The sequence below is a fragment of the Gammaproteobacteria bacterium genome, from assembly GCA_035546635.1.
Lineage (GTDB): Bacteria > Pseudomonadota > Gammaproteobacteria > JAURND01 > JAURND01 > DASZWJ01.
This window is the reverse complement of sequence record DASZWJ010000031.1, coordinates 1-115,343: the sequence shown is the minus strand read 5'-3', so window position 1 is coordinate 115,343 and position 115,343 is coordinate 1. Positions and strand designations below refer to the sequence as shown.

Annotated in this window: 83 protein-coding genes, 1 tRNA gene and 2 pseudogenes (1 of these 86 running past the window's edge); 38 read left to right on the top strand and 48 right to left on the bottom strand. The window is 41.4% G+C overall.

Going from position 1 to position 115,343, the window contains the following annotated elements:
* A protein-coding gene (locus VHE99_08905) for a hypothetical protein (protein HVV69130.1) crosses the window boundary here: on the top strand, positions 1–1,491 show its end. It extends 1,983 nt beyond the left edge of the window; the window shows 1,491 of its 3,474 coding nt (coding positions 1,984–3,474); the start codon falls outside the window, past its left edge; it ends in the stop codon at positions 1,489–1,491.
* Between the two features lie 57 nt (positions 1,492–1,548).
* On the opposite strand, the gene VHE99_08900 is transcribed toward VHE99_08905, so the two are convergent.
* On the bottom strand, positions 1,549–3,702 hold the full coding sequence (locus VHE99_08900; protein ID HVV69129.1) for a U-box domain-containing protein: 2,154 nt from the start codon (positions 3,700–3,702) through the stop codon (positions 1,549–1,551).
* 239 nt (positions 3,703–3,941) lie between these two features.
* Here VHE99_08900 and VHE99_08895 point away from each other — a divergent pair, with 239 nt between their 5' ends.
* The 5 genes from VHE99_08895 to VHE99_08875 all read left to right on the top strand — a co-directional run bounded on the left by VHE99_08895 (position 3,942) and on the right by VHE99_08875 (position 16,534).
* Complete coding sequence (locus VHE99_08895; protein ID HVV69128.1) at positions 3,942–7,601, top strand: beta-ketoacyl synthase N-terminal-like domain-containing protein; 3,660 nt, start codon at positions 3,942–3,944, stop codon at positions 7,599–7,601.
* 80 nt (positions 7,602–7,681) lie between these two features.
* Complete coding sequence (locus tag VHE99_08890) at positions 7,682–9,937, top strand: SDR family NAD(P)-dependent oxidoreductase (GenBank protein ID HVV69127.1); 2,256 nt, start codon at positions 7,682–7,684, stop codon at positions 9,935–9,937.
* 7 nt (positions 9,938–9,944) lie between these two features.
* Positions 9,945–13,661: a beta-ketoacyl synthase N-terminal-like domain-containing protein gene (locus VHE99_08885; protein ID HVV69126.1), complete on the top strand. Its 3,717-nt coding sequence runs from the start codon at positions 9,945–9,947 to the stop codon at positions 13,659–13,661.
* A complete protein-coding gene (locus tag VHE99_08880) occupies positions 13,658–14,965 on the top strand; it encodes a hypothetical protein (protein ID HVV69125.1) in 1,308 nt (435 codons plus the stop codon). The genes VHE99_08885 and VHE99_08880 overlap by 4 nt, the downstream gene beginning before the upstream one ends.
* A gap of 3 nt (positions 14,966–14,968) precedes the next feature.
* Positions 14,969–16,534 (top strand): PfaD family polyunsaturated fatty acid/polyketide biosynthesis protein, encoded by a 1,566-nt coding sequence (locus VHE99_08875; protein HVV69124.1) that lies wholly within the window; start codon positions 14,969–14,971, stop codon positions 16,532–16,534.
* Positions 16,535–16,783: 249 nt separating this feature from the next.
* Here VHE99_08875 and VHE99_08870 read toward each other — a convergent pair whose 3' ends face one another.
* A complete protein-coding gene (locus VHE99_08870) occupies positions 16,784–18,826 on the bottom strand; it encodes a hypothetical protein (GenBank protein ID HVV69123.1) in 2,043 nt (680 codons plus the stop codon).
* 262 nt (positions 18,827–19,088) lie between these two features.
* Here VHE99_08870 and VHE99_08865 point away from each other — a divergent pair, with 262 nt between their 5' ends.
* Both VHE99_08865 and VHE99_08860 read left to right on the top strand, forming a co-directional pair.
* Complete coding sequence (locus tag VHE99_08865) at positions 19,089–19,247, top strand: hypothetical protein (GenBank protein HVV69122.1); 159 nt, start codon at positions 19,089–19,091, stop codon at positions 19,245–19,247.
* 189 nt (positions 19,248–19,436) lie between these two features.
* Complete coding sequence (locus tag VHE99_08860; GenBank protein ID HVV69121.1) at positions 19,437–22,592, top strand: DUF3971 domain-containing protein; 3,156 nt, start codon at positions 19,437–19,439, stop codon at positions 22,590–22,592.
* A 193-nt stretch (positions 22,593–22,785) separates the two neighbouring features.
* Here VHE99_08860 and recQ read toward each other — a convergent pair whose 3' ends face one another.
* Entirely contained in the window at positions 22,786–24,600 is a 1,815-nt protein-coding gene (gene recQ / locus VHE99_08855) for a DNA helicase RecQ (GenBank protein HVV69120.1), read from the bottom strand.
* Between the two features lie 278 nt (positions 24,601–24,878).
* Here recQ and VHE99_08850 point away from each other — a divergent pair, with 278 nt between their 5' ends.
* Positions 24,879–25,634, top strand: coding sequence for a DUF72 domain-containing protein (locus VHE99_08850; protein HVV69119.1), 756 nt, complete (start codon positions 24,879–24,881; stop codon positions 25,632–25,634).
* Positions 25,635–25,721: 87 nt separating this feature from the next.
* On the opposite strand, the gene VHE99_08845 is transcribed toward VHE99_08850, so the two are convergent.
* A complete protein-coding gene (locus VHE99_08845) occupies positions 25,722–25,943 on the bottom strand; it encodes a hypothetical protein (GenBank protein HVV69118.1) in 222 nt (73 codons plus the stop codon).
* Positions 25,944–26,179: 236 nt separating this feature from the next.
* On the opposite strand from VHE99_08845, the gene VHE99_08840 reads away from it, so the two are divergent.
* Positions 26,180–26,434 carry a hypothetical protein gene (locus VHE99_08840; GenBank protein ID HVV69117.1) on the top strand — a complete coding sequence of 85 codons (255 nt, stop codon included), beginning with the start codon at positions 26,180–26,182 and terminating at the stop codon, positions 26,432–26,434.
* Positions 26,435–26,520: 86 nt separating this feature from the next.
* On the opposite strand, the gene VHE99_08835 is transcribed toward VHE99_08840, so the two are convergent.
* Positions 26,521–28,965, bottom strand: coding sequence for a hypothetical protein (locus VHE99_08835; GenBank protein ID HVV69116.1), 2,445 nt, complete (start codon positions 28,963–28,965; stop codon positions 26,521–26,523).
* Positions 28,966–29,065: 100 nt separating this feature from the next.
* Positions 29,066–30,211: a cupin domain-containing protein gene (locus tag VHE99_08830; protein ID HVV69115.1), complete on the bottom strand. Its 1,146-nt coding sequence runs from the start codon at positions 30,209–30,211 to the stop codon at positions 29,066–29,068.
* A 352-nt stretch (positions 30,212–30,563) separates the two neighbouring features.
* Here VHE99_08830 and VHE99_08825 point away from each other — a divergent pair, with 352 nt between their 5' ends.
* From VHE99_08825 to VHE99_08815, 3 genes are all read left to right on the top strand, one after another.
* Entirely contained in the window at positions 30,564–31,124 is a 561-nt protein-coding gene (locus tag VHE99_08825; GenBank protein HVV69114.1) for a DUF2975 domain-containing protein, read from the top strand.
* Between the two features lie 11 nt (positions 31,125–31,135).
* Positions 31,136–31,348, top strand: coding sequence for a helix-turn-helix transcriptional regulator (locus tag VHE99_08820; protein ID HVV69113.1), 213 nt, complete (start codon positions 31,136–31,138; stop codon positions 31,346–31,348).
* Positions 31,349–31,428: 80 nt separating this feature from the next.
* Positions 31,429–31,710 (top strand): hypothetical protein, encoded by a 282-nt coding sequence (locus tag VHE99_08815; protein ID HVV69112.1) that lies wholly within the window; start codon positions 31,429–31,431, stop codon positions 31,708–31,710.
* 14 nt (positions 31,711–31,724) lie between these two features.
* On the opposite strand, the pseudogene VHE99_08810 reads toward VHE99_08815, so the two are convergent.
* Both VHE99_08810 and VHE99_08805 read right to left on the bottom strand, forming a co-directional pair.
* Positions 31,725–32,159: pseudogene (locus VHE99_08810) on the bottom strand (PIN domain-containing protein).
* Positions 32,159–32,434: a type II toxin-antitoxin system Phd/YefM family antitoxin gene (locus tag VHE99_08805; protein HVV69111.1), complete on the bottom strand. Its 276-nt coding sequence runs from the start codon at positions 32,432–32,434 to the stop codon at positions 32,159–32,161. Before VHE99_08805 ends, VHE99_08810 begins: the two are co-directional and overlap by 1 nt.
* A 230-nt stretch (positions 32,435–32,664) precedes the next feature.
* On the opposite strand from VHE99_08805, the gene VHE99_08800 reads away from it, so the two are divergent.
* The 3 genes from VHE99_08800 (at position 32,665) to VHE99_08790 (ending at position 35,844) form a co-directional block, all read left to right on the top strand.
* Entirely contained in the window at positions 32,665–35,010 is a 2,346-nt protein-coding gene (locus VHE99_08800) for an inverse autotransporter beta domain-containing protein (protein HVV69110.1), read from the top strand.
* 93 nt (positions 35,011–35,103) lie between these two features.
* Positions 35,104–35,394 (top strand): type II toxin-antitoxin system HicB family antitoxin, encoded by a 291-nt coding sequence (locus VHE99_08795; GenBank protein ID HVV69109.1) that lies wholly within the window; start codon positions 35,104–35,106, stop codon positions 35,392–35,394.
* 78 nt (positions 35,395–35,472) lie between these two features.
* Positions 35,473–35,844, top strand: a complete 372-nt coding sequence (locus VHE99_08790) for an endonuclease domain-containing protein (GenBank protein HVV69108.1) — start codon at positions 35,473–35,475, stop codon at positions 35,842–35,844.
* Between the two features lie 76 nt (positions 35,845–35,920).
* On the opposite strand, the gene VHE99_08785 is transcribed toward VHE99_08790, so the two are convergent.
* The 10 genes and pseudogenes from VHE99_08785 to VHE99_08740 form a co-directional block, all read right to left on the bottom strand.
* Positions 35,921–36,814: a DMT family transporter gene (locus VHE99_08785; GenBank protein HVV69107.1), complete on the bottom strand. Its 894-nt coding sequence runs from the start codon at positions 36,812–36,814 to the stop codon at positions 35,921–35,923.
* A 216-nt stretch (positions 36,815–37,030) separates the two neighbouring features.
* Positions 37,031–38,980, bottom strand: a complete 1,950-nt coding sequence (locus VHE99_08780) for a glycoside hydrolase family 15 protein (protein ID HVV69106.1) — start codon at positions 38,978–38,980, stop codon at positions 37,031–37,033.
* Between the two features lie 25 nt (positions 38,981–39,005).
* On the bottom strand, positions 39,006–41,312 hold the full coding sequence (gene treY, locus VHE99_08775) for a malto-oligosyltrehalose synthase (GenBank protein HVV69105.1): 2,307 nt from the start codon (positions 41,310–41,312) through the stop codon (positions 39,006–39,008).
* Between the two features lie 17 nt (positions 41,313–41,329).
* Positions 41,330–43,729, bottom strand: coding sequence for a DUF3536 domain-containing protein (locus VHE99_08770; GenBank protein HVV69104.1), 2,400 nt, complete (start codon positions 43,727–43,729; stop codon positions 41,330–41,332).
* A gap of 74 nt (positions 43,730–43,803) precedes the next feature.
* The gene (treZ, locus tag VHE99_08765; protein HVV69103.1) at positions 43,804–45,654 is read right to left on the bottom strand and encodes a malto-oligosyltrehalose trehalohydrolase; all 1,851 of its coding nucleotides are present in this window, start codon (positions 45,652–45,654) and stop codon (positions 43,804–43,806) included.
* A 107-nt stretch (positions 45,655–45,761) separates the two neighbouring features.
* On the bottom strand, positions 45,762–47,945 hold the full coding sequence (locus tag VHE99_08760) for a bifunctional alpha,alpha-trehalose-phosphate synthase (UDP-forming)/trehalose-phosphatase (protein HVV69102.1): 2,184 nt from the start codon (positions 47,943–47,945) through the stop codon (positions 45,762–45,764).
* A gap of 195 nt (positions 47,946–48,140) precedes the next feature.
* Positions 48,141–50,018 carry a 1,4-alpha-glucan branching protein GlgB gene (glgB, locus tag VHE99_08755; protein ID HVV69101.1) on the bottom strand — a complete coding sequence of 626 codons (1,878 nt, stop codon included), beginning with the start codon at positions 50,016–50,018 and terminating at the stop codon, positions 48,141–48,143.
* Between the two features lie 108 nt (positions 50,019–50,126).
* Positions 50,127–52,166, bottom strand: a pseudogene (malQ, locus tag VHE99_08750) (4-alpha-glucanotransferase).
* Between the two features lie 13 nt (positions 52,167–52,179).
* Positions 52,180–55,491, bottom strand: a complete 3,312-nt coding sequence (gene treS, locus VHE99_08745) for a maltose alpha-D-glucosyltransferase (protein ID HVV69100.1) — start codon at positions 55,489–55,491, stop codon at positions 52,180–52,182.
* 197 nt (positions 55,492–55,688) lie between these two features.
* A complete protein-coding gene (locus tag VHE99_08740; protein HVV69099.1) occupies positions 55,689–57,680 on the bottom strand; it encodes an alpha-1,4-glucan--maltose-1-phosphate maltosyltransferase in 1,992 nt (663 codons plus the stop codon).
* A 146-nt stretch (positions 57,681–57,826) separates the two neighbouring features.
* On the opposite strand from VHE99_08740, the gene VHE99_08735 reads away from it, so the two are divergent.
* The 3 genes from VHE99_08735 to VHE99_08725 all read left to right on the top strand — a co-directional run bounded on the left by VHE99_08735 (position 57,827) and on the right by VHE99_08725 (position 60,451).
* Entirely contained in the window at positions 57,827–59,023 is a 1,197-nt protein-coding gene (locus VHE99_08735; GenBank protein ID HVV69098.1) for a glycoside hydrolase 100 family protein, read from the top strand.
* Between the two features lie 74 nt (positions 59,024–59,097).
* Complete coding sequence (locus VHE99_08730) at positions 59,098–59,244, top strand: hypothetical protein (GenBank protein ID HVV69097.1); 147 nt, start codon at positions 59,098–59,100, stop codon at positions 59,242–59,244.
* Positions 59,245–59,278: 34 nt separating this feature from the next.
* Positions 59,279–60,451, top strand: a complete 1,173-nt coding sequence (locus tag VHE99_08725; protein HVV69096.1) for an amidohydrolase — start codon at positions 59,279–59,281, stop codon at positions 60,449–60,451.
* 26 nt (positions 60,452–60,477) lie between these two features.
* On the opposite strand, the gene VHE99_08720 is transcribed toward VHE99_08725, so the two are convergent.
* From VHE99_08720 to VHE99_08670, 11 genes are all read right to left on the bottom strand, one after another.
* Complete coding sequence (locus tag VHE99_08720) at positions 60,478–60,948, bottom strand: mannan-binding lectin (GenBank protein ID HVV69095.1); 471 nt, start codon at positions 60,946–60,948, stop codon at positions 60,478–60,480.
* Between the two features lie 123 nt (positions 60,949–61,071).
* On the bottom strand, positions 61,072–61,338 hold the full coding sequence (locus VHE99_08715) for a hypothetical protein (GenBank protein ID HVV69094.1): 267 nt from the start codon (positions 61,336–61,338) through the stop codon (positions 61,072–61,074).
* A 406-nt stretch (positions 61,339–61,744) separates the two neighbouring features.
* Positions 61,745–62,413 (bottom strand): LuxR C-terminal-related transcriptional regulator, encoded by a 669-nt coding sequence (locus VHE99_08710; protein ID HVV69093.1) that lies wholly within the window; start codon positions 62,411–62,413, stop codon positions 61,745–61,747.
* Positions 62,414–62,928: 515 nt separating this feature from the next.
* Positions 62,929–63,933: a hypothetical protein gene (locus VHE99_08705; protein ID HVV69092.1), complete on the bottom strand. Its 1,005-nt coding sequence runs from the start codon at positions 63,931–63,933 to the stop codon at positions 62,929–62,931.
* Positions 63,930–65,114: a PAS domain-containing sensor histidine kinase gene (locus VHE99_08700; GenBank protein HVV69091.1), complete on the bottom strand. Its 1,185-nt coding sequence runs from the start codon at positions 65,112–65,114 to the stop codon at positions 63,930–63,932. The genes VHE99_08705 and VHE99_08700 overlap by 4 nt, the downstream gene beginning before the upstream one ends.
* Before the next feature lie 38 nt (positions 65,115–65,152).
* The gene (locus tag VHE99_08695) at positions 65,153–66,436 is read right to left on the bottom strand and encodes a hypothetical protein (protein ID HVV69090.1); all 1,284 of its coding nucleotides are present in this window, start codon (positions 66,434–66,436) and stop codon (positions 65,153–65,155) included.
* A gap of 651 nt (positions 66,437–67,087) precedes the next feature.
* Entirely contained in the window at positions 67,088–68,092 is a 1,005-nt protein-coding gene (locus VHE99_08690) for a hypothetical protein (GenBank protein HVV69089.1), read from the bottom strand.
* On the bottom strand, positions 68,089–69,678 hold the full coding sequence (locus VHE99_08685) for a PAS domain-containing sensor histidine kinase (protein ID HVV69088.1): 1,590 nt from the start codon (positions 69,676–69,678) through the stop codon (positions 68,089–68,091). Before VHE99_08685 ends, VHE99_08690 begins: the two co-directional genes overlap by 4 nt.
* A gap of 51 nt (positions 69,679–69,729) precedes the next feature.
* Positions 69,730–70,149, bottom strand: a complete 420-nt coding sequence (locus VHE99_08680; GenBank protein ID HVV69087.1) for a PQ-loop domain-containing transporter — start codon at positions 70,147–70,149, stop codon at positions 69,730–69,732.
* 251 nt (positions 70,150–70,400) lie between these two features.
* Positions 70,401–70,610, bottom strand: a complete 210-nt coding sequence (locus VHE99_08675; protein HVV69086.1) for a DUF4351 domain-containing protein — start codon at positions 70,608–70,610, stop codon at positions 70,401–70,403.
* A 142-nt stretch (positions 70,611–70,752) separates the two neighbouring features.
* On the bottom strand, positions 70,753–70,935 hold the full coding sequence (locus VHE99_08670) for a hypothetical protein (GenBank protein HVV69085.1): 183 nt from the start codon (positions 70,933–70,935) through the stop codon (positions 70,753–70,755).
* Positions 70,936–71,325: 390 nt separating this feature from the next.
* On the opposite strand from VHE99_08670, the gene VHE99_08665 reads away from it, so the two are divergent.
* Both VHE99_08665 and VHE99_08660 read left to right on the top strand, forming a co-directional pair.
* Positions 71,326–72,258 (top strand): site-specific DNA-methyltransferase, encoded by a 933-nt coding sequence (locus VHE99_08665; protein HVV69084.1) that lies wholly within the window; start codon positions 71,326–71,328, stop codon positions 72,256–72,258.
* A gap of 5 nt (positions 72,259–72,263) precedes the next feature.
* Positions 72,264–73,331, top strand: a complete 1,068-nt coding sequence (locus tag VHE99_08660; protein ID HVV69083.1) for a hypothetical protein — start codon at positions 72,264–72,266, stop codon at positions 73,329–73,331.
* A gap of 84 nt (positions 73,332–73,415) precedes the next feature.
* Here the strand turns inward: VHE99_08660 and VHE99_08655 are convergent, their stop codons facing one another.
* Both VHE99_08655 and VHE99_08650 read right to left on the bottom strand, forming a co-directional pair.
* Positions 73,416–73,847, bottom strand: a complete 432-nt coding sequence (locus tag VHE99_08655) for a DUF4351 domain-containing protein (protein HVV69082.1) — start codon at positions 73,845–73,847, stop codon at positions 73,416–73,418.
* A 41-nt stretch (positions 73,848–73,888) separates the two neighbouring features.
* Positions 73,889–74,074 (bottom strand): hypothetical protein, encoded by a 186-nt coding sequence (locus VHE99_08650; protein ID HVV69081.1) that lies wholly within the window; start codon positions 74,072–74,074, stop codon positions 73,889–73,891.
* A gap of 130 nt (positions 74,075–74,204) precedes the next feature.
* On the opposite strand from VHE99_08650, the gene VHE99_08645 reads away from it, so the two are divergent.
* The 3 genes from VHE99_08645 to VHE99_08635 are packed head-to-tail and all read left to right on the top strand — an operon-like array spanning position 74,205 to position 76,564.
* Positions 74,205–74,675, top strand: a complete 471-nt coding sequence (locus VHE99_08645; protein HVV69080.1) for an OsmC family protein — start codon at positions 74,205–74,207, stop codon at positions 74,673–74,675.
* 15 nt (positions 74,676–74,690) lie between these two features.
* Positions 74,691–75,176, top strand: a complete 486-nt coding sequence (locus tag VHE99_08640; GenBank protein HVV69079.1) for a GNAT family N-acetyltransferase — start codon at positions 74,691–74,693, stop codon at positions 75,174–75,176.
* A gap of 23 nt (positions 75,177–75,199) precedes the next feature.
* On the top strand, positions 75,200–76,564 hold the full coding sequence (locus VHE99_08635) for a DHA2 family efflux MFS transporter permease subunit (GenBank protein ID HVV69078.1): 1,365 nt from the start codon (positions 75,200–75,202) through the stop codon (positions 76,562–76,564).
* Positions 76,565–76,762: 198 nt separating this feature from the next.
* Here VHE99_08635 and VHE99_08630 read toward each other — a convergent pair whose 3' ends face one another.
* Positions 76,763–77,797, bottom strand: a complete 1,035-nt coding sequence (locus VHE99_08630) for an aldo/keto reductase (GenBank protein HVV69077.1) — start codon at positions 77,795–77,797, stop codon at positions 76,763–76,765.
* Between the two features lie 343 nt (positions 77,798–78,140).
* On the opposite strand from VHE99_08630, the gene VHE99_08625 reads away from it, so the two are divergent.
* Positions 78,141–79,337 (top strand): MFS transporter, encoded by a 1,197-nt coding sequence (locus VHE99_08625; GenBank protein HVV69076.1) that lies wholly within the window; start codon positions 78,141–78,143, stop codon positions 79,335–79,337.
* On the top strand, positions 79,334–80,680 hold the full coding sequence (gene guaD / locus VHE99_08620) for a guanine deaminase (GenBank protein HVV69075.1): 1,347 nt from the start codon (positions 79,334–79,336) through the stop codon (positions 80,678–80,680). The genes VHE99_08625 and guaD overlap by 4 nt, the downstream gene beginning before the upstream one ends.
* Here the strand turns inward: guaD and VHE99_08615 are convergent.
* Positions 80,664–81,683, bottom strand: a complete 1,020-nt coding sequence (locus VHE99_08615) for a hypothetical protein (protein HVV69074.1) — start codon at positions 81,681–81,683, stop codon at positions 80,664–80,666. The genes guaD and VHE99_08615 overlap by 17 nt on opposite strands.
* Before the next feature lie 20 nt (positions 81,684–81,703).
* Here VHE99_08615 and VHE99_08610 point away from each other — a divergent pair, with 20 nt between their 5' ends.
* Complete coding sequence (locus VHE99_08610) at positions 81,704–82,306, top strand: hypothetical protein (protein ID HVV69073.1); 603 nt, start codon at positions 81,704–81,706, stop codon at positions 82,304–82,306.
* 24 nt (positions 82,307–82,330) lie between these two features.
* Here the strand turns inward: VHE99_08610 and VHE99_08605 are convergent, their stop codons facing one another.
* Both VHE99_08605 and VHE99_08600 read right to left on the bottom strand, forming a co-directional pair.
* A complete protein-coding gene (locus tag VHE99_08605) occupies positions 82,331–83,164 on the bottom strand; it encodes an NAD(P)-dependent oxidoreductase (GenBank protein ID HVV69072.1) in 834 nt (277 codons plus the stop codon).
* Between the two features lie 18 nt (positions 83,165–83,182).
* The gene (locus VHE99_08600) at positions 83,183–83,689 is read right to left on the bottom strand and encodes a DUF1543 domain-containing protein (protein HVV69071.1); all 507 of its coding nucleotides are present in this window, start codon (positions 83,687–83,689) and stop codon (positions 83,183–83,185) included.
* Between the two features lie 497 nt (positions 83,690–84,186).
* On the opposite strand from VHE99_08600, the gene VHE99_08595 reads away from it, so the two are divergent.
* Positions 84,187–87,789, top strand: a complete 3,603-nt coding sequence (locus VHE99_08595) for a hypothetical protein (GenBank protein ID HVV69070.1) — start codon at positions 84,187–84,189, stop codon at positions 87,787–87,789.
* 52 nt (positions 87,790–87,841) lie between these two features.
* Here the strand turns inward: VHE99_08595 and VHE99_08590 are convergent, their stop codons facing one another.
* From VHE99_08590 to VHE99_08580, 3 genes are all read right to left on the bottom strand, one after another.
* On the bottom strand, positions 87,842–88,636 hold the full coding sequence (locus VHE99_08590; protein HVV69069.1) for an enoyl-CoA hydratase/isomerase family protein: 795 nt from the start codon (positions 88,634–88,636) through the stop codon (positions 87,842–87,844).
* A complete protein-coding gene (locus VHE99_08585; GenBank protein ID HVV69068.1) occupies positions 88,633–89,547 on the bottom strand; it encodes a hydroxymethylglutaryl-CoA lyase in 915 nt (304 codons plus the stop codon). Before VHE99_08585 ends, VHE99_08590 begins: the two co-directional genes overlap by 4 nt.
* Positions 89,548–89,797: 250 nt before the next feature.
* Positions 89,798–97,108: a hypothetical protein gene (locus tag VHE99_08580; GenBank protein ID HVV69067.1), complete on the bottom strand. Its 7,311-nt coding sequence runs from the start codon at positions 97,106–97,108 to the stop codon at positions 89,798–89,800.
* A gap of 560 nt (positions 97,109–97,668) precedes the next feature.
* Here VHE99_08580 and VHE99_08575 point away from each other — a divergent pair.
* Genes VHE99_08575 through VHE99_08565 form a run of 3 tightly spaced genes read left to right on the top strand, consistent with a single transcriptional unit; the run spans position 97,669 to position 99,582 of the window.
* Positions 97,669–97,977 (top strand): DUF2282 domain-containing protein, encoded by a 309-nt coding sequence (locus VHE99_08575; protein ID HVV69066.1) that lies wholly within the window; start codon positions 97,669–97,671, stop codon positions 97,975–97,977.
* Positions 97,977–98,810 carry a DUF692 domain-containing protein gene (locus VHE99_08570; protein ID HVV69065.1) on the top strand — a complete coding sequence of 278 codons (834 nt, stop codon included), beginning with the start codon at positions 97,977–97,979 and terminating at the stop codon, positions 98,808–98,810. Before VHE99_08575 ends, VHE99_08570 begins: the two co-directional genes overlap by 1 nt.
* Entirely contained in the window at positions 98,794–99,582 is a 789-nt protein-coding gene (locus tag VHE99_08565) for a DNA-binding domain-containing protein (protein HVV69064.1), read from the top strand. The genes VHE99_08570 and VHE99_08565 overlap by 17 nt, the downstream gene beginning before the upstream one ends.
* Positions 99,583–99,643: 61 nt before the next feature.
* On the opposite strand, the gene VHE99_08560 is transcribed toward VHE99_08565, so the two are convergent.
* Both VHE99_08560 and VHE99_08555 read right to left on the bottom strand, forming a co-directional pair.
* On the bottom strand, positions 99,644–99,883 hold the full coding sequence (locus tag VHE99_08560; GenBank protein ID HVV69063.1) for a hypothetical protein: 240 nt from the start codon (positions 99,881–99,883) through the stop codon (positions 99,644–99,646).
* 181 nt (positions 99,884–100,064) lie between these two features.
* A complete protein-coding gene (locus tag VHE99_08555) occupies positions 100,065–100,283 on the bottom strand; it encodes a hypothetical protein (protein HVV69062.1) in 219 nt (72 codons plus the stop codon).
* Positions 100,284–100,475: 192 nt separating this feature from the next.
* Between VHE99_08555 and VHE99_08550 the strand changes: the two genes are divergently transcribed.
* Both VHE99_08550 and VHE99_08545 read left to right on the top strand, forming a co-directional pair.
* Positions 100,476–101,534: a hypothetical protein gene (locus VHE99_08550; GenBank protein ID HVV69061.1), complete on the top strand. Its 1,059-nt coding sequence runs from the start codon at positions 100,476–100,478 to the stop codon at positions 101,532–101,534.
* A gap of 356 nt (positions 101,535–101,890) precedes the next feature.
* Positions 101,891–102,115 carry a hypothetical protein gene (locus VHE99_08545; GenBank protein HVV69060.1) on the top strand — a complete coding sequence of 75 codons (225 nt, stop codon included), beginning with the start codon at positions 101,891–101,893 and terminating at the stop codon, positions 102,113–102,115.
* Between the two features lie 15 nt (positions 102,116–102,130).
* On the opposite strand, the gene VHE99_08540 is transcribed toward VHE99_08545, so the two are convergent.
* Entirely contained in the window at positions 102,131–102,520 is a 390-nt protein-coding gene (locus VHE99_08540; protein HVV69059.1) for an SET domain-containing protein, read from the bottom strand.
* A 90-nt stretch (positions 102,521–102,610) separates the two neighbouring features.
* Here VHE99_08540 and VHE99_08535 point away from each other — a divergent pair, with 90 nt between their 5' ends.
* The gene (locus VHE99_08535) at positions 102,611–103,288 is read left to right on the top strand and encodes a DJ-1/PfpI family protein (GenBank protein HVV69058.1); all 678 of its coding nucleotides are present in this window, start codon (positions 102,611–102,613) and stop codon (positions 103,286–103,288) included.
* Positions 103,289–103,485: 197 nt separating this feature from the next.
* On the opposite strand, the gene VHE99_08530 is transcribed toward VHE99_08535, so the two are convergent.
* Positions 103,486–104,832 (bottom strand): hypothetical protein, encoded by a 1,347-nt coding sequence (locus VHE99_08530; protein ID HVV69057.1) that lies wholly within the window; start codon positions 104,830–104,832, stop codon positions 103,486–103,488.
* Positions 104,833–105,295: 463 nt separating this feature from the next.
* Here VHE99_08530 and VHE99_08525 point away from each other — a divergent pair, with 463 nt between their 5' ends.
* A complete protein-coding gene (locus VHE99_08525) occupies positions 105,296–106,297 on the top strand; it encodes a hypothetical protein (GenBank protein HVV69056.1) in 1,002 nt (333 codons plus the stop codon).
* A 239-nt stretch (positions 106,298–106,536) separates the two neighbouring features.
* A complete protein-coding gene (locus tag VHE99_08520) occupies positions 106,537–107,526 on the top strand; it encodes a hypothetical protein (GenBank protein ID HVV69055.1) in 990 nt (329 codons plus the stop codon).
* A 116-nt stretch (positions 107,527–107,642) separates the two neighbouring features.
* On the opposite strand, the gene VHE99_08515 is transcribed toward VHE99_08520, so the two are convergent.
* Positions 107,643–109,064 (bottom strand): amino acid permease, encoded by a 1,422-nt coding sequence (locus VHE99_08515; protein HVV69054.1) that lies wholly within the window; start codon positions 109,062–109,064, stop codon positions 107,643–107,645.
* A gap of 112 nt (positions 109,065–109,176) precedes the next feature.
* Positions 109,177–110,229: a lysine-2,3-aminomutase-like protein gene (locus VHE99_08510; GenBank protein ID HVV69053.1), complete on the bottom strand. Its 1,053-nt coding sequence runs from the start codon at positions 110,227–110,229 to the stop codon at positions 109,177–109,179.
* Between the two features lie 188 nt (positions 110,230–110,417).
* Here VHE99_08510 and VHE99_08505 point away from each other — a divergent pair, with 188 nt between their 5' ends.
* Positions 110,418–111,134 (top strand): queuosine precursor transporter, encoded by a 717-nt coding sequence (locus VHE99_08505; GenBank protein ID HVV69052.1) that lies wholly within the window; start codon positions 110,418–110,420, stop codon positions 111,132–111,134.
* A gap of 339 nt (positions 111,135–111,473) precedes the next feature.
* Here the strand turns inward: VHE99_08505 and VHE99_08500 are convergent, their stop codons facing one another.
* The 3 genes from VHE99_08500 to VHE99_08490 form a co-directional block, all read right to left on the bottom strand.
* Positions 111,474–111,830, bottom strand: a complete 357-nt coding sequence (locus VHE99_08500; GenBank protein HVV69051.1) for a hypothetical protein — start codon at positions 111,828–111,830, stop codon at positions 111,474–111,476.
* 345 nt (positions 111,831–112,175) lie between these two features.
* Positions 112,176–113,051 (bottom strand): 30S ribosomal protein S6--L-glutamate ligase, encoded by an 876-nt coding sequence (rimK, locus tag VHE99_08495; protein ID HVV69050.1) that lies wholly within the window; start codon positions 113,049–113,051, stop codon positions 112,176–112,178.
* A gap of 27 nt (positions 113,052–113,078) precedes the next feature.
* Positions 113,079–113,540, bottom strand: coding sequence for a RimK/LysX family protein (locus VHE99_08490; GenBank protein HVV69049.1), 462 nt, complete (start codon positions 113,538–113,540; stop codon positions 113,079–113,081).
* A 176-nt stretch (positions 113,541–113,716) separates the two neighbouring features.
* On the opposite strand from VHE99_08490, the gene VHE99_08485 reads away from it, so the two are divergent.
* Positions 113,717–113,792 (top strand) — tRNA-Asn (locus VHE99_08485).
* Positions 113,793–113,843: 51 nt separating this feature from the next.
* On the opposite strand, the gene VHE99_08480 is transcribed toward VHE99_08485, so the two are convergent.
* Positions 113,844–115,166, bottom strand: coding sequence for a reverse transcriptase domain-containing protein (locus VHE99_08480; protein HVV69048.1), 1,323 nt, complete (start codon positions 115,164–115,166; stop codon positions 113,844–113,846).
* Between the last annotated feature and the right edge of the window lie 177 nt (positions 115,167–115,343).

Here is a 115,343-nt window from a genome sequence, read left to right as displayed (position 1 = left end):
CTAACTGAGGAATTAAGCAGTTTAAAAGTTAAAAAATCAGAAATGGAGTTAGCGATAACTAAAGCAGGGGTAGATTCCAAAGAGAAGACGGGCGATTTAAAAGAAACGAAAGAAAAACCTAAAGTTCTTTCTGAAGACAAACATGAAGTACCAGTCTATAAAGAAGCTAAAGACGAAAAGGAGAAGGAGGTTAAAACTAAAAAAATTCAAACTACGCAAGATCTGGTTGAATCTATTTTAACTAATATACCTGGTACGAAGCGGGAGATTGTCGAAGGGTTGGTAGCACTTGATAAACGCATGGCTACTACAGCGCAGGATGTTCCACCAGGAGGTAAGGTATTTGTTTTAGCTCTTCCAGAAATGAGGCGTTTAGAAGCAGCTGGATTTGATCCCGTAGGTTTAACTGCATTAGGTTTGGGTCGATACACTAGCACGTTGTGTTACAAACAATTAGTTGCGAATGATGGAGTTGCAGAAGCAGCTGCAGAAGCAAAAGCGAGAAATGACAAAGCAATAGCAAGTATTCGGGAGCAGATCACTGGAATAAAAGACGAATTCTACAAACTAGAACAAGCACTTAACCAAGCTGAAAAGGAATCACCTGCTGAAGGAAAGGAGACTGTTGTAGTTGATAAAAAATTAACGGCTGCAGAATTAACTGAAGTAGAGAAAGCACAATTAGAGTCAATGGGCTGGACACCAAAAGACATAAGCCGCCTGGATCAAGGAGCAATTGCGAAAATAAAGCCGTTATTGGAGGATTTGGCAAAACGAGACCCTGCTAGTTATAGTGCCTCGGCACAAAGTTCGAGCGTAGCCTCAAGCAGTAGTAGCGGATCTTCTATGACTAGTGGTAGCATGTCTTCAACGCCAGTACTTCCAGTTCCAGCTAGAAATGAAGTGGTATTAGATGAGAAGCAAATAAGACGCAATCTTGAGTTGTATAAGAGTAAAAAACTGCAATTAAAACTTGAGGGAGAAGCTCAGGGCTTTTTGGAACATAATCATTTATTGTCATATAAAGAGCAGATTGGTCCTTTAGAAAAAGAAATTAAGGAGTTAAAAGGCCTATTACATATTCCGGCTGAAGTTGAAGAGATGTCGCTTACAATTGAGGATTTTAGCTCAGTAAAAGATGAAGCGTTGTGCAATGAACTCTATGTAGTTTATTTAGAGGAACATTATTTGCGATTATTTGACAATCATCTTAAAAATCATCCTTACGGATCAGGGGATTATGTTGGGCACGGGGAGATTGATGATCGCTATACAAAGGTGATTAGTAGCGCAACAGTAGAGGAGCAGGATAAGCCGCTACAGAAGGCACCACCGCCAAGCATGAGTTTCTTAAACTCGTCATCGGCAGGGGGTAAAGCTGCTCAGGTAGAGGTAGGGCCACCAACGCCTCAACCTGAACCGGACTCTGATGAGGACGCAGAAGAAAGTGAAAGCAGGAATTTACTCGTATCAGCTGCCAGCATTGTGTAAAACACATCAGATTAAGTTATCCCACATGAAGCTGTGGGATAACTTACCTTTATTTTATTATGAATTCCTAGAAGGTAATGATAAGGATGTTTTTTCTGGTTTTTCTTTGGACAAAGAGTCGCTTAGGTCATCGCCTTGAGATTTTTTTGAAGATTGAGATGCAAGTATGACGGGTGAGGGTGTAGCTGCCCTTGTTGTATTTTTGTTAGGAATGGGTATTAAGGAGCAACCTGCCTTTTTTTCTTCTGAAATATTTTTTTGGGTTTTTTGCACTTGTGTTTCCAACGTCTTTACAATGACAGCTTGTTGTTGCAAAGCCGTTAGAACAGTCAAAAATGCCAGCGCGCCTTTTAAAGAAAGATCAGTAATTAGCATTTCATCGGATAGTGGTTTTCTAGTTTTAGGGCATGTCCAATTGCCAGTACCTAACCACTTTTCTAAAGCTGGTGAGTCAAAAGTTTGACCGTAAAAATTAATTAATGGTGAACGCATTAACTGCAAGGATATAGGGCATGTGGCCCAATCTACATTAGGGATATAATTTAACGCTCGCTTGTTTTTTTCATCTTCGATCAATGCTAAATCAGGACTTTGTTGATGTTCCTCAGAATGAGGTAAGCCTACGGGTGCGGCTGAAGCGACTGAAGCGATAATTTGTGCAAATTCTGGATTAATAGCCAGTAAATTAAGCGCCCGAGAAGCTATTTGTGCTTGCTGACTTTTCTCAGGGTAAGTTTTGGCAAAGGTATTTAAAAGGCTAATAGATTTTGTTACATCTGGATTTTCTGGCTTGTAACAACTCAACTCTAAGCTGTTGATAGCTATAGTGCTCCCTTTATGCAATGCTTGTTCTTGCAAGTAATCTGCCTTATCGGTATTTTTGTACGGGGAAGGCATTCTGTAACAGCCTCCCAACATAAATTGGCACTCCACATCCCCTTGGGCAAAGCCCTGAAAACCCCAGTACATAGCTAAAGGTATATTGCTCTTTTGTCCTTTATCTCCCCAGCAATATAATTTACATAATCTAAGTTGAGCGACTTCTGAGCCTAATTCTGCTGCCTGTGTATAGTGTTTTATGGCTAACTGCATGTCTGGGACAATTTCATCAAATTTATCCTTATAGCCATTTTCATAAATTTCTGCTAACTGTAATATGGCTAGAATATGTCCTTTCTCAGCAGCTGATTGCAAAAATTGTATTGCCCCATGTATATCTTGGTGGGTTCCAGTTCCTTTAAGATAGCACATGCCAATTTCATAATATGCGGGGGTAAAACTTTGTTGGGCTGCTTGTTTAAAATAGCTCCAAGCTTCTGCAGCTGAACACCGTTCCTTGCCGTATTTGACTAAAGCAGAGGGATAATCTTGAAGGGGCTCATTTAGAGGGAGGTTGAGTCGGAAGTGAGCAGCTGTTAAAGATTCGAGAATTCCTGGGTTTTTCGCATCTTTTTCAAGCATGCGGAAGGTGGGAGTATCCATATAGGTGATGAATACACTATATAAATTAGCTTTTGCTTGATCTTGGGCCACCCCTCCACCCCCTCTGGAATAGATATTTGCCAGAATAGAATAAACACCGGGTTGTCTTAGTTTGGCAGCTTGCAATAATAAAGGCAAAGACTTGCTGAACTGGCCCAAATGATAGTACGCCACTGCTTGACGCATTAAGTCTTGAGGATTAAAAACAGTTTTAACTTCAGTCTCTTTGCTTTCTGCTACTAAAACTTGTGGAATGCTAGGAGGAACGATTTTCATGGTGCGCAGTGCACTGCCGGTAGAACTGAGTTTTTTATGATCGGATGGTTCAGCTTTAGTGGGTAAATGGTGGCAGCATTGATTTAATAATTGTTGCTTAAAGTCAAAAATATGCAATTCTTGATCCAGCCAGGCTTGATCGGCATCTTCAGGGTTTATACCCAATTTTGCGAATTCCGCCTTAAAATATTCTATAGCCTGTTTCAGGATATGGTTTTTCGCTAAAATAGGCTCTGGCATATTTTCTGGAATGGGCAAGGCTTTTCGTGTGGTAGGACTGGTGAAATCACCTTGCTGAAAGCGCTGTCTAATAGCCTTTTCTTCATAACTAAAGCGGTCAACCGCCGTTACAGGGTTTTCCATTAATTCCCCAGTTAAAGGACAGGTTAGCTTAAAAGCTTCAAGAATATTGGATTTTTTTTGCGGAATTTTGGATTCAGTAGGCGTTTCCATAATAGTTTCCCGTAGTAGTTATGCTCCTTTTTTTGGTAACCCCTATCAATGGGAAAAGAATGCAGAATGTACAAGATTTTATATCTATGTGCTGTTTGGCTGAATAGGAAGGAAGTGCAGAGAGAATATTAGAAATTTTCGAACTTTTTAATATTATCTTAAGGGCATTATACTAAAATTTATCTTCATATAAAAAGAAATTTTTTCCGTATTCAATTTAGAAAAAATAGGACACTACAATGCCAAATAAGCCCCATTTTGAGCCCATCGCCATCATTGGTATCGGTGCGATATTTCCCGGCTCAGCGAGTGCGCAAGGATTTTGGCAAGCCATAGCCAACGGGGTTGATTTGATTACCGATGTGCCCCCGACCCATTGGTTAATACAAGATTATTATGATAAAGACCCCAAAGCAGTGGACAAGACCTATTGCAAACGCGGAGCTTTTATCTCCCCAGTGGCGTTTGATCCAGTGGAATATGGCATCCCTCCAGCCAATGTACCCCAGACGGATACCACGCAATTATTGGCCTTGATGGCCACCAAACAGCTGTTAATTGATGCTTTTGGTCAAGATTTTGATAAAACGGCGGATTTAAGCCGTGCAAATGTGATTTTGGGGGTGACTTCTGCGCAAGAATTGGTTGTTCAAGCTTCAGCGCGGCTGCAGCAGCCGATTTGGCGCAAGGCTTTGCGTGAGGCTGGGGTTGATAAAGAGATTGAAGAGAGAATTTGCCAACAAGTGAGCAATTCCTACGTGGCTTGGGGTGAAAGCATGTTTCCTGGATTGCTGGGAAATGTAGTCAGCGGCCGAATTGCGAATCGTTTTAATTTTGGCGGCACCAATTGCGTGACCGATGCGGCTTGTGCCAGTTCCTTGGCGGCTTTATCGATGGCGGTGGATGAATTACAGCTGGGTAAAGCAGATTTGGCCATAACCGGTGGCGCTGACACGTTTAACGATATTTTTATGTACATGTGTTTTAGCAAAACCCCAGCGCTGTCTATGTCTGGCGATTGTCGCCCGTTTGCCAAGTCAGCGGATGGTACTATCCTGGGGGAGGGGATTGGCTTAGTTGCGCTTAAGCGTTTGTCTGATGCTGAACGGGATAATAATGCCATCTATGCTGTTATTCGTGGCATTGGCTCTGCTTCTGACGGTCGTTCAAAGAGTGTGTATGCACCGGTGGCGGCAGGTCAGGCCGTGGCTATTCAGCGCAGTTACGAAATGGCCGGATTTTTGCCGCGCACGGTGGAATTAATCGAAGCACACGGTACCGGCACGACTGCAGGGGACGCAGCAGAATGCGAAGGCTTAAAATTAGCATTTCAGGCACAACCAGAAACGTTTAAACCCTGGTGTGCTATTGGCAGTGTGAAATCACAAATCGGTCATACCAAAGCGGCAGCGGGCGCTGCTGCTTTGGTTAAAACGATTATGGCGCTGCGCCATAAAGTGTTGCCACCGACTATTAAAGTTGATGAACCTAATCCAAAGTTGGGATTACACGATTCACCATTTTATATCAATACCGAGACCCGACCCTGGATACGGACGCAAGATTATCCGCGGCGTGCTGGGGTTAGTGCATTTGGCTTTGGCGGTACCAATTTTCATGTGGCATTGGAAGAATATACCGGCAGCAAACCGGCTGCGAGATTACGCACCTTTCCGACAGAATTAGTGCTATTGTCAGCGGATTCACCAGAAGCGCTAATTGCTAAAGCGCAAGAATTAGAACAGAGAATTAGTGCTGATTCCGATGCACTGGTTTATTTGGCGAAAACCTCTCAGCTAGCTTTTAACCCACAACAACCGGCGCGTTTGGCGCTAGTAGCTAGTGATGCAATTGATTTAATCAATAAATTACAGCGGGCAAATGCTGAATTAAGTGCCAAGCCATTGCAAACTTATGCGCAAAAAGAACTATATTATAATTATGGCACGCAATCGGGTAACACCGCTTTACTATTTCCTGGACAGGGCAGCCAATATCTCAATATGGGCGCTGATTTATGCATGGCATTTGATTTATCTCAAGCTGTTTGGGATGAAGCAGATAGTATAGAATTAGAGCGTGGGGTTAAGCTGCATGAAATCGTCTTCCCTTGCCCTGTGTTTCAGAAAGAGGATGAGCAAAAACAACAAACAAAACTGGCGCAAACTGAATGGACACAGCCAGCCTTGGCGGTGACCAGTTTAACCCAGCTGGCATTATTGCAAACATTGGGGGTTAAAGCCGATACCTATGCTGGCCATAGTTTTGGTGAGTTACTCGCCTTACATGCCGCTCAAGTGTTTGATAAAACCACCTTGATCAAAATAGCGCGCAAGCGTGGCGAATTAATGGCAGAAGCCGGGCGTAATATTCCTGGCGCGATGACAGCTGTGATCTGTGCTAATAGCCAAGCATTACTAGAAAAAATTGCCTTATGGCAGATAGAAGTGACGCCGGCCAATTATAACAGCCCAGAGCAAATCGTATTCTCAGGCACACTGACTGCTATTCAAATTTTAGAAGCCAAATTGCAGCAGGAGAAAATCAGTTTTCGCCGCTTGCCGGTGAGTACGGCTTTCCATAGTCGCATCATTGAAGCAGCCCATAAGCCGTTTTTAGATTATTTATCGACGTTGACTTTTAATCAGCCGCGCCAACCCGTTTATGCAAATACCAGCGGGTCTATTTACCCTGAAGATCCACAACAGATTAAACGGATTTTGGCGGAGCAATTATTGCATCCAGTACGCTTTGTAACGCAAATTGAAGCCATGTATGCAGCTGGCATACGTACATTTATTGAAGTAGGACCGCAAGGCGTATTGACAAATTTAGTTAAAAAAATTCTGACAGGCAAAGCCGTTACAACGATCAATATGGATAATAAAGGGCTGCATGGCATCACTAGCTTATGGAATGCGTTAGGACAATTAGCTGTCAATGGCGTTAAACTAGATTTTACAGCGCTATGGCAAGATTATAGAGAACCCGCACCACCGCCATCTGTCGAGGAAGAACGTTTTACCTTGACGATTTCAGGAACGAATTATGGCAAACCTTATCCACCGTTAGATGATGATGGAAGTTTATTGGAAGTGAATCCTAATCCGACCGGTCATAGTAGGGAGAATCTTGACCCAACTGAAATGACTATTGAGAGGAAAGAACCCATGTTACACAATCATAATAAGATCTCAGGAAACGGAGATCATGCTTCTTTACGGGAAGATACTTTAAATAAAATTTTAAATCTTTATGAAAAATTGCAAGAGGAAGTGACTAAAGCACATTTGGAGTATCAAGAACACAGCGAAAAAAGTCATCTTGCCTATCTCAATGAAGCACGCGCGGCGTTAGATGATATACGTCAATTAGCTTTGGAAGTTGAGGCGGAATCTAGCCATGCTGGAGAGGCGGTTGATCGCCATCCGAAAGAGCTTAGCGTGGCGCCGGTGATTGAACCCACCTCGCCTGTTGCCGCAGTCAATGCCCCTGTAGCGCCAGCAGCGCCAGTGGTGGTGCAAAAAATGCAAGCCCCACCGCCTGTTGCCAAGGTGGAGAGCTTACCTGCAGCACCACAACCGGTTGTTCCTGCGCCTGTTATTCCTGTGATTGCTCAGCCAATTGTAGTTGCTGCTGTAGATACGAAGGTAGATGCAGGTATGCAGGATATTATTTTAGCCATTGTCGCTGATAAAACCGGCTATCCGCAGGATACGCTGAGTATGGATATGGACTTGGAAGCGGATTTAGGCATTGATTCAATTAAACGGGTAGAAATTCTCTCAGCCATACAAGAAAAATTGCCCAATTTACCTGAGCTTAAACCGACGGAATTAGCGACATTACGCACCTTCGAGGAGATCGCTGCTTATATAAAAAAACAGCCGGGGGTGTAGTTAATTCAGCGACGCAAACTACCAACCCCCCGAACAGCGACGCAGACACTATCACGTATCCTGCCGGTATCATTCGATATGTGCTGAAAGCGCAGAATAAACCCGCCATTGGTTTGGAGTTACCGGGTTTACGACGCGGGTTGGTCGCTGTGATTCCGGCTGTGGCAGAAATGGCCACAGCTCAGAGTTTAGTCACATGCTTACAACAGCGCGGTTGTCAGGCAGGTTTATACTTAGAGCCGCCAGAAAATGCTGAAGTGGTCATTTCCTTATTGGCATGGCAGTGTTTTACTGACCAGGATACAGCGATTGATTCTAATCGGCTGAATTTTGCGATTGCTAAAAAAATGGCAACGCGATTTTCCGAGCAGGGTGGCAGTTTAGTGGTTTTGCAAGATACGGGTGGGTTGTTTGGGTTAGGACCCTTTGAGGCAGCTCAAGCTTGGGCGGCAGGCGGTTCCGGTTTAGTTAAAACCGCAGCCTACGAATGGCCAAAAGCTAATCTGAAAATCATTGATATAGCGCGTCAGGTTCAGACTTTAGAACAGGCATTGGATAAATTATTGTCTGAGTTGTTCGAGGGAGGCACTGAGATTGAGGTTGGATTTGCCCCTGAGGGTCGTCGTATTACGCCAATCATCTGCGAAGATAAAGCCGCAGGTGATTTTCAAAGTGTGCTTTCACCACAATCGGTTTTATTAGTTTCTGGCGGGGCTCGTGGTGTGACTTCGGCCTGTTTGATTGAGTTAGCTAAACAGTACCAACCGCGCTTAGTCTTGTTAGGCCGCACCGAGCTGCAAAAAGAACCAGAACTCTGCCAACAGGCAAACACGGAAGAAGCATTAATTGCTATTTTGGTTCAATCAGCCAAGGCCAATGCCGAAAAAATCAATTTACTGCAAATTCAAAAACAGGCGCGGCAGATTTTAGCCGCGCGAGAAATCACTGCAACTTTACACGCCTTACGCGCCGCTGGTTCAGAAGTCGAATACCGAGTCTGCGATGTACAAAATACACAGCAGTTACAAACCGAAGTCGCACGCATCCGTCAAATCTGGGGGCCAATTACCGGTATTATTCATGGCGCCGGTGTTTTAGCGGATAAATTAATTAAAGATAAGACTGAGGCACAATTTTCTGCCGTTTTTAACACGAAAGTGCTGGGTTTACAGGCATTATTGGCAGCGACAGCGACAGAACCATTGCGCTTGATTTGCTTATTCTCCTCTGTGGTCGGTCGATTCGGCAATGCCGGACAATGCGACTATGCTATGGCCAATGAAATTCTTTATCGAGTGGCTGAGGCGGAGCAGCAAAAAAGAGGCGACAATTGCTTAGTCAAAGCTATTGGTTGGGGGCCATGGGCGGCCGGTATGGTTTCCAGCGAATTATTGGAGCATTTCAACCGTAAAAACATCGGTTTAATCCCATTAGATGTCGGTGCAAAATTATTTGTTCATGAAATCACGCATAGTGCTCCTGGCCAGACCGAATTGGGTATTAGCGGTATGATGGCGCCGCCGCAACAACAAATTCGCGCTAGCAAACGTTTTAACATCAGTTATGCTACCGATAATTATTTAATCGATCACAGTATCAAGAATTTACCCGTGATACCAATGTGCCAAATCTTGGCCTGGTTTATGCAGACGGCAAAATTGCTCTATCCTCAACTACCGATTGCAGTATGCGAAGATTTAAAAGCCTTAAAAGCTATTCGTCTTGACCATTTTGAAGAAGGGCACAGCTTTTATGTGGACTGCGAACAACAAAGCCGCCCTGAGGGTGAATATTTACAAATGCAGCTGCATTCAGCAGAAGGTGTTTTACATTATACCGCCGCCATACCATTAAGTGACACGGTGCCAGTGTTTCAACCGATTGCTTTGCCAGCAGGGACAGAATGGCCGTGGACTGCGGAGCAAGCTTATCAACAAGGGGTTATTTTTCATGGCCCAGCGTTCCAAGCTTTGCAGCAGATCTCTGATCTGTCATCAGAGGGTGGGCGCGGTATTGTCTATGGAATTAAGGAGCTAAGCAAAGTCAATGCCGCTTGGTTGTATCCGGGTGATTGGCGCGTAGATGTCGCTGCAATCGATGGTGGTTTACAACTGGGTTGGCTTTGGAATTGCCTACGTGTCGGCCCAGTGTTGCCTATGGCAATGCAGCGGTTTGTGCTCTATGAACCTGGTATTGTGCAAGAGAAAGTAAAAGTAACCTTACAGATTAAAGCGCAAAATAACGTGCGCACGATTATCCATGTGCAATATTGTTTGGCGGATGGTCGACCCATAGCAGAAGTAGAAAATTTAACAGGTATTGTCGTACCGGTGTGAAATTATTATGTCGTTTGAACCCATTGCTATTATTGGCCATTCCTGTTTATTTCCGGGTGTACATAGTCCCCAGGATTTATGGCGAGTCAGTTTAGATAAAAAAGATTGTTTGAGTGAGTCTCCAAAAGGGCATTGGCTGATTGATCCTTCCCATATAATCGATCCGCACAATCCGCTAGCTGTCGATCATACCTGGAGTACGCGTGGTGGTTATGTCACTGGTTTTGAACAGATATTTGATCCTAATGTTTTTCTCATACCCGCTAAAGAAATTCAGGGTTTAGACCAAGTATTTAAGTGGCCGTTATATTTAGCGCAACAAGCGTTAGCGATGGCTGGGTATGCGCCAGATCTGCGCCACAGTCGCGCCGGTGTTATTTTTGCTAATTTAGGTTATTCCACCACAAAATTTATCCATTTGGCGCTTGAGAATTGGATAACGCAGCAAGCGCCACAATTGCAAGCGCTCTGTCCTGATAAAGCCGATGCGCGTAATCGCTTTATGTCTGGTTTGCCAGCGCAATTTTTAGCGCGGGCGCTGGGTTTTTCTGGCGTGGCTTATACACTGGATGCGGCCTGCGGTTCTGCTTTATATGCCTTGAAATTGGCATGCCAAGAATTACAGCAAAGACGAGCCGATATCATGTTGGCAGGGGGAATAAATGCCAGCGATACTTTGCTTTTGTTGATGGGTTTTACTACCCTGCATGCCTTAAGTCGGCGTGGACAATGCATACCGTTTGATAGTCGCGCAGATGGTTTATTACCGTCAGAAGGCGGTGGGCTTTTTGTATTGAAGCGCTTGAGTGATGCGGTGCGTGATAAAGATTCTATACTGGGAGTGATTCGTGGGATTGGTTTATCCAATGATGGTCGTGGACATGGATTATTGGCGCCTTCCATTGCTGGGCAAATATTGGCAATGGAGCAAGCTTATGCTGTGGCCGGCATTGATCCAAACACGATTTCCTATGTGGAATGCCATGCCACCAGTACGACCGTCGGGGACAAAATTGAATTGCATAGCATGCAACAAATCTTCAAGGAGAATGAGAATTTATATTTAGGCGCCTTGAAATCTAATTTGGGGCATGCATTGACCGCTTCTACAGCCGCCTCCGTCAGCAGGGTACTCTGTGCTATGCAGCATGGCGTATTGCCGCCGATTAGAACTTTGGAAAATCCCCTAGAAGATTTAAAAAATTCCAAGTTTACTCCGTTGTTACAAGCCCAACCTTGGCAAACTGAGCAGCAACCCTTGCGGGCTGCTGTTAACGGTTTTGGCATGGGTGGTACGAATGCACATTTAATCCTTGAGCAATATCAGCCAGAACAATTTACTGTTTTTGTGCAGAAATCAAAATCCAGCACAAGCGCACAGACAGATAAAAATCAGGACACTGACGCGAAATCACAAGAAGCGATTGCAGTAATTGCAGTCGATGCTATCGTTGGCACTAGCTCCAACCTGCAGCAATTAACCGAACATTTCATGACTGGCCATTCTTTATTGCAAGAAATAGAGGGTAGTCGTCAAGCGCGCACTGAGCAAATTAATTTACCCCTCAATTTACACTGCCCGCCTAATGATCTAAAGGACACTTTAGGCCAACAATTGAGCATCTTAAAAGTTGGATTAGCAGCCATGCAGCAGGTAAAAAAACCAGCTTTGGGCGATAAGACTGGCGTGTATATGGGCATGGGGGGTGATCCTGAGGGGGCGCATTATGGTATACGCTGGATGTTGCCTGGATTATTTGCTAAAGCGGGCATTGAAGTGTCTCAAGAATGGTTACTTAAGGCGCGTGACAGTGTTTGCGCCAATCCTTGTCATGCCGCTAATGTGCTTGGCGCTATGACTAATATTATTGCCAGCCATTTGGCGGTTGAATTTGATTTTAAAGGTCCGTGTTTTGCTGTCAGCAGTGAAGAACTCTCCGGTATTAGCGCTTTGCAAATCGCCATAGATGCCTTGCAGGCCAAAGAAATCGATATGGCTTTAGTGGGGGCTGTGGATATGAGTTGTACCGCTATGCACCAAGCGGTTGCTAAAACTTTATTATCCGCTGAAAAACAAATAGCCGGCGATGCTGCAGTGACTTTGGTATTAAAGCGCTTGAGCGATGCGCAGCGCGATCAAGAAACAGTTGTTGCAGTGTTGACGCCGATGCCAGATGCGGTGTTAGAGAAATCGGTTTCTTATACTTTGACGGAAACTAGTTTCAGTCATTTATTTGGACATGCGCATGCCGCTTCAGGATTACTGCATTTAGCTTTAGCTGCTGTGGCATGCAATAAGCGCTTGTTACCGGCAACATCGGGTAAAAATTTTCCGTTGCCTTGGGTCGTTGAGAATAAATCCAATGTTGCGAAACTTGAAGTGACAGCACTAGGTGGTCAGCAACAAAGTTTTTATATTGCAGCAGATGCTGAAGTTAGCAAAAATCATTTACAGCCGTTTTTATTGCGAACACCGCCCCAGCTATATTGTTTCTCCGGCAAGGATCGTCGTGACGTGATTCAAGCTTTGCAGGCCAAGACTTTTTCTCAAACTGGTACAGCAAAATTGGTGATAGTGGCTGACAACGAACAAATGCTTGAGCGCAAGCTACCCATTGCCTTGCAATTGCTCAATACCACTAAACCCAATCCCAGTTTACCGCATCATGGCATCTATTATCGGGATCATCCGCTGGCAGGTGAAATCGCTTTTGTGTTTGCGAGTTCCAGCACTTCCTATCAGGATATGGGAATTGATTTAACGCTGGCATTTCCCGAATTAATTTATAAAATTCGAAAACTTTATCCTAAATTACAATCGATATTAGATTTGCTCTATGGTCAAACTTTTAATCCAAAAAACTTTTTCGAAGAGTCATTGGCCACAGCGTATATTAGCTGGCTGCATTGTTTGTTGAGTCGCGATATTTTGGGAATTACACCCGATTGCATTATGGGACATTCTTTAGGTGAAACTAATGCGTTGAGTGCTTATGGGATTTTTCAAGACTTGGATGCTATGTCGAGTTTTGCCGTGCAATCTGGATTGTTTACCGATTTGCTATACGGTAAATACACTGCGTTGCGTGATTATTATCCTAATTTAACTGAAGAGGAAATTGGTTGGCAAAATTGGCGCGTACATGCGGATATTAATTTGATTCGCCAAGCACTGGCTGATGAACCTTATTGCCATTTAAGCATTATCAATACCCCACATGATGGCGTCATTGCAGGTCTGCCGGCGGCTTGTCGACGTATTATCGATAAACTGCACGTGCAAGCTGTAAATAAACTCAAATTTGATTTTATGGTGCATTGTCCAGAAGTGCATGCAGCGGCCAAACCTTGGTATCAATTCTATCATCGGCATATTGCTTCCGAAAAAATACGTGTGTATTCCTGCATCACTGGCAAACCTTATGCGCTGACGGGAGCGCAAGTAGCCGAGCATATGTTAAAAATAGGCACAGAGACGGTGGATTTTCCGAAGTTGATTCAGAATGCTTGGAATGACGGAGTGCGGGTATTTATTGAGCATGGTCCTCAAGGGTTGTGCAGTCATTGGATTAAAGAGATTTTAGGCGATAAAGAATATGTAGCGACGCATTATGATCAAACCGGTCGCTCGGGTTTGGTGCAACTCATGCATTTGATGGCAGAATTAATCGCTGCCGGTGTTAGGATTGATTATCAGGCTGTTAAAGAGGGTCTAGCCACATGAATAAAGCACTTAACAGCAGAACCCTAGGCTACGCCGCTCATGTGACTGTAAAGCCCATACCACCGTTAGAGCCAGTGACCTTGGCGCAATTGCAAAGAATGTCTGAGCAGCATGAGAAAATAAAACCCTTGTTCAACCGCCAAGATTTAGAAATTTTGGCCAGCGGCAAAATATCCTCAGTGTTTGGCCCGTTATTTGCGCAACAAGATGCCTATGTCAGACAAGTACGCATGCCAATGCCGCCCGTATTATTTGTCGATCGTGTGATGAAAATTGAAGGTGAACCTGGCAGCATGTCTAAAGGGAAAATTTGGACTGAAACTGATATTGCGGCGGATGCCTGGTATTTACACGATGGCCATATGCCGCCAGGAATTATGGTAGAGGCAGGACAAGCGAATTTGCTGTTGGTTTCTTGGATGGGCGCGGATTTTTATAATAAAGGTGAGCGCATTTTTCGCTTGTTAGGGGCAAATACCACTTTTCACGGCGAGTTACCTAAACCTGGTGATACCTTATGTTTTGAGATTGAATTGGAAGGTTTTGCAAAGTTAGGTGATTTGCGTTTGGCATTTTTTCATTATGATGGCTACATTAATGGCGAGTTACGCATTAGCATGCGTAAAGGTCAAGCGGGTTTTTTTACTGATAAGGAATTGGCTGAGTCTGCCGGGATTGTTTGGGATGCAGCGACTGCAAAATATAAAGCGAATGCCAGAGTGGATGCACCTAAAGTGATTTGTCAGCGCGAGCATTTTAATGCGGAACAGGTTAAAGCATTTGCTGCCGGTGATATTTATCAATGTTTTGGCGCCGGCTTTGAAAAAGCACAAACGCAAAAATATAGTCCGCGCATTGAAAAAGGTGCGCTGTGTTTCATTGATGAGGTCACACATTTTAATCCAACAGGTGGGCCGGCTGGACGCGGTTATATGCGTGCCATACAAAAAATATCTCCCGATGCTTGGTTTTTCAAAGGCCATTTTAAAAATGATCCTTGTATGCCGGGAAGTTTGATGGCGCAGGCAGGTTCGCAACTGTTGAATTTTTATCTGGCGGCATTAGGTTATACCTTAGATAAAGAGGGTTGGCGTTTTGAACCGGTATCGGGTGAAGAGTTGCAAATGCGCTGCCGTGGACAATGTTTACCGACAAACAAAGAAATTAGCTATGAAATTTTTATTGAGGAAGTGATCTCAGAGCCGTATCCAACAGTTTATGCACATTTGCTTGGCATGATCGATGGTTTAAAGGCCTTGTATGTCAAAGGTGCTTGTATGCGGTTGGTGCCTAAAGAGAATTAAATTATGAACCAAAATACCTACCCAAAAAATATTGCTCAAATTGTTTCGCAAGTGCGAGAACCTATTCATATTGTGCTGAATAAACACACACAAAGATACGAGCCGGTTTTAGCTAAAGAAATCTCTACTGACCCATTGCAGCAAGAAAATTTAATAGCTACTTTGCCGCCGTTATATCCAGAATGGTTGGGGGATGCTAATTTTCTAGCCACACATCAGCTGCGTTTCCCCTATGTTGTTGGAGAAATGGCCAACGGCATCGCCTCAGCCGAATGTGTAATCGCCGCAGTTAAAAGCGGCTTTATGGGCTCCTTCGGCGCAGCTGGTCTCATGCCGGATGTCGTTGAGAAAAATTTGCAGAAGATCTATCAGCAATTACAAAGTTTTTCCGGTTGGGGTGCGAATTTAATCTTCAACCCCAATGAACCGGCGTTAGAAGAGGCAACTGTCAATTTATTTTTACGCTTTGGCATACAGCGCGTATCTGCTTCTGCCTATATGTCGTTAAGTCCCTTCATTGTGCATTATGCGTTTTCCGGTTTGCATACCGATTCGCAAGGGAACATTTGTAGACGCAATCATGTATTAGCTAAAATTTCACGCGTTGAAGTTGCCAAGTTATTTATGACGCCAGTGCCGGGTGAATTGTTAGCGCAATTAGTCAGCCAAGGCAAACTCACACAACAAGAAGCTGACTTAGCTAAAAATCTTCCTGTTGCTGAAGATATTACTGCCGAAGCCGATTCTGGTGGACACACCGATAATCGCCCATTAGGTGCATTATTTCCGGTGATTCAGCATCTTGCCGCGCAAATGACAGAAAAACATGGCTATGCACAACCCTTGCGTGTCGGTGCAGCAGGTGGCTTGGGTACGCCAACGGCAGTAGCTGCCGCTTTTGCCATGGGCGCAGCCTATGTGCTCACCGGTAGCGTGAATCAAGCGGCGGTAGAAGCCGGTATTTGTCCCAAAGCCAAAGCTATGCTAGCTGAGGCAGATATGACGGATGTCGAAATGGCGCCGGCAGCGGACATGTTTGAATTGGGTGTGAAGCTGCAAGTATTAAAGCGTGGCACTTTATTTAGTCGGCGGGCTTTGAAATTTTATGAACTGTATGTCAAATACCCGACGCTTGAAGCCATCCCCGCAGAAGAAAAAGCTAATCTTGAGGAAAAATGTTTTCATGCGACGCTTGAAGAAGTTTGGAAAAATACCCGAGCTTTTTTTGCCGCGCGTGATCCACGTCAGGTGACATTAGCCGAACAAAATCCCAAGCATCGTATGGCCTTGGTATTTCGCTCTTATTTGGGGTTATCTAGTCGCTGGGCGATTAGCGGTGATGAATCACGCCGGTTAGATTATCAGCTTTGGTGTGGTCCGGCGATGGGCGCATTTAATGATTGGGTGAAAGGCTCTTTTTTAGAAACACTTGAAAATCGCACGGTACAACAGATTGGTTATAATTTGCTGGAAGGTGCTGCGGTGATTACTCGGGCAGCCCAATTACGCAGTTATGGGGTGGCAGTGCCCTTGAGTGCTTTTGAATTTATTCCTCGGCCGCTGGGTTAAAATTTTTCTCTCCAAGGGGAGAGGGAAATTAGTTAGTTGCTGGCGCGAAATTCAAAAAGGCACGTCGTTTCGGCAGGAAGCCGGGATCTAGTTGACAGGGAAGTTAAAGTTTCGCTTTCCTGCGAACTAGATCCCGGCTTCCTGCCGGGATGACGTGCCTTCTTTTTGAGTCTTAAATGAGATGTGTGCATCGGATAGCTCAGCCCACAAGGGAGCTGGAAACCTATTTGTATAACCAAGCTGCGAAAATCACTCAGACAAAGAAGGTAGCGTTGATTGTCCTCGAGTATTCTCAGTATCTGCAGGCGAAGGCGATAAATTTGCTTGTTTTGCCATTAAATTTAAAATCGCTTTGGCGCGACCAAGCGCATTTTGATCTTTGGCTGGCAAAACCATCGAATGTGAAATTTCTTGTAATTTAGTAGCGTAACTTTCTGCATAATTTTTTGCCCAATCTTTGATAGTCTCGGGCTTGTGCATCAATTTCAACAGGTCATCTAATACTTTATTTCCATATGGAAATATGGGCTGTAAAATAGCAATAACCTCATGTAATTTCTGCATCATCCCTGCTACAGGGGGAGGAAAAAATAATTGACCGCTACTCGTAGATATTTCCCAGGCTAATGGTGTCAGTTCGCCTTGATTCACAAGCGCTTTATGTAATGAATTAGCTTGTGAATATCCTAGTTTAGCGGATTGTCGTAATAACATATCGACATGAGGCATTGAATCCATTAATAAATCATGTTCTTCAGTAGGCGTCGGAGATTTCTTGGCTTGTTTTCTTTTTTCAAAAATATTTTTTGCTAATTGAAAGTATAATTTACCTATGTCTATTTCATCATCAAAATTTTCTATATTTATACCTAATCGCTTAGATAACCCATCAGTGACATATCTTGGATCATTTTTTAAAATGATTTTTAACCATTTAGGCATAGGTCCCTGATTAACAGAGCTAATGGCATCTTGTGGAATCTTTTCCATTCCTTGTTTTAAATAAGAAAATGACTTTTTAAAGTAATTTAGATTTGTTGATTTGAGGAGTTGGTAGGCATACTCGACAAAAGCATAATCTTTTTCAGATTCAGATGAATTGGTTAAGTGTTTTTGTGTGTTTAACCAACTTTTCCGTGCTTCTTGAAACAGTTGTATTATCTTTTCTTTAGGTAGATCTGAATCTATTTTGTCAAACTCTAAAGCAGCTATCAAAATTTTAGCTTGATAATACTCGAATTCTGCAGCTTTATTTAGAAGTGCTATAGCTATATCTGAGTTTGATAAGGGAGTATGCTCTGCCAATTCATCAGGTTCCTCCGTAGTGTCAGGTTCATGCACCCCGGCCAGTTTTTGCATTACTTGAATCAATTCTGGTACTTTTTCAAAGTATTCTGAAGAAAATGTTGGAAATGATAAAAAAATTGTACCAAGATTATAAAAGCTTTTGCCTAAATCATTTTTTCCCAAGTTAAACCAACGGGAAAATAGTTCTTTAATATATTCCTCTTTCTCATCAGGGAGATCTGCGTTAGAAGTTCTTAGTTCTGCATAGACTTTGGGAAATCGAAGAATACAAGAAATTAGTCTTAGTATTGCAAAACTATCATTCTCGTAATTAGTAACAATATCCATAAAAAATTTAGCTAATTTAATTGGTAGTGTTGATGGATCATAATCTTTTGAGTTGTGGTTTCCGAAATAATCAGGATCGTTCTTAGTAAGCGGCCAATATTCAGGAGCCCGTTTAATAGGATTTTTATTTTTAACATCAAAAAAATCAGAAATTGGATTTTCTGATTTTGCATCCTTTCGTAAAAATGTTTGCCATAGCTTTTTGTCTCGGCTTACTAACTGCATATCTTTGGACAAATCGCCAAACTGAAAAATCTCTTTTGGTTTTAACCCGAGCAAAGCTTCTTGTATCAAATGATCTGGTAAAGAATTTAACTGAAGTTTCTTATCTGCATCCGCAATAGTTCGAGCTGTGTCGCTATCAGTTTCTAGTTGTAGTTGCTGAGCCACCATCTGCGAATACTCTTTTAATTCATCTGGTTTTGGTGGTGTTTCTGGAAGTTCTTTCAATTGAGAACGCAGAGGTACATACTCTTCATCATCTTCGTTTTCTGCGGTTTTTGCTTGCAAAGACATAGTTTTCGCAAGTTCGAGATCCCTGGCCTCTTTAGCTAGATCTGCGTGCGTTATGATTTTTTTTTCATCTGCAGTATCGGAAGCTTCTTGCTGAAGACTATTTAATTCTGGCTTTTTAATTTCTGAAGGTTGATCGCTCATCTGGGCTCTCTTTTTAGGGGGTATCAGGTTGTAGAGATATTTCGTAATTGCTTCTCCTCCTTTGATAATAAAGGGGGAGATTACAATGCTAGGGATTATCAGTTGATTTATCTCGGTTTCTTTAATATGCAAATATAGCATTTGCAAATTAAGAAAAAATTAAGAAAAAAATTATTGTGTCTTTTTTCAATTTGGTTCCCGAGTCATCGTCATTATAAATTATTACAAACCCTTCTTTGAGAAAATCGCCAGCCAAGCCCTCTTGCTCTTTTTAGAAACATTTGAAAATCGCACGGTGCAACCGATTGGTTATAATTTTCTGGAAGGTGCTGCGGTGATTACGTGGGCGACGCAATTAAGCGGTTATGGGGTGGCAGTGCCTTTGAGTACTTCTGAGTTTATTCCTCGGCTGTTGGTTTAAAGTCTCTAACTTTTATAAACCCGAGTAAGATGCGCAGCTAATCCAGTATCGTAGAAATAAATTTTAGGACTCGAATTACCGCCCCTTCCAAAGGAGGGGCGGAAGTGATGAAGTTGCGGAAAAATTTCCTACTCTCCAGAGACTAACAAGCGTTATAATCAACCAAGATAAGTTAATGGATTAATCATTGTGGATCATAATGCTGCAAGAAAATACGGAAAATTTGTAACCATCATAGCATTTTTGCTATTATTATTTATTTTTTCAGCAAGCATTTTCTTCCGCCCCTTAAATCATTACAAACCCTTCTTTGAGAAAATCGCCAGTCAAGCCCTCCATCAACCGGTGACAATCGGTAAAGTCGCCGGCGCTTGGCACGGTTTATTACCGGTGATTGACCTCGATCACATCACCATCTACGACGCTACCGGACAGATTAAACAGCTACAAGCTGAGCATCTGCAATTCAGTTTAAATCTGCTTAAAAGCTTAACCCATTGGAGTTTAATGCCAGATACGATTTATTTATCTGGCGCTAAGCTATACATCGAGCAATTCCCCAATGATACTTGGGCGATTAACGGTATAAAAATTCAACCAAAAGGACCAACTTCCACGCATCCGATTGAAGATATTCTTACTTGGCTGAAAAACTATGAGCAAATTGGTTTAGCGCAGGTGGATGTGCACCTGAAAAAAATGGATGGCACAGAAGCAGCCATCAAAAATTTACAATTATTGTTGACCCCTGTTGTGGGTGCACTCAAACTCGATGCCGATCATACGAAAATTACTAGCCCGCAGTTGTTTACCGAGCCGTTAACTTTTGAGCGTATCAAGTTGGATTTAACCGGTTTAGAGACAAGGCAAGGCTGGAAGTTATCTGTTAAACAGCTTTTTCTGAGCAATGCCGATTTAAAGCTCCAAGCGGTGATGGATGTTAATTTTCACAAAAATGATAAGGATATATTGCTACATGCTAATTTTTCTGACAATAAAATCACCCAACTACTTAAGTATCTTCCTCGTGGGATGTTATCGGAAAAATTAAATGCTTGGTTAAAAACTGCCTTGGTTAACGGTGATAGCGTGCATGGCAAGGTGCTGCTGCAAGGACCGCTGTCGCATTTTCCTTTTGCAGATGGTAAAGGTCGATTTCAGGCTAATCTGCAAATAGAAAATACTGATTTACATTACCTATCCGGCTGGCCTGATCTCACGAATATTTACGGCCATCTGAAATTTAATAATAATAGTCTTAGCGCCGATGTGGTGAATGCTAAAGTGCTGGGAGTCGATACCCACGCCATTCATGCAGAAATTCCCGATTTACATCACGCTACTTTAAAATTGCATTGGAATTCAGATGCTAAATATAGTGATTTAAGTCGCTTTGTTTTTGCCAGTCCGTTAAATGCGGTGATTGGCGATACCTTCAGATATCTTGATTACACAGGCCCAACCCATTTAACGATAGATTTAATCGCGCCCTTATATGAGTCAAAAGGCCTCAAGGTGAATGGTCATTATGTATTGAAACCGGAAGGTATTTTAAAAATACCGGCTTACCAAATTGTTTTAAATAAAGTGCAAGGGGCTTTACAGTTTACTGAGAACAGTGTGAATGCCAAAGAAATCAAAGGGCAATGGCTCGGTCAACCGACTGCAATTAATATCGTGACTCGGCATAATGCTATTGTTGTTCCGTTACAAAATCCAAGCATTGAAACTGATGTTAACATTATAGGTGGCTTATCTCTGCCAGAGGTGATTAAAAATTATCACTTAGATTTTTTAACGCCCATTTTAACTGGCGTGGCGCCATATAAAGCCAAGCTAACTTTCACGACCCTAAATGATAAAGTGCATACTGGCCTTCTAGTGAATTCTAACTTGGTAGGCGTGGGTGTTAATTTGCCTGTGCCTTTGAAGAAAACCCCAGAGCAAAGTCAGCCAACTGTCATTAAACTCGAATCCGCAGATAACAAAGCCAATATTTTCTTCGATTATGGGAAAAAATTAAGTGCAGCCTTAGCTTTAGAACATCAGGCGCAAACCACCCATCTAGTCAGTGGTGATATTGAATTAGGTGGTAAACCGGCAAAACTGCCCAATACCTCAGGTTTGATCGTTAACGCTAAAATTCCCAGCTTGAATTTAAGTGAGTTGGGTCAATATTTTTCATCAAGTGAAATCACAGCTAAAAAGACTGCAAAACCGGCAAAGGCAGGAGGTAAGGAGAGAATGAATATCAAAAATATTACTCTCAATATCGATAAATTAAGCGCCTTTGGTATCACCGTGGATAAAGTGTTAATTCAAGTGAAACAAATGCTGGATGCTTGGTTGATTAAAGTCAATGGTGTTAATTTACAGGGATATATTTCGATTCCATTTGATTTATCTTCCGATAAATTCATTAAAGCGAATTTTCAACGTGTTTGTTTAACTTCTTCTACAGTGAATGCGACACAGAAAAACGTAGCGACTAAAAAAGTAATGCAGAATATCAGTTATATTAATCCCCAACAAATTCCCTCATTAGATCTGATTTTTCAGAATGTTTATATTGATAAACACCCATTAGGCACCATCTGCTTTTTGACGATGCGGCAAAAAAATGCCATGCAAATTACTCGATTGAGTGTAGATTTTCCTCTGTTTAGATTTCTTGCTATGGGGCATTGGCGCAGTATTAATGGTAAACCCAGCACGATTCTCGGCGGATATCTAAAAACTAAGAATTTGGGTATGTTATTGTCGGATTGGAATCTGACTAAAAGTTTAAAGGGCGCCAAAGGTTTTGGTAGCTTTACTTTAAGCTGGCCAGGTCCGCTTTATGAAGTAGATACTCATAAACTCAATGGCAAATTCGCTTTTGATTTTGAAAAAGGTGAAATATTAAATGTCATTAATAATCGTGCTGAAGCGGGTCTAGGCAGGATTTTAAATTTATTGACCATACAAAGTTTACAAAATTTATTACTAAAACCTTTTAGCATTTTAACGCCAAAAACCAGTTTTGATTTTGATGATTTAACGGGGGATTTTACTGTGACGAATGGTAATGCTGAAACCAAAGATGCTTTGATTAAAGGTGATCTTGCTAAAATTGAGACAGAGGGGCGTATTGGCCTTGGCGCTAAAGATTATGATTTATCAGTAAAAATCACGCCATTTTTGACTAGCAGTCTGGCGGGTGCGTCGATATTTATTGGTGGGCCCATTGTCGCGGCAGGGGTATGGGTGATAAATAAATTGATTGGTGGAATTTTAAATGGCTTGTTTAGTACGACGTATCATGTGACGGGTAGTTGGACGGATCCGGTTTTTGAGAAGGTTTGAGGTCAACCGCCCACTTCCTTTTTGCGAGGTTCTCACCCCCCTTTGAAAAAGGGGGTCGAAGGCCGCAAGGCCTGAGGGGGGATTTAAAAAGCAGTGAGTACTAACACACTGTATTAAACACCCAAAACTCTTTAAATCCCCCCGCAGCCTGACGGCTGCGACCCCCTTTTTCTAAGGGGGTGATTTTGTGATTTTAATGCGCTGCAACCAGATCAATAAAAATCTCTCCATACCGTTCCAGCTTACTTTGTCCCACACCGGAAATAGTCGCAAACTCCTCCAACGTGCGCGGCTTCTGGTGATGAATTTCAATCAAAGTACTATCATGAAAAATCACATACGGTGGCACACTCTGCTCACGCGCTAAATCCAACCGTTTACTACGCAGCGCTCGCCATAATGCATCATCTGGAGCCGGTCCTTGGGGGCGATCTGCAGCAGTTTTCTTGGCTGGTTTAGCCGCTTTTTCTTTTTTACGTGTCACTTCAGGATCTTTACGAAAGGCAATCGTCTGTTCTCCACGCAGCAGCTTCTGACTCTGCGTCGTCAGCTGCAAGCTGCCAAAACCACGCATATCGATAGTCAACAAATTCGCCGCAACCAATTGCCGATAAATACTCTGCCACTGCTGCGGTGTATACGCCTGGCCAATGCCGAAGGTCGAAACCTTATCGTGATTAAAGCGCGCTACCTGGGGTGTCACCTTACCGGTTAGCACGTCTACAAGATGCTTCACGCCAAAGCGCTGTCCAGTGCGATAAACGCAAGATAATGCCATTTGTGCGGCAATCTGACCGTCCCAGGTGGCCACAGGCGTAAGACAATTATCGCAATGATTGCAGGGTGGGTGATACGCTTCTCCAAAATAATGCAGCAACACCTGTCTTCTACACAAAGTGGTTTCACAAAAACCCAGCAGCGCATCCAGCCGGCGGCGCTCTAGACGCTTGTGTTGCTCATCGGCTTCTGAACTATCCAACATTTGTCGCAACACAATCACATCGCCTAATCCATAAGACAACCAGGCATTAGCGGGCAAACCATCTCGGCCAGCACGGCCGGTTTCTTGGTAATATCCTTCAATACTTTTGGGTAGATCCAGATGTGCGACAAAGCGCACGTTGGATTTATCGATACCCATGCCAAAAGCCACGGTTGCCACCATGATGACGCCTTCCTCTCGGATAAAGCGCATTTGATTTTTTTGTCGGGTAGCATTATTCAAACCGGCATGATAGGGCAGCACTTCCCAGCCTTTTTGCTGTAGCCATGCTGCGGTTTCTTCAACACGTTTGCGTGATAGGCAATAGACAATACCGGCATCACCGCGGTGTTCGGATTCCAGAAAACGGTGCAGCTGCTCGCGGGCGTTTTGTTTTTGTACAATGCGGTAGACAATATTCGGGCGATCGAAGCTGGCGATAAATTGGCGAGCCTCCTGTAAACCCAGGCGCTCAATAATTTCTTGGCGGGTAGGGGCATCGGCAGTGGCCGTGAGGGCGATTCTCGGTATGTGCGGGAAGCGTTCATGCAATATCGACAGTTGCACATATTCAGGGCGGAAGTCATGTCCCCATTGCGATACGCAATGGGCTTCATCTATGGCAAATAGCGCGATTTTTGTTTGTTCCAGCAAGCTAAGAAAACGCGGCGTCAAAAGTCGCTCTGGGGCGACGTAGAGCAAATCGAGCTGACCTTTGATCAGTTGTTGTTCAACTTCCCAGGCGCTTTGTGGGTCAAGGGTTGAGTTCAAAAACGCCGCTTTAACTCCCAGCTGTGATAAGGCATCGACCTGGTCTTGCATTAAGGCGATTAAGGGTGAGATGACAATACCCACACCCGCTCTGGCGATAGCCGGAATCTGATAACACAGCGACTTACCACCGCCGGTAGGCATGAGTACAAAGGCGTCTAAGCCTTTGATTATATGTTCGGTAACTGCTGCTTGATTGCCACGGAATTCATGGTAACCAAAGACATTGTGCAGGATTTCCAGGGCAGAGGACATGTTGCACCGTGAGTTTTTATTTTTGGATGAGGTACTGTGAGAGGCGATACTGTATCATGTTGTTGGTGGGTGTCTACTCCGTATTTCCTCTCCCAACTATGACCGAAGGGAGCAAGTTCTCACCCCCTTTGAAAAAGGGGGTCGAAGGCCTGAGGGGGGATTTAAAGAGTTTTGGGTGTGCAATATTGTGTGTTAGTACTCACCAGCTCTTCAAATCCCCCCTCAGGCCTTGCGGCCTTCGACCCCCTTTTTCAAAGGGGGTATGTGTAAGGAGAATCATGAAAAAACACATTTATATAGGCACTTCCGGCTGGACTTACGCTGATTGGTCTGATCTTTTCTACCCCAAAGACCTTCCTAAAAACCAATGGCTGGAATATTACACCACCCAATTTAACACCTTAGAATTAAACGCTACATTCTATCGCACTTTCCCAGAAAAAGTTTTCAAGAGTTGGTATAAACGCACGCCAGAAAATTTTCATTTTGTAGTCAAAGCCTCACGCTATATTACCCATAGAAAATATTTATTAGATGTGACTCCAGCCATTGAACGATTTGAAAAATCAATCCGACCATTAAAAGAAAAAGCCAGCTTAATTTTGTTACAACTTCCACCAAGAATGCCTTATCATCCCGAGCGATTACAGGCTGCATTAGCCGCATTTTCTGATGCTTCAAGGGTAGTTGTTGAATTTAGAAATAAAGCTTGGTTAACAGAAGAGGTGTTAGCAATATTAATAAAATTTAAAGCCATTTTTTGTAATGTGGATTCCCCTGCAATCCAAATTTACGATAAAGTGACGTCAGATATTGCTTATTTGCGTTTGCATGGACAAAAAGCGCTGTATGATGATAACTACACAGCGAGACAACTGAAAAAATTTGCAGCCAGTATTGAACATTTATTACAGCAGGGAGCTAAAAAAGTGTATGTTTTCTTTAATAATGATTATCACGCCTATGCGCCGACCAATGCGAAACAACTTAAAAAAATATTGAGCAAAAATATAAACAATATCGGCAAGGAATAAACCTTGCCGATAATTTAGTTTCTTGCATATTTCGTACTACCTACTCACCCCCTTTGAAAAAGGGGGTGAGTAGATAGCATATTTCGTTTAAGTGCCGTATTTGTTACCTACAACAGCACCGCCTACAGCGCCGGCTGTGCCGCCGATAATAGCACCAGTGGTTCCACCCACAGCCCCGCCAACTACAGCGCCACCTAAACCTCCAACGCCGGCGCCAACAACGGTATTACCCGTCCTGTTATGCGTGCAGGCACCTAAAGTTAAAAAAAGCATAATAAAGAAAATGAGTATTAATGGTTTCCTGTTCATGGTAGCTCCTTTAAATTTAATAACTCTGTAAGTAAATTCACTTACCTTGTTAGTTTTTTTACTTAACAGCTACTTTTAAATCTAGTAGATAAATGCCACGAATTCCACACGGGCATTGAATTTTTCAATTCTAAGTACTATATATTTTAAAGGGAAAGTGGAAAAACAATGCGCATGATGCTGCGTGTTTTGGTAAGCTTTTTTAATACCCCGACAATTTATACAAGGAGTTTAATATGCCAAATAATCATTTCAGTTTACAAGACACGAATAAGCTTTTACTAAAGGCAAAAGAAGAATTAGCTGCCGCTATCGAAAATGTGAAGCATAATGCTTTAAAGTCTTTCGAGGCTGCCAGTAATTCCGCCAAGAAAGGCGCTCACGATGGTCGTGATTGCATGGAAGCTTGCATTAAGAAACATCCGTTTAAGTCAGTTGGCATTGCTTTGCTGACGGGTGCTGCGATTGTTTCTTTGCTGCGGTTTAAATAATTTTGTAGATTTTACCTTCTCCCATTCCGCAGGGGACTCCTTCTGTCACTGACGGGAGAAGGTCACTGACGGGAGAAGGATTTCTACTATTCATCTCCACTGCTGTATCCTGGTCTAGATAAATTTGACGCTGCTGGTGCTTCTTTTTTCGGAAACCAGGAAAACGCTTTGACCCCCGGTTCTGGTGGTGGTGCGCTGGGTTTAGGGAGGGGCTCTGCACCCGCACCGCCTGGTGGTGATGTGCTGGGTTTTGCTGGCTCTGTCCTCCCTCCGTCTGGTGGTGGCGCACTGGGTGATGGCATTTTTCCATCAGTTGGTGCTCCACTGCCGGCAGATGCAGATTTTTTCTCTTCCAATGGAGCAGCCGGCGCCTTCATCCTAGCATTTAACATTTCTTCAAATTTGTCGGGTGTTCCGCGTCCATTTTTAATATCCTTGCGCACTTCTTGAGCAGCTTGGTTGAGTTTAAACAGGTCTTCGTGGCCTTTGCTAGGTTTGAAATCTTTACCAAAATCGACGGCAATGCCAGATCTTATCAATTTTTCAATTTCCGCATCTTTGCCTTTCCAGGGACCATTAATCTTTGCGCATAACTGAGTCAGCGGCTTGCCTGAGTTGAGACTATGGTCTATGCAGGCAGAAACTGTCTTGTCATGATTGTTATCATAGTCTTTGACTCTGAAGGTTTTGGCTTCAAATTTCTTAGATTTTTTTGCATCAGACTCTTTTTTGACATTAGGGTCGTCATCTGTAGATTCCGGCTCGCAATCTGTAGATTCTTTTTTCAAGCCAGGATCATCATTTGTTTTTGTTTTGGGATGAGGATCATCGCTTGTTGAAGTGAATGTGATAGAATCTTCTTCTCCATAAGTATCTTCATCTGTTTCTCCTAGTGTGGAATCAGTCGAGTTATTGATATTTATTCCCCTCAATTTTCTGGATTCCAGCTCCTCTTCTAAAGCCTCCTTGAACTGATCGCGAGCAATTGATTCGCTCCGGTGTTTATTTCTGACAACTTCAGCAGCTGCTAAACGTTCCCTAGCATCATCATCTAGAGCGCAACCTTCTGCCACTTCAATCTTAACGCCAGTGTCGATCAATCGGTTAATGGCATCATTATCTGCAGTCCAATCACCACCGATAGTCACAGTATGGTCCATGGTTTTTCCGAAGCTTTTATCTGCATGACGTATGAATTCGCTTACCGCTGCCTGGTGGTCATGAGTTTCGTCTATAGACGCAATTTTCGTTCTCTTGTCAGTGTCTGGATCTTTTGGGCCATATGCTAAATAGGTATCTACACTACCGGGAGCGAAAGAAGGACGATGCAATGTTGGATCAACTGGTAGATAGGGTTGACCTTCATCAGATGTTTCAAATAGATCTGGGTCAGTTTCCATGCCTTCAGCTGTTTCACCTTTGGGATGATCTTTAAAATCATTAGAAACAATTTTTGGATAAAGGGAGGCTATTTCCTCTTCCTCACCTTCTTTTTGTGGTTGAGCTACTTCACCACTAGCAACAGGGATTTGTGAAGGTTGTTCTTCATGCCGTTCTTCATTCTCTTCTTCTTCCTCTTCCTCCTCATCATCATCTTCTTTTTGTGGTTGAGCTACTTCATCACTAGCAACAGGGATTTGTGAAGGTTGTTCTTCATGCCGTTCTTCATTCTCTTCTTCTTCCTCTTCCTCCTCATCATCATCATCTTCTTTTTGTGGTTGAGCTACTTCACCACTAGCAACAGGGATTTGTGGAGGTTGTTCTTCATGCCGTTCTTCATTCTCTTCTTCTTCCTCTTCCTCCTCATCATCATCTTCTTTTTGTGGTTGAGCTACTTCACCACTAGCAATAGGGATTTGTGGAGGTTGTTCTTCATGCCGTTCTTCATTCTCTTCTTCTTCTTCTTCCTCATCTTCTTTTTGTGGTTGAGCTACTTCACTGCTAGCAACATGATCTTGCTGCTGTTGTTGTTCGGCTTGAACTTCTGGTTGAGGTGCACTGCTGATCACGGGGTTAGGATTAATGTTGTTCTGTATATTAGGTATTTCATTAATAGGTTTGGGCTCAGGAGGGGGTGATCCTGGTTCGCTGATTAATTCGAAATCTTCTTGCATAGATCCGCTGCTGATCACGGGGTGAGGATTAATGTCGTTCTGTATATTAGGTATTTCATTAATGGGTTTGGGCTCAGGAGGGGGTGACCCTGGTTCGCTGGTTAATTCGAAATCTTCTTGCGTAGAATCACTGCTGGTCACAGGGCCCGAGCTGTTGTGGTTCTGTATACCAGTATTTTCTTTACTTATGGTGGGCTCGGGCGTGCGAGTGGCTACCATATCAGCTATTTTATTCTTAAAGTCCGAAAAACTGTTTTTAGCTGTTTCTAAAAAGGTGGGCGGGCGAGCTAGTTTGTTCTCTTCTAATTCTTTGAGTTTATCCAAGAATTCTTTGTCTGATTTTTTACGTTCCTCCAAGATTTCTTTGAGCGTTTTAGGAGCTAACTCATCATCTGTGGAATTTTTTTCTTTTGACATTTCAAATACCCAATTAAAAGTTTGAAGAAATATAAGGATTGTTTAGGTTATTGTATCTTCTACAGCTTAACAAAATATTAAACATTAGAATTATTAAAATCTAACAAAAGTAAACAACCCCACGTTTAACCAGTGACGCCAGCAGCTGTTTGCAGCTGGTATTTTGAGTCGCATCCCGCAAATCAGTACAGGCTAATTGACGCTGGTTGCAAAGTAGGGCTATGAAATTATGCATAGAAGTTGGATGTTTTTCGCTGTGTCCGTCGATAAATAAGTGGATAGTCTCCCCGGCATCATAATAGGCAAACCGCGAGCTTTCATTATGTCTGAGGAAGGTATGTTTTTTCAGCTGGGTATCGAGGTTGGGTGCTTTGTGAGTGGCTTCTGTTTCTAGTTCAGGATATTTAGGTTCGGTGATCAAGCGGCCAAACCACTCGAGCAGCAGTTGTGGCTTTTCTAGCAGATTTTGCAGGGTTTGTTGGGCTGTGGCTAGGGTTTCGGGGCTTAATTGTGCGGGAATGCTTATAGAGCCGTTGGGCATGACCTGTAGGCGTTGTGATTCGTCTAGTCCGCTTAGTAGTTCATTGCAGAAACCACTCAGTAACTCACTCTGTGAGGGGGTGCGAAAGCCAATGGAATAGCTCAAACCCGCTTCCAGGGCTATGCACCAGTGGGCTTGCTGCTGTGGGATATATAGCAGGTCGCCGGGTTCTAGGGTGAACTCTTCCCGGGTGTTAAATTCCTGCAAAATACCCAGTTGGGTGTCGGCGCGAGTTGCGGTTTGGGGTGAGCAGATATCACCGAGGCGCCAGTGGCGGCGGCCGGTACCTTGTAGGATAAACACATCGTAATAATCAAAATGTGCGCCAACACCGCCATTTTCAACGGCGTAACTGACCATAATATCGTCCAGGTAGTGCCTGGGCAGGAAATTGAAGGGGTTGAGTAGATCGCTCACGCCAGGAATCCAATGGTTGACGGCTTGGACTAGTAAAGTCCAATGGGAAGGTGGGAGTTTTTGGAAATCTTTGGCCTTAAATGGGCCGTGGCGCAGTTCCCAGGGGGTTTTGCCTTGTTCCAGTACTATGCGAGATTCAACGATTTTTTCGCAGGCTAGGCCGGCTAGTTCATCCGCAGATAAGGGGGAATTGAAGTTGGGGAAGGCTTGGGGGATATATAGGGGTTTTTGTTGCCAATAGTTGTGGAAGAAGTCTTCGGGGTTTAGGAAGGGGGCGGGGTTTAGCATGTTTTAAAACCTATAAATCATGTTATTATATTAAAATATTATTGACATTCGATAATTAATTAAATATATTTTGATTGCTGTTTAAAGCTGCACTGTATTCCTTTCCCCCTCGTGGGCATAGGCGTTAAGTTAAGCACTGTATTCCCCTCTCCCGCTTGCGGGAGAGGGGCAGGGGTGAGGGAGTTTGGATTGGCTTTTGTTGAGCAGAATTACCTGGCAAAAGCCAATCCAAGCTCCCTCATCCGCCCTTCGGGCACCTTCTCCCGCAAAGCGGGAGAAGGGATACAGTGCTTAGGGGAGAGGGGCTTCCAGTGCTGACGCTAACACTTGATTTATCCTTGGAGACACTCACATGACACCCATACAAACCCGAATTAAAAAAGTCAGCCGAATATTCCGCTGGTTATTTCAAATATTGTTTATAGTAATACCTATTGTCCACATCTTAGCATGGATCAATGCCCCTATGCCCATCGATGTTTCTGGGAAATTTGGCTTTTTTATCAATGTAATCCCTAAGGGAACTGAAATTTTACACCCACTCAGTGTCTCCACACGAATTTATAGTGGTTTAGTCAGCGCCATTCCCATGTTGCTATTAGAATTAATTGTTTATTTTCTAATCCGATTGTTCAAATTGTATGAACAAGGGCAAATTTTCTCATTGCAAAATGTGAAATATATCAAAAAGACCGGCTATGCATTATTGATATTTCAGATAGTGCGGCCGTTAAGCGATGGATTTTTAACAGCACTTCTGACTTGGGGCAATGGCCATGGGCATCGTTATGCGACCATCACTGTTTCTGGAACTGATCTTTCTATGGTACTCACCGCGTTCATTATTATCCTTGTTTCTTGGATAATGACCGAAGGCTGTCGCTTGCGCGAAGAACAGCAGTTGACCATCTAGGGGAATAAACCATGATTATCATTAATGTTGACGTCATGCTGGCGAAAAGGAAAATCCGCTCTAAGGAGTTGGCAGAGGCGATTGATATCACGGAGCAAAATTTATCGATTTTAAAAACCGGCAAGGCTAAGGCGATTCGCTTAAGTACATTGAATGCGATTTGTGATTATCTGCAATGTCAGCCAGGGGATATTTTAGAATATCGGCCGGATGAGGAATCTTGATCTTGGCGTGGGTTGTTTTCCTCATGCAGGCGAGATGTGTTATTCTCCCACCTGATATCTACTACTCCTTGAGGGATAACATGAAAAAAAGTCTATATTTCATTGCAGCTTTGGCTTTGCCTGTTTGTCTTAGCGCACAGGCTGCTCAGCCTACCGACAATGATCCATTTGCGCTTTCTATTCCTGATTTGAATGGCGGTTTGCAAATGAATGTGGGGGGTGCATTGAATAAGTCCAGTGGTACGGGACCGGGTGCATCCTCGGATAGCAGCAATGCACAAGTCAGCCCACAGGCAGGTGTAGGTTATGGTATTCCCGGATCGGGTAATGATGTCCAGATGCAATGGAATAGTGGGCAGTAGTTTTAAAAAGTGGATTAAATGGTTTTAAAATGATTGAAAAAAAGATGGATACGATCTGTTGTCCAAACAGGTATGCCAGAACCAAAAAAATCCTGATCTTCTGTCTAAATAGCACTGTTAAGAGTTAATGCCGTTGCAATCACCGGCCAATCATCCAAATCACGTTTTTTGAGTCTTTGCTTAGCTTCTTCAGCATATTCTTGATAAAAGCTTTCGTCGACTATTTGCAGCAATGGTTTAAGTTTAGAAAGCACAATTAGTGGTAAATCAGTTTGAATAGCACGTTTTTCAAAAATGATAGGCAAATATTTTTCCGCATCTTCCAAACAAACATCTGGAACAAAAAATTCGACCGTTTTGTTAAATGTTAGCAGTAAACTCCTAACTTTATTCCCCAAAACAGCTCGTATGAGAATATTGGCGTCTAATACAATTGGCTGTAATGTCATTAGCGTTCTTCCTTACGCTTCCGACCTCGTAGGTGATTAAACTCGGCTATTAGCTCATCTACCGTAACACCTTTAGATACTAGTAGCTTTTCAAGTTGTGATGCCGCCTGCTTTAAAGCTTCTAATTCAGCTAGTTCAGGGTGATGACGAGTTGGTATGTAAAAACCCATAGTCTCCCCATGCCGAGTGATCGCTATTGGAGATGAAGATAATAAATATTGCGGCAAATGTGAGCGAAACTCACGCATACCCACTTTTACTACATTAGGTTCCACAAAAATACTCCTCTAGTTATGTACCGTTGTGTACACAATAGCAAAAGAATGGTCTTTTGTCAAAATTAATCCCACAACTCCTGGCATGAATTTGCGCGGCTTCTAAGAGAATTCAATCATTTTTACGCAATTACGGTATTGTCATCCTAAAAATCTCTACAGATAATCCACCACCCATTACGCAACTTCGCCGCGTTTCGCACGACTGACTTTTCAAGGATTATCACAACATGAAAAAATTATTGAGTGGATTATTAATATCCTGTATTGCGATGTGTTCAATCACAAAAACTGCTACAGCAGAAAATGCATACATTCCATTGCCACCACGACTTAGCTTATGGGGATTATCCGGTGAGCATTTATTAGCCGAAGGCGATGCCATGTTGCCGATCTATGGAAACACCGACAGTATTTTTTATGCCGATGCGCAAGGCAAAACAACATTTGCAACTGATTGGCTAGGCAGTTTAGGTGTGGGTGTACGATCAGTCACTCATAACGAGCGCATCCTCGGCGCTTATTTATTTGCTGATGGTAACCGGTCATCCGCCGATAATTTATTTTGGTTTATGAATCCCGGTATAGAATCTTTAGGTAAAAACTGGGATTTCCGCGCCAATGCTTATGTGCCTATCAGCAGTCAACAAAAATATATTGGCACAGGTTTTGCAGATCATTTTGATAATTATAATTATCTGCATTTTCATGGTCATACCCAATGGGATGCGATTTTACAAGAATATGAATCGGTGGGATGGGGTGTAGATGCGGAAGCGGGTCGACAGATTCCAGGTATTCCCGGATTGCGATGGTATGTGGGAGGCTATCACTTCAATCCTGAAAACACCTCTGCAATTAACGGTATAAGCAGTCGTGTGGAATATCCCATCAATGCACATCTGGGTGTGAATATGCGAGATAGCTATGATAATCAGCGTCATAACACTCTGTTGCTAGGCGTGAGTCTGACTTTAGGTGGTGTGAATTCTGCTCCGCGAGATGCTATGCAGCCCATACAGAATCGCTTGTTAGAACCAGTCGAGCGGCATTTGGCGACCGAAGGGCAAGCCAATGGCGAACCGGTGGTGACACGGCAGCAGGTGGTGGCTTCATCGGTCGTGGAAAGAGACAATATTTGGTTTTTCCAACCTAAAGGTGGCAGTTCCTTCCAAGATGCTTCCAGCTGCACGGCGGAACATCCTTGCTCTGGATTTGATCAGCAAACGGTCAATGGCATCAATAGTATCGCGCCAGCCAATCCGAATTTTTATTTTAAACCAGGGCAATATCACAGCGAGACCACTTCCGATCAAGACACTTTACCATTGGCATTAACCAATGATGGATTGTTTGGCCGTTCTAGCGATTATGATCGTCCACTACAAAGTGCGACATTTACCGGCGCGTTGGCATTAAACGGTGTAGATACATTGAACTCCATCATTCTGAATAATAGTAAACAAAATCCATTTCAGTCCGGTTTGACTTTGGCGGAAGGCTGCATCGTCACGTTAAATCATACACAAATAGGCGCAATAGACGGCGCGCAAAGCTATACAGCTGGCGTAAAAATGCAAGACAGTACTTTATATGTCACGCATGATTCAGAAATCAATGCGTATAGTGATAGCAGCAATTTGGCAACTGGCATTTACGCGTATGGTCAAAATGCTTTAATTACATTGAAAGATAGTCGGGTGAATGTCAGTGCGAGCGGTGCGAATAATAATTTTTCAGCCATTGGCATTGAAGCGCAAGGCATTAGCAGTAATCGTATCAATTTAACGGACAGCCAAGTCAATGTGAATCTGGATTTTAACGGCAGGGGGAGTTTTAGTTCGCATAACACCAGTGGTATCGATGCTGAAGGTGATGATAATGAAATTACGCTTGCTGGTAATAGCAGTATTAATCTATCAGGCTATATTTCTCCTGATTCTAAAGGGCATAACGAGGTAGATGAGTTTGGCATCGTGACGCATGGCAACGTCAGTCATATCAGTCTCAAGGATAATGCTGCGGTCAATGTATTAGCTGATGTTGAAGGTGGCAGAAGTAATACTATTTATGTTAACGGTATCAGTGCTTTGCAGGGTGTCAATACCGTCAATCTTATGGATCACAGTTCTGTGATGACTATGGCGCATATAAATAATAACGCCACCAGTAATTTTGATTTTGTCAACGGCATATCCGTAGCGGGTAACAATACCGTCAACCTTGAGGATCAAAGCAGTATCATGGTGCAAGGTGTGATTCAAGACTCAAAAGGATTTAACACAGTTAAAACCCAGGGCATTAACCTCGATGGGTTCAGCACCGTGAATTTATCCAAAAATAGTCGGATCAGTGCCAATGCGAATGCCGACGGTAATCAGCCTTACGCCCAGGCTTATGGTATTAATTCATTGTGGTCACAATCGGTTATCCATGATGCTGATACAAGTTTGTCAAATATCAACGCCTATGCGTCTGCTCCGGGTGGGGAAGCGGTGGCGAGGAAGATTAATGGTAATTGTTCACCTCCTTTGAAAAAGGGGGTCGCAGGTCGCAAGGCCTGCGGGGGGATTTGAAGAGTTTTGGGGTGTCAATCGATCTCCTCTTTAAAATACCCCTTTTTCAAAGAGTAGCCACTTTAGATAGCAGAGTAAGATGAGGATAGAATTATGTCATTGATATATGTCGCATTGGTAAATAGAGTGAGGAAAAAAGACGCTGATTATGGTGTTATCTTTCCTGATTTTCCAGGTTGTGTTTTTGGAGGTAATACGCCTGCTTCAGCATTGGAGAATGCAAGAGAGGGTATTATTTTTCATATAGAAGGATTATTGGATGCTGGTGAAACATTGCCGGAGCCTACTTCTTTAGAAAAGATAATGCAAAGTTCAGTGTATAAAGATTTGCTATTTAATCATGACAATTACATTGAATTAAAGCCTATTGTTTTGATGAAGTAAATAATCACTTCCTTAGAAAAAAAATGGACACAGTTGTAAGGCTGCAGGGGATTAAGAGCTTAAGGAAGCTAAATAATTATGTTAAGTTACCAGCACAAAAATAAAATCAATGCACGAAAACTGCGTTCCAATTTAACAGATGCAGAACAATTGTTGAGGTCGAAGCTCAGACGTAAACAAATTAGGAATATTCAATTCTATAGACAAAAGCCAATTGGAAATTTTATCGTTGATTTCTACGCACCTGCAGCCAAGCTTGTGATAGAACTAGATGGAGGCCAGCATTTTGAAGCAGAGTATAAGGAAAAGGATTTAAAAAGAGATAGTCATTTAAGTCGATTAGGCTTAAAAGTTTTACGGTTTGATAATTTGGAAGTATTGCAATATACGGAAGCAGTGATCGATAAAATTTTTGAAGAAGTATTTATTCTATCTGCTCACTCTTTCTAAGGGAGTGACTGACTGCTCATCCCCTTTTTCTAAGGGGGGGCGACTGTTCACCCCCTTTTTCAAAGGGGGTGACTGACTACTCACCCTCTTTTTCAAAGTGGGTGACTGAAGCAGACCTCTCCTTCAATTTTATTTCAGACAACAACATCCCCGCAAATATACAACCCGCCCCAATCAGGAATTTCACCGTCAGATTTTCATCCAAATAAACCACCGCAGTTAGTGTTGCAAACACCGGCTCTAAGGCAAAAATAATCGCGGTTTTAGTATCAGTGAGATAGCGCTGAAAACGAATTTGTAGATAGCAAGCTAGAATTGAGGCAAAAATAGCGCAAAATAGAATAGATACCCAGAGATTCATTGCAACTGGGATGGTAAAGCTCTTATTAAATAAGTTAATCACACCAGCTATTACAGCGATAGTTAATGATTGCACAAAGGTTAAGGTGAAGGCATGACCACTGTGAGAAAATTTACCGGTCACGATGATATAGGCGCTAAAGCAGATGGCGCACAATAAAATCCAAAAATCCCCTCTATTTACATCCAAGGCAGAATTAAGCGAAATTAAACAGATGCCGATGATAGTCAGACCCACCGCGGCGGTAATGTTAATGGCCGGCCAGCGTTTATGAAGCATACAGAAATAAAGTGGCACCATAATCACAGATAAACCCGTGATAAAACTCGCTGTTGAAGCAGTGGTAGAGGTGAGGCCAATGGTTTGAAAAATGACAGTGCCACCCAACAATAATCCTAACCACACGCCTTGCAAGATTAATTTTTTATTGACTAGGTGAATTTTTTTGAAAAAAATCAGCAGCAGAAGTAAGCTGGCAATGCTGTAACGCCAGAATAAAAAGTTAAAAGCATTCATGCTGCCCACAGCATCTTTGATGAAAGAAAAGGTCATGCCCCATAACAAGGTGCCAAAGAGAAGATAAGCGGTGGCGGTGGTGGCTTTTTTCATGTTGTGTTTCCAAATTATAAGGCTAGTGGCGATGTATTATATCATTAAATGGCGCTTCACCCCCTTTGAAAAAGGGGGTCGCCAGCCCTAGGCTGCGGGGGGATTTAAGGAGTTTTGGGTGCCTAATATTGTTAATGTAGTACTCCTAGCTTTTTCCGGTGGATTTCCTTCGGTCATAAATCCCCCCTCAGGCCTAACGGCCTTCGACCCCCTTTTTCAAAGGGGGTGAGAACTTGCCAATTCCGCACGTTGCAAGTTCAATGCTGCCGCAATCAACGAAAGATGCGTCAGCGCCTGTGGAAAATTACCCAGCATCTCCTTGCCTTTAGTATCATATTCTTCCGAAAATAATCCCAATTCATTACCGGTTGCAATCGTGCGTTGAAAAATTTCATGTGCTAAATCTAATCGGCCTTGACGAGCAAGGCAGATGACTAGCCAGAATGAACAGGGTAAAAATACCCCTTCAACTCCCTCTAATCCATCACTCCCGATAGGATAACGGTGTAGCAGTCCATCTTCACTCAAATCCTGCATAATAGCATCGACAGTGCGTACGATGCGCTGGTCGGTATATTCCAGAAAACCCCACATCGGTAGCAATAGCAGTGCTGCATCCATTTGCGAATAGCCAAAGGCTTGGATAAAAACCCCGCGTTCTTTATCATAACCATTTTCTTCTACTGCTTTTCGAATGGCTTCACGTGTTTGCCGCCACTGTTCCAGCGGAACATCTTTATTTAAAACTTCCGTCAATTTGATACCTCGATCTAATGCCACCCAACACATGACTTTTGAGTGGACAAAATGCCGCGGTTCACAACGCATTTCCCAAATGCCACAATCTGGTTGGTGCCAAACGGCATTTACTGTGCTGATAATTTGCATTAAAAATTTCCAATAATCTTGGCCGAGGGAATTACCGCTTCGCACGCTACTTAAGGCTAAATCCAGCAATCCACCAAAAATATCCAGTTGTAATTGATCGATAGCGGCATTGCCTACTCTGATGGGTTTGGCGCCGTGAAAACCACTTAATTCAGGCAGTGTATATTCGTGTAGGCGCGTTTCACCGCCGACACCGTATAAGGTTTTAAGACCATCTGTGCTGCTATGGCTGCTGCGTTCAATAAAGCGGCGGAAGCCATCAGTTTCTTTATCAAATCCCAACCAGCTTAATGCCCTGACCGTAAAATAAGAATCACGAATCCAGCTATAGCGGTAATCCCAGTTTCTTGAGCCACCATGACATTCAGGCAATGAAGTCGTAGCTGCAGCAGCGATAGCGCCAGTTGGTGCATTGGATAGCGCTTTTAACACCAGGGCAGAACGTGTTAGCAATGCTGCATAGGGACTTGCGATCGCGGTGGATGTCTTGTCAGTTGTTGGGGTCGTCGATTGGGTAGCGGTGGTTTTGCTCGATTGTTCGGTCATGCCTGATTTACGCTGACTTTCGGCAGTTACAGCAAAGGATTGTGGGATATTGCCTTGTGAAATCCAGTTGCGCCACCAGTTTTGTGTTTGATAAAGCCGCCAGTCCAATTCATCTACAGCGGGCACTTCGACGTCTTCAGCGTCCAGCTCTTCGGGTTTTCTGTAAATCAAAGATAGGTAAAGCCGTTTTTGAGATTCTATATAAAAGGTTGAGGTTAATTGGTGGGGCGTTTGTAGGCGCATGGGCATGTCGCCCGATATCAGTAATCCATTGCTGCCGCCCAAGGCGATGAACGAAGTATATTTATAGCGACGTATCCAAGGTTTAATCGCGCCATAATCAAAGCGCGGCGCTATATGCAGATTGAATTTCATTTTGCCATGGATGCCTTCGACAATTCTGATAATTTGTTGATGGGGTGTTTGTGAACCCCCTTTGCGCATAGGGAAAAAATCGATGAGCCGTGCTTGGGCTTTTTCTGTAGTGAACAAGGTTTGCAGAATCATGGTGCCATCAATATATGAGCGCGCAGTTTCAAATGAATGCTTGGGGACGAGTTGACAAAAGCCACCATTTTCCCAGTCCAAAAGACGCCCAAAACAACTGGCGTTATCTATCCTTGGCATACAACACCAGTCTATGGAGCCGCGTTTGGAAATTAAAGCTGAGGAATGGCAGTCGCCGATGTGGGCGTAGTCGCTAATGGCGGGTTGTGGGGAAATGGTTTTCATGGGCGTGTCCTTTTTTGCATGGCCATCATCCTTCGTTTGCGTGGAAGATAGCCACTGGAAATTTATTTAATAATTGACCTATGAGACAAAAATTCCCATCAGCTACCTCAGTTTCTGTCAAAACTGACCGCCAGTGCCGCGGTGCTTCTGGCGGCAAAATCACTTGTGTGTCACCCCAGATTTCCATGCCTAATGGAAACTGGTTTACAGCGCATAAGCCAGTACACCAACGCGTAGCAATCATAAAAACCCAGTGATTTTTATAGCATCTGGCGAAGGCAATCACATGCTGCTTTTTTATCCCAGCCACTTCTAAAGGAATATATTTTCCTTGAGAAAAAAGTTCCGCCTGGTTACGGCGGAAATTGAGCAAATAATAAGTCAAATAAAGTTTAATGCGTCCGTCAGTCCAAGCTGTGAGCAAATTATTTTCTAGTTCAATATCGAACAAGGAATCTAATAATTCAGCTAAATAATTAAAATCAACCACATGACGATTATCTGGGTCAACCAAATCAAATTGCCATATTTCATTACCTTGATAGATATCAGGAATCCCGGGACTCACAATTTTTACAGCAGTTTGGGTCAGTGAATTTAACATACCAAAAAACGCCAGTTTTTGTTGTAGCTCTATAAAATCAGGTAAAAAATGATTGTCAGCAGTTTCAGTGAATAAGGCATCACAAAAAGCGAGCGTTGCTTCCTCATAATCAATATTCGGTTGGTACCAAGTTGAATGGACTTTCGACTCGCGTAACGCTTTGGTTAAAAATGTGTGTAGACGTAATATAAATTCTGACACCTGGTGTGGAAATAGTGGCCATGCACCTAGCATGGATTGATACAACATGAGTTCATCATTCACATCAGGCGCCAGCTGGCCATGGATGATTATTTTTTTGGCTACATTCAACTGCCGCCAACGTGTGGCTGCCTGAGTCCATTCGTCCGGTATTTCAGTTAACACGTTCAGCCGGGCGCGCACATCTTCACTGCGTTTGGTGTCATGTGTTGAGGTGGCATTTAAGCTGTAGGGATAATGTGATTGTTTATATTGGTTATATTGATGAAACAGTGTTAAATCACCAAGGGTTTTGGTACTAAAATACAAGGGTTCGCTGCCTACCTCATTTAAAGAAAGTAGGGGATTAAATTGATAACAGGTCGTATCTTCATAACCTTTGGCTACCATGGGGCCGGTAAAAACTTGCCATTTTTCTAGCCACTGTAACCAAAGGTTATTTGCAGCAGGGGTTAAATGACCTTGGACGGCATTTTGAAAAAAAGTCAGGCAGACTGGATGGATCGATTTTTTTTCTACACTGTCTAATATTGTGGTAATAATATTTTTGTCCTGTGGGCTGATTGAATGGTTGTGTATATAAGTTCGATACACTGGAATTCTTGCGCAAATTTCTAAAAGTAGTTTTTCAATATCTGCTTTATTAAAAACATGGCCTTCAGTCTTGGCAATTTCGGCAAAAAAATCAATCAAATGTTTAAATTCATTTTTAAATAAGCGTTTAATGACCAGTTGATTATTGTGGTAACGAATTTCGGCAATGGTGTATTTTAGCACTGTTTGTTTTTCGTAGAAATTTAGCAGTTGCAAGTAGCCAGCAGGATTGACAAATATTTGATTTAATTCATTGGTAAAATCATATCCGGTAGTGCCAGCGATATGCCAGCTCGCGGGTGGATGTTCATTACGAGCGAGGATTTTTTCAACAACGGTGTAAACAGGTTGAGAGATTTTGTTTGCTAATAAATTCAGGTAGGCTTCAGGGTTTTTCAATCCGTCGATATGATCGAGGCGTATACCGGTGATTTGCTGGTTGTGGATTAATTGCAATAGGAGTGGGTGGGTGGCATTAAAAATGGCTGGGTCTTCCATGCGAAGGCAGATTAATTCATTGATGTCAAAGAAACGCCGGTAGGAAATTTTTTCGCTGTTTGAGGCATCCCAGGAAATATCAAAGAACGCTGCGTATTGGGATTGATCTCTTCGTTTGATGACATCGTGCCACCAGGGGTTATTTGCAGATGCGGCCATATGATTGGGGACGAAGTCGATTAATAATCCCATGTGTAATGTTTTAAGCGAATGGGAAAATGCAGTAAATCCAGCTTCTCCACCTGCTTCGCGGCTAATTTGATTAGGATTGGTCACATCATAGCCATGCAGGCTGCCGGGGTTGGCTGTCATGATGGGGGATAAATAGATCCAGGATACGCCTAATTTGTGCAAATAGGGTAGAGCAGCCTCTGCTTTGGCAAAATTGAAATTTTGATTGAGTTGTATTCTGTAGGTTGATGCGGGTATTTGCATGGGGGTTCCTGTAAGAGCTAAAACAAATTCATTTTCAATTGCTGCAATAATTGTCTAAACAAATTCTTATAACCCTCATCCGCTTGATTTCTAATCCTATCTTCCATAGACAAATGATACATAATATTTTGTACTTGCCACGGATTAATGATTAAGTTAATTTTATTTAAAATCTCAAGCAAGTTGATTAATTTTTTTAATAATTCCTCATTAAATGGATTAGATTGAAAATTTTTAAATACAGTCACCATCTGTTGTTGCAATAAGAATTCGATTTCAGTATGGTAAAATTCTGTGTGAAATTTCTCTGCCAAAGCAAATAACTGTTCAATCCTTTCTAGATTAAGAATATCTTCGTGAATGGCTTGCTTTAAATTTGAATTGATAACGTATTCAATGGTCTTATGTAATGTCAAAGGTAACGGGATAGATAGGTTGTTAACATAGCTCATGATCGAAGCATGATTGTCATAGAAAAATCGATACATAGATTCCGCTTCTGACAGTGGAAGTTTGAGGATTTCATTGATAACAATGCGTTGCTCATCGCGGAACATATTTTTCAAAGTATAAAGCGATGAACCGAAATATTTTTCCAAGAGTTTAGTGATTTCCAAGAACTCGCCTTGCGAAAAAACATTCAATAATTCCTGTTCCATTCCGTGATAGGCAGCCTCATCTTGAAAGGTGCGCACACCACAGAGTAAATTTTGATCGCCATAATGTATCAGCGCATAATCAGTAAATATAGTTTCTCTGGTGATTTTTGAACTGACACGAACTGCGCCGATTTTAAGTTTGATTTTTCCGGATTCTGCAGTTTGTGCAAAATGTCTTTCAACGTTATAACAATAAATCTCGGTATGGTCATCATAGTCTTTAAAAATTGAACTGATGGCGTAATGTGCAGTCACCGCAGGGAGTTCAAGACGCATGGGTTTGATAAAGCGTTCATAGATTTTGCGTCCGTTTTCATATTCTGGGATATTGCTGGGTGCATTCGCTAAGTGTTCTAAAAACTGACTTTCATAATCAGTGTCAGAAAAGCTATGCGCTAATTGAATCGCGCGAGCCGCATAAGCGATGACTTGTACGGTTTCAATTCCGGATAATTCATCAAAGAACCAGCCACAACTGGTATACATTAATAAGGCATGACGCTGCATTTCCAGTGCTTTTAACACTTCTTCAATTTCAGACTCCGTTAATTCTCGGATAGCGTTCTTATCTAAGAAATCGGCAAGTTTTTCGGGACTCCTGTCATGGATGATTTCAATATAATCATTGCGTGCCTGCCACGGATCACGCAAATACTTGCCGGCATGTTCTTCATACACAGGTATCAAACTATCGCGCAACCAATCTAAACTTTCACGCAATGGAGCGCGCCAGTGTTGTCGCCAGCCGGAATGGCCACCACTATTGCAGCCACAATCGGATTTCCAACGTTCTATGCCATGAGCACAGCTCCAGGAGCTGTTTTCATGAATTTCCACTTCATGTGTTGGCGGATTATGTTCTAAGAATTGTCCATAGATGGTTATGTCTGCGACTTGTTGCTCTTTAATATAGTGCAGGGCATAAGCCAGCGCCATATCGCCAAAAGCGTGGTGATGTCCATAGGTTTCACCATCGGTAGCAATATGAATGAGCTGCGGATGCATACGTGAGAAATTACATAATTCGATTAAGCGATCGGCGAGGACATTGCCGCTTTGTAATAGGTTTTCAAAGGCTAGTGCCCGTGAAGTTGGACCATCATAAAAAAACAGTGCAATCGAACGTCCTGAAGGGAGTTTTTGTAAATAAGGCATAGTGATATCAATTTTATCGCCGACATTGTGCCAATGCAGGCCATCGAGTTTGCGGACTCTTTTAGCTTGGTTGGGGGCGAGGATAGTAAATTTAATTCCTACTTCGGACATGATATCTAGGGTTTCGAGGTTGACTGCGGTTTCAGGTAGCCATAACCCTTCTGGCTTTCTGCCAAAATAGATTTCGAAGTGACGAATGCCCCAGAGGATTTGGGTATATTTGTCGCGGGTGTTGGATAGCGGCAGTATCATGTGGTTATACGCTTGGGCTATGGCGGCGCCGTGGCCTTGGAATTGTGCTTGGCTGTTTTGGTCGGCCTCAATAATTTTTTTGAGTAATTCGGGGTGTTTTTCTTGAATCCAGGAAATCAAAGTAGGACCAAAATTAAAGCTGATGCTTTGGTAGTTATTGACGATTTGTGTGATTTCGTGATTTTCATTTAAGATGCGTGATGCGGAGTTGGGGGCGTAGCATTCGGCGGTGATGCGTTCGTTCCAATCGTGATAGGGGAAGGCGGTGTCTTGGAGTTCTATGGCTTCCAGCCAGGGGTTTTCGCGCGGCGGCTGGTAAAAATGGCCGTGGATGCAGATGTATTTTTTCATGATGAACTCCGTGTTTTGATGATGTTTGTTGGTTGCTACTTATCCGGCACAACAGCCTTATTTGGCCGCCAATGCTAAGTATTCTGTGTTGAGTTGGAGAAAACTACCAACGCAAATGCCGGTAATGATAATGAGAAAAATTCACTAGCAGCAATGGACTTAGGGATATGGTTGCCAGTACCTCCCCAAATACTCTCCGTTGAATCGAGAATTTTTTCCCAATGTAATCCTTTCACAGGTAAATTCACTGTGGTTAATTGCGCGTTAAAATGAAAAACTATGATTAGTTTTTCATGGACGTGTTGTCTTTCTATCCAGATAACCTCTGAATGTTTATCAAAATGAATCTTCAGTTCTTCTTTATTTAAACTGGTTAAGACCGGATGAGATTTTCTTAACTGAATTAATCGTTGATAAAATTGTAAAATCTGTTGATTAGCCTTTTGCTGTTTTAAATCATGATGTAATTTGGCTGCTAAAAAAGTTTTAAGGCTCTGTGGGTCGGGTATTTCTCCTTGCCAAGAAAATTCACGCGCTCGACCTTCTCTGACTGCGTGAATGAGTTTTTCATCTTTAAAATTGGTGAAAAAATAAAATGGTGCGGTTTCAGCGTATTCTTCGCCCATAAATAACAGTGGAATATAAGGAGATAAGATCATTAATCCAGCGGCGAGGCGCAGTTGTTCTGGGGTTAGATTCTGCGCTAAACGATCGCCATGCAAACGATTGCCGATTTGATCGTGATTCTGTGCGAAAACGACCAGGCGTGATGCGGGAATTTTTTTTGAAGAAATGCCATGCGGTTTTTGACGATAGTTTGAATATTGGCCAGAGTAAACAAAGCCTTCGCGATAGGCTTTGATAAAATCAGCAATGTCGCCAAAATCCTGGTAATAGCTGTGTTGTTCTTTGGTTAATAAACTATGCAGTGCATGATGAAAATCATCGTTCCATTGTGCGTCTAGGCCATAGCCGCCTTTCTTGGCAGGTAATAATAAGCGGGTATCGTTGAGATCGCTTTCGGCAATTAAATAGCTAGGTTTTTTATTTTTTTTAGCAAAAGCATGGCTGTGGTCAGCGAGTTCGCGTAAAAACGGATAGGCTGAAGCGTCATAGATCGCATGTAAGGCATCTAGGCGTAAGGCATCGATATGATATTCGCTAAACCAATGCAGGGCGTTTTCAATAAAATAGCGTCGGACGTGATGGTTGTGTGCGGTGTCAAAATTTAGGGCGCTACCCCAGGGGGTGCGATAGTGATCGGTAAAATACGGAGCAAATTCGTTAAAATAGTTTCCCTCGGGACCTAGGTGGTTATAAACCACATCTAAAATGACGGCGATATTTTTTTCATGACAGGCATTGACTAATTCGCGCAATCCATCGGGACCACCGTAAGAATTTTGTACGGCAAATGGGAAGACACCATCGTATCCCCAGTTGTTATAACCTGAAAATTGTGCAACCGGCATGAGTTCTATGGCGGTGATGCCTAATTCATGCAATGAATCTAGATGCGGTATGATTGCGCTGAATGTGCCTTCGGGAGTGTAGGTGCCTACGTGCAGTTCATAAATAATGTATTGATCTAGTGTTGGGCGAGACCAATGACTATCTGTCCAGGGGAAATCTGCATTGACTAGGCATGAAGGGCCGGATACGCCTTGTGGCTGATAACGCGAGGCAGGGTCGGGGCGTTTTTGGTTTTCGGAAAAGCAGTAATGGTATAAAGCACCTGGGCTGAGTTTTGGTACTTGGATGGAAAATACGCCGTGTGGATCGCGTTGCATGGGGTAGTAGTGTGATTTTGCGTTTTGGGTAATTTCTAGTGCCAGGGTTGGATGATAGGGTGCCCATACCTGAAAATGATAGTTATCTTCTGATAGGGGCAATGCGCCTAGGGTTAAATTTAAGTTTGGTTTCATGTGGGTTTCCATTTTTTTTACCTCTTACAGCCATGACTTTTTTCCTTCTCCCACAAGGGGAGAAGGAAAAAAGTCATGGCTGTAAGAGGGAATAAGTCACGGCTGTTCTAGGGAATAAAATTACTCAAAATCCGCAAAGCATCACTTTGCTCTGGCACACGAAATCTTGCCGAAGTTACCTCAGAACCGATTTTTACGGTAAAGGCTTTTTCAGGTAACACCCTAAACATATCTTCATCCGTCACGTCATCACCCATGGCCAAAATCACACTGTAATTTTCCCGCTCAACAAATTGTCTTGCCGCAATGTCTTTACCAATACCGGAACACATTGCCTCAACCACTTTATTCCCAAATAATATGCGTACATCACCTCTGGCACTTAATCTCAGCAAATGATTTGCGAGTTCTTTAGCTAATTGTTTACCTTCTTCAGCATCGGCATTACGATAATGCCAGGCAATAGAAAAATCTTTTCTTTCAATAAATGTCCCCGGTAATTTTCCGACAAATTTTTCAAAAATATTAATGACGTGTGGTTCCCAGGTCTTTAACAAATGCTTGCTTAATCGCCAAGCATTATTTTCTCTGATCCAGACACCGTGCTCAGCGACTAAATCAATATTTAAATCGCCTAGCCATTGTTCTAAGGTTTCTCTATCCCGTCCGCTGACGATCACTACCCGAGAATTCTCATCAGCTGCAATCGAACTTAAGATAGTTAGCAATTCGCTGCTAGGTATTGCTTGTTTAGGGTCTGCGACATAAGGAGTCAACGTGCCGTCATAATCCAGTAATAATAATTTTTTGCCGCTGACTTTATGTTCTTTCATATGTTGTACAATATTTTCGGGTTTGGAAAAATCTCCAGTTAATGCAGTTTGTTTATTTTTAATGAGTTGCAGTTCATTGATAATATTGGAGCCCCAGCGTGTCACATCGCTAGATTCTAACTGCGATTGCATCATGGCAATGCGGCTTTCCTGTTCATCTTCCGGCATTTCCAGTGCTTGCTTGATAGCAGCTGCGATTTCTTCAGTGCAATTGGGATTAATGATAATGGCATCGACTAATTCTTTAGCAGCACCAGCCGCTTCGCTGAGTATGAGCACCCCTTTGCCATCAATACGCGAAGAAACATATTCTTTAGCGATCAGGTTCATACCGTCGCGCAAGGGTGTGACCAAAGCCACATCGCTAATGGCATAGAGTTCAGTGAGTTGCTCTTGGGTGAATGAGCGGTATTGGTAGATGATCGGCATCCATTTGATATCGCCGAATTTACCATTAATGCAGCCGGCTAATTCATCAATGTATTTTTTCATTTTGCGATAATGGCTGACGCCTTCGCGAGATGGGGCAACTAGCAATACCAAGACCACTTTTCTGTGCCATTTTGGGTTTTCTTGTAAAAATTTTTCGTAGGATAAGAGGCGGTTGGGTATGCCCTTGGTATAGTCGAGGCGATCGATGGATAAAATCGTTTTGATCTCTTGGTTAACGCCGAGTAATTGTTGTTTTGTGCTGGCTGTGGTGGCTTGGGCAATTTTTTGAATGTGGTGGTAGTCAACGCCCATGGGATAGGTATTGATGTGAATTAAGCGTTTTTGCGTATTGAAGTAATCCATATGTGGTTCATAGCCCAATAAGCGCCGTACGGATTTTTTAAAATGCTGGCTGTATTCGCAGGTGTGAAAGCCAATTAGATCAGCGCCAAGCATGCCTTGTAATATTTCATTACGACATTTTTTCGGTAAAATCTGAAAAATTTCATAGGATGGAAAAGGAATATGCAGGAAAAAGCCAATGGTTAAATCGGCTATTTTATCGCGTAATAATTGTGGTAGGAGTAGCAGATGATAATCGTGTATCCAGACCGTATCGCCGGGTTTGAGAATGTCTTTAATTTTTTCGCAGAATAATTCGTTGACTTTTTTGTAGGTTGCCCATTGTTCTTCTTCATAGGAATAATAAGAGGTGAAATAATGAAAATTCGGCCACAGGGTTTTGTTGCAAAAACCCTCATTGAATTTTTCCATCATGGTTTCGGTGATAAATATTGGATGGCAGTTGAATCGTTGGAGTTGTTCGCTGACGTTGGCTTCGTCATTGGCTTTGATGGTGGCGCCTGGCCAACCTACCCATAGGTATTCAGAGCCGGCTGCTGTGAAGCTGCGTAGATAGGCATTTAAGCCGGTGGCTAAACCGCCTATGCTTTGTTTGAAGGTGAATGTATCGCCACTTGCCACTGCGGTGACGGGTAGTCGATTGGAAATGATGATAAGTCTCATAATTAAAATCCTTTTTAATTACTGTGAAAAATAATCTACTCACCCCCTTTGAAAAAGGGGGTCGAAGGCCGTAAGGCCTGAGGGGGATTTAAAGAGTTTTGGGTGCTAAATATTGTGTGTTAGTACTCATCAGCTTTTTAAATCCCCCCGTAGGCCTTACGGCCTACGACCCCCTTTTTCAAAGGGGGTGAGTGTTTATTGTGAAAATTTAAAAAAAACAACTCCTAACGGTGGTAAGTTTAAATTTAAAGAAAATGGCCGGAAATGAAACGGCATATCCTCGGTCATAATAAACTCCTGTTTACCATTACCGCTGCCACCGTATTCATTATCATCGCTGTTAGCAATTTGCAGCCATTTGCCGCGAAAAGGCACGCCAATGCGATGGTTTTGCCAACACATGGGCGTTGCATTCAAAATAACTAAAATGACATCCTTGTCAGATGCTTTTCGTAAAAAAGATAAAACACTATGGTCTTTATCACTGCCGTCTATCCATTCAAATCCCTTGGGATCGCAATCTAAACTGTGCAGTGCGGGTTCATTTTTATAGAGATGATTTAATTTTTGTACCCATTTTTGCAATCCTTGATGCGGGGCATAAGCGAGTAAATGCCAATCTAAACTCTGGTTGCAATTCCATTCGTTCCACACACCGATATCATTGCCCATAAAAATAATTTTTTTGCCAGATTGCGCATACATATACCCCAGCAATAAACGCACATTGGCAAATTTATCCCAATCTGTGCCGGGCATTTTACCCAATAAAGAACTTTTACCGTGTACCACTTCATCATGCGATAACGGCAGCATGAAATTCTCAGTAAAGGCATAAATCATTCTGAAAGTCATTTCATTATGATGATAGCTACGATGGATGGCATCATGGGCAAGATAGTTCAAAGTATCATGCATCCAACCCATATCCCATTTCAGACCAAATCCCAGGCCGCCAATATAAGTTGGTTTAGATACACCACCCCAAGCGGTGGATTCTTCGGCAATGGTTTGTACTGCGGGATAATGTTGGTAAATGGCTTGATTTAGGCGCTGTAAAAAATGGATGGCGTCTAAATTTTCTCGGCCGCCATAGGCGTTGGGTAACCATTGTCCGGCTTTGCGTGAGTAATCTAAATAAAGCATGGAAGCGACAGCATCAACACGCAAGCCATCGATATGATATTTATCTAACCAGAATAGGGCGCTGCTGATTAAAAATGCGCGCACCTCATTGCGGCCGTAATTAAAAATGGCGGAAGTCCAATCGGGATGAAAACCTTGGCGCGGGTCAGCATGTTCAAACAGCGAGGTACCGTCAAAGTAAGCTAAGCCATGTTGGTCATAAGGAAAATGTGAAGGCACCCAATCTAAAATCACACCAATCTCATGCTGGTGTAGATAATCGACGAGATACATAAAATCTTCCGGCGTGCCGTAACGTGAAGTCGGTGCGAAATATCCGGTAATTTGATAACCCCAGGAATCATAGAAAGGATGTTCCATCAGTGGCATGAATTCTACGTGCGTATAGCCCATTTTGTTCACATATTCGGCCAGGTAGGGTGCAATTTCGCGATAGGTTAAAAAGCGGTTATTTTCCTCAGGCAAGCGTCGCCATGAGCCTAAATGCAGTTCATAGACTGCCATGGGTTTATCTAATGATTGCGCGCGATGTTGCATCCAATTCGCATCTTGCCATTCATAATTTAAAGCATTCACGATGGAAGCAGTTTTTGGCGGTATTTCATGATAAAAACCAAAGGGGTCGGCCTTTTCAACTTGGTAATTTAGATGATGGGAACGGATAAAATATTTATACACCGTGCCGGTTTTTAATTCGGGAATAAAGCCTTCCCAGATGCCGGAACTTTCTCGGGGTTTGAGGATATGGCTATGTCGATTCCAGCCGTTAAAATCGCCGATAACGGATACTTGTTGGGCATTAGGAGCCCATACGGCGAAATACACACCTGCTTGGCCTTGATAGATGATGGGATGGGCGCCGAGTTTTTCATAGAGTCGAAAGTGGTTGCCTTCATTGAATAGGTAGAGATCATCTGCGGTAATCAGTGAAACGGTATGATTTACCGTTGGCTTAGCTTCGGGTAAGGTTCTTGCTGTTTTGGTTTTTTTCGGTACTTTTGTGAGCGTTCTGGCTTCTGCTATGCTTGATAGCAATCGCGTGATATGACGGTTTTTTTCAAATTCTTCTATAGCGTAACGGTTTTTATGTTGCCAGTTGCGGCTTTTGTCTGCGGGTAAACTGGGAATATTTTGTGGGGTAGTTTCTAGCCATAGATCTTCGAGATTGATGAGCAAATATTGGGCTTTTTCGGCAGCGAGAAAAGTTAATGTGTTGAATACAATTTCTTGAATGGAATTTTGTGAACGGGTGGCAGATGAAGAAATGGTTGTCATTAAAATTTTTAACCGATCTTGTCGTTGCGTTAATTCAGTTTTTTTCGCTGAAGGATCTAATACACCCACTTCAATGCGTTGCTGAATATCCAAGCCTTGTAAGTAAGCGGCAAATGGCGGCATATCGTGGGTATTCAAGCTGGCAATGCAATTTTTGGACATTTTTTTCGTGATGGGATGATTGGAGTCCAGCTCATACTGTAGCACGTACATGGGGTCGATATGATGCGCACGCATCATTTGATTGACGTAACTTGGCACCGTGCCTAAGTTTTCACCAATCAATCCCACTTGATGATGATGCGATTCTAGGCTGAGAATTGCGTATAACTCTTCGGCGGGATAATGTACATAGACGCCTTCGTGAGGTTGGCAGTTTTCTGGAATCCAATATAAGCGGTGTAAGCTCATCACGTGATCGAGGCGTAGCAAATCATGTTGTGGCATGATAGTTTTTAAGCATTGGATAAAGTATTGATAGTGTGATCTACGTATGCTGCTTGGGTGTAATGGCGCGATGCCCCAATTTTGACCTAGGGGAAATCCACCATCGGGCGGGGCGCCTGCGGTGGCGCCTTGGGGAAAATCTTGTTGAAAACGCCAGGTATCATAGCCATGTGGATGCACGCCTAAAGGTGTATCCAAATACAGAAAAGTAGAGATGGCTTTAGCGTGTTTAACTACATTTTCTAATTGTTCTTGGATTTGCCATTGAACGTATAAATGGTAGTGATAATTTTTGTCGTTAACTATGTCAGTAGGTAAATTACCTTGGCGTTGTGCTTCTGACCATTTTATCCAAGGTTGTTTATGCAGCTCGCAAGCGGCGCGGAAAGCGCTGTAATCTTTAGCTTCGGGATGCTTCTTTAAGTAGTTTTCAAAGGCTTCACGACGGCCGGGGGTAGTTGAAAATTTTTGACACATGCGCTCTAACACGTGTCTTTTTAGCGCAATGATTTTTTGGTATTCCACCCATTGGCTGGCGTTTAATGCTTTGACTGCATCGGGAAGAATTTCTCCCTCGAATTCTGGGATAGCGGTGATATCAAGGAAGAGTTCATTCCAGAATAAGCGGCTCACTGGAGAGTAGGGGCTGAATTCGCAAGGTTCATCTAAAAATGCAGCATGTAAAGGGGTGGTGGAAACAAATTTGCCGCGTTGTTGCGCAGTCCATGAAATTAGTTTTTTAAAATCGGTCAGATCACCGCAGCCTATGCTGTGTTGTGAATGTAGCGCGTATATTGGGGTAAATAGGCCAAAACTTTTTGCAATAGGTTGGGTAGGATGGCGGTAAGCTTGTAACGGTGCAGAGACTATGAGTGTTTCGAATAGATTTTTTCGGGTTTGTATTAATAATCGATGATACCCGCAGGGTAGGGTGTGGGTTATTGCAAAAGTTTTGAGCAGATAATCGCTACCATCAAAGGTTGAGCTATTGATGACAGGTAGTGTAGACAGATCGATATCCCAGGAGGTTTCTGCACCATCTTCATAAATCAAGCGACATTGTATCGTGTGATGCGCTTCTTGCTGTGTGAGGCGTAAGGGGACGGCGGTGAGTGTGCCATCCCAGGCGACGAGTACGGGTTGGACTTTTTGCTGATTGTTGGTTTGGTAAAACTCATGTAAAGCATTGGCTAAATCATGCTCGGTTTCAACGGGGACGCGTAAGGATTTTAAGACATTGAATAGGCTGTGGTTGGATGCGGTTTTTCTTGCGCGAAATACGTCATAGTAGGCGGTTTGTACGCCGTAGCAATTGGCGAGTTCGTGTAGTATTCTGGTTTGTGATTTATTCATGTTATGCGCTCAATCACTCCCCAAGCAAATCCAAAATTCCGTAGCACGGAATATTTACCAATTCCGGCCGATTATTCAGCTCATACCCCACTTCATAAATCGCCCGTTCCAGCAAGGAGGAGCGTAATAATTTGAATAAAGCCGTATGATTAGATGGCAGTAATTGACTTGTCGCCATTTCCTCAAAATACCCCTTGAGAAATAGATGACAAACCCAGCGATACCAATATTCCCCCCATTGCCTTAAAGTCTCTTGGTATTCTTGTGGTTGATTTTTAGCTTTATCAGCCACCACCATGCAAACTGCATAATGAAACGACCTTAACATGCCGGCCACGTCGCGTAGGGGTGAACGTTTAATTTTGCGTTCACTCAATGGTCGATCCGGTTCGCCTTCAAAATCGATAATAATAAATTCATTATCGTTATAAAGTAGCTGACCCAGATGGTAGTCGCCATGAATACGAATTTTTCCACCATCGAATTTACCGTATAAAATTTCTTGCGCGATATTAAATATGGCCTCTTGGCTTTTAAGCAGGTGTGTTGCGCCTGTTTCAGATTCGGGATTTTTTCGTGCCCATCGATTTAGGAGATCAAAGATTTTTTTACAGGAACTTTGTACCGATTGAAACAAAGCTTTTTGATCGAAGCTCGTATAAGCTTCGGGTTTAAAATCAGCTTCTTTGGCTTCTGAGCCGAGTGCTAAATGCATTTCAGCGGTGAGTTTGCCAATAAGCTGAGCTGAATGGGCATAAGTACCGAGTAAATAATGTACGGTGTCTGGTATTTCAGTCTGCGTATGATAAAAAGGATTGACAGGCAAGGGGATAGATTCTCCCGCGTTGTGCTGTGCTAAGGCTTGTTCAAAAAATAAAACTAATGCATCTAAGGTAAACTTCCAGGCATTATCTTGATGTGGAATATACTCTTGAATATGCGCCAGCGTCATGATTTTATGATCTTTCTGATATTGTAAAACAGAAATTAGACGTGGAATATGTTTGAAATTATTTTTCTCAGTTAAAAACTGGCCAATTTCTACATCAGGGTTGACCCCACGCTCCAGGCGGCGAAATAGTTTTAAAATACAGATATTGTTAAAAGACACAGAAGTGTTGGTTTGTTCCGCTCGTAAAGGTTTTATCGCAGATAAATCAAATTTGTTAGCGAACACCTGCTTATATTTGGCGGCAGGTGTGGCAAACATTTTTCCATGGTGGCCTTTATATTGTTTGTTCTTGGAGCTGAGCGTTAAAATTCTTCTGGTAACCTCCGGTATAAATAAGGCATCGACTAATAATTCTTGTCGGTTATTTTCTTTTTCAAGTATGGCAATAATTGCTTGTGGATATTCGCGTAGGTTTTCTGCATCTTCTGGCGCAATGGTGGTGATGGGCAGTAAATAATGTTCATCTTCCGCCTCTTTATATTCCACTAGAATAAATAGCAAATAAGTGGAAAAAGGTTTGTTCATCAGCATCACGTAATCGGTAATTTTAACACAGTTGATTTTTTCAGTTTTAGATTTGAACCAACGGCAACTATAGAGATAACGGGGAATTTTAGTTTCTAACGTAGAAATATCGCTGGGACTTAGTAATTCTGTCCAACTTTTTTTGATTTTAATTTGTGGCGGTTCATAATGACTTGTTGCTAGTCGTTGCCCATTCGTAGGTTTGCTGATTTTAAAATAAAAGAAATTGTGTGCGCTTAAGCTTAAGATATAAGGGTCATTGGAGATGGGCGGAAATTCGGTTTCGCCAAACAGTTCGATGGGCACTTGCTCGGCATAGTTAGATAAATCCAGTTGTGCATATTGCACGGAGCGTGACAGATTACCAATGACGAGAATATGTTCGTCGTTATAAATGCGCAGAAAAGCAAATATTTTGCGATTTTCCTGTGTTAAAAATTGAATGCTGCCGCGACTGAAGGCTTGGTATTGCTTGCGTAATTCTATGAGGCGCTTCATCCACCAGAGGAGTGACTGTAGGTTTTTGCGTTGTAATTCCACATTAATAATCGCGTAATTGTATTCGGGATCAATGATGACGGGTAAAAATAATTGCTGCGGTGTGGCATTAGAAAATCCGGCGTTGCGATCTAAACTCCATTGCATGGGCGTTCTGACGCCGTTACGATCACCGAGATAAATGTTATCGCCCATGCCGATTTCATCGCCGTAATAGATGACCGGTGTGCCGGGTAAGGCAAACAGTAATCCGTTCATCAGTTCAATTTTTTTTCGGTCATTTTTCATTAAGGGCGCAAGACGTCTGCGAATCCCTAAGTTGATGCGCATTTGCGGATCTTCACCGTAAATACGGTACATGTAGTCGCGTTCTTCTTCGGTTACCATTTCTAAGGTGAGTTCATCATGGTTGCGTAAAAAAGATGCCCATTGACAATTGTCCGGTATGGCTGGTGTTTGTTGCAAAATATCGACGAGTGGGAAACTGTCTTCGCGGTGAATGGCGATATACATGCGTGGCATCATGGGGAAATGGAAGGCCATTTGGCATTCATCGTCTTTGCCGAAATACGCGACGGCATCTTCGGGCCATTGGTTGGCTTCTGCCAACAGAAAGCGGTTTTTATAGCGTTGGTCTATGTACTTGCGGATTTTTTTTAAGAAGGCATGGGTTTCAGGTAAATTTTCACAGCTGGTACCTTCGCGTTTATATAAATACGGAACGGCATCTAAACGTAAGCCGTCGACGCCGAGTTTGAGCCAGAAATCAATGACTTTGCAGACCGCACGTTGCGTTTCAGGATTATCGTAATTTAGGTCAGGCTGGTGGGCATAGAAGCGATGCCAGTAATAGGCATTGGCAACGGGGTCCCAAGTCCAATTGGAGTTTTCAAAATCTTTGAAGATAATGCGAGCTTCCTTAAAGCGATCAGTGGTGTCGCTCCAGATGTAATAGTTGCGCCAGCGACTGCCAGGTTTGGCGGTTCTGGATTTTTGAAACCAAGGGTGTTCGCTGGAGGTGTGGTTTAACACCAATTCGGTCATGACACGCATGCCGCGTCGGTGGGCTTCACGCAGGAACTGTTTGAAATCGCTTAAGCTGCCGTAAGAGGGATTGACGTTGAAAAAATCTTGGATATCATAGCCGTCGTCTTTTAATGGCGAGGGATAAAATGGCAGAATCCAGATTAGGGTGACACCTAAAAATTGCAGGTAATCGAGTTTTTGAATTAGACCTGTAAAATCACCGATGCCGTCGGCATTGCTGTCGTGGAAACTGCGTACATGTGCTTGGTAGATGATCGCATCTTTGTACCAGGTGGCATCCGTTTCTTCGTGTTGGGTAACCATATTTCGTCCTTGATTTACAGTTATTGGGTTTTTGAGTTTGTTGTCAGTACATTTTAAAATTTTCCTTAATTGTTGCTTAACCTTCAACCTCTTACTTCACCCCCTTTGAAAAAGGGGGTCGAAGGCCGCAAGGCCTGAGGGGGGATTTAAAGAGGCGATTGGTGCCACTATTGTTTAAAGTGGCACCAATCGCCTCTTTAAATCCCCCCTAACCCCCCTTTTTCAAAGGGGGAGGGAATATGTAAAACATGAGCCGGCATCTTATCAGGATTCAGCTCGACATAATTGCGTTTGTTACTCCACTGGTAAGTGGCATCGACTAACAAGTCGTGTACTACAAAAGTGTGCGGTAATTTCTCGGTGATTTCGTAAGACAAATCAACCCAACCCGATTGGATAAATTCATTATCCAGGTTAACTATCACCACAATCAAATCATTAGAAGCCGCACAATATTTGCTATAACAAATTATTTTCGGATTATCGATAGCATGAAACTGTAAACTCCGCATATTTTGTAAAGCCGGATGCGCATGGCGGATGTGATTGACCTTGCTAATAATATGCTTAATGCTGGCTGGGTGATTTAAATCCCAAGCTTTAATTTCATATTTTTCCGAATCTAAATATTCTTCACTGCCAGGTTTGACAGCTTCATTAATACAAAGCTCAAAGGCCGGACCATAAATGCCGTAATTCGTGCCTAAGGTCGCCGCCAGAATAAAGCGCGTGATAAAAGCGGCACGTCCCCCAGTTTGCAATGTGGCATGTAAAATATCCGGCGTATTCGGCCAGAAATTACCACGGAAAAAATCCACTACCGGATAAGTCGTCAATTCAGTAAAGTAGGCAATTAACTCTTCTTTCGTATTGCGCCAAGTAAAATAAGTATATGATTGACTGAATCCCAGCTTGGCCAGATGGTACATCAAGGTCGGGCGGGTAAAAGCCTCAGCCAAAAATATCACATCAGGGTGCAGCGTTTTTATTTCCGCAATTAACCACTGCCAGAAAATAAACGGCTTGGTATGTGGATTGTCAACGCGAAATATTTTGACGCCTGCATTAATCCAAAATAATAAAATGTCTCGACATTCTATCCATAACTCTGCCCAGGCTTCTGATTGAAAATACAGTGGATAGATATCTTCATATTTTTTCGGCGGATTTTCCGCATATTGTAAGCTGCCATCGACCCGTTGCTTAAACCATTGTGGATGTTCTTTTAAATACGGGTGGTCAGGGCTGCATTGCAAGGCAAAATCCAGCGCCAGTTCCATGCCATGTTCATGAATGGCTTTTATTAGCTTACGGAAATCTTCACGGTTCCCTAGTAGCGGATGGATCTCCCTATGTCCGCCTGTTTCATCGCCAATTGCCCAGGGGCTGCCCGGATCAGTGGTGGTGGCATTGAGATTATTATTTTTGCCTTTGCGTTTATTGTCGCCTATTGGATGGATGGGAGGGAAATAGATTACATCAAAGCCAAGTGCCTTTATGTAGGCTAATCGCTTAATGACATCATTCAATGTGCCATGTTGGTGTGGGGTAGGGGAACAGGAGCGGGGAAATAGCTCATACCAGGCGCCAAAGTTAGCAAGAGCGCGGTCTACACTAATTTTTAATTCATGTGCATAGCGGGTGATAAAGGCAGGTCGGGCATAGCGTGCGACTAGCCTTGATAATTCTGGGTCAAAGGCTATTGCAGCGGAAGCTTGGTCGAGTGTGTTGGCATAGGTGAGTAAGTGTTTTTGGTCAGTTTTTTCTGCGTGTTGGGCGGCTCTTGTAATCAGTTCTCTGCCGCTTAGAAAATCTAAAGGGGTCTGCTGGTCTGCATCTAGCTTTTTTTTGAGGTTGTATTGCCAAGTGAGGAATTCATCGACGAAGGCGCTTAGGGTATAAACATAATTGCCGATTTTTTCTACTGAAAAGCTAGCTTGCCAGAGGTCATTGCCTAGGGGTTGAAAAGGCTGTTCTTGCCAGGTGGACTCTGATTCATGCCGGAATAGTAAGCGGGCGCTTAATTGGTCATGGCCGTCGGCGAATATATTTGCGGTGACGGTGACTTGTTCACCAATGCACCTTTTGATGGGGAAGGCGCCGCATTCTATTTCTGGTTTGACGTTGTTAATGACAACACGCTGGTGGCCAGGGATGCTTTTTAGCAGGGTTTTTATGAGGTTTGACAATGTAAGTTCCTTTTACATACGCTTTTCTGGCATTTAACCTCTCCCCCAAGGGGAGAGGTTAAATTGTCGGAAATTGCTAGTTAATATCATTATCTATTATCCCCCAACATAACGCAAACCCCGACTCCATTGTCTATACTGTTCATATGAAAAATACCGAAAATTTTAAAAAAAACCCTAATTCACAAGAGCTTATAGAGCAATGTGCCGAGCACGCCCGTGAATTATTAAGCAGAAATCTCACACCCTATGGTATTGCCGCAGCCAGCGTTAAAGCTGAGGATGATAAGCGTCATTACCATTGCGTGTTTGGCCGTGATGCGGCTATCGCTGCTTTTGGGATGGTAGTGTCGGGTGATACCCATCTGATTAAAGGGGCTTGTACGGCGCTCAGAACGTTGGGAGAGCATCAGGCAGCTAATGGGCAGATTCCCAAATACGTTGACCCGGAGAAAAAAGAGGGGGATTTTTGGTATTTAGGCTGCATTGATGCCACTTTATGGTGGTTATTAGCCCTGGATTTTGTCTCACGCCATACGGGGATTAATATGAATGCCGAGCTGGCTGAAAAATCCGCTAAAGCAATTCAGTGGTTACAATGCCAGGAGCACCCGCGCTTACACCTGCTGCAGCAAAATGAGGCCAGTGATTGGGCAGATATTATGCCGCGCTCGGGGTTTGTGCTGTACACCAATACCTTGTGGTATGAAGTGAAGCGTTGTTATAAATTACCGAATTTGCGCGAAACCCGCTTTCATTTTAATCATTTATTTCGACCGTTTGTGCGTGATCTGCCGGAATATAGACGTTTACGTTTGTTAATGCACTATACACGCAAGAATACGACTTTTAGCAATTTATATTTAAGTTTTGTGAATTTTTCGTTTTTTGGTGATGAGGGGGATGTGTTTGGCAATTTGCTGGGTATTTTATTTGGTATACCCGATCATTCTGTGGCCACGCAGATGTTGTATTCCCTCAAACAAATGCGGGTGGATGCGCCGATGCCGGTCAGAGTCACGGTGCGACCGATTGGTTTAAGCGATCCATTATGGCGTCTGTATATGGCGCGGCATAAACAAAATCGCGAGTATTGCTACCATAATGGCGGAATATGGCCATTTGTCGGTGCATTTTGGGTCATGACGTTGGCGGCTATGGGGCAGAAGAAAGAAGCATTAGAAGCGATGACGGCATTGGCGGCAACCAATCAGATCAATGGTTGGGAGTTTAATGAATGGTTTAAGGGTGATACGGGTGAGCCGCGGGGTATGGAAGGGCAGTCGTGGAATGCTTCGATGTTTTTGTTGGCGCATTATGCGTTGAAGCATAAGGTGTTTTGAAGAGAAGAGTTTTCCGCAACGCTTAAACCTGTATAATAGAATGACGCAAGATAAAAATGATAGCAGGTTAAGCCATGTCACTAGAAGAAATCCCAACGGATGCTAATCGAATCCCCGCAGAAAAATCTCAAGTAAATCAAACACCTACCCGTCGCCCTTTCAAATTCATTGAATATTATTTTCAGAGTTTGCTGCAGATTATCATGCGGCGTAGATTTTAGGCTGTCGGTTATTATTTTTTAATCAGGAAAACTTATGATACAAGCAAAGCTCGCTGAACTTTTACCTGAAATCACCGCCATCAGACAAACCATTCACACCCATCCCGAACTTAAATATGAAGAATATGCGACAGCCGAATTGATCGCAAATTATTTGCAACGTTGGGGTTATACCATCACCACGGGCATTGCTAAGACCGGGATTAGCGCGGTCATTGATTCAGGCAAACCAGGTAAAACGGTTGCACTGCGCGCTGATATGGATGGCTTGCCGATTCTTGAACAAACCGGATTGCCCTATGCCTCTAAAAACGTTGGGAAAATGCATGCCTGCGGCCATGATGGCCATATGGCGACTTTGCTGGCAGTTGCTGCGACATTAACCCATTGTCGAGATCAGTTTAAAGGCCGCATTAAATTGATTTTTCAACCGGCGGAAGAAGGGGGTGCCGGCGCTTTGGAAATGATTAAACATGGGGTGCTGGAAAATCCTAAAGTCGATGCAATTTTTGGTTATCACAATATCCCGATGCCGATTGGAACGATCGGGGTTAAAAGCGGCTGTATATTTGCCGGCGCTAATTTTTTTAGCATTAAAATTCGCGGCAAGGGTGGACACGCTGCTTTTCCCGAACGCGCGATTGATCCAATTTGGATAGGCTCAAATATTATTCAGGCTTTGCAATCAGTGGTGACGCGTAACTTATCGGCTTTGCAGCCAGTGGTGTTAAGTGTCACGGAATTTCATGGCGGAAATACGGTGAATGTGATTCCAGAGGAAGCGCGGATTACAGTTTCACTGCGCACGACTTCCGCGCATACGCGTGATAAAGCTTTAGGGCTATGTCAAAAAATAAGCGCAGGTATTGCGGAAAGCTTTGGTGGACAGGCGGAAATGGAAATGCTGCATGAATGCCCACCTACGGTGAATCATGTTGAAGAAGCCGAATGGGTATTAAGAACCGCACATGAATTGTTCGGAGAATCTAAAACGATACACTTGAATGATCCGCTGATGGTGACCGAGGATTTTGCTTATTTTCTAGAGAAAGTGCCAGGGTGTTTTTTTGTTGTAGGTAATGGCGAAGATGTTGTTCTGCATACGCCGCATTATAATTTTCAAGATAGTATTATTTCGGTGGCAGCAAGCCTGTTGATGCAGACGGCAATGAGTTATTTAAATCGGGAAACCCCTCACCCCCTTTGAAAAAGGGGTGAGGGTGAGACCTTTCTTTAATAAAGCTGGCACTGACAAACAGACATTTGTCCAGGCACGGTGGTGCGCCATTGACCTGTCCAAGTGCCGCGGTTATTTTGGCAAACTGAGGGGCAGACTTGTTCGGCATTGGGTTGATTCCAAATGGGTCCAGCTTGAACATCGACTGTTTGAGGATGATTGGGTTTAAATGGCCAGCGGCGTTTTTGCGTGCAAGTTAATTGGCCATCGATATTTTCAATGTACTTGCACGCTCTAGCATTAGGTAAGAAGGTGTTACGAAGAGTGCCAGAGCGATCGGCGCAGGAGCATAGTAAGGTATTATTGGAATTAAGCGAGCAATTGGAGCAGGTTTGTGTATAACTGCCTTTTGGCATGACAAAGGTGCCTGGGCCAGACCAGAGTTGCTGTTGCTGATTATTTTGAGCAAGAGCAGGAAATGCATAGATAAAACAAAAACTTATAAGAGTTAGCACTATTTTTTTCATAAAATTTAACTTCCAATGGTTGTTTAGGGATGCTAACAGTGATTTATAGCGCAAATTTTAATTTGGGGCAATCTTAGGGTACGAAACCATTATCAGATTCCTATGCTAATTTTCAGGATAAAACTATGGTGGTTCTAAGAAAGTGCTAGATGAGGAGGCGGTGTCTTCTGTTTTTTTCAGATGTTTGACTGCAAAGCTCGATTCACCTTGTTGCAATATTTGTTTAAAATAATTTTCTAAATAATCTCCTAGTTGATCTTGTGGTAAATCAATGCTGTTTTCTCCATCATCATAATAAAAAATCATATCTAATGAATTTTCACAGCGGATAAGGTATTTAGCAAAGCGGGGAAAAATCATCTGGGATTTTATATATGCTAGAATAAACAAAATCAATTTCCAGTAGTTTTGTTGTGGTTTTCGTTAAATTTTCCAAGTAGCGTTTGGTTCTATCTATTTGTTTTTTTGATCCAGTATATTTTTCAAAATCATGAAAACATTGATTTATGGTTTCGAGGTTTTTTTGTATTGTTTCTTGTAATGCAGTGGTTGAAGTAAACTTTAGTAACCATTCAAAGAGTAGCTTTGATGTTGTCAGTGTTCGTACCCAGAAGATTGCCTTTTCCACAGTAAGACTGTTTTCAATGCATTAGAAAATAAGATTTAATTTTCGGAAATACGATTTATTTGAACTTTAAATTCTTATTGATGACTGAGCATCAATCAGGGTTTCACCTTGAATATTCGGAGTCGATAACCGAATATTCAAGATGAAAGGCTGGCGGGTGGAGTACTTTTAGACCAAAACAACAGGCACCATCTGCTGTGGTCGCATTTCTTGCAGAATTTTTGTGATTTGCAGCCCGCTTAATCCTGAGGGCATGTTGTTTTTGATTAGCAGCAAATCGAATCCTTGGTCAAATTTTTCCAATGCCATTAAGCCATTGCTGACGGTTTCAACCATGAATTCTGCATTATTTAGCCATTCAAGCTCATTTAATTGTTCAGCGGTGTGTCCGACGACCAACAGTTTAAAAGGTTGGCGAGTGGTGGATAGGTTGATATTTTCAGAATCAGTTGGCATCGTTTTTCTCTCGTAGTTTAAGTCTTTAAGCTGGTTCAGAGTTTTGTCGTGGCAGCATAGGGCGACAAAGACGGCGTGGGCGATGGTGGTGCAGCCGAGTTTTTGTTTGATTGATTTGCGGTGAGTTTCAACGGTTGAAGATTTGATGCCTAAGAGCTTGCCGGTTTCAAAAGAGGTTTTGCCGTGGGCTGCAGCTAGTAAGCATTGATTCTCCTGGTGGGTTAATAATGGGCGGGGGGGGGCGCTAGGCGGGTCTGTGCTTAAGCTGATGCCTAAAATGGTTTTAAGGATGTCCAGTTGCTCTATATCTGTTGTGCAATTTTTCATTTCTTTAAGTAAATTTCTGGCTAAGGTGTCGATTTTGGAAGGGTCATTTATCATTTTGGGTACTCATTTCAGGTTTATGGGAGATTTGCTGCTTGTCTTGAGTTAAGAGCTGAAAAAAAATCTCGCCGCATTTGTGTTAAGGCAATAATCAGACTGAATTTTAATCAATTATTGAGCAATAAAATGTAGTCCATTGGCTTAAAGTTGGTCTAAATATAGAAATTTTATAGGTAAGATTGAGCTTGGCTGATTGGGGCTCAGAAGTAGAAAAGTAGAATATGGTAGGTAAAATAGCAATAATTGTAGGTAATTTCTGAGAAAAAGACGGTAATGGTAAATTCTAGATTAAAAATAGATATGAATGGGGATTTGATAGAAAGTTAATTTTTTGAGTAATGTTTAGATCTTAGATTCTGGCAAATATCCCTTCTCTCAAAGGGCGCACACATCTTTTATAAGCTTTGGCGGCTTAGGATTAGCACTGTAACTCCCTCCCCTTGAAAGGAGTTTGTAGATTTGCCTAACCTGTTTGCGGGAGAGGGATTACAGTGCTTAGCCGGGTAACTACCTTAACCCGCTGATTCCCTCAAAAATTGCTGCACCGTTTTAATTTCTTTGGGGTTAAGGTCGTTAAAGGGTGCATCAGTTAATAAGGTGTAATAATAATTCTGCTGTCCGGCCAAGCGCTGTGCGGGATAAAAATATTTTTTCCATTGAGAAGGTGGGGTTTGTAGGTCAGCTTCAGTGTGGAAATAGGGTAGATGGCTGCGATTTCTTAAAGGATCTTGTACTTCGGCTGGTGCTTCTTCGGCTTCAGCATGTAAAAACAAGTTATTCATCTCTGTTTCATCTTTTAGCAAAAGCCAATAGGCTTTGGCTTTATCATCGAGTAATAAAAAGCTGCCTTGAGTGTCTAAAATATAATATTCGGTAATTTGCTTGCTTTCACACAGATCATAGAAAAATTTAACAAAGGCGGGGTCATCTAAAACCGTGAGCAAATATTCCAGGCCGTCTTTAAAGTTGTCGCGTAGCGAGTTTGATAACTCTAAAAAATAATTGAGTTGCAGTTCGGCTATGGCGCTACTTAAGGTTTGCATGAGATCGGGAGCGCTTTTTTGCAGAAATTTGTTGATGCGCCGTTGATTGAAGGCTTTGACTGCCAGATCATTTTGCGCTTCGCCGGTGAGTAGTAATTTTTGAATATATTTATCGTGAATGGCGTCGCAGCATTCTAAGCCATTGTGTCCAGGCATGGCGTAATCGGCGACTAAGAGTGAAACTTGTTTGAAGCGTTCGGGGTTGTAGATTTCTTTATGGATGTTGCGAAGGCTGACTTGGCGTACGATTAGATTTTCTTGGGCGCTGTCTTCATCAAAAGTCACGCAGTAATTAATAAAGTGTTCGGGTTGATGATGGGCGAAGCGCGCGATGAAGTCATTGGGGTTGGCGTAAAATTGGTAGGGTCTGGTTTCCGGTAATCCCAATTGTAATTTAGTTAAAAAGGGTTGCTGATCGTCAATCAATATGGCGGTGGTGGGGTAGTAGCATAAGCTGACTTGGTTTCCTCTCATGGCATTGTATCCTTATGGTTGCGTATTGCTGGAAAAGACAAGGTAAATAATGTGTATTCACCTTTCACCGATTCGCATTTAATCTTGCCGCCTAATGATTGCATGACCATTTTACAGAAAGTTAAGCCTACACCTGCGCCGTGGCGGGTTTTGCTGAAGAAGCGGTCGAATATTTTGGGTAGGATTTCTGGGGCGATGCCGGTGCCGGTGTCTTTAAATAGGACTTTATTGTAATGTTTTCCGGTCCGTAATGAAATAGTAATATTTGCCTTTTTTCCCGAAGCTGCTATATAGTATACTGCGTTTTTAATTAAATTGAAAAAAACATGCGTTATTAACAGTGCATTACCTTGGGTTTGAAAATCTTGATTGAGATCTAAGATTATCAAATTACTCTCATTTTCCTGGAAAGGATATCGCGCTAATGAATCTTGAATGCAGGTAGCCATTGAAAAAATTTCTGGGCTTTTTGCTGATATGGATGTTTTAATTTTAAATAATAACATGTCAATAAAATTAAATGCACTGCGGACTTCCGTCTTAATGCTTTTCAAAACTTGTTCAATTAATTTGATTCGGGATTGACTTATTTCTGGCACAGGAAGATTAGCTTCGCGAGCCATATTATAACCTGCTAAAATCGCAGAAAAATAATTTGTTATGCCATTTACTCCCAAATCTATGGTGGCTAGAGGTGTTCTCAATTCATGAGCAATGCTGGCGCTTACAGCAGTCATTGCTTGTAATTTGTGTTTGGTGGCTCGTAGTTTTCTTTTAGTCTTTTCTATTTCGGTTACGTCTAAAGAAATTCCCAAAAGACCTATCACTTCATTTCCTTCATATAAAGGGACTTTTTGTGAGAGCCAAACAGATTTTTTGCCATCTGGTAAGGTAAGTACCTCGTGAACAGTTTTTGAGATTCCTGTAGTCATTATCTCGTTATCAGCCTGCGTTATGGCATCAGCTAACTCTTTGGGAAGAGTGTCATAGGCAGTTAAACCGACTACCTCATGCCTTGATTTTAAACCAATATCTTTAGCTTGCTCATTGTTACATCCTAATAAGATTCCATTACGGTCTTTCCAATAGACATGACCTGGCAATAAGGAAATAATGTTTTCCAATTGTTCAGCAGTATTTTGCATATTTTTTGAGGTTGTGGTGCGAATATTGTGTTTCATTAGGGTAACTTCCATGATTTGAAACAGGGTGCTTATGCTTATAAGTAAAGAGGGGTACTTGTCTGTTTATCCTCAAAATGGGAACTAGTAGTTGTATCATTTACAAATAGTGTATCACTATATAGATCATATTGGTTATTTATTATATTTTTACCGCAAAACATATGTACGATATAAAACAATGTTGGATTTTGTATGCCGCATCCTAGCTTCTTTGCTTCATTGCGCCAATATAAAAAATCATTTTTTAATTGCATGCTCTCTTTAAATTGAGCGATTATGCTATCCAATGCAAAAGGATCATTGCTTAACGCACTTAGTTTTTTTCCGCTATATTGTGGATGTATTGCCATATTGCTCAAAATTATCTTTTCAATGCCAGTTTTCAAAACTCGGATGATATAATCTAATCTATTCTCCAAAACATTGGATGAGCATTCCATTATTCCATCGATAATATAGCTTGCTTCTTTAGGTTGAAAATTTTCTATTAATGTTGCGCCGTTATTTGACAATTGAAAATAAAGATTTAGTTTATCTATTATTCTATTATTTCGCTTTCTAGTAATGCTAAGTAAAATAATGCATTTATTTTTTTTCATATGTTGCCACAAAACTTTCATTACTAAATAGCATGGAAAAACTGATCTTCCATCATCATCAGCATATTTTAAAGCATTAAGGAAATCTAGGTTTATATTAACTTCTGGTGTTTCTTGTAGTAGTGAAGAGATAAAATTACAAGAAATGTTGGAGAGATTAATTTGATAAAATCGAGTCAAACGTTTTGCAGCACTTTTAGAAATTTTTATATCTTGCATAATCTTATTAATATCAATACTAGGATCTCCATTCGCAGTTATTTTTTTGTAATATGTAAGGATATAACTTTGGACAAGAAAATTTTCTATGTTTGACAATTCAAAATTATAACCGGATTCTTTAATAAACTTGCCTAATGTTTTGATAGTAGGCTCTACTTCACGTCTGGAATGATCGATTTTTTGGTAATGAACAGTATCGACTTGTATCAGTTCCATAATTTCATGAAGAAATTTCAACCTAACCCGCATTAATATAGAATCTTCAGATTTAATGGATTTAGCAAATCGCAAAACTTGATAAGCACGAATTTGGCAAGAAGTTTCTCCTACATGGGGGTCGAATAAATGCAAAGTGTGTTCAAAATAAAAAGCATTAATTGCCCGAATTAAGTTTGCTACTGTAAATTCAATCAACAACATAACGTCGCTGTATTTTAAGTGAGTTGGAATTTGCGTGTCTGGTGATTGCGGTAGTAAATTAGAGAGGTGAGTTTTCATATCGATCGGCTGTGACGTTTAAATCGATATAAAAGTGAAAGATACGTAACTGAGGCGCAAGTGATAAAAGCTAAAATGCTGCCAATAAACAAAAGCCAGTCTTTTTCAATAAGTGCGTGTATGGTTGTTAATATTTGAATAATATTGAATCCTAAAAACGTCAAAATCGATATTTCACGACTGCTTTTATAACGATATAGTCTTATTGCTTGTGGAATAAATAATACTGCATTCGCTAATAAACCTAGGAAGAAAAATACTTGAAGCAAAGTAATCCACATTGATTTAACCCTCACAAATTTACTGTATCTAATAAAAGGTAATGAATGTATAACTTTTAATTCCACGTAATCTCCCCATTTTTGGGGATACAAAAACAAAAAATACATAAAGAAGTAAGCTAAGAGACTTTTTATGTTGTTTATAGTTTAAAATTTGGGGAGCTCTTTTTGCAATTATATAGGATTTTTGCAAATTTTGGATGGATTTTAGAAAATCATTAGCTTATAACAATTTAGATACTGAGGGCATAGCCTTCTATTTATTTATAAATCATAAATGAAATAATTATTTAATATTAGCTTAAATATAATATGGGGTGGATGATTAATGAAATAGCATGAGTGGAAAATGATATAATAAAATTCATTATCAGCTGGTTAGCGCTCTTGAGAATTGCTGCGCTGTTTTAATTTCTTTAGGGTTAAGGTTGCTAAAGGGCGCATCGGTTAATAAAATATAATAATAATTCTGTTGGCCGGCTAAGCATTGTGCTGGGTAGAAATATTTGTTCCATTGCGAAGGTGGGGTTTGTAAGTCGGCTTCACTATGGAAATAGGGGATGTGGCTTCTAGTTCTTAAAGGTTCTTGCACAATCTCAGGTGCTTCTTCAGCTTCAGCGTGTAAAAACAAGTTATTCATTTCTGTTTCATCTTTCAGTAATAGCCAAAAAGGTTTAGCTTTATCGTCAAGTAATAAGAAGCTGCCTTGGGTATCTAAAATATAATATTCTGTAATTTGTTTGCTTTCGCACAGATCATAGAAGAATTTAACAAAAGCTGGGTCATCTAAAACAGTGAGTAAATATTCTAAACCATCTTTAAAATTGTCTCTTAAAGAGTTCGATAGCTTTAAAAAATAATTGAGTTGGAGCTCTTCAATGACAGCATTTAAAGTTTGCATTAGATCGGGAGCGCTTTTCTGAATAAACGCATGAATGCGACGACTATTGAAAGCTTTCACAGCGAGATCATTTTGCGCTTCACCAGTTAATAGTAATTTTTGAATATACTTATCGTGGATGGCATCGCAGCATTCCAAGCCATTGTATCCCGGCATAGCATAATCAGCTACCAACAATGAAATTTGTTTGAAGCGTTCTGGATTGTAGATTTCTTTATGGATGTTGCGTAAGCTGACTTGGCGTACTATTAAATTTTCTTGAGCGCTGTCTTCGTCAAAAGTGACGCAGTAGTTAATGAAGTGATTAGGATGATAGGTTTTAAAAAGATTAATCAATTTTTGTGGTTCACTATAATATTCACAGGGAATATTATCTTTTAAACCAACTTTTAACTCATTTAAAAAATTTTTCTGGTCATCTATCAAAATTACTGTGGTGGGATAATAGCACAAGCTAACTTGAGCTCCTCTCATGGCTTTGATTCCTGATGGGTTTGGAATTGTTTAGGGAAAGATAATACAAATTCTGTATATTGGCCTAGTTCAGAGTTGCAGGTGATATCACCCCCTAATGATTTCATGACAGTTTTACAAAAAGTCAAACCGACACCTGTGCCATGATATGTTTTACTAAAGAAACGTTTGAATATCTTGGGCAGTATATCTTTAGGGATTCCAGAACCTGTATCTTTAAATATGACAATATTATACTCACTGTTTGTATCAAGTAAAATAGTTATTTTATCGGTATGATCTTTTGCAGCATGGTATAATGCATTTTTTATAAGATTGAAAAACATATGTACTACAAATAGTTTATTAGCTTGTACATTAAAGTCATGGTTTATTTTTACAAAAACTATTTCTTTTTCTCTAGGCTGGAAAGGATAGCGATTTAATATATCTTCTATGCATTGGGACATTGTGAAGCATTCGCTACTCTTAGCTGAAATTGACGTTCTTAATTTTACTAGAAGCATATCAATAAACATAAATGCTGAGCGTATCTCAGCACGCATTCGAGTTATGGTATCTTTAAACAAGTTAATTTTTTGAGGAGGGATATAGTCAATGGGTAAATTTGCTTCTTGTGCTAAATGGTAGCTTTTGATAAGGGTAGGTATATATTTATCTAAATTACTAGAGGCAAGTTCTAATGAGGCTAAAGGCGTTCTTAATTCATGGGCAATAATGGTGCTTATTGCAGTCATGGCGGTCAATTTATGCTTAGTTAATTTCAATTTTTTCTGTGTTTTTTTTAATTCGGTAATATCAGAAGAGATGCCTAAAACTCCTATAATCTCTCCTTGTCTATTACGTAAGGGAGATTTTTTTGATAAGAATATGGCAATTTCCCCATTCGAAAGAACTAAAGGTTCTTCGGCTGTATATGTTTTACCAGTAGACATCACTTCTTTATCCAGGCGAGTGATGGCTTCTGCCTGGGCTTTTCTATCTGTTTCAGATTGATTTGGATTAATTACATCATAGTTGCTCATCCCAACCATTTCTTTTGCAGAATAAAATCCCATGTTTTTGGCTTGAAGATCGTTGCATCCTAATAAATTACAATTTGTATCTTTCCAAAAAACATGTGCAGGAATGTTATCCAAAAGAGTATCTAAAGTTATCTTTGTTTGGCTGATTTGCTTTTCTAATGCCAGTTCTTTGTGCTTTTGTTCTGTAATATCTAGAGAGATTCCTAAAAGCCCAATGCACTTTTCTTCCTCATCAAATAAGGGAATTTTATTTGATAAAAAAAAGTGTATTTTCCCATCTGAAAGTAAAGAACTTTCTTCAATTAAAGTTGGAAGTCCATTTTTCATAATTTCAAGATCAGCTTTTCTTAAAGCGTCAGCCTGAGCTTTCCAAGGCATTTCATAATCTGTTTTACCGAGCATTTCTGCTACACTTAATCCTGCAGATTGCGCTTGTATAGTATTACAACCTAGAAAAGCGCCATTTAGATCTTTCCAATAAATATGACCTGGCAAAAATTTAGCTAGAATATGCAGGGATTGGTTAAGATGGGAAAAAATATTGTGTGAGTACATGTTCATGTAATTAGATACAAAGGTTGGTTTCTGAAAAAAATCTCTTTAAAAATAAAATTAAATATTAATATCTTTACTCCAATTTTTCCCTTTATACAACACAATCAAATAAGTAACACTCCCACAAGTTAAAAAACTTAATGTATTTCCTATTATTAATAGTAGATCACGATGCAAATATCCATGCAAAATAGTAAAAAATTGGATCAAATTAAATCCAAAAAAAGTAATGAGTGAAAAGCCAATTGCGGATTTAACTTTATATAATCTGATGACTTGAGGAACAAATAATAGTGCATTGATAAATAATCCCAGACTGAAAAAAGTTTCGATTAAATTTTTTGACCACATAAGGTAATCCTTGTCAGGGCAACCGATTGAAAGTGTTGAATGGAGTTGCTTGGTTATCTGTAAGTTTTTGTTTAGCGCAGGAACGCCCCCATGACTAAATAACGGGTCTGTATAAATTTTAACCAATTAATTCCTATTATACCCCTCATTTTTAGGGAGATAAATCTAAAAATTTGAGGATTTGAGTGATTGTTCAATGAGGGCATTTAAATGAAAGAGCTTTCGAGGGGTGAATAAACGTAACTTCGTTCGATATAGAACATGTAGTTTTAGCAAGGATGTAGGGAGAAAAGAGGCGAGGACGTGAAAGTTTCCTACCCTGGAATCTGGATTCCGGCAATCCATGACAGGGAAGACGTGCGAGCGGTTATATTTACTTAACTAAATACTTCTTCCAAAGAGGTTGCATCGAGCACCCTGTCAATCCATATGAGCAGAGCATCAGTACTTGCTTGTTGAATTTGATTTAAGTACTCGGGAGATAATTGACCAAAACGACGCTGTAAAAGTCTAATTAACACAGTTGCTTCGCCTTGCTGCAAACCTTTCATTATTCCCACCCGTTCTGGTGTAGTTACAAATTGCACGTGCTTTTCCTCCTCAATTTGTTTTACAACTTCATTGTATTCTAACATAAGCTCTTCAGGCAATGTAATCAGCCAGTCTATCAAAGCAAATAGCCGAATAATATCCTGTTTTTTTATGGTAATTATATATTTGACTCCCTTGCTAATGATCGCTAAGATTCTTTGTCAATTGAATCAAGGTGATAGCATGAAAAGCACGATCAGCGCGTATGAATTTCTCAAGTGGTTTCCCGACGAGAAATCCGCCCGACTGTACTTGAGCAACGTTGCTGGCATGATTCGCCACATTGTCCGCATTGCGGCTCTGTAGATTGTATGCAGACACGCAAGGCTGAAGGGAATTTGCGTTGTTTCTCCTGCAAGAGTGATTTTACCGTTCGGACAGGAATAATTTTTGAGTGTTCGCATGTGTCGCTGGATAAGTGGTTTTATGCAATTTATCTGTTGGTGACTTCCCGCAAGGGTATTTTATCCATGCAGCTATCAAAGGAAATCGGGGTAACGCAAAAAAACCGCGTGGTTCATGCTGCAAAGGCTGCGCGAGGCTTGCGGAAGCGGTTCAGATAGTGGTGGCATGTTATCACTGTAAAGACGATGAAACCTATCGCCTGAGCGAAGATCGCCGTGCTATCTATACACTCGACCCAATTGGTTCTTTGCTAATAAAAGTGCAAGGTGTTCGTCTTACTTATGTAAACCTAACTGGAGTTGCGGCATGATCGACACAATAGATCAACTGGATATTGCGCTAGACCAAGTGTTGGCCTATCAGCGAGATAAAGCGACAACAGATCGGGTTGAAGCCATTAAGCCAAGACGCCCAAGCACCCCGTCCCGCCATATCCGTGCAGGAGTGAAGAAAGAACAAAAGCGCAGGGAGAACATTGAAGCAGCAAGAAGCAGTCTTGAAGTGGATTTATTACGTGCTTTTCGTAATAGATTTATTTGCGGAAATGCAATTGATGTTTTAAAGAAAATTCCAGATTCAAGCATAGATTTAGTTGTTACTTCGCCACCCTATAATCTTAAAAACTCAACTGGTAATGGTATGAAAGATGGCAGAGGCGGTAAGTGGGCTAATGCAGCTCTTGTGAATGGCTATGCAAATTATAATGATTGTATGCCGCATGATGAATATACAAGTTGGCAACGTAGCTGCTTAGCTGAAATGCTCCGAGTTATAAAAGATGATGGGGCGATCTTTTATAATCATAAATGGCGTGTTCAAGCTGGACTCTTACAGGACAGACAAGACATTGTAAGCGGTTTTCCTGTTCGCCAGATTATTATCTGGCGGAGAAAAGGTGGGATAAATTTTAATCCCGGATATTTTTTGCCGACATATGAAGTTATTTATCTTATTGCAAAGCCCAAATTCAAATTAGCTCCCAAGGCTAATAGCTACGGTGATATATGGGAATTTATGCAGGATATGAACAATCCTCATCCTGCGCCTTTTCCGGTAGATTTAATTGAAAGAATTATGTCAAGCACACATGCAAAAATTGTTCTTGATCCATTTATGGGATCAGGAACAACGGCAGTTGCAGCCAAGCGATTGAAAAGAGACTTTATAGGGATTGATATTTCTCAAGATTATTGCGAAATGGCCTGTAGCAGATTAATGAAAGAAGGCTTTGACATATGAGTCTAATGATTGAGGAAGAAAACCGAGTTATTGAAGAATCTGTCATGAAGAACCCTTGGCGTAATGCCTATTGGTTCGCAAGAATGCTTATAAACGGTGATAAATATGGGGCGCTCGGCAAAGAAACAAAGTTGCTGTCTGAAATATGCGTGGCTTTGCAAAGAATTAGTGCTGATAATTCACAGCCTGGCGATATAAAAATAAAAATTGCGAAGGAAGTAATTTCAAATATTTTTAAAACTCGTTTTTCAAAGAAAACAGGCAAGACAGATCGAATAAATTTGTTTGTAGCTGATTTATTCTTAAAGTTAGAAAGCATGGCTGATGTTGCTGTTTTTATGTTAACAGCGCAGAGCATTTTAATTCCGATTAACATAGCCTTAGAGAACATTCCAAATGACGATAAAATTTATACAGAAGCTATTGCAAAAGCCTACCTTGATAAACTCGGGAAAGGTGCTTTAGCTAGCGTTGTAAATATGTGGGATGATGCGGGGGTGGCTGGTTGTCTTAATGCCGAGCGCGTGGAAGTGGTACGGGGATTCACTCATTTAAAACGTGACATAGCTCTAATGCCAGAATATGAAGCCAATATGGTCTTAACTGCTTATGTTCAAGAATTTGAACGAAGGTTAGGTCAGAAAAGGAAAGGGCGAGCGGGCGGAAGTTTGGAAGATGTAACCAGCTTTTTATTTAATTATTATGATATAAAAGCAGAGCATAAACCCGATCATTTCCAAGCTGATATTGAAGTGGATAAGTGGATTCGCTGCAAAGATAAATGGCTTATCGGAATTTCATGCAAACGAACACTAAGGGAACGCTGGAAACAAGTTTCTAGTGCTAGTTCTGAAACATTGAGCAAGTTTAAAATTAAAGAAGTTTGGCACCTCATCACTTACGATGAAGATTTAAGCGACGATAAACTAACCTTGTTAGGCGGGCAGCGGCACATTTTCTATCTAAGGGATGATAGCCGCCGTCTTGACTATGCTAAAAATCATGTCGGCATGTCGGCATATGTTCGGCCTATGTCGCAATTCATTGATGATATAAAGCGTGAGCAAGAATAGCCCCGCACAAACCCAGCCTTGAGGTGACAGTATTTGAAAAAGGCCGCATCCTGAAGTGCTGTTAGGTTACATTAATCCTTTTATTTAACTAAATACTTCTTCCAAAGAGGTCGCATCGAGCACCCAGTCAATCCATATTAGCAGAGCATCAGTTCTTGCTTGTTGAATTTGATTTAAATAGTCAGGAGATAATTGACCAAAACGACGTTGTAATAGCCGAATTAACGCGGCTGCTAGCTTCATCATCGCCACTCGTTCTGGTGTAGTTACAAATTGCACGTGCTTTTCCTCCTCAATTTGTTTTACAACTTCATTGTATTCTAACATAAGCTCTTCAGGCAATGTAATCAGCCAGTCTATCAAAGCAAATAGCCGAATAATATCCTGTTTTTTATACCCTTTTTGATACAATAAACGGGTGAGGTGCGTCTTAGCTATTAAACGGGTTTTAGGGTCATGCTTAGTTTCCATTGCGGCTAATTGCGCTAACATCACCATGGCAAAACGATTATTCATGGTTTCCAATTCCGATTTCCGGTGCTGGTAATCCAGTATCTTTACAACAATATAGCCAATTTCTTGATAGGTGCCGAAGCTCTCTTCTCGGTGATAGTTAGTTCAGCAATATGTGGTAAGCAGAATTCCATAAAATCTTGAAGATAGAATTCAAGGCTATGTTTCCATGGACTGTCGTAATTAGCGCGCTTGGTATTTTTTTGCCGAGTGCGTGTTTCAGCAACCATAGATTTATCCTTACCTGCCTAAAAGTCTATGCATGCTAATCTGTCATAGCAGCGATAACAATACCGTAGTGAACTCGCTTGAAGTTTGTGATAAAAGGTATGACCAACCTATACATCATTGGAGGGAAAAATGACCGAATACAAAGCAACTATTAATTGGAAGCGTGGTGCGCAGCAATTTACCGATAACCGCTATAGTCGTTTGCATACCTGGCAATTTGATGGCGGTTTAGAAATACCGGCGTCATCTTCGCCTCATGTGGTGCCTTTACCTTATTCTGACCCAGCTGCGATTGATCCTGAAGAAGCATTTATTGCTTCCTTGTCTAGTTGTCATATGCTTTGGTTTTTGGCAATTGCTGCGAAGAAAAATTTTTGTGTGGATCATTATACGGATGAAGCCTTAGGCTTTATGGAAAAAAATGTTGGAGGGCGTATGTTGATAGCTAGGGTGATATTGCGCCCCAAAGTGTTGTTTTCTGGAGAAAATCTGCCTATGGATGCTGTGCTGATGCAGATGCACGAAAAAGCGCATGAAGAATGTTTTATTGCTAATTCTGTTAAAACGGATGTCAAGTGTCAGCCTGTTATTATTACTTAATTTTAGGAATACCTCATGAACCCATTAGAAATTTATCCTGCAACGAAAAAAGATATACCAGTTTTATTTGATCTCATTAAGCAGCTTTCCGAATTTGAAGATCTAACACATGAATTAGAGGCGACAGAAGCGAGTCTTGAAGCAGCATTGTTTGGGGAACAGCCGCATGCTGAAGTACTGTTAGGTTATGTGAATCAAGTACCTGTCAGTTATGCCTTATTTACTTATAGTTTTTCAACTTTATTAGCTAAGCCAGGTCTGTACCTTGTCGATTTATATGTGGTGTCAAAATTTCGTAAGCAAGGTATTGGTCGGGCTATGCTCGTCTATTTAGCTAAGCTCGCTAAAGAAAGAAATTATGGCCGTGTAGAATGGTTGGTATTAAATTGGAACAAGTCAGCGATTAAGCTCTATGAAAACCTTGGAGCTGAAGCATTGAATGAATGGATACCTTACCGATTAGCAGGTGCAGCGCTGGATGATTTAGCAGGACAAAATTGAAATTGTTTTCAGGCCAAATAAAAATGCAAACCCCTATGACAGCAATTGTCAAAGCCAATAAAAATATACCGCTTTTTGCCTTATGTTTAGGCTTTTTCATGGTGATTATCGATGTCATGGTGGTTAATATCGCGCTGCATAGTATTGGAGAAGATCTTAAGGGCAGTTTTTCAGGATTGCAGTGGGTCGTTGCGGGTTATACTTTGACATTTGCCAGTTTGTTATTGTCGGCAGGGTATTTAGGTGATCGTGTTGGGGCGAAGCCGGCTTTTCTTTGGGGTTTGGGGTTGTTTGTGTTGACGTCGTTGGGGTGTGGGTTGGCGCCGTTTTTGTGGTTGTTAGTGGTGTTTCGGCTGTTTCAAGGGGCGTCAGCTGCGCTTTTGGTGCCTACTTCTCTGGCTTTGATTAATGCCTCTTATGAAAATTTAGAAGATCGTGCCAAAGCCATTGGGGTGTGGGCGAGTGTTGGTGGTATTGCCGGCGCTGCCGGTCCAGTGCTGGGGGCGCTGTTGACCCATTATCTGGGGTGGCGATCGATATTCTTAATTAATATACCTGTGGGTGTTGCGGCGATTTTACTCACACTTAAATATGTGGCCAGTCCTACTGCTATTCAGCAGAAGACGAGTTTTGATTTTTTGGGTCAACTTTTGGGGATTATCAGCGTTGCATCTTTGGCTTTTGGTTTGATTGAAGCGGGGAATTCAGGTTGGTTGGCGCCTTTGGTGTTATGTGGATTTGTCGTTTGTTTGCTGAGTTTTATTGCATTTATTTGGCATGAGCGTCGAGCGATTGAGCCGATGTTTCCGCTGAATTTTTTTAAAGCGAAAACTTTTTCTGTGGGTATAGCTGCAGGGATGATATTGAATTTGGGGGCGTATGGATTGTTTTTCGTGTTGCCTTTTTATTTTCAACAGGTTAGGCATTATTCAGTACTGATGACGGGGTTGGCGTTGCTGCCGATGCTGGGGCTTGGGGTCATGACTTCTTTTGTAAGTGGGAGATTGATTGTGGCTTTAGGTCCTAAGTTGCCAATGTTTTTAGGTTTATCTATGGGGGCGTTGGGGTTTTTTGCTTTACTAATAACGGGTGAAAGCGCACCTTCTTATCTGGCGTTGATTTTACCTTTGGTTGCGATAGGAGTTTCAGCGCTGACTATGCCGGCTGCGACGGTTGCGGTTATCCGGTCAGTGGCGGATGATCGTGTGGGGGTGGCTTCGGGTGCATTTAATACAAGTCGACAAGTGGGTAGTTTGTTAGGGGTGGCTATTTTTGGGGCTATTATTAATACAGTGACGCAGTTTGTTTGGGGGATGCATGTTTGTTTGATAATTGCGGGGTGTTTGTTTCTTGGGGGGTGTGCTGTGATTTGGGGGGTTCTTGATTAAAGCGCTGAAATTCTGCCTCCCTAGGCACTGTATTCCCCTCCCTGAGCTAAGGTATGCACACAAGTAACTAGTGACTTAATCCTCCTCCCACAAGGGGAGAAGGATTGAGTTTCTAATTGTGTGCATACTTTAGCCCGCAAAGGGAGAGGGAGTTACAGGGGAGAATCTTCTACCAGTCTTTTACTTCGACGCTAAGCATCAAACCCAAGGCACTGGCTTAGGATTAATCATATCAAACCCAGCTTGATGCCAGTAAGGATAAATGGGAGCATGCCGGCTCGCAATATCCAAAGTGGTCATTTGTTCAGGGGTCAGCTGCCAGCCAATTGCGCCTAAGTTTTGGCGGAGTTGTTCTTCGTTGCGGGCGCCAATCACCAGGTTGCAGACTGTGGGGCGTTGTAATAACCAATTGAGGGCGACTTGAGGCACGGTTTTATTGGTTTCTTGCGCTATGGCGGATAAGGCATCCACTACATCATACAGATAATCATCGTTTACTTTGGGCCCATTTTCGCCGCCGCCAGATTTGATACGTCCTTCGGGTAAGGGGGCGCCGCGGTGTATTTTACCGGTTAATCGCCCCCAGCCCAGCGGGCTCCATACCATCAATCCTACGCCCTGGTCTAAACCCAAGGGCATTAATTCCCATTCATAATCGCGGCCGATTAAGGAATAGTAGCCTTGATAAACCACATAGCGGCCGAGTCCGTATTTCTCAGAAATCGCCAAAGATTTCATGACATGCCAGCCGGAAAAATTGGAGCAGCCGATGTAGCGCACCTTGCCGCTTTGGATCAGATTGTCTAAGGTGCTTAGGGTTTCTTCCACCGGTGTCAGGGCGTCAAAGCCGTGCATAAAATAAATATCGATGTGATCAGTATTTAGGCGTTTGAGGCTGGCTTCGCATTCGCGGATTAAATGGTAACGGGAAGAGCCGACTTCATTGGGGCCGCTCCCCATAGGGAAAGTGGCTTTAGTGGAAATCAAGGCTTTATCGCGGCGACCTTGTAAGGCTTTGCCGAGTATGATTTCTGAGTCACCGAGTGAGTACAGATTCGCTGTGTCAAACAGGTTAACACCGGCTTCCAGACAGATATCGACGAGTCGGGTTGCTTCTTTGACATCAGTGGTTCCCCATTTTTTGAAGAAGTCAGTGGTGCCGCCAAATGTTCCGGTGCCAAAACTTAAAACAGGTACTTTTAAACCGGAGCGGCCTAAAGATCGGTATTCCATAATTTTTTCCTTTTAGGTGTAAGAAATTTTTAAAAAAAGCAGGTGCTATGTGTTACTCGAATTATCTGTGAGGGGGAGCTACGCGTAGCCAGAAACGCTGAGCTTTCTTAAGTAGGTGTATTGCATTAAAATAATATGTAACTACTCGCACGTCGTCCCGGCAGGAAGCCGGGATCCAGTTGATAGGGAAATCAAAGTTTCGCCTTCCTGCGGGATGGATCTCGGCATCCATGCCGGGACGACGGTCTAAACTAAATAGGGTGCAAGTAATTACTTTGTTAGTTTTACTGGAGTGAGCAGTTATGATTTAAGTTTATCATAATTTTGACAATGGCTAAACTATATGGAAAGCAAAATTTATAGGGTAATTGTTTGGGTGGTTGCCACCCTGTTTGTGGTTTATTCATTTTGTTTAAATACCGCAGCTGCTGTTTTTTCTGGCGCGGTCAAGACGAGTTTACATGCGCAAGATTTTGAAATTTCCTTAAGCATGGCAGCATTTATCCTAGGATTTGCTTGTATGCAGATTCCAGCTGGATATTTATTGGATAAATATAATCCGCGCTGGGTAGTGAGTAGCGGGGTTTTATTATTAGCAGCTGGGAATCTGATGATTTCCTATGCGACGGGATTAATCTACTTTTCTTTAGCTAACTTTTTGCAAGGATTGGGCGCGGCATATGCTTTTATTGCCATTGGTGTACTAATTTCGCAATGGTTTAGTGCCAAAGCATTTCCGATTTTATTTGGCTTGACTCAATCGGTTTCTTGCATTTTCTCAGGCATTATTCACTATTTTTTTACCTTAGCATTAAAAAACTATTCTTGGAATCAACTTTATCAAAAGCTGGCAATTTTTGGCTTTTTACTTTTGATTCTCACAGTCGTATTCATAAAATCTCCAAAGCATTATCAACCTGCTCTAAACCTTTCTTTAAAAAAATCCTTACATGCCGTGTTAACGAATAAACAAATTCGGCTTTGTGCTTTAGCGGCAGCGACTTCATTTGGGGTTTTGCTGGGTTATTCGGGTTTTTGGTATTTGAGAATTCAGGAATATTATGCAGTTGAAAATTTACAAGCGGTGATTGTCAGTGGCATTATTTTTGCTGGCATTGGTGTTGGTACGCCGTTGTTGGGTTTTATTTCTAATTTGGTTAAATCCAGGGTGGCGGTGTTGCATGTGACTTTGGTTTTGGGAGTGATGGCGCTATTAGTAGGTATTTATTTGCCGCATTATGCGATTAACACGTTAATTATTATTAAAATAGTTTCGTTTTTCATTGGATTCTTTTTGTCTGGGTCTATGTTGTTTTATACGATTGTCAGTGAAGTTTCTTCAAATGCCACACGGGGCGTTGCATTGAGCGTGACTAATACGGCGGTGTTTTTATTTAATACGTTAATTATTTTTGTTCCGTATCTATTTGTTACTTCTACTTCGAATTTATTTTTTACTTATTTATGGCTTTTGCCATTTTGCGTGATGTTTTCACTATTGTTGCTTTATTTTATCAAAGACAAAAGGAGTTGTTTATGAACAAGAGCACAGCTTATCGTGGTGCCATTTTTTATTTTAAAGATTCAGCCACGTTGGAGAATGTCCCCAAAAGAAAGCAAGAAGGATTGGGTGATAATTATAAAAATAGTCAGTATGTTTATATTGAAGATGGTGTTTTAATCGTAGAGGCTGGGAAAGTTAAAACAGCTGGAGCCTATGCGGATTTAAAAAATAAGTTAGATGGTATGAAGGTGATTGATTATAGTGGTAAGCTGATTACGCCTGGGTTTATCGATACCCATCAACATGCCTGTCAAAGTGCGATTGTCGCAGCTTATGGAGAAAAGTTACTGGAGTGGTTGAATGATTATGTGTTTCCGGGTGAAAGTGAGTATAAGGATAGTGATTTTGCGCGCAAAAATCTTAATTTTTTTCTCGATGAATTAGTCAAAAATGGTACCACCACTGCTGTTTCTTATGGGCCTTTGTATTATGAGGCGATGAATATATTTTTCGAAGAATTGGATAAAAGAAACATGCGGTTTATTACCGGTAATATTTTGATGGATACGAATCCGACCAGTGATTTTAAATTATCGACCCAAGAGAATTATGATAATACTAAAAAATTAATTGCCAAGTGGCATAACAAACACCGGTTGTCATTTTGTATTTCACCGCGATTTGCGTTGTCTTGTTCAGAGCAATTGTTGGAACTATGTGGTGCGCTCAAAAAGGAACATCCAGATCTTTATGTGCAGACCCATTTAGATGAAAATGTGTCAGAGGTCGAAGAAGTCAAGAGGGCTTTTCCTTGGAGTAAAAATTATATGGATGTGTATTCGCATTTTGGTTTGGTCACCCCGCAAACGGTTTTTGGGCATTGTGTGCATTTAACTGAGGCCGAATTAGAATTGTTCAAGCAGTCACAGGCGATTATTTCTACTTGTCCGTTAAGCAATAATTTTTTGGGTAGTGGGTTATTTAATTTTGAGCAGGCGAGGCTATATACAGATAAAATTACTTTAGGCACGGATTGGGGTGGGGGTAATAGTTTGTCGCTGTTTGCGGTGATGGATGATGTTTATAAGGTGGCGATGCTAAATAGTTATAAACTGCCGAGTATGGTGCGTTGGTTTGCTTGCACATTGGGTGCCGCTAAAGCCTTGGGCTTAGATCATAAAATTGGTAATTTTAGTGCGGGTAAGGAAGCGGATTTTATTGTGATTGATCTTAAGGTTTCATCGTTTCTTCGTTATCGTTTGGCAGAAGAGATGGATATTTTTGAGAAGCTGTTTGTTTTAATGACGGTGGGGGATACCCAGAATATTGAGGCTACTTATATTTATGGGGAGCAGGCGTATATTAAGTCGCATGGTTAAACTTGAGGCAATAACTAAATCCTATTAAAAGCCTTAGCTTTTTTCCTTCTCCCCTTGTGGGAGAAGGAAAATTTTTAGATCTAGTTTGGGTAGCAATGCTGATGCTTAGCATAACCGTCAGTGTAAAAATAGTTAATAGGACTTTATCTTGAAACCCCGATGAACTGCTATGAAATAAATGCAAGCCCGGCCGGGTAGCGCTTAAATAAATCATTGCTATACCCAGTAAAGTAAAACAAGTCGGAAATTGGCCAAAATATTTGGCATAAAAAGCTAGAATGACAAGAAATGCACAAGATAAAATTAAAATAATACCCGTTGGCACTGCAAAATAAAATAAATGACCTAGTATAATCACCAAAGCCAGCACCCACCACAGCTGAACTGGTTGGCGAAAATAGCGTTTTGAGATAAAAGGATCAAATATCAGGCAAAATGGCAGAATGCACAATATTCCGTTCATTTCACCTAGCCAGCCCATATACCATAGCGACAGGTTGGGTAAAAGAGATTGAGTGAGAATGACAAATTCTAGATAGCTGAGCACGACACTTGAGGCAATGATTAAGCCATAAAACTTCCATAAAACTGCATTGTCAGCGATAGGGGCGATGGGACCAATTAGACGCAGCGCTAGCGCCCGCGTGAGGTAAACATAGATAACTAATAAGCCGCTGTGTATTAAACTGATGCTAAAGGGGGTATGACTGAGGACATAGCTGGCCAATGCGCCAAAAAAGATGCCCAATAACGGGAAATTACCGCGCAAAAACACGGCGGCAAGCGCCACCCCAGTTGCCGGCCAAAGTGGCGAGAAAAAATGATTCGCAATAATAAATTGTTGGCCGCCAAAAACTAATAAAGCGCTGATGAAAAATTCCGCCATGCGACGGATGAATACCAAGCGGTAAAATAACGCACGGTATGAGGGGTGGGCGGTTTCAGCTAAATTCCTTGCGATGACCGCGGTTTTAAAATAATTTAAGCGTTTTTCCCGTGACACTGAATTTTAGGATATCCATTATGAACGATGATGAACTATATCAGGGGTATTTGACTAAAGTCTACCAGAATACACAAGGCTATCAGGGTTATTCAGAACAGGAGCGGGATTTATTTTTAAAAGCTGGCGTTTGTGTCACTTATGGAGAATTGCTTTATCCCAGTGTTAAGAAATTAATTAAACATTTTAATTATTCTTCTGACGATATTTTATTAGATTTAGGATCGGGATTGGGGAAGTTTGCTTTACAGGTTTTTTTGCAAACGGATATTAAAAAGGTGATAGGTATTGAGGCATCTTCCGTAGTCAATTCCCAAGCGCAAGTCGTTAAGGAGCAGGTGGCTGCGGATTTCCCAGAGTTTTGGGAAAATGCACGAGAGTTGGATTTTATTTGTGATGATTTTATCAAGGCTTCATGGCAGGATGCGACAATTGTTTATACTTGTTCAACGTGTTTTACGCAGGAATTATTGATTGCAATCGGTAACAAAATCAACCACCAGCCTAAGGTGCGGCAGGTGTTTAGTTTGCGTCCGTTATCTTCCTTGAAAATGCGTTTGAAAAGTATATTTGTGGTGGAGTGTAGTTGGGATTCGGCTTTGTGTTTTTATTATGAAAGATGATAATTCTAAATTTCACCCCCTTTTTCAAAGGGGGTGAGTTAAAGTTTTATCCAGATCACCATCAAAAAATTTTTCAGTAAATGGTCCGCCGTGAAAAAGTTGAGCAATTTCACCCTCCGGCAGCGCATTTTTTTCCAGCACTTCTAGATAATTTTCCGCATCATCTTGCGGCGAAAAAGCAATCTGTGCACCTGTATTGTCGAGTTTTTTACGCGTGTTATTGGAGATGCCGTAAATAATCTCAAAATGCAGATCAAGTGGTGCCTCAATGGCTGCTTGAAATAATCGTACTGCATCCCCTTCACTCAGCCAGGTAGTTAATTGGCGTTTGTCCTTGGGTTGTGGCTGTAATGAATTAATTCTAAGACAAATACCAGATAAGCCATATTTATCAGCATATAATCGGACTAAAGCTTCGCTGGCAATTTTGCTGACGCCGTAGAATCCGCTGGCTCTTGGGGTGATAAGGCGTGATAAAGTTTGGGTGCGTGGATAAAAACCCACCGCATGGATGGAGCTGGCCAGAATAAAGCGTGGGACCTGGGCTTGTCTGGTGGCTTCTAGCATATTTTTGGTGCCTAAAATATTGGTGGTTAAGACGGCATCGGCATCGTCAATTTCTGTGGCAATGGCTGCTAGGTGAATGACGCAGTCGATATTATCCAATACCGTATTGAGCATTTGCGGTTGTAAAATGTCGATCGAGTGGATATCTTGAGAGTAGGCGGTATCGCATTGGGTAATATCACCCAGGCGTAGGTTGTAATGAGGAGATAGATGTTTTTGCAGTAATTTTCCTACTTGGCCGTTGGCGCCGCTGATGAAAAGATTTTTTTTGGTATTGATTGGTTGTGGCATAATTTTCTCCAGCAATAGTTAAACTGCAATAGGCACATAATTGCTAGTAAATTCAAAAGGAAGAGTTTTTTTCGCTAATTCAAGATGGATGAATTGATTCTGCGCGGCCAGCATCGTCTGTATTTGCCAAACTCCCTCCACTGCATGAATATAATCCTTATGCGGTAATTTCCAGTCGGTAATCTTGTCCCTGGCTTTCTTTTTAGCCTCTAAGTCATTCTCAGCAACAATACAAATATTTTTATGCAGCTCGGTAAATTCTAAAGGATCATAGCCGCCCAAATTAGCAAAATAGAGCTGCTCTCTACCCTGGCTAGGAAAATCTTTCAAATGAATATCATAGCCATCCACTTGTCTCACAATCCCCCAAGCATCTAAATGCAAACTGTCAGGCACACCCCACCAGCTTTCTCGCAGTAAAGGGTAAGTCTCTTCAATCGTATTGCCCGCGACAAAACGCACATCATGTAATTCAATTAAAGAATTTGTGTGTTTCCCGCCTAAATAAATCATATATAAGTGCATGATTTGGCTCCTTTTTTATAAGTGCTGTCTCCCTTTGAAAAAGGGAGATGGGAGTGGTTATGAACGAAGGAAATCCAAGCGGAAAGAGGTTTGAGTGGCGTGAGTATAGCTTTATTTGGATTGCCGTCGCAAGCAAATCTGCTATTTGTGGGTTAAGCAATGAGGCAACTTATTTTTCTGTTCACTAAATCCTATCTAAATTTAATCATAACTATTCACCCTATAAAAACCCTCGTCATTCCCGCGTAGGCCGGAATCTATCCTGATTTAGGCTGTGTGCCGGAAAAGAAATAGATTCGCTTGCGCGGGAATGACAACGCTTACTTTGTGTCCTTTTTGTTTTATACAGAAGTTTTTTGCTCAAAATAAGCAATGTATTTAATACTAGTTTAAGTTGACTATGCTTAACTTTAGCAATCTAAAATAAAAATAATTAGGTAGGTTCTCTTAATAAAAGGGCAATCTACTATTCAACTGAAGCTAAGGGGTAGGGTAATATGAGTCATTTTAAATACGAACCATCTGAAAAAACCGGCGATGCAGAGCCCTTTGTTTCTAGACCTCAAACTATGAAGGGCGAAGATCCTATCTTAAGCATAGATCAGACGCACTCTCCACAAAAGTCACCTACCCCCAAAAATTCTACAGAAGCGCCTAAAATCCATACTTCTACTCTCATACCTCCTACACAAGGAGCTAGTGAGAATCAATTTCCGAGAATGGCAAATCTAAGAAGTAAACTTCAGCGCAAACCACCTGAAAATGAAGTAACAAAACTTCAAAGACAATATAGCGAGTATATGAAACTGAAGGATGAGAAATTAGAAATGAGCGACCAGGATGAAAGCGCTAAACAATCAACTACTGAAAAGGTTACCTTTAGACGTCTAAAAGCTCTCAGAGCAAAGCTCAAACAAGCTCGTACTCGTAAACCCAAAGATGGCGGAAGTACTGAACTATCAGTTTCTGAAAGATTTACCTTTAAACGTGTGAAAGCTTTCAAAAAAAGGCTCAAGCAAGCTCGTGATCGCAGATTAGAGGCTCGCAAGCACAAATTAATAGAAAAACTTAGTGATAAATTACGTGACCAAAAAGTTGATCGATCTACTGATAGTGCTTCATCTATCGATATTTCTGCTGCATATGTCAAAGAGCTCCGCGATCAAGCTTTACAAAAATTAAATAATTTGGCATTGAAATTAAAAAAAGCTAAGGGTGATATAAAATCACAAAATAATAAAAATGTGACAGAACTTACGCCTGATGATCTTGCAGTTGCACCAGGACTCACTGATACTGGAGATAAAAAGGATAGCTTAGAAGTGGTTAAAGCTATTTTAGGAAAATCTCAATTATTTAAAGATCAAGGATTAGAGCTGGGAAATGAAGACAAAGGAGATTGTGATGCTATTTTAAAACTTTTCGAGAAAATTGAAGACACTAAAAAAGAAGCAGAAGTATTTCAAGAAACCGCTAAGCTAATAGCCGATCTTAAACAATCGACTGAATCACAGCCAGAGGTTGTCAAAGAGGAAGATCGAAAACAGCATCAACCGACAAAATCTTCTGTGTTTAAAGGGATGCTTACTCGCAGCAAAGGAAATAAATCGAACAATAATGAAGAAAAAGATTTGCAAGAACAATATAGCCGATTTATGCAATTGTCTTGGCAGGAAGGCAAAACCGATGCGAGTGCAGAAAATCATGAGGTTGGCAGAAGATCAAGAGCTAAGCATCTAAAAGATTACTTTAAAGGCGTATTGATCAACAGACTTAGCGAGAAATTCAAGAAGATTGATAAGGTAGATATCTCTGCTTTACATGTTAAAAGACTTCAAGATAGGGTTTTAGTGACATTAAATCGTTTAGCATTGAAACTTACACCACAGACATCTGACGCAAAATCACCCAAGGATAAGCCTGTTGTTTTAACAGCTGCTGATCTGAAAGAGGTAGACTTGAGTGGTAAAGACAGCCATAAAGTTGTTGAAACACTTTTGCGTAAATCAGGCACATTACAGTCCATTGATTTATCAAAAATGACAGAGGAAGATAGGAAAGATTGTGAGTCTGTCTTGGATATTTTCCATCAAATGGAAGCTTCTAAAATAACTGCAAATAGTCTTAAAGCAGAAGCCAGAAAGGAAGCTGATGGTAAGATAAATGAAGAAATTGAAGATGTTCAAGAGCAGTATTGTCAATATATGCAAGAAATGGAAGGAAAACTCGATGATAACTTGGGTAATCCTAATACTTCTGAACAAGTAAGTGGAGAAAAAAAGGACAGAGTTGGACAAAAAGGTGAAAAATGGCATAAGCGCTTTGCAGATAAACTTAGTAGAAAATTCGCAAAATTTGGACATGATTTTGACGTCGATATTTCTGCTTTGCATGTCGAAGAGCTTCGATCTAAGATGGTAGATAATTTAAAAAATTTATTGAAATCATCCGGTGTAAGTACTGACAAAAAGCAAAAAGAGGCGAGTAGTTTAGAGCAATTATCAGTTGATGATTTAAAAGTTGTAAAATTTAAAAGTCTCGATGATGTTAAAGATTTTATTTCAGAAAAATCTGCTGGACAGATATCACATGAGCAACTTTCAAAAGGTGAGAATAAGGAGTTATGTGATGCTATTTTAGGACTTTCTGAACAGATTGAGATTAGCAAAAGAATGGCACAAAGGCTTAGTTCGAAAGCCAGATTAACCTATCAACAGACAATGAAGAATATAGATCTATCTCAAATAGCCGATGATACAGATAAACCTGAGTCTGCTCTAAAAACGGGAGATGCACTTAAATCCGAACCTGCTACTACAGGAACTGTTAACAGTCATTCTGCTCAAACAGCGGGGGATACACGCAAACACGATCCCGAACCTGCTCTAAAAAAAGAGGGTGCGCCTAAATCTGAGTCGGCTGTTGCCGCAAGAACTATTAGGGGCTATTCTGACCCTCGTAATGATCCCATGTCATTTGCGTTTAAAGCACCTACACCAATCGTTGTTCCAAATTTGATACCCCGTGAAATAAAACATGAAGATTCTGGCTCTAACCCACAACGAAATGCTTTCAATGAGCAAGTCAAAATATTTGCAAATCGAGCTTATCACATACATATTTTAACTAGAAAAATTCACCAACTCTCTGCTGGTGCTAGACATGATTTGCGGGAAGCTGAAGCTGGGAAACTTAAAACAACAGAGCTTGCTAGGTTAGAAGCTATAATAGCTGACGGTAAAAGATTAGCAGAGGAGAGAGCATTTTGCATAACGGAGCGTGATGCTGCATTACAGGTCTTGGGTAATCTTAATGCCAAATACCTGCGGCCAGATGATAATAGCCTTCTTAAAGTGATTGAAAGAGGAAATCAACACAAACTTGAGCAAGCATTATTTGATCTGAGCGGAAAACATATCCATATAACACATAGGCATTTACGGATGATGCAAAGGAGTATTGAAACTAGCCGACGAGAAGGATCTAGCGCAGCCGTTGATTATTTTTTAAAGAATTTATCTTCTTCTGTCAAATTAGATAAACCGACAACAACAGCAGCGAGAGAAAAGCGAGAACAGCGGTGTAAGTTAATCATTAGTTTGTTTGAACAGATTCAATTTGATAAGAAAATAGCAGAAAATCTGAAAGGTGAAGTTAGAAAACACAAACAAAAACTTGCAGAAAAACATTCTGATAAAAAACATGTGGCAGCAAAAGTAACTAAAGAAGAACCAAAAGTAAGATACCACCGATACGTACGGGTTTCTCCAAGTAGGAATACCAAGCCTGTAGATAATAGTCCCAAGGCTTCTTCTAACCAAACTCATCAGCCTTCATTCTTGGAAAGGTTGTCCCACTGCTTTTTTAGATCATCGTCACAAGTTTCTGATGCTAAAGCACAGACACCTACACCTAGAAAAGCGCCTGCTGAGACAAAATTACCTAGCAGCCAGGTTGAAGCGACTACGACAAAAGCATCAGTGTGGAGTCAATTTACTAATTACCTTTTTGGGAAGTCTTCGCAGCAAGCTGCAAAAGTATCCAATGTGCCTACCCCTGCCAGTTCTCCCCCTGCTGTGGTTGAAAATAATTTGAGATGAGGGAGAGTCATTCTGGGACGCCGTGTCTTTTTGAATTTCGCACCAGCGATATTTAAAATTCTTTAGGACACCAAGCGGGTTTGCGCTTGGTCAAAAACGCATTCAATCCTTCTTGCCCTTCAGGGGAAACGCGAATTGTGGCAATTGCCTCTGTATTTAGTTGCAAATGTCGTTCGTCATAAGGATTGCTGCTTACACGATTGATTAAGGCTTTGGCAGCACTGACGGCTTGAGGACTATTTTGCAATAAGTAATGTAACAGTTCTTGTAAGGCAGTATCTAATTGTTCAGGTGTTGTTACCACCGACACCAAGCCTAAACGCTGTGCCTCTTCAGCCGAAATAATTTCTGCAGTCAAGGCATAACGCCGCATCGCACGTTCACCGATGGTTGCCAGGACGTAAGGACTGATGACGGCAGGAATTAAACCAAATTTCACTTCGGATAAACAAAAACTGGCTTTATTGGAAGCAACTGCCATATCACAACACGCTACCAAACCTACGCCACCGCCAAAAGTTGCACCTTGCACTCGAGCAATCGTGGGTTGTTTGAGCAGCTTAAGCGTCTGCAATAATTCTGATAAAGCTTGGGCATCTTTGAGATTTTCTGCATAAGAATAACCCGACATGCGTTTCATCCAGTTAAGATCAGCTCCTGCAGAAAAACTTTTGCCGGCCGCCGCCAGCACGACAACTTTGACCTCGGCATTATTCTGCAATTGTTGCAGTATTGTGATTAAGTTTTTAATTAATGCATCATCAAAGGCATTGTGCAGCTCAGGGCGGTTTAAGGTAATGGTCGCCACTCCCCGTTCATCCTGAGTAAAAAATACATTGTCGTTCATTCTTGAACCTCGCGTTTGGCCAGCGTTGCAATGCTCACTTTGGAGCGTGACAGTTTGCCTAAGTGTTTGCAAATAAATACACCGGCGTCAATGAGTTTATTTAAATTGATGCCTGTCTCTATTTCCATACCCTGCAGCATGTAGACTAAGTCCTCAGTTGCCACATTGCCGGAGGCGCCTTTGGCATAGGGGCAGCCGCCAAGCCCTGACACACTGCTGTCAAATATGCTCACCCCCATTTGTAATGAGGCTAAAATATTGGCCAAAGCCTGGCCATAAGTATCATGAAAATGACCAGCAATCGCATGGATGGGTACTTTTGTGGCAACGGCTTCTAGCATGGCTTGGGTCTTATTTGGTGTGCCGGCGCCAATGGTGTCACCCAGTGAAATTTCATAACATCCCAGTTCATATAATCGGGCAGCCACATCAGCCACCGCCTGCGGACGAATTTCGCCTTCATAGGGACAGACCAAGGCACAGGAGACATAGCCACGAATACGTATATCAACTGCTTTGGCAGCGTCAATCACCGGTATAAAACGTTGAAAACTTTCATCGATTGAACAATTGATGTTTTTATGGGTGAAACTTTCAGAAGCCGCTGTAAATAGCGCGATTTCTTTAACACCGACGGCCAATGCGGACTCTAATCCTTGCATATTGGGGATCAATACGGGGTAATTGACGCCTTTGGCTTTATGGATTTTTTGAAAAACTAGGGCGCTGTCGGCTAATTGGGGAATCCATTTGGGGGAAACAAAGCTGGTTGTTTCTATGGTTGTAAAACCGACAGCGGTTAATAAATTGATAAATTCAATTTTAGTTTTTGTGGGGACGAATTCGTGTTCGTTTTGTAGGCCATCTCTTGGACTGACTTCAACGATTTTTACTGTTTTTGGCGTTTTCATAAAATGGGGGCTCTAATTTAAATCGGCAACTATTCACCCATATCATTACTCACAAGTGAGTACACTCCTTCTCCCGCCAGGGGAGAAGAAAGGTGCTCAACTTGTGGGTAATGATATGTGCTCACCTTCACTCCCTTTGAAAAAGAGGTGAAGCTCCACTTTTTCAACAACGCCCCATCCCGCAAGGGGATTCCCTTCGGTCATAGAGGGGAGGGGGCTGCAGTGCTTTCGTTTAATTTATAGAGATCACTCAGAATCTAGACTCACTTTTAATTTGCGGATGAGAACCGCTTTCATCCTCTTCAGCATCAGAAATGTTTATTTGGCTCAACGCCTCTATGATCTGCATTTTTATTGATACTTCACCATATTGTGCCAAGCGTTGATCTATTTCTAAGGCGCTCTTTAGATTCTGGTTCACCCATTCTAAATGATTAGGATTTAATCTAGTGTCATAGTATGCCTGGCGTAATCTTTGCCAAATTTCCGAGTTCTCAATATCATATTTCTGCAATGTAGCATTTGCCAAATCAAAATGATGAGTTGCCTGCTCTACCTCATCATTCTGACGTAAACTTTCGCCAATGGCTATACAATTCTGACATTGTTCAAGGATAGCTGAAGCAGTGCTTAATTGATAGCTAGGACGAACCAGGCGCACTTTTTTATCGAGAACCTGTATAGGATGCTTGGTATCGGCAGGCTGTTGTTTTATCCATTCCCCATGCAATACCTCTAAGCTGTCATGCATAGACCGTTGTTCTGATGCTTTCCAGCGGATACAAAATGTAGTCATCAACGTTTGATACAATTGCTGCCATTGCTCATGCTGAAAAGAGGTAGATTTTTCAAACCATTTTTTTTCTTTTAATCGATCACATAATTTGATCAAATCCTCTGGATTACGTAGTGCAGGTTTATCTAGTTGCGTATGTTCCTGCAGCAGCAGCGCAAAACAAGAAACGACTAAATCCCGTAAGGCGGTATTCTGGGTGTATTGTTCAAGGATGCACTGCCAATCTTTTCCTGTGCATGTCTCCAATTGAATAATCTGCAGTCTGTTTTTGATGGCAGTGGATAACAGTCTATTTTCGCGGTGTAGAAAGATAATATAAAATTCGCGCGGAAAAGAGGTCTCTAATGCTTGCTCTACATCCATGCCTTCTAACAATGGATTCAGCCATTTTTCCAAATCAGGTGTGATTAAGTGAGGATTGTTTAACACCAGGATATTTTTTTGTTGCAGACTTTGTCGAACGCCCTGTTTAAACCCTTCTTCATCTTCAGGATTAACCGACAATACTGAATAGCTAAGTTTTTTTTCCGCTAACATCCTGGTCACACACTCACGCATGAATTTTGTTTCAGTGCTTTGAAATAAAATACCATAGCCGCTAGGCTCTAATTGATTCTTGAGCGTAATTTCACGGATTTGCAAGGCCTTTTGCAAATAATATAGCAAGCTGATGATGGGTTGAACAGGTGCTATACCGTCTTTGCATATCATGTTGCTCAGCTTGGATGATATCGATAATTTGGGTATTTGTTCTAGTTTTAAAGCAGATATTAATTGGGCAATAAATTCCGCTTGGTTTTGTGCACTAAAATGCGCGGGCGCTAGAGATTTAAATTCATGGTAACAGGCTTGGCGTATCCAGGCAGTTAATAACTCAGTCGATGCTGAGGTGCTATTTTTTTCTGCATACTGCGATTGTAGTGCATACATGTGATATAGGATACGATTTAGGTTGCGCGGTGAAACCAGTGCTGATCGCCGCACAAAGTGATAGCTATCTAAATAGATGTCCGCTAAAGATCTGCGTAGTGACGCGTCGTCAATTTTCATGACTTTTTCTAAAAACGGCGCGATTTGAAAATTATAAATATCTGCAGGTGTAAATGGTTGAAACCATAGGGTAGGCATACCTTCCGGCACTGGAAAACGGCCGCTATAAGATAGCCGGGGGTTGCCTGTGCCAATCAGCCAATGTTCGGCTTGATGGGTATAGGCTTTACCGCGCCAAAAGCGTTTTGTATCTGGCTGCATTAATGGCTGTAAAAAACTGGGTGGAAATATATTGACTTCATCCACTAATGCAATGTGGATGACATCGGCATCATCTGCCTGTAACCAAGGTTCTATGCCGCCTTCACCGATATACAGACGACAAGTTTTTTTAAGCTCAGTTAAAGCTGCAGGTAGTAAAACACGAACGGTAAAAGTTTTACCGGTGCCGGCGCTGCCTAAGAGTGCCAGGCTGTCATGCTGCTGTAATAATGCTAATGCCTCTTGCACCTTATCAGTGACACATTGTTTTTTATCGTCATCGGTAGTTACTTCAGTTTGATCGGTTATCAGTGGTGTTGAATCAGGCGGGGTAAGTTGCGTGGATGTTGGTTTAACATCTGACTCAGGCTCAGCTACTTGGTGCAGAGAATCTGCAATCGATTTTTCTTCACTACATAATGACGTGAGTAATACATTGCGAAAACGCGCATAGTCCGCATCCAAAGGATCATAATCCTCAAGTAATTTCACTTGCATCGGGCTGTGTTTAAAATACAAAGCGTGCTCGTGAGGATACTGCTGTAAAAATTTGGCCACTTCTTGCGCGCGTGGCCAGCTCCAGCGTAATTGCGAATGGGTTTGTTCGTAAGCCTGTTGTAGGTTTTTCTTATCGCGTTCATTCAGCGTCGAAGTTTCATCCAGCCATTGCATGTAATGCTCAATCGTCACGACAATGGGCTGGGTATCGAAAAATGGCGCTAAATGTTTGGCTAATTGCGGATTGGGTGGTGAAAGCATAAAGAGTTGATTATCAAAGGTTAAGCGTTGGGCATTACTCCACAGATAATCACTCACAATTAAAGATTCTAATTGCGAATATAATTCTGACGAAATTTGTCCCATGAGCAAGACGTTGCCTTGTTCTAGCAAGGTCATCACCTCATTTTTTTGATAGTCAATTCGCCATTGCAAACCCGAAGTAAAATCTTCATCTTGGTAAGTCTTGAACGATTCAAATAATTCTTCTTGGGTGGTGTCGCCATTGATAGGAATGACACAGATGTCTTCCGGCAGATGTTTATTAGTTTTTAAATAATGTAATGCGCCTGATAAATCTGTATCGCCAGCAAAAAAAACTTTTGGTTTAGCATCTTCGGTGTGCATTGCTTTCATTTCGGGAGCTTTACGTGCTTGTTCCAAACCGGGCGCGCGTCGATAATGCGGATGAAAACAGATAGCGACACTTACATCTTCACGAAGCTGCAAGATTTGCTGATAAAGCGCAAACCAGTCCGCATCGGGAAAAAAATCTGTGACTTGGATAAGTGCTCTAGCCGTTTTACAACTCCCTACTATCCCGGGTAATGACGTTGAGGTCACCGCGCGTGTTTTAATATCTGCTTGCCAATTACGAATAAAATGCGGATGGCTATGGGTATTTAACACATATGATGTCACTGTTTCATGAGAGCGCCAGGCGATCCATTGTGCCGCATCTTGTATTTCAACTAAGCGCTCAGGCCATTTAACGGGTAGTCTGATTAAAGAGATCATAGGGTTGGGGGGCAGCAATGACCATTCACCATTTTGCAGTGCATCTTGCTCTAAAACCAGCTTGCGTAATGCTGTTTGACGAAATATCGCCAAATTTTTTGCATCAAATGTGTGTTGTATAATCAGCGGTTGATGTGCTTTGAGTGCGAGAACGGCAGAGTTTTCTATCAGTACGATTTTACTGTCGTCAATTTGCGGATCTTCGGTTAAAAAAGCAGTGGGTTCGATGGTGCTGAGATCATGTACCACAGGCGTCATGGCTGGTGATTTCTGTTCCGGTAAGCTGGGCTCTGATAAGTTGTTGAAATCAAACTGTTTTATAAGAGGTTCTGCTTCGCGTACGGTTAAGAAATCTGCGTTAAGTGCCTCTGGCCAGGAGAAGTGATTGAGGCATTGCAAATCGTTAAATGCGCTTAAATGCCACTCATATTGTTGTTCATTGCACAGATATAGAATCTGACAACTGGCGGGCAAAGAGTATAAACGCGATTGATAGAGTAAGCTTGGTGAGGGTTGTAATAAATTAGCATGTACTTCCAATTGTCCAACGCTAAATGCGCTGATATCCAAAATGACCAAAGAGGGAATTTGCTTTTGCAAAGGACTCTGGATGCTTTGAGGTCGGTTGTCACGGATTTGGTGCGTTTCCCATAAAATATCTAAATCATCAGGGTGAGTTAACAGCTTAATCCAGCAAGGTAATTTAGACTCTTCAAGTGAAGAAGATAATGGAGTGTGATTGGTTAAAGAGCGCAATATCTGTGAAGCACTTTGGGTGGAGGAAGGGAGGAATGATTGATGCTGCGATCTAAAACGCTGACATAATGCTATTAAAAAACCTTCTAACATCGATAAATTATCAGATGAATAGGTCAGTAGCGGTGATGTCTCTGCTAAAACTAGGGCAATAAACTCGGTGACTGACTTACAGGATAATGATGGGGATTGAAATCGCTTGAATTCATTGAGGGAGGACTGAGATTTTTGCTTAAGTTCTGCGATGGTTGATGGGTGGTTGGATGATACTGATTGAGGTATTTTGAGTTCACTGGGAGTAGGCTTCGATTTTTGCTTAAGTTCTTCCAAGAAAAAAGGTTCTTCTTTATATTCTCGAGGTGCACCTCCTAAATCTCGTGGTAACCAGCATAATTGTTGCGGGTTTTTATCTTTCGGACATAAGGTTTTCACATAGGCATGCATTGAATTATTAATCTTCAAAACCGGCAAACCATAACCTGTCGCTATGAAGACAAAAGATTGTGCAGCTCTTTCACATTCACCTTGCTGCGAAAGGGCATTATTTAATAAGGCTTTCATGCCATCGCACTGTTCTAAAAGCGCTAATTCTCGCTTCTCCAGTAAACTGTCCCAATCTATGTTTAACGCGCCTACTTTAAAGCCTTTGCCAAATTGACAATAGGCTTGCAGCAATTCACATTGGGCTTGAATGATTTGCCAAAAAGCTGTCAATGTCGTTAAAGATTGGAAATGAGGGTCCAGTTTGCAAAGGCGCGTTTTTTGTAGTTGTAGCGCATCGAGTTCAGATATTAATTTGGTGAAGTTAGGAAAATGTTTTTTTATATTTGGTTTGTTGGCTAACCACTTTAAAATTGGATAAATCTCTGACTTGACCCGTGATGTCGATGGTATATTCTTTATTGATAGCGCTTTCGATTGACTGGGATATAAAATCATATAGGCTTTAAATATTTGCGCTTCACTTTTAGAATCTTTTAAGCGTAAAGCATAGGCATTCTCGATATCCCGACAGCGGCCAATTTCTACGCGACGTGCGAAATCTGGCGGTTCAAAAGCGATGTTGGCTAATTCCCAAGATTGTCCCGCATCAGCGTGAGGGGTTGGCAGAATATAAATATGGTTAGCTTCAAGACTGACAGCATCCACTTTGCCGCATACGACTTGGGGAAATTTAAAGGATTTTCTTAAGGTCAAGTAGTGTTCATGAGAAGCGTATTGCTCATAAGTAAAGCGATAAAATTTTCTCTGATCTTTTTCTGGTAAAAAATCGCTGGTTGCGGCAATAAAACCGATTTGTTTTTTATCTTCTTGAATAGTCAGTTGTGAAATCGCATCTTGATTCATGCGCGAAGGTGGAAGTGTTAAAGAGGTATCGCTAGTATAAAAACGCGTCTTACAAGAGCCCGTGGTTGTTGTAAGCAGACCGGTTTTAGGCGAATGCAGACTTGAGGGATTATAAGGGCCAGTTGCTGCAGTGCTTGGCTGTTGATTTCTTTGAGACTTGTGCTTTTGGTCAGTTGGATGTATGCGGCAATTATCGAACGCTAACCAGTGTAATTGAGGAAGTTTATGATCTGCGCTCAGTGCTCTTCTGATGAATACTTTATCTGATTTTTTTTCATAGGAAATTTCAATGATCAAATTAGGGTGAGTTTTCTGTACTTTGGTGGTGAACTTATTCAATTCGATTGGCGAAATTTTTTCTAGGAGCGAGCAATTGTCAAAATGCAAATATTTCAAAGAAGGTGGAAGTGATAATTCACCATCAAAATTGATGGGTGCTGATAAAGTTAAGCGTCTTAGATTTATTAGATGAGTTAGTTTGCAAACATGCAACAAATCATTCGGTTGATGAGTAAGACGGACAATATGAAGTTCTACAATTTTTGTGCTTATGGTTGTCTCTAAAGATTCCAATTTTTCAATGTTTTCTTCGTGTAGAGCTATATCTAAATAAATTGTTTTTACTCTTGGACAATTTTTTAACGCTAAGGCAAAATCTATCCAGTCAAGTATTTCAAAATGAATATGTTCGATTCGGTTTTTAGTGTCAATAAATTCAAATAATGTTTCTATGCGATCTTGAGTTAGGAGGCTTAAATGTAAAGATCTAAAGCTAATATCATCAATGCTGCTGCTAGGTTTGGATTTAATCAGTAAAACATTCTGATCGCTAACAGTTAGATTGGGTTGTGGCAATTTCCAATCTGGATAAATTTTGAAAAACTCAGGATTGGTTCTTTGGATGCGTTGATATTTTGAACCGAATATTGATTTTATAGCATGGATTCTTTTTTTAGCAGTGATGATAATTATTTCTTTATCCTGCATGGACATTGATTGGCTTAAGTGCTTTCTTATTAGTTCAATATTGATAGCGTTTTCATGTTGTGCTTGGAAAGAAAATTTTGGAGGATATTGTTCTTGATATTTGACAGGTATCATGCTTTTAGGATCGCCGGTCCATAAAAAACTTTTATATCCTACTGAAAACAGACGCTTGTAAAAATTAAGATTAATTCCTCTTAAAGAATCAGGAGCATTCCAAATATAATCAGATACAATGAAAATTGTTTTGATATCAGTATCAGCAATATGTGATAATCGTTTATGTTTATACCAAGGTTTTTTGGCCAGCGCGCGAGATAATACAGGAGTAGTACTGGGGGTGTTGGTGTAAATAAAGTCATGGCGATATGACGTATGATTAATCTGAAAAAAGCCTCTAATGTCATGGATGGTAATAAAATTAGGGGGGATTTCTTTTAAGTTAGGTAATGTATCTAGCAATTTGTTACGTGCGTCCATATAACCGGGGTTGTGTGTATCAATAAAAAAATTATAATTCGGTTGTGATTTGTCATATTCTAGAAAGCCAAATGTAGTTAAATCGACATCAGTTGGATCGAGAAGTAGATCTATAGTATGAAGATGTTTTGATACGTCGAGTAAACTTCGAAGAAAATCTTTTTTTTCACGGTGGGCGTTGCTCTGTGATCCAAACTTGGACTGATACACACTGCCTGTATATATGGTCAGTCTGCTTTTGTAGCTTGATGGTGTAAAGGTTTGGTAGAAGATAGAAACATAAATTTGCATTTCTGGTGAATCAAACGCGCATCCATCTATTAAGTCTTTGCTATCTACGATTCTTGCAAAACCTGCTATTGCGGCAAAAAATTCTTTTGGGGTAACTAATTTTAGTTTAGAGTCTTTGCTTTCATGTGGCTGGGAAGTCATTGTGTTATCTGTACCCTATTAAGTTCGAATACCATTAATCAATTGAGCGGGAGTTGTTATAGCTGACGGCCAATCTATTTTTTTTGTATATTTGCTCCTTAAGAAATAAAAAGAACCTGAAGAGTTGTCATTTGCGCGAAGGCGCATCAGTGTCCGAAGAAATAGTCAATTTTTGGGTTGCACCCACCTTCTCCCCTTGTGGGAGAAGGTGCCGAAGGCGGATGAGGGGTGAGTTTGAGTCAGCACAAACTAAGCTAAAGCCCACGAGACTTACCCCTCATCCGCCCTAGCGGGCACCTTCTCCCACAAGGGGGAGGAGTTTTGCATTTTTTGAATTTCGCGCCAGCGACTACTTACTTTTTTTGATTTTTTAAGTATACAGGTGTTATTGGATACGTCTTTCTATATTAATAGGAGTGCAAGAGTACTGCAATCATTTCAATGGGATAAGAACTCCTGCCTTGCGTGTGTCAATAAGCATAGTTAGAATATCCCAACCGTTTGGCATAGTTATAAAGTTAAGCTTTCTTTAACAAACGGATTTTTAAACTTCATGGAGAATGAATATGTCAAATAAAATAGTTCTATCTACTCTGGGTGCCGTCGTTGCTCTGGGCTTTGCTTCTTCTGTTTTTGCTGATACAAATGTGCAAAATCAAACCGCAGAAAAGTTAAAAGCTGCCATGCCTTCTGGTTTTGAAAAATGTTACGGCATCACCAAATCCGGTAAAAATGATTGCGCCTCAGGAACTGAAGCTTGTGCAGGACAGTCAAAAGTAGATGGCGCTAAAGATGCCTGGATAGGTTTACCTAAGGGCACCTGTGACCGCATTGTCGGTGGCAGCACGACAGCTGGTTCTGCGGGTTAATGCAAAAGGTAGACTCTATCAAAGGCGTTGGCATTGGTCTTAGACCGTGCCATTACGCCTATATTCAAGAACATAAACCTGATGTCAAATGGTTTGAGGTATTATCAGATAATTATCTTTGTGAGGGAGGCATTAGTTTCTCTCAGCTGGAAACTATCTGTTCCGTTTATCCCATGACCTTACATGGTGTGGGGATGTCATTAGGGTCGACTGATCCGCTAAATCAAGATTATTTAAAAAAACTAAAAAATCTTATCCAGTTGACCCGACCAGCTTTGGTTTCAGATCATTTATGCTGGACGTCACTTGGCGGTCATTATTTTCATGAATTACTACCCTTGCCTTATACGGAAGAAGCGGTGAAGCATGTGGCAGGGCGCATCAAGATTGTGCAGGATTTTCTTGAGCGACAAATTATGATAGAAAATGTTTCAAGTTATTTAGCTTTTAATCATTCTACATTAACTGAATGGGAATTTTTAAAGACGGTGGCGGATGAAGCAGACTGTTTGATTTTGCTGGATATTAATAATATTTATGTCAGTGCTTGCAATAATGCGTTTAATCCTGAAATGTATTTGCATGAATTAAATACCGAGCGTGTGGCGCAATTTCATTTGGCAGGTTTTGAGGATAAAGGTACGCATTTGTTGGATTCGCATAGTGCGAAAGTTTATGCGCCGGTGTGGGCGTTATTTGAAAAGGCGCTAGATAAATTTGGTGCTTTACCGGCCTGCATAGAATGGGATAATCAGATTCCAGATTTTCCGCACTTGCAACAAGAGGCATTGATGGCTCAAAACAGGATGCTGATGCATGCTATCCCTGAATGATTTTCAAAAGCAATTTGTGCAAGGCTTGCAGTCACAAGGTGAGGCCATACTGCAGTCTATATCTGCAACCAAGCAGCTGTCACCCAAAGAGCGGTTGGCAATTTACCAGGGTAGTATTTTTGGCATTAAACAAAAATCCTTAAAAGAAATTTATGCGGTGTGTAACAGGTTGGTGGGGGAGGATTTTTTTATTGGGATGGTAAATGAATATATAACCGCTACGCCCTCGACTACACCGGATCTTGGTGGTTTTGGTGCAGATTTTTCTGATTTTATCAGGGGGTTTCAGCCTGCGAAGTGTTTGCCGTATTTAAGTGATGTCGCTAGGTTAGAGTGGGTTTGGCATCGATTATTTTATGCGCCATTTGCAGATAAGCTGGATTTTGCTTTGTTGGCGGATGTGTATGTGGCAGGGGGTGAGCATATAGTTTTTCAGCTGCCGCCTGGATGTGCGTTGTTGGCTTCTCCCTATCCTATCCATAAAATTTGGGAAATCAATCAAGAGGATTATGTAGGGGATGATGGACTGGTTTTGCCTGAAAATGCGATGTTTTATTTATTTGTGTGGCGTCGAGGGTTAAAGATGCGTATGGATGGTTTGGATCAGCCTACTTGGCAGGTGATGACATGGATGTTGGAAGGAAAAAGTTTAAGCGAGATGGCTGAGGCGTTAGATAGTCAGAAATTTGCTGGGGATTTTACGCAAATCTTAACGGCGATAGCGAGTTGGGGGTGGTTGACAGGGTTTGAGATTAAGAGATTTTCATGCTAGGCAATAGCTGTCATCCTGAGCAAAGCGAAGGATGACAGCTGCTTTCAAGTAATATCAATTTTTAATAGAAAATCCAGTTTTCTTTATCCAGCCCTGTTTCAAAATGATTACCAACCCAGTAATCAGGTACATAATAATCTTTATAAATTCTAGCCTTGGGTGCGTAAATATTAATTACATTGATGTAGGGCGAATAGGGGTAATAGTAGTGGGTTCTCATAGCATGATAAGTGCCCGGGGGTGTGCACCCTGCGAGTAGAATTGCAGTTAAAACCATACCTATCCTTGTTGGTTTAAGCATTTGTTTGCTCCTTTTGGAAATCCTTGTTATAAATATAGCTGAAAAATATGGTTTTTTGGAAAACTGCTAAAATAATTCTACATGGAAAAATCCTTCCCTAGTGGGTCAAGCTAAGTTTTCACCTCTTCGGTCACAGACAAAAGAGGTGACATTGCTTAGCTTGATATCTCGGGAGAAAGATTTATCTCCCTCGATCAGGATTTTGCACTGGTCGTACACCCGCCTTGCGATTTGAGTCCTTGAAGGATTCGCGGTCGGATTGACGATCCGGTTTGTTGCCGGTTTGTCGTTTGGGATCACGTTGTACGACTGAACCTGGGTGATCGTGTCTATTTTCATTTTGTATGTCTTGTACATCTTGGATGTCAGTTGTTTGTTTGCGAATTGGTGTGATTGTCATATATAAACTCCTCTTAAAGTAAAATAATAATGACTGCTCGTGATTTAAGCTTTGAACTCTCCAACTTAGTTCAGGCCGAAAGTAATTATTCTATTGGTTATTTTAGTAGAGGAATTTTATGAAGTTTGTAAGGATTGGTAGATACGGAATGTAGTCTTTAGCTTAGAAAAATGTCATGCGGGGGGAGACTTTGTGCAAAATATTGAAGAAAAAAAGAGTGGTAAAACCGTCAGCAGTTTTAAAGAATTACCAGAGGCTAAAAATATAAAGCATGTGCCTGCTGGGGTAAAAGGTATTATTGCAGAATTTACTAACTTGCCGACATTGGTTAGTTTTTCGCAAACAAACAGAGAAAACAATATAGATTTGGCAAAAATTAGGGAGGTTAAACTTAAAGAACTGGAAAAGCAGTGGTATGATTTATTAGCAGGAGCTCCAGAATTTAAAGCATATCAAAAAATATCCATAGAAAATTTTTTAAGATTATTAATTAGCCGTGATGAGGTGCGGGTTAAATTTTGGCAATATGTTATCAGTCAAAAAGCATTTATGTTGATTGATTACCTCATTCAAAAAAAAATCAATTTAAATCCTTGGATTGAACATTTCAAAGATAACAAATCTTTATCATATATTGGCGGACGTACTGCGCAATATCATACTTGCACGCATACGGTATTGGACAAAGAATTCAAAGCGTTACCATTAAATACCGAAGTGATATTATATTTAATCCAATTGGGCGCGAAAGTTTCTACCTATAATTTAACTTCATGCATTATTCCTGGTGTAGATCGGATATTAAATTCTACTGAACAATATTCTAATTCCTGCGTAACTGCAGCAGGTAAGTTATTGGTAATGGCTTGGGAAAAGGGAATACTGGATGAAAAATATTTAATAGGCCTGCTGCGAAGAGCAAAAGATATAAAGCACCCTGTTATAAAGCAGATCGAAGCTGCCTTTTTAATTCGGCAGCTTGAATTCATTCTTCCATCTCCGTGGAATTTTATTGCAGATCAACGTGACGCACCGCTTATTCGAACGACGATTGCGCATCTTCGACAAATCGTTGCTTTGCCGCAAATTGATGATAAAAATATTGAACTTTTGGAGCAGTTTAAGAATGCATTGGAAAGTGGTGCTGTTCCTGGAGGTGCTTTATTTAAATGTTTGCAAAACTTACAGATTCAAGGATTAATAACGCTGCAAAAAGATGCTAAATCATCAATCTGTCATTTAGGCAGCTAAGGGTGAAAAGATGGTCATCATAGGAAACATATTTCCCGCCTTCCTGGCTCTTCATCTATGAAGAAGGGATTCCCTATCTGCCAGGCGCTTGGGTCCTATTGAGCAGAGTCATTAAAACAAGATTGTAGGAAAAAAAATGTAGTCCATAGGCTTAACGTAAGTTAAAAATTTAGTTTTTTGCTAATATTTTTGCTCAAAGCTTTTTGGGGTAAATATTATTAGACAACTTTTGTAGCTATCAAGGTTATTCTAAGTAGAGTTCAGCTACTGTAATATCTAAGCTTAAATTATTAGAAATATTAAATTTTAATAATTAACCTAAAAACTAAAAATATAATCTCAATCAATCAAAAATTATGATAGATAAGGTGCATATGGAGCAAATCCTATCGCAACACTATGCAGAGGCTATTAAAAAGGCGCCTAAGCCTGATAATATGTCGCAAACGCAATATTATAATTATCTTGCGATTCAATTGCTGGAAGAAGGTGGCAATGATTGTCCAACCCAAGAGGCCATTGACTATATTGAGAACTGTTTAAAGCGCTATGCGCGCAAAATGCAAGATAAATTCTTATAACCCATTCTCGCTTATTTAACTCCCACCAGCTTTGTAGTAATCCTCTTTGAGATGTTCAGGCTCATTTAATTGATTATAATTTATTAAAATTTCATCATTTGCTTTGATATCAGCAATAGCAATCACATTTCTTTCGCTATTTAGAATAATATTGGGCTTATCCGAATGGTTTATATACCAACCGATTTCCATGCGGTCAAAGCGCTCTGGGCAGAGGCATTGTTCATTATCAATATAAATACAATATTTAATAAAGGCATCGGGGATGTCCTTAATGTATTTTTTTCGGGAATTAAAACTGGTGGTAAATAAATGGCTGCCCGCAGGTATATCATGTGCGGCGAATACGCCAATTCCTGAAATAGTGGAGGGCAGTAGGATAAATGAATATTCGGTAGATTCCATGGTTGATTTTCCTGTAAAGTGAGGGTCTTTGAGTATATTGTGATTTATGCTAAATGCAATATGCGTAAAAGATTTTTATAGGGGGTAACAATGTCTGCAAAATTAGGCATTCTCATCTACGAAAATGTACAACCCATGGATGTCATTGGGCCGTGGGAGGTATTTGCCTATTGGAAAAAAATTTCTTCTGTGCCGCTTGATACGTATTTAATAGCGGAGCAAGGTGGTTATGTTGAATGTGATAATGGCATTATCTTAAAGGCGCATCAAGATTTTAAGCATTGCCCACAATTAGACTATTTTATTGTACCAGGTGGCCAAGGCCGATTAAAAGAGGTCAATAACCCAGAATTAATCAGTTTTATCATTCGCCAGGCGCAAAAATGCCAGTATGTGATTTCGATTTGTACGGGTATGTTTCTGCTCTATAAAGCGGGGATATTAACACATAAAAAAGTAACGACTTACTGGCGGGCTTTATCTGAACTCAAGGCATTTACTGATATTGAAGTGATAGAAAATCGTATCGTCAAAGATCAACATATTTGGACTTCAGGTGGGGTTTCAAGTGGCATTGATTTAGCGCTGGCATTCATTGCTGAAGTGGCAGGGAAAGAAATCGCGGGTCAAGTCCAATTGTTGTTTGAGTATTTTCCAGCCAATACCGTTTATTGTAACCAAGAGACAGTCGCATCATTGCCGCCGTATGGTAAAAATAATAATAGTCATCTGCCAGAATATATTCAAAATTATATTCGAAGTGTTTGAGGGGGATTATTTACCACCCCCCTATTCCACAGATATTGTTGTATAAATCAAATAAATTGGGTGCCAATCTTTATTGAGTGCCGTCCGTCTGAGATCCCGCGACTTGATCGCGGGATCTCAGGCGGACGGCACTCAGCATAGCAAATTTTCCTCTGTCCCTTCGGTTACAGAGAATTGAGGATTGGAAGGATTTTCTCTTAGGATTGAACAGCATCTTTTTTATGCGACAGCCGAATACACCCCTTAACAAAAGAGCTCCTATCAGGAAAATTTTTATGCACAGTTCCATCTAAAGTCGTAGAGAAATATCGATCTTCTGTTGCAATTTCGCCACTATCGCGGATGCCTGACAACAATTCAACGCCATTATGAAAATAATCATATCGAACTTTATTAAATAAATCGCATAATGAAGTCGTTTCAAGATTAAATTTGCGAGACAGTAATTCTTGTTCATAGTAATTCATCAAGGATTTAATTTCATGCAGGTCAGAAATCAGACTGACTCTCATTCTGGAGCTGGGCTTAAATTCTGGCGCATTGGGAAATTGCAATGAATAATAAACTGAGCATCCTTGACTATTTGCTGAATTGAACATCTGTGGTTGCATGATAATCGGCGGATAATTTTTGAGTTCATAGTCTTCAGCATAAATTCTTTGTAGTTCAAGAAACGGGCCAGCTAAATTATCTTTAGCGGGCGCTAGGCCTGGAAATGCAGAAATCCCCATATATAATAGATATTTTACTGTATCTATAATATAAGAATTGGGGCGTCCTTCATATTTTTGTAATACCAGTGAGAAGAATAAATTCCAAATGAATTGATTGCGCCAAATTTCACTGCCGCCCCAGGCGGAATCTCGCAGGTAATAATAAAGAGGCTTCCACTTTGGATCATTGATGTGATCAAACCAAGATTTTGAGAAATATAAAATTTCTGCATCCCAAGGTTGTTTAAATTTTGGGTGCTTGGCTAACTGGCGGAATATTTCCCAATGTTCCATCATGGATCTGGGGGGAGAAACCGTTAAATTGTAAGCTTTTTTTAGCTGCATATGCTTTTTAGTTTCAGTAATTTTAGGCAGCATAAATACAGAACGTGCGCCGGCAGTCATGTCCCAGATAAAGATGGGATGTTCAGTTTTTTTGGGATTTACCACACGCCAAGCGCCAAATGCTTGTCCAGGGTAGATCAGGCCGCTTAAAGGTATTGTACGATCGGCTAAAGGTAAAAATATTTCAAAAGAATTTTTTAATACCAAACTGACTGGGTTTGAGTGCAAGTTATAGCCTAAACCTTCCCGAATCACACTATCAATGGAAGCATCTGTGATAGGGACGATCAAATTCTTGGAGTTAGGCAGCATTAATAAAGATTTTTCCATGACATTACTGCCATAGGGGTAGGTTGTCTTAGCCACCCAATATTTGTCGCTAGGCGATATTTTATCAATAATTAGAGCGAGTTCTGGATTGACGGTGGTGACTTCCTTTCGTATTTGATTCCAGGTGAGTTGTTCTAGATTTGCACGTGAGGTCACAGTGGATTCCTTTTGCAGTATGTGGGATATACTCGAGGTGAATTGAAATCATACCAGGATTAGATCAGGTACACCAAGAGGCTTGGTGTTGAGTGGGAGCGGAGTAGAATTCTCCACGAAGTTTAGGCCAAGCACTGTATCTCTCTCCCCCTAGCCTTGTGGGAGAAGGAGTTACGGTGCCAAAAGGAGAAGGAAGATATACCCTTTCTTGCTTTGCCCAGTATTGATTCTATACTTATAAATTATGCAGCAATAAAAACAGGAAAAAAACCCAGCTGCACAAAACATCTTGATTTAAAGGGAAGTAAATCATATGAAAGTTATTTTTCGCTTGTTAGCTTTTTTAATTGTATTTGGCTTAGGCATTATCGTAGGCAGTTATTTTTCCTGGCCTAAATACACGCCCGCGCCGCAGCAAGCTTCTACAACCATTCACAATATCTATGCCTATGCCGGCGCTGGGATGTTTTCGCAAGCAGTAGCCGGTGCACTCGCAAGAGTCTATGTGCCTAATAGTGAAGATGGCACGGTCTCTGTTATTGACCCCGCGACTTATCAAGTGGTTGATACCTTTGCCACTGGGAAAAATCCACAGCATGTGGTGCCGTCTTATGATTTGAAAACTTTATGGGTGCTAAATGATGAGGGCAACAGCGTCACGCCTATTAATCCCAATACCGCTAAACCTGGACCAGCTTTGCCGGTGCATGATCCGTATAATCTTTATTTTACCCCTGATGGTAGTTTTGCTATTGCCGTGAATGAGGATGCTAAAACCTTGGATTATCGTGATCCACAGACTATGGCTTTAGTCGATTCCGTGCCGGTAAAGTGTGGTGGCGTTAACCATATGGATTTCACGGTGGATGGGCGTTATGCCATCGTCACTTGTGAGTTTTCCGGGCAGTTATTGAAATTGGATGTTAAGGCGCGCAAGGTAGTCGGTTATCTTGATCTGGGAAAAGGCTCTATGCCACAGGATGCCAGGGCATCGCCCAATGGTCGGGTCTTTTATATTGCCGATATGATGCGCGATGGCATCTTTTTAATTGACCCAGTTGCTTTTAAGGTTATAGATTTTATCCCGACTGGCGTGGGTACGCATAGCGTTTATCCCAGTCGCAATAGTGGACACTTATTTTATATTGCCAATCGCGGCTGTCATTTACATAGTGTGACTTGTCCTGCACACGGACCTGGCAGTATTAGTGTGTTAGACCCGCGCACGGAAATGATAGTTGCGAATTGGCCTATTCCAGGCGGCGGCAGCCCGGATATGGGGAATGTGAGTGCCGATGGTAAGGAGCTATGGTTGTCTGGCCGTTATGATTCAGAAGTTTATGTGTTTAATACCGAGACTGGCCAGCTGATACATCGTATACCTGTGGGTAAAGGGCCGCATGGTTTAGCAGTTTGGCCGCAGCCGGGGCGTTATTCTTTGGGGCATACTGGGAATATGCGTTGAGATGAACTTGGTTTTCCTTGTACTAGGTATGAGGTGAAGGATAGAATGAGCTTAAAAAAACCTTAAGGACACCTCTAGAAATTGATCTTTTCGCTCAATACTGCGTTGGATTAGATTTTAAAATCCTCATTTATTCCCGTATAAACGCAGGTTTAAAATCTAATCCGCCTTGTCTTGAGCGAAAATCTCTAATTTCTAGAGGTGTCCTTAAAACAATAATCTCCTCTGAGGAAAAATTCATGACACAAGAAGCCAAAAAAAAAATAGAAAAAGGCGGTGACCCTGTAAAATGGTTGAAATATTTAATAAAACAGCTTAAACGAGCTGAAGAAATTTCAAAATCAGGAGGAATTCTTTCTCACCCAATTAAAGTGACATCAATACAAATTCAGTTATATGAATTGAGAGGAATTAGAAATAATTTTGTGATGCTACTTTCAATTCTAAAGCAGCTCGATCCCAAAAGAGAACCGAGTGAAGCATTAAGCAATGCGAAGGAAAGTGTCATTCAGACGTTTATTGCTGCTTTGGAAAAGAAATATACTGAGTTGGCAAGGTTGGCAAAGCTACTAAAGGATTGGAATGATCCAGCGCTGATGGCGAGAAATCTATTAGAAATTCATTATCCAACACGAGAAGTGAATGTTGGGCGTAATGAAGAGAATGTGAAAAGAGCAGGCGTAATAAAACAAAAATTAGAAAAGATATCAAAGGAACCTTCTTTTTTTGATAACCTATATGAAACGCGAGAACTTTTGCGTAATGAATTGCAAGTGATTAGCAAGTCTGAAGGTCGGGATACGAGTGGTTATTTTAAAGCAGTATTCGAAATGACAGAACAATTAGAAGCAGCTGAAGTGGAAATATTTAATTTAAGAGAGCAAATACAAAAGGAGTGGCCAAGCAAGATCGAAGATAATTTGCTTACTTTTACTCCACCATCAACAAAAAAAGTTGCGGATAAAGGAAAAAGTTCTACGATACCTGAATCAACAACAGAAAACGATAAGAAAAAAATGCCTCCCCTATTCAAGGGGTCTATTTCGTCTAGCCATGTATCCCCCGCTATTACGTCCAAAATATTATTTGATAAAAAGATTAATTCGAAACAGGAACCTCCAAAAACAACTGTACAAACTGTAACCAGTTCTTCACAGCAAGATCAACGGGAAACAACGCAAGCACCTAAAACACCTCAAACACCTAGTCCATTTAGTTGGGGAGAATGACGAGGACGAATTACAACATGAAATAGGGAGTTTTTATGGGGCGGGATCCTGGCTTCCTGCCAGGATGACGAGCATTTTTTGAATTTCGCATCATCGATGAATTATCTTGCCTCCTGTCAGGACTCGATGAATTGACACTTATTCAAGGGTACTATTTTGCTTCGAGCATAAAATTTATAACCTAAATACAGGGCTAAAAATACCGGAATATTAATATAAGTTCCTATAAAACTTCCCCAATTGAAATTTTGATTAGTGGTGAATTGTTGTCCAATGATAATTAATATGCATAAAGCAAAGGTAAATATCGGTCCAATAGGAAACAATTTGGCGCGATAGGGTAGGGAGGCTAAATCTCGGCCTTGTAAAATGTAAGCTTTTCTAAATCGATAATGACTGATGGCAATCCCCAGCCAAGCGATGAAGCCAGATAAAGCAGAAATATTGACTAGCCAAATAAATATTTTTCCACTGCCGAATAGAGAAGATAAAAAAGTAGCTGCGCCGAATAGGGAAGTTAAAACTAAGGCTAAGAGTGGCACGCCTTTCTTCGTGACACGGGCTAAAGCTTTGGGAGCAATACCGCGTTTGGCCATCGACCATAAGGTGCGCGTAGCGGTATACATGCTGGCATTGGCTGCAGACAGTACTGCGGTTAAGACGATAATGTTGATGATAGTCGCTGCGGATTGGAGTCCAAGTTTTTCAAAGACAATCGTAAATGGACTTAAGGAGACATCATTATTGGCATTCACGAGTTGTGGGTTGGTGTAAGGTATAATGAAATTAATGACTACGATGGCTAAAATATAAAACACTAAGATGCGCCAGAAAATATTTCTAACCGCTTTGGGTATGCTTTCTTTGGGATTTTTCGCTTCACCTGCCGTGATACCAAATATTTCTGTGCCTTGAAAAGCAAAACCAGCAATTAACATTACACTAAAAATACCAAACCAACCGTTATGAAAGGGCGCATCTCCCACATGCCAGTTATGGAAACCTATGGGTTGATGATTAAAGACGCCTAAAATCATTAAAAATCCGGCGACGATAAAGATGATTACGGTTGCAATTTTAATGGCTGAAAACCAGTATTCAATTTCTCCATACAGCCCCACAGTAAAGATATTTAATAAAAATATTAAGGCAAAAAATAACGCACTCCAGTAAATCACCGGTGTATGTGGGAACCAGTACTGCATGACAATCGCTGCCGCTGATAAATCTACTGCGACGGTGATTGCCCAGTTGAACCAATAGTTATAGGACATGGCAAATCCTAATGCGGGATCGACAAAACGGCTGGTGTAATCGCAAAATGTGCCGGTTATTGGTTCTAAGGCGGACATTTCACCGAGACTGGTCATTAAGAAATACACCATGACACCAATAATCATAAATGCTAAGACAGCGCCGCCTGGACCACCGAGATAAATGGCATTGCCGCTGGATACAAAAATCCCTGTACCAATTGAGCCGCCTAATGCGATCATGGCAATGTGGCGTGATTTTAGTTTTTTGTGTAGTTCGTTCATAAGTGTGAGTACCGGTGAGTTTGTGTGGTTTAAAATTCTTATTCTTCACCCCCTTTTTCAAAGGGGGTGATTGCTCAATTCCGCAAGGAAAGAAAGGGTAGTAGCTATACGCTTAATCATACTCAATATATTCATTATATGGATGCTGTTTGCCCTGATAATCTTCAATTATATATCGAGTTTCATCCAGTCTATCAGCATTTAATTCAGATAAATAATTGGGTCCTATGGGAGACTTTCCATGGCCGCCTGGGATATCTAAAATATAAGTCGGCTGACATAGCCCAGAAAACCTACCGCGTAATTGTCTCATTAAATCTTGCCCCTGTTGAATACTGGTGCGAAAATGTTGCGTCCCTTGTGCTAAATCGCCTTGAAACAAGTAATAGGGCTTAATTTTATTTTGGATAAAACAACGCATCAAGTGGCTTAACGTCTCTATATTATCATTAATGCCTTTGAGCAATACCGACTGGCTCAAAAGCGGGATGCCATGTTGAGTCAAAGCTTGGCAGGCTTGTTTCGCTTCTTCGGTAAATTCATTCGGGTGATTTGCATGAATCACAACATAAATGGGTAGTTTTTTTTGCAACACTTTCAATAGAGCTGCATTGATACGGGAAGGATCAACAATCGGAACGCGTGTGTGAAATCGCACGATGCCTAAGTGTGGAATAGCATTCAAATTTTCAAGAATTTTATCGAGTATGACGGGTTTTAAAATCAATGGGTCGCCGCCGGTTAATATCACTTCCCAAATTTCTGGATGCGCTCTGATATAAGCATAGGCCGCTTCCAGTTCCTTATCTGACATTAATTTGGAGCCCGCGCCGACTTTTTCTCGTCTAAAGCAGAATCTGCAGTAAACTGCACATACATGTGCGGGGGTGAGTAAACATCGATCAGGATAGCGATGGATTAACCCTTTGGTGACCATATACGGATTATCGCCAATGGGGTCAGATTGTTCTTGTGGTAGAATATTTAGTTCTTCGGTTGTCGGAATAAATTGTCTGGCAATGGGATCATTTGTATCATCTAGATGCATTTGTTGATACATATGCTCGGTGATAGCAAAGGAAAAGTTTTTGGCAACGGGCTTTAGCTCTGAGAGTTTTTGATCGGTAATAACGTTTCTTTTGCGTAATTCTTTTAACGAATGAATAGACTTGCTTATGGAATTCTCCTTTGCGCATCGATGTTTTTTAGTTCATGGATCATAGCAAAATACAACTTAAAATTGAAATTTTTCTAAACTGTTTTTTTCTTGTAGTTCACCTCTCTCATCCCACAGGGGGATTCCCTTAGGTCACAGACGGGAGGGGTGAATTGAGAGGAAATTGAGGGTTCCTGATGATTCAAGATGAAGAGATTTTAAAGACCCAAGCTACACCATCCGCCATGCGTGCCAGCATTGTGGTGGTGGGGATTATTTTTGCTGCTTTCCTTATTTTGTCTAATTTAACCGCTTTTAAATTAGTATCTGTAGGGTCCCTCGCATTCCCTGCGGGGCTGATATTTTTCCCACTTACTTATATATTTGATGATATTTTAACTGAGGTTTATGGTTTTAAAGTGAGCAGGCGGGTAATTTGGTCGGCATTATGCGCTAACGTAATCGTGATAATGGGAACCTTCTTAACCGTTTATTTGCCGCCCGCGCCGTTTTGGCATGAACAATCTTCTTATGCCACGGTTTATCAGGCAGTCCCGCGGGTGTTTTTAGCATCTATTGTGGCCTACTTGGCGGGTGAATTTACGAATTCCATTGTTTTAGCTAAGTTAAAGGTGCGGATGGCTGGGCGGCATTTTTGGATGCGGGCTATTGCCAGCACAGGTATCGGTGTAGGTATAGACACGGTACTGTTTACGCATATTGCGTTTGGCGCAACAATACCTTATGTCGAAATCTGGCGGATTATCATCACCATGTATCTAGTTAAAGTTGGCTATGAAATTTGCGCAGTGCCTCTGACCTATAAAGTTGCTAATTATTTAAAACGCAAAGATGATATTGACTATTTTGATTACAAAACTAAGTTTAATCCGTTTTCGATTGCGATAGATTAGGTTTTAGACTGTCATCCAGAGCATAAGCGAAGGATGACAGTTGGGGGTATGAAATATGCTTCCTAATTAGTCGCTGGCGCGAAACTCAAGGCGTTTCATTCCCGCGAATGCGATAATCCCCTTGTGGGATGAGGGAGGCGGTTAAAGTGGCTAAAACCCCTAGTTAGAAGCGGATTTTGAATTGTTGTGCTGGTTGAAGCGTATCTACTCGCACATCGTCCTGGCAGGAAGCCGGGATCCAGTTGATAGGGACATCAAAGTTTCGCTTTCCCGAAGCTGGATCCCGGCATCCATGCTGGGACGACGGTCTAAATAGGGTCCGAGTAGTTACGTTGAAGCTTAGCTAATTATGCAGGAAAGAGATTTTGGTTCGCTTTCGTTTTGGTTTTGACTTTCTTTAATCTGCTTAGATCTTTCCATGAGGGGGTGTTTAAGTTCGGATTTAAAAAAACGCGGGTGGTCATATTCAACAACAATTTCCTTAATCTGACTAAAATTCCCTGTAACATTTCCATTTGATGATATCTGATCTAGTACTTGATTTATAACCTCTTCTCGCTTTTGGTTTTCTAGGTCATCAGCTATTCGTAGCAGTTCGGAGTCATAGAATCTTTTTGTTCCTCTACTCTCTCCCTTTTGGGCTAATAATTCTTCAAGTTGGTCGTCGCTTATCTTTGTTACCTTTTCGTTTGACAAGTTTTTTGCCTCAATTATGCTGTAAATTATATAAATTTTTCAGATATTAGTATTAACTCTGGTTTTTCTATGGTATCTAACAAAAATTAACAATTTATTAAGTGGTTAATTGGTTTCACAAAAATTCTCTGTACTAGACAATTTTTTGATTCTGGGATGGCATAAAGCATAAATGTGGCTTGAGGTCACGAAGAGGAGAGGGAATGCAGAGTTTTACTGGACACCAGTGGGAAGACAGGAATCTATCCAAATTTTGCCTTGTTATTTTTTATAAGCATTTTATGCGATTTTTATGCGCATTCCCGCCTTCGCGGGAATGATAGGTCTTGAGTTTCGCGCCAGCGACTAGTTAGAGTTCCTTTCCACAAATTCAATAATCGCCCCAGCGACATCTTTCCCGGTTGTTCTTTCTATGCCTTCCAGCCCGGGAGAAGAATTAACCTCTATAATCAAGGGGCCGCGCTCAGAACGCAGCATATCAACGCCAGCAATATTCAGACCGGTTAGATTCGCCGCCAACACGGCTGTTTTTAATTCTTCAGGGGTGAGTTCCACTTCGCTACCTGTGCCGCCTCTATGAATATTGGAACGGAATTCACCCGGTTTTGCCTTGCGCTGCATGGCTGCAATCACTTTGCCCCCGACCACCAGGCAACGTAAGTCGGCGCCGCCAGATTCTTTAATATATTCCTGCACCATGATATTGACTTTGAGACCCAAAAACGCCTCAATCACGCTTTCAGCCGCCTTATGGGTTTCAGCTAACACTACGCCAATCCCTTGCGTACCTTCCAAGAGTTTAATCACCAAAGGTGGTCCGCCCACCATCTTGATTAAGTCTTTAATGTCGCCAGGTGAATGTGAAAAGCCAGTGATAGGCAGCCCCAAGCCCTTATTCGATAAGAGCTGCAGACAACGTAACTTATCCCGGGCACGGGTAATGGCGATGGAACGATTGACGCAATAGACCCCCATGCTTTCAAATTGACGCACTAAAGCCGTACCATAAAAGGTGATTGAGGCGCCAATGCGGGGGATGATGGCATCATAGGCGGGTAATTCTTCGCCGCGGTAATGTATCGAAGGCTTGTGTGAGGCGATGTTCATATAACAACGCAATGGGTTCAATAGCTGCACCTCATGGCCGCGTTGTAAGGCCGCTTCGACTAAGCGGCGTGTGGAATAAAGTTTAGGTCCTCTTGTTAATACGGCAATTCTCATACTATTTTTTCTCAGGGTTTATCAATATTAGCGTAACAAAAAGGATGCACCTGGATTGACCACCAACCTTTTTTTCATGGCTGTTCTACCTAATAACATGCGAAAGCTCATGGTGTCTCGGTTGGTTAAGGTCAGTTCAATTGGCCAGTATGCTTCTCCCAGTTTCAATAAGGTCTTAATGACATAGCGCCTCTCCCTGTGGCCACCAGAGTCTGTTATCCAGCGTATATCTTGCACCTCAGCGATGCATTCTACTATGTCTTCTTTGCTGCGTTGCAGCGGATGGATTTTGAAGCGAATATAATGCTTCTCATGCAGTTTGAATGGTTTAATCTCAAAAGCATGCAGAGCGGAGGTGCGTGCGCCGCTGTCGACTTTTGCCTTAATCCGTGTGATTCCTAATTCTGGCAAAGACAACCATTCACGCCAACCCACGGTTAACAGCCTTCGTTCCTTTTTTAGCTTAAGCGGGGTTTTGGGGGTGTGCATAGTAGGAATAGACTCCTTGACTTGCCGGGAGTTTATCACAAACTATGAGAATAGTTCAGTCGCTTGCTTGATTAAAAAAGCGGTAGTAGTCAAAATTCATCTTGACCAGAGGCTACTCTGACAGTAGTATTTAGACCTTCTCTTGCCGCAAGGCAAATCAAGCTGAATTGATACACTCCCCGATAGCTCAGTCGGTAGAGCAAATGACTGTTAATCATTGGGTCACAGGTTCGAGTCCTGTTCGGGGAGCCAGTGAAATCAGGGGTTCATAAGGATAATTAAAAAATAGAATTTTGTGTGGTGCTAGGATGGTGCTATGTTCAACATAGTCGTTAGACTATCCAGCTTATCTTCAGTTCTAAACTTGATAGGGTCTTTCTTACTTTCAGCTACAAGATGGATACCAAGCAACCGCCGCATCGACTTCTCATCTAGCTTTTTTCTGACTTCTGAATAACGGCCTAAATATCCGCGAACTATATTATTTATTTCTGCATCAACACTTCCCCATATTGCTTCCTCGTTGCAAAATGAATATTGGTTACCCCACCCTTTGACCTTATTATTAATACCACCAAGTGTTTCAATTAATGAATAGTTGTGCTGCTTTTTATTTGGAGAACCGTCAAATTTTTGCTTAAAGGTTTCATTCGTCATTTCTCGTATCGCCGTTAATAATCTATTCCTAGAATCTCTATTGGGCTTTATATTTTTACCCTTTATTTCGACGCCAAGAAAATCGAAACCTTTTGTTACCATACCAGAAACTGCTTTCGTTTTTTTTTCACTCAACATATACACATCTAAATTCAATTTACCTAATATAGACGCTCCTTTATTAAAAGCCTCTTGAACCGCCCTCCATCCTTTGCCAAGCACCATAAAGTCATCTAAATAACGGATGCAAGTAATACCATTCTGGTTCATGGCAACATCAAACTCATAAAGCAAAATATTGCCAAGCAATGGTGACAGGCAGCATCCTTGAGGCGTACCAATAGTGCTGTAATCGAAAAACTTTCTATGCTTGATGGGTATTCGGTTGATATTTTTTATCTCTAAATTAGTGGCGGCCTCTAATATGGAAATAAAATCACTATCTTCAACGTATGATGAAATCTCTGCAATAACTTCTTTTCTTGGTATCTGTGTAAAAAAGGATTTGATGTCTGATTGGTAAAAGTGATCGGCACCATTTTCTATAGCCCTAATTGCGGCCTCTATTGCAGGCTTTACTCCTTTTTTATTATCATTTTCACTTTTTAATGCTCCATAACTCCCTGGCGCATTTAGATATTTAAAAGTTGCTGGTATATCTTGTAAAACATCTAATATAGCTCGCTGAACAACTCTACCTTCAACTGAAGCTAAAACTATTGGACGCTTTTTTTCGCCAGCTGTAATACCATGAGCTCCATCGAAGATGGTATTAGTTTTTCGCGTCTTGATAGCTCTGTAAATTTTATCAATATTTTGTCGTTCTTTTTCTTTAAAAAGGCGAACGGATTCACGTGTCTTACTTGAATCAGACTTGAGCCCATTTTCATATATTTTCTGCCAAGCATCATGCAAAAAATTAGGAGAACATAAGCGCTGATAGGGAGGGAGATTCTTCTTTTTTGGCATCCTAGCTGATCCTGGTGGCTAACTCTATTGACTAACGTGTGTCTGATTCTCTTGCTTCTGATTGAAGCTCGCCTGCTTCGATATGCCTATGCGCCGAAACGCCGTCACCTCGTAAGCAGTGGCCGCCATCATACCGCCCAATGTTTAACATCGCTTGGTATGTAGCAACCAGATAGA

Bases quoted from the DNA above. Each gene is read 5' to 3' on its own strand.
- treS (HVV69100.1), bottom strand. From the start codon at position 55,491: ATGGTTACCCAACACGAAGAAACGGATGCCACCTGGTACAAAGATGCG.
- VHE99_08600 (HVV69071.1), bottom strand. From the start codon at position 83,689: ATGCACTTATATATGATTTATTTAGGCGGGAAACACACAAATTCTTTA.
- VHE99_08640 (HVV69079.1), top strand. From the start codon at position 74,691: ATGAACCCATTAGAAATTTATCCTGCAACGAAAAAAGATATACCAGTT.
- VHE99_08795 (HVV69109.1), top strand. From the start codon at position 35,104: ATGTCATTGATATATGTCGCATTGGTAAATAGAGTGAGGAAAAAAGAC.
- VHE99_08885 (HVV69126.1), top strand. From the start codon at position 9,945: ATGTCGTTTGAACCCATTGCTATTATTGGCCATTCCTGTTTATTTCCG.
- VHE99_08565 (HVV69064.1), top strand. From the start codon at position 98,794: ATGCTATCCCTGAATGATTTTCAAAAGCAATTTGTGCAAGGCTTGCAG.
- VHE99_08545 (HVV69060.1), top strand. From the start codon at position 101,891: ATGATAGATAAGGTGCATATGGAGCAAATCCTATCGCAACACTATGCA.
- VHE99_08900 (HVV69129.1), bottom strand. From the start codon at position 3,702: ATGGAAACGCCTACTGAATCCAAAATTCCGCAAAAAAAATCCAATATT.
- VHE99_08650 (HVV69081.1), bottom strand. From the start codon at position 74,074: ATGGTTGCTGAAACACGCACTCGGCAAAAAAATACCAAGCGCGCTAAT.
- VHE99_08515 (HVV69054.1), bottom strand. From the start codon at position 109,064: ATGAACGAACTACACAAAAAACTAAAATCACGCCACATTGCCATGATC.
- VHE99_08735 (HVV69098.1), top strand. From the start codon at position 57,827: ATGAAAAATACCGAAAATTTTAAAAAAAACCCTAATTCACAAGAGCTT.
- VHE99_08830 (HVV69115.1), bottom strand. From the start codon at position 30,211: ATGCTAAACCCCGCCCCCTTCCTAAACCCCGAAGACTTCTTCCACAAC.
- VHE99_08695 (HVV69090.1), bottom strand. From the start codon at position 66,436: ATGAAAACTCACCTCTCTAATTTACTACCGCAATCACCAGACACGCAA.
- VHE99_08700 (HVV69091.1), bottom strand. From the start codon at position 65,114: ATGAAACACAATATTCGCACCACAACCTCAAAAAATATGCAAAATACT.
- recQ (HVV69120.1), bottom strand. From the start codon at position 24,600: ATGTCCTCTGCCCTGGAAATCCTGCACAATGTCTTTGGTTACCATGAA.
- VHE99_08690 (HVV69089.1), bottom strand. From the start codon at position 68,092: ATGAGAGGAGCTCAAGTTAGCTTGTGCTATTATCCCACCACAGTAATT.
- VHE99_08880 (HVV69125.1), top strand. From the start codon at position 13,658: ATGAATAAAGCACTTAACAGCAGAACCCTAGGCTACGCCGCTCATGTG.
- VHE99_08835 (HVV69116.1), bottom strand. From the start codon at position 28,965: ATGTCAAAAGAAAAAAATTCCACAGATGATGAGTTAGCTCCTAAAACG.
- VHE99_08800 (HVV69110.1), top strand. From the start codon at position 32,665: ATGAAAAAATTATTGAGTGGATTATTAATATCCTGTATTGCGATGTGT.
- VHE99_08785 (HVV69107.1), bottom strand. From the start codon at position 36,814: ATGAAAAAAGCCACCACCGCCACCGCTTATCTTCTCTTTGGCACCTTG.
- VHE99_08555 (HVV69062.1), bottom strand. From the start codon at position 100,283: ATGACAATCACACCAATTCGCAAACAAACAACTGACATCCAAGATGTA.
- VHE99_08875 (HVV69124.1), top strand. From the start codon at position 14,969: ATGAACCAAAATACCTACCCAAAAAATATTGCTCAAATTGTTTCGCAA.
- VHE99_08560 (HVV69063.1), bottom strand. From the start codon at position 99,883: ATGCTTAAACCAACAAGGATAGGTATGGTTTTAACTGCAATTCTACTC.
- VHE99_08655 (HVV69082.1), bottom strand. From the start codon at position 73,847: ATGAATAATCGTTTTGCCATGGTGATGTTAGCGCAATTAGCCGCAATG.
- VHE99_08525 (HVV69056.1), top strand. From the start codon at position 105,296: ATGTTTTCGCAAGCAGTAGCCGGTGCACTCGCAAGAGTCTATGTGCCT.
- VHE99_08730 (HVV69097.1), top strand. From the start codon at position 59,098: ATGTCACTAGAAGAAATCCCAACGGATGCTAATCGAATCCCCGCAGAA.
- VHE99_08705 (HVV69092.1), bottom strand. From the start codon at position 63,933: ATGAGAGGAAACCAAGTCAGCTTATGCTACTACCCCACCACCGCCATA.
- VHE99_08850 (HVV69119.1), top strand. From the start codon at position 24,879: ATGAAAAAACACATTTATATAGGCACTTCCGGCTGGACTTACGCTGAT.
- treZ (HVV69103.1), bottom strand. From the start codon at position 45,654: ATGAAACCAAACTTAAATTTAACCCTAGGCGCATTGCCCCTATCAGAA.
- VHE99_08540 (HVV69059.1), bottom strand. From the start codon at position 102,520: ATGGAATCTACCGAATATTCATTTATCCTACTGCCCTCCACTATTTCA.
- VHE99_08595 (HVV69070.1), top strand. From the start codon at position 84,187: ATGAGTCATTTTAAATACGAACCATCTGAAAAAACCGGCGATGCAGAG.
- VHE99_08645 (HVV69080.1), top strand. From the start codon at position 74,205: ATGACCGAATACAAAGCAACTATTAATTGGAAGCGTGGTGCGCAGCAA.
- VHE99_08585 (HVV69068.1), bottom strand. From the start codon at position 89,547: ATGAAAACGCCAAAAACAGTAAAAATCGTTGAAGTCAGTCCAAGAGAT.
- VHE99_08665 (HVV69084.1), top strand. From the start codon at position 71,326: ATGATCGACACAATAGATCAACTGGATATTGCGCTAGACCAAGTGTTG.
- VHE99_08770 (HVV69104.1), bottom strand. From the start codon at position 43,729: ATGAAAAAATACATCTGCATCCACGGCCATTTTTACCAGCCGCCGCGC.
- VHE99_08625 (HVV69076.1), top strand. From the start codon at position 78,141: ATGGAAAGCAAAATTTATAGGGTAATTGTTTGGGTGGTTGCCACCCTG.
- VHE99_08780 (HVV69106.1), bottom strand. From the start codon at position 38,980: ATGAAAACCATTTCCCCACAACCCGCCATTAGCGACTACGCCCACATC.
- VHE99_08660 (HVV69083.1), top strand. From the start codon at position 72,264: ATGATTGAGGAAGAAAACCGAGTTATTGAAGAATCTGTCATGAAGAAC.
- VHE99_08570 (HVV69065.1), top strand. From the start codon at position 97,977: ATGCAAAAGGTAGACTCTATCAAAGGCGTTGGCATTGGTCTTAGACCG.
- VHE99_08825 (HVV69114.1), top strand. From the start codon at position 30,564: ATGACACCCATACAAACCCGAATTAAAAAAGTCAGCCGAATATTCCGC.
- VHE99_08635 (HVV69078.1), top strand. From the start codon at position 75,200: ATGCAAACCCCTATGACAGCAATTGTCAAAGCCAATAAAAATATACCG.
- treY (HVV69105.1), bottom strand. From the start codon at position 41,312: ATGCAAATACCCGCATCAACCTACAGAATACAACTCAATCAAAATTTC.
- VHE99_08685 (HVV69088.1), bottom strand. From the start codon at position 69,678: ATGAACATGTACTCACACAATATTTTTTCCCATCTTAACCAATCCCTG.
- VHE99_08580 (HVV69067.1), bottom strand. From the start codon at position 97,108: ATGACTTCCCAGCCACATGAAAGCAAAGACTCTAAACTAAAATTAGTT.
- VHE99_08790 (HVV69108.1), top strand. From the start codon at position 35,473: ATGTTAAGTTACCAGCACAAAAATAAAATCAATGCACGAAAACTGCGT.
- rimK (HVV69050.1), bottom strand. From the start codon at position 113,051: ATGAGAATTGCCGTATTAACAAGAGGACCTAAACTTTATTCCACACGC.
- VHE99_08760 (HVV69102.1), bottom strand. From the start codon at position 47,945: ATGAGACTTATCATCATTTCCAATCGACTACCCGTCACCGCAGTGGCA.
- VHE99_08505 (HVV69052.1), top strand. From the start codon at position 110,418: ATGATTCAAGATGAAGAGATTTTAAAGACCCAAGCTACACCATCCGCC.
- VHE99_08870 (HVV69123.1), bottom strand. From the start codon at position 18,826: ATGAGCGATCAACCTTCAGAAATTAAAAAGCCAGAATTAAATAGTCTT.
- VHE99_08520 (HVV69055.1), top strand. From the start codon at position 106,537: ATGACACAAGAAGCCAAAAAAAAAATAGAAAAAGGCGGTGACCCTGTA.
- VHE99_08710 (HVV69093.1), bottom strand. From the start codon at position 62,413: ATGATAAATGACCCTTCCAAAATCGACACCTTAGCCAGAAATTTACTT.
- VHE99_08535 (HVV69058.1), top strand. From the start codon at position 102,611: ATGTCTGCAAAATTAGGCATTCTCATCTACGAAAATGTACAACCCATG.
- VHE99_08820 (HVV69113.1), top strand. From the start codon at position 31,136: ATGATTATCATTAATGTTGACGTCATGCTGGCGAAAAGGAAAATCCGC.
- VHE99_08725 (HVV69096.1), top strand. From the start codon at position 59,279: ATGATACAAGCAAAGCTCGCTGAACTTTTACCTGAAATCACCGCCATC.
- VHE99_08630 (HVV69077.1), bottom strand. From the start codon at position 77,797: ATGGAATACCGATCTTTAGGCCGCTCCGGTTTAAAAGTACCTGTTTTA.
- VHE99_08605 (HVV69072.1), bottom strand. From the start codon at position 83,164: ATGCCACAACCAATCAATACCAAAAAAAATCTTTTCATCAGCGGCGCC.
- VHE99_08480 (HVV69048.1), bottom strand. From the start codon at position 115,166: ATGCCAAAAAAGAAGAATCTCCCTCCCTATCAGCGCTTATGTTCTCCT.
- VHE99_08590 (HVV69069.1), bottom strand. From the start codon at position 88,636: ATGAACGACAATGTATTTTTTACTCAGGATGAACGGGGAGTGGCGACC.
- VHE99_08815 (HVV69112.1), top strand. From the start codon at position 31,429: ATGAAAAAAAGTCTATATTTCATTGCAGCTTTGGCTTTGCCTGTTTGT.
- VHE99_08840 (HVV69117.1), top strand. From the start codon at position 26,180: ATGCCAAATAATCATTTCAGTTTACAAGACACGAATAAGCTTTTACTA.
- VHE99_08895 (HVV69128.1), top strand. From the start codon at position 3,942: ATGCCAAATAAGCCCCATTTTGAGCCCATCGCCATCATTGGTATCGGT.
- guaD (HVV69075.1), top strand. From the start codon at position 79,334: ATGAACAAGAGCACAGCTTATCGTGGTGCCATTTTTTATTTTAAAGAT.
- VHE99_08490 (HVV69049.1), bottom strand. From the start codon at position 113,540: ATGCACACCCCCAAAACCCCGCTTAAGCTAAAAAAGGAACGAAGGCTG.
- VHE99_08845 (HVV69118.1), bottom strand. From the start codon at position 25,943: ATGAACAGGAAACCATTAATACTCATTTTCTTTATTATGCTTTTTTTA.
- VHE99_08575 (HVV69066.1), top strand. From the start codon at position 97,669: ATGAATATGTCAAATAAAATAGTTCTATCTACTCTGGGTGCCGTCGTT.
- VHE99_08610 (HVV69073.1), top strand. From the start codon at position 81,704: ATGAACGATGATGAACTATATCAGGGGTATTTGACTAAAGTCTACCAG.
- VHE99_08720 (HVV69095.1), bottom strand. From the start codon at position 60,948: ATGAAAAAAATAGTGCTAACTCTTATAAGTTTTTGTTTTATCTATGCA.